This is a genomic window from Curtobacterium sp. NPDC089991 (genome assembly GCF_044748425.1).
In the GTDB taxonomy this organism is placed as follows: Bacteria; Actinomycetota; Actinomycetes; order Actinomycetales; family Microbacteriaceae; genus Curtobacterium.
This window is the reverse complement of sequence record NZ_JBIVGB010000006.1, coordinates 54,659-166,031: the sequence shown is the minus strand read 5'-3', so window position 1 is coordinate 166,031 and position 111,373 is coordinate 54,659. Positions and strand designations below refer to the sequence as shown.

Below are 111,373 nucleotides of genomic sequence, written 5' to 3'. Positions count from 1 at the left end.
AGAGTCCGACCACCGACCCGATGTCGCCGTAGCCGGCGCGGGCGTTGTCCCGGAGTTGATCCAGGATGCGGTGGTCGAGCGAATCCATTGCACCCATCGTACGCGGACTTCTTGCGAGGTCGGCGGTTCGGACGCACGAAACGTGCGTCACCCGAACGGGTGCCACGGCGCTTCGCTCCCGGTACTGCACTTGCCGGACGGTCTGTGTCAGGATCGACGTGGCGTCGACCTGGTCCGCTACGGCGAGTGAGCCTGCATCTCGCCGGAGCACCTCTCCTTCGTTCCGTTTCGGTTCCTGGCAGGCTCGGGCCCCGGTCCCTTCTCAGGAGGACTGATGTCGAACACCGCACCCTCGACCACCGATGCACCGGCCCGTACCGCCACCAAGCGGACGATCCTGATGTGCAAGCCGGACTTCTACACGGTGAGCTACCGGATCAACCCGTGGATGCACCCGGAGGAGCCGACCGACACGTCGAAGGCCGTCGCCCAGTGGCAGACGCTCGTCGACGTGTACGAGCAGCTCGGCTTCGACATCTCGTACATCGACCCCATCGACGGCCTGCCGGACATGGTCTACGCGGCCAACGGCGGGTTCGTCCTCGACGGCATCGCCTACGGCGCGAAGTTCCAGTACCCCGAGCGCCAGCCCGAGGGCCCCGCGTACATGGACTGGTTCCGTCAGGCCGGCCTGACCGTCGCCGAGCCCGAGCAGACCAACGAGGGCGAGGGCGACTTCCTGCTCATCGGCAACACGATCTTCGCCGGCACCGGCTTCCGGTCGGACAGCACCTCGCACGACGAGCTCGCGACGATCTACGGCCGTGAGGTCGTCACCCTGAAGCTCATCAACCCGAGCTTCTACCACCTCGACACCGCCATCGCCGTGCTCGACCCGGAGCCCGACGCTTCCGGCCGGTCGAACATCGCGTACCTGGAGAGCGCCTTCGACGAGCCGTCGCTGGCGATCCTGCGCGAGCGTTTCCCCGACGCGATCATCGCGACGGAGGAGGACGCCGCGATCCTCGGCCTGAACTCCTACTCCGACGGGTACAACGTCGTGATCGCCGCCCGGGCTGTTCGGTTCGCGGAACAGCTGCGCGAGAAGGGCTACAACCCGATCGGCGTTGACCTGTCCGAGCTGCTGCTCGGCGGTGGCGGCGTGAAGTGCTGCACGCTCGACCTGCACCCGGTCGGCACCGGCACCTCGGTCGCGCGTTCGCTCGGGGTCAGCTGATGTCGGCGGCAGCGTCGCTCGGGGTCAACACCGCGGCGGCGCTCGCCGTCGAGGACCGCGCCCTCGCGCACAACTACAGCCCGCTGCCCGTCGTCATCGCGTCGGGTGCCGGAGCGACCGTCACCGACGTCGACGGCAAGCAGTACCTGGACGGCCTCGCCGCGTACTCGGCGGTGAACTTCGGCCACGCCAACCCGCGGCTGCTCGACGCGGCCCGGGCGCAGCTCGACCGGGTGACGCTCACGAGTCGCGCGTTCGTGAACGACCAGCTCGGGCCGTTCGCCACGGCACTGGCGGCGTTGACGGAGACCGAGATGGTCCTGCCGATGAACACCGGTGCCGAGGCCGTCGAGTCCGCGATCAAGGTGTCCCGCGCCTGGGGCTACCGCGTCAAGGGGGTCCCAGCGGACCGCGCGACCATCATCGTCGCGTCCGGGAACTTCCACGGCCGCACCACCACGATCATCTCGTTCTCCGACGACCCCTCGGCCCGTGATGACTTCGGGCCGTTCACGCCCGGCTTCCGCACGGTGCCGTACGGCGACGCCGCTGCCCTGCGCGCAGCGATGGACGAGACCGTCGTCGCCGTGCTGCTCGAACCCATCCAGGGCGAGGGCGGCGTGGTCATCCCGCCGGCGTCGTACCTCCCTGAAGTCCGGGAGGTCTGCGACGAGTTCGGTGCGCTGTTCATCGCCGACGAGATCCAGTCCGGCCTCGGACGCACCGGCCACACGCTCGCCGTGCAGCGCGTCGGGGTCCGCCCGGACCTCATCACGCTCGGCAAGGCCCTCGGCGGCGGCATCGTGCCGGTGTCGGCAGTGGTGGGCTCGCGCAATGTCCTGGGGGTCCTGCGTCCCGGCGAGCACGGTTCGACCTTCGGCGGCAATCCGCTCGCCGCTGCCGTCGGCGCCGAGGTCGTGGCGATGCTCGGCGAGGGCACGTTCCAGCAGCGCGCCCTCGACGGCGAACCGTTGCTGCGCGGGCTGCTCGACGACCTGCTCGGCAAGGGGGTCGTGTCCCACCGCGTCGCCGGACTCTGGGCGGGCATCGACATCGACCCCGCGCTCGGCACCGGCAAGGAGATCTCGAAGGACCTCGCCGACCGCGGGCTGCTCGTGAAGGACACCCACGGTTCGACGATCCGCTTCGCCCCGCCGCTGGTCGTCACCGACGACGAGCTGCGCACGGCGATCGGCACGCTCGCGTCGGTCCTGGCCGCGCGCGCCTGAGCCGCGCGCGCGGCGCCACGCGCGCGGCGCCGCGCGCTCGGCGCCGCGCGCTCGCTTCGTGAGCAGAAATGGTCGGGTCGCCACACGGCACCCGACCATTTCTGCTCACCAAGTGCGGCTCACACCGCCCAGCGCGCCGCCAACTCGTCCATGAGCGCATCGAGCCGCTCGTCGACGACCTGCGCGTCGGGGTTGGCCTCGAACCAGGCGATGACCTCGCGCACACCCTGCCGGTAGGGCGTCCGCGGCCGGTACCACGGCACGAGCGACCGGACCTTGCTGTTGTCGAACACCGAGCTGTTCGCCTTGTCGCCGAGCAGCGCCGCACCCCACTCCGGGTCCACGGCGTTGATGGCGTCCGCCGGCACGTGCACGACCTGCAGGTCGGACACCCCCGCCGCCGCCGCGATCTCGTGCGCGATGGCGTTCCACGTCGGCGCCTCGTCGCTCGTGATCGTGAAGGCCTCACCGATCGCCGACGCGTTGTCGAGCAGCCCGGTGAACCCGACCGCGAAGTCACGGCTGTGCGTCAAGGTCCACAACGACGTGCCGTCACCGGTGATGATGATCGGCTTGCCGGCGCGCATCCGCGCCACCGCAGTCCAGCCACCGGTGAGCGGCAGCTTCGTCTCGTCGTAGGTGTGCGACGGCCGCACGATCGTCACCGGGAAGTCCTGCTCCCGGTACGCCTCCATCAGCAGTTCCTCGCACGCGATCTTGTCGCGCGAGTACTGCCAGTACGGGTTCTTCAGCGGCGTCGACTCCGTGATCGGCAGGTGCGTCGCCGGCGTCTGGTAGGCCGACGCCGAGCTGATGAAGACGTACTGCCGCGTCCGTCCCGCGAAGAAGTCGATGTCGGCCTGCACCTGGTCTGCCGTGAAGGCGACCCAGTTCACGACCACGTCGAAGTGGCGGTCGCCGAGTGCGTCCGCCAGGGTGCTGCGGTCCGACACATCGGCCTGGAGGCGCGTCACACCCTCCGGGATCGGCCTGCCCCCGGTGGTCCCCCGGTTCAGGACCGTGACGTCGTGGCCCTGTTCGGTCGCCTCCCGCACACAGGAGGCGCTGATCACGCCGCTCCCGCCGATGAACAACACGCTCGCTCCGGTCATGGATGCTCCCTAGCTCTCCGCGGCGCAGCCCTGCGCCGAACCCCTCCGATCCTGCACCTCCTTGTCGGAGCGGGCGCGGAGAACGGCGCGGAGCCGAGTGGCCTGTGTCCTACAGCGAGGTACTTGGAAGAGCAACTCGATGAGTCCATGGGCCGTAGCCCTGACTACTTCAGCTGTGACAATTTCCATCATCTTTTCGAGGTCCATACCGATCATGTGCCCGGTTCCTCGAAAACCGCGGACGTGTGGTCGGGGGAGGACCGCTGTGCTTTGGCTCCGACCTGGGGACTACCGTCGCGGTCGGGTCGCATCGACGCGCCCGACGACAGGAGTGACACGCACATGGAGTACCGCTACCTCGGCAACTCGGGCCTCAAGGTCTCCGAGATCACCTACGGCAACTGGCTCACCCACGCATCCCAGGTCGAGAACGATGCGGCCATCGCCTGCGTCAGGGCCGCCCTCGACGTGGGCATCTCGACGTTCGACACCGCCGACGTCTACGCCAACACCGGCGCGGAGACCGTCCTCGGCGAAGCCCTCAAGGGGGAGCGTCGCCAGTCGCTCGAGATCGCCACGAAGGTGTTCGGGCCGACCGGGCCGAAGGGCCACAACGACACCGGGCTGTCTCGCAAGCACATCCTCGAGTCGATCGACGGCTCGCTCGGCCGCCTGCAGACCGACTACGTCGACCTCTACCAGGCACACCGCTTCGACCACGAGACCCCGCTCGAGGAGACGATGCAGGCCTTCGCCGACATCGTGCGCCAGGGCAAGGTCCTGTACGTCGGCGTGAGCGAGTGGACCGCGGAGCAGCTCCGTGCCGGCGCCGCGCTGGCCAAGGACCTCGGGTTCCAGCTCATCTCGAACCAGCCGCAGTACTCGGCGCTGTGGCGGGTCATCGAAGAAGAGGTCGTGCCGACCTCGAAGGAGCTCGGCATCTCGCAGATCGTCTGGTCCCCGATCGCCCAGGGCGTCCTGACCGGCAAGTACAAGCCGGGTCAGCCGCTGCCCGAGGGCTCACGCGCCACCGACGACAAGGGCGGCGCGGACATGATCAAGCGGTTCATGCGCGACGAGGTGCTGTCCTCGGTGCAGGAGCTCGAGCCGATCGCGAAGGAGCTCGACCTGTCGATGGCACAGCTCGCCGTCGCCTGGGTACTGCAGAACGAGAACGTCGCGAGCGCCATCATCGGGGCGTCGCGTCCGGAGCAGGTGCGCGACAACGCCGGCGCTGCCGGTGTCACGATCCCGGCGGAGCTGCTCACCCGGATCGACGACGCCCTCGGTGCCGTGGTCGAGCGTGACCCGGCGAAGACGAACGACAGCAGCCCGAAGACCCGCGAGGCCTAGCGCCGACCCGGGCCAGACGGCTCAGACAACGGAAAAGGCCCCCTGCCGAAGCAGGGGGCCTTCACCGGTGGCTGGACACGGCATCGATCCGTGGACCTTTCGATTTTCAGTCGAACGCTCTACCAACTGAGCTATCCAGCCGTGGCGACCCTGACGGGACTTGAACCCGCGACCTCCGCCGTGACAGGGCGGCACGCTAACCAGCTGCGCTACAGGGCCATGTTGAATTGCTGTGGTGTTGCTCAGTACTACTTGCTCGCTCACTCGGAGAGTGACCCCAACGGGATTCGAACCCGTGCTGCCGCCGTGAAAGGGCGGTGTCCTAGGCCACTAAACGATAGGGCCGCAAGTGGTGCTTCGCGCTACCGATGGACAAGCATACGGATGCCCCCGGGGGTTCGCAAATCGGGCCACGTTCCCGCGGAATCCCCGGCGTGTCGCGCCCGCCCGGCACCGGGTGTCGAGGTTGCGGTGCGAGCATCGTCACCGGCTCCACGCCCCTCGTCCGAGGGGCTGTGGGGCTGCGACACCTGTTGTTACTGTTGCGTCTGTTAACAGTGTTACGTGCGTGAGCCTTGCCGCGCTGTTACGAAATCGAGATACATGTCGACCTCACCTTCGCTCTCCCTCCGCAACCGCAGCCGCCTCGTCGCCGCCGCGGTCGCCGTCGCGCTCGCCGGCAGCACCCTCGCGGTCCTCGCCCCGGCGACGTCGGCCAGTGCCGCGAGCTACCCGAGCTGGTCCGAGGTGCAGAAGGCCAAGTCCTCGACGAGTGCCCAGCAGGCGAAGGTCACCGAGATCAAGTCGCTCATCTCGACCCTGAAGTCCGAGGCCGCTGCGAAGCAGAAGGCCGCACAGGCCGCCGGCGAGGCCTACCAGGCGGCACAGAACAAGTACGACGAGGCGACCCTCGAGCAGAAGACGCTCCAGTCCCAGGCGGACGACGCCGAGCAGACCGCCGCACAGTCCGAGGAGCAGGCCGGTCAGCTCGCCGCGCAGCTCGGTCGGGCCAGCGCCAACGACGTGACGACCGACATCCTCACGCACCCCTCGGACTCCGGTGACCTGCTCTACGAGCTCGGCGCCATGTCGAAGCTCAGCGAGCAGGCCGACGGCATCTACTCGCAGGCGTCGCAGGACCGGGGCACCGCGCAGGCGCAGGCCGACAAGGCGGACAAGGCCAAGGCGGCGCTGGGCGACCTCGCCGACGCGGCCCAGTCGAAGATGCAGCAGGCGCAGGGTGCTGCCGACGCGGCGCAGACCGCCGTCGACGCCCAGAACGACAACGAGTCGCGGCTCGAGGCCCAGCTGACCGCCCTCACCACGAAGCAGCGCGGTGTCGAGGCCGACTACCGCAAGGGCGTCGCCGCCGAGAAGGCCCGACAGGCCCGCATCGCCGCTGCTGCCGCCAAGGCAGCCGCGAAGGCCGCGGCGACGAGCCAGGGCGGTACCGGCGGCGGGACGGCCAACTCTGCCGGGTGGGTCCGTCCGGCCGGCGGCTTCCAGACCAGCGGCTACGGCATCCGCGTCGACCCGTACACGCACTACACGGCACTGCACGCCGGGGTCGACCTCGCTCCCGCCTGCTACGCCCCGATCTACGCGGCCCACGACGGCACCGTGACCTTCGCGGGCAACGGCGGCGGCTACGGCAACGAGGTCATCCTCGACAACGGCGGCGGCATCTCGACGGCCTACGGCCACATCGTCGACGGCGGGATCATGGTCGCCAGCGGCCAGCACGTCACCGCCGGGCAGCAGATCGCCAAGATCGGTTCGACCGGCTGGTCGACCGGGTGCCACCTCCACTTCGAGACCCGGATCAACGGTGCTGCCGTCGACCCGGTCCCCTTCATGGCAGCGCGGGGGATCTCGGTATGAGCATCAGCGCAGCCGGGATGCGTTGACCCCGCCATGACCCTGTCCGCTCGCTCGTTCTCCTGCGGGATCGCCACCGTCGCCGTGCTCGGCATCGGACTGTCGGTCGTCATCGCCGGACCCGCCCAGGCCGCGCCGTCGGCACCGTCCTGGGACGACGTCAAGGCCGCGAAGTCGGATGCCGCCGACGCGCAGCAGACGGTGGACGAGCTGAGCGACCGGCTGACCTCACTGCAGGCCGCCGCGGACCGCGCCGGCATCGTCGAGCAGCAGGCCGGGCAGGCGTACGCCCTCGCCGCCTCGCAGCAGCAGGAGGCGAAGGACACCCTCGCCGACCTGTCCGCGCAGTCGAAGCGGGCCAAGGGCAAGGCGGACGACTCCGCGGGCCAGGTGGCCGCGCTCGTCGTCGAGCTGTCCCGCACGGGCGGCGGCGACCTGTCGACGACGATGCTCACGGACGCCTCGGACTCCGGCGACCTGCTCTACCGGGTCGGCACGATGTCGCACCTGTCCGAGCGGTCGGCGACGATCCTGGCCCAGGCCCGCTCCGACCAGAAGACCGTGGACTCGCTCGCCGACCAGCAGTCCGTCGCCACGACGGCACTGAGCAAGGCGACCGAGGCGACGAAGACCGCCTTCGCCACCGCCAACGACGTCTCCGCCGACGCCCAGGCCCGGGTGCAGAAGCAGCAGGACCAGCAGGACGAGGTCCTCCGCCAGCTCGCGTACCTCAAGGGCACGAGCGTCGCGACGGAGAGCGCGTACTGGAGTGCGCAGCAGGCCAAGGCGGCCGAGACCGCCCTGGCGGCCCAGACGAGCAGCGGCACCGGCACGGCCAGCGGCAGCGGCGCGAGCGGCACCAGCACCGACAACGGCACCAGCGGCGGCACCAGCAACGGCAACACCTCGACCACCAACCCGAGCACCGGCGGCGGTAGCGGCACGACCACCCCGTCGCGCCCGAGCACCCCGTCGAAGCCGAGCACGCCGGCGGCGCCCGCTCCGGCGCCCGCCCCGGCTCCCGCCAAGCCGAGCACGCCGACGCCGTCGAAGCCGAGCACCCCGGCGCCCAGCACTCCGGCACCCGCCCCGAGCAGCCCCTCGAAGGCCGCCGGTGCGATCTCGTACGCCCGCGGGCAGCTCGGCAAGCCCTACGTCCTCGGTGGTGCAGGCCCGAGCACCTGGGACTGCTCCGGCCTCGTCATGATGGCCTACAGCTCGCAGGGCATCGCGACCGGTGGGCACAACGTCGTCTGGCAGTACAACTACTTCGGCTCGATCGGTCGCCTCGTGCCGCTCTCGCAGCGCCAGCCCGGCGACATCCTCTTCTACTCGTCGAACGGAACCGCTTCCGGCGGTTACCACGACTCGATCTACACCGGCAACGGGATGATGGTCGAAGCGGCCCGACCGGGCGTCGGCGTGGTCGAGCGGGCGGTCTGGACGCCGAGCCAGCTCCTGCCGTACGTCGCCCGCCCGAGCGGTTCCCTGTAGCCCGCAGCCCGATCGTTCCCAGAACGGCTGCGGTAGCAAGCGGAATCGGGCATACCTGCCCGGATCAGAGCACCAGGTACGCCCGTTCCCACCAAGTGCGCCCCCGCACCGCACGGCAAAGCACCCCACGAACACAGAGCGGCGCCCGCCCTCCGGATGGAGAGCAGGCGCCGTTCGGCGTCAAGAAGCGTCAGTGACCAGCGGGCACGTACGCGGCCTGGCCGGCCTGCACGATCGCCTCGGCCTCGGCGGCGTCGCCCCAGCCCTCGGCCTTGACCCACTTGTTCGGCTCGAGGTCCTTGTAGCGCTCGAAGAAGTGCGCGATCTCGGCCTTCGTCTGCTCGTCGACGTCCGAGATGTCCTGGATGTGCGTCCAGCGCGGGTCCTTCGCGGGGACCACGAGGACCTTCTCGTCCTTGCCGGCCTCGTCGCTCATCTTGAAGACGCCGACCGGACGGACCTTGACGCCCACGCCGGGGAACGTCGGGAACTCGAGGAGCAGCAGCGCGTCCACGGGGTCGCCGTCGTCGGCCAGGGTCTTCTCGAAGAAGCCGTAGTCGGTCGGGTAGACGAACGACGTGAACAGCACGCGGTCGAGGTAGACACGACCGGTCTCGTGGTCCACCTCGTACTTGTTGCGGCTGCCCTTGGGGATCTCGACGACGACGTCGTACGCGGCCATGTCTGTACTCCTGGTGTGTCGGTGGGGCTGTCGGTGGTCCCGAGAGCGCGGCTAACGTTACCGGGTGAACTCTCCGCGTCCCCGGCTGGACCCTGCCGTCGCCGAGACCCGCCTTGCGGTCCGCGACCTGCTCGCCACCGCGCTCGACGACGGCGTCGTCACCGCGGGTGACCTCGTGCTGGTCGCGCTGAGCGGCGGACCGGACTCGCTCGCGCTCGCAGCGGCCACCGCGTTCGAGGCGGGCAAGCAGGGGCTCCGAGCCGGGGCAGTGGTCGTCGACCACGCGCTCCAGGCGGGCTCCGAGGCGGTCGCGAGCCGCGCCTCCCGGCAGGCATCCGAGCTGGGTCTGGACCCGGTCGAGGTCCGCAGGGTCGCGGTCGGCTCCGACGGTGGTCCGGAGGGCGCCGCCCGGGAGGCCCGTCACGCGTCGATCGCCGAGGTCGCGTCCGCCACCGGGGCGCCTCTCGTGCTGTTGGGACACACCCTGGACGACCAGGCCGAGACGGTGCTGCTGGGCCTGCTGCGCGGCAGCGGGCCGGACAGCCTGTCGGGCATGCTGCCCCTGGCACGGCGCGACCAGGGGCCGGCCTACGGCCGCCCGCTGCTCACCGTGCGGCGGCACGCGACGCGGCAGGCGTGCGCCGCCGCCGGGCTGGCGCCGTGGCACGACCCGCAGAACGAGGACGCGGCGTACGCCCGTGTCCGCGTGCGGAACACCCTCATGCCGGTGCTCGAGCGCGAGCTCGGCGCGGGGGTGCCCGAGGCGCTGGCGCGGACGGCCGACCAGCTGCGCGAGGACTCTGCAGCACTCGACCACTTCGCCGAGGAGATGGCGGAGGACATCGCCGAGCACTCCGAGGCCGGCATCTCGCTGTCCGTCCGGGCGCTCGGGGCGAACCCGCCGGCGCTCCGGCAGCGACTCGTGCGCCTGGCGGTGGAGAGCGAGTTCGGGGTGACGCTGTCGCGCGTGCAGACGCTCGAGGTCTGCCGGCTCGTCACGGACTGGAGCGGACAGGGGCCGATCGACCTGCCGGGCGTCCGGGCGTCGCGATCCGGTGACCGCCTGTCGTTCAGTGCCGGTTAGGCTGGACCGGTGGAACTCTCCGACGTCCAGGCAGACCTGTCCGAAGTCCTCTTCACCCCCGAGCAGATCGACGACAAGCTCGCCGAACTCGCGGCGGTCGTCGACGCCGACTACGCGGGCCGCGACCCCTTGCTCGTCGGTGTCCTGAAGGGTGCCGTCATGGTGATGGCCGACTTCTCGCGGCACCTCAAGATGCAGGCGCGGATGGACTGGATGGCGGTGTCGTCGTACGGCTCCGGCACAAAGTCGTCCGGTGTGGTGCGGATCCTCAAGGACCTCGACACCGACCTGCACGGCCGCGACGTCCTCATCGTCGAGGACATCATCGACTCCGGTCTGACGCTGTCCTGGCTCAAGCAGAACCTGCAGTCCCGCGGTGCCGCGAGCGTCGAGATCGTCGCCCTGCTGCGCAAGCCCGAGGCCGCCAAGGTCGAGGTCGACGTCAAGTACGTGGGCTTCGACATCCCCGACGAGTTCGTGGTCGGCTACGGCCTCGACTACGACGAGCGCTACCGGAACCTGCGCGGTGTCGGCGTCCTGGCGCCGCACGTGTACTCGTAACCCGTCCAGGGGGTACTTGCCTCGGGTTGAGTTCGCCCGCAGAGGACACCCATTCTCGCCACAGAATCGCGGCCGTATGCTGACCTGCACGCAACTTCGGCAGAGAAAGGTGTCGGGCACTCGCGCCCGGATCACATGAACTTCAAGCGCATCTTCCGCGGCCCGTACCTCTACGTGCTGATCGCGCTGGCGGGCATCTTCATCGGCTGGAGCGTCATCAGCCAGGGCAGCACGACCGAGGTCAGCACCCAGAAGGGCCTCGAGCAGCTCGCCGACGGCAAGATCTCGTCCGTCATCGTCAACTCCACCGAGCAGCGGGTCGACATGATCACCCGCGACGGCGACAAGCAGGAGCAGTTCTACTACTCCACGCCCCGTGGCGAAGAGGTCATCCAGGCCGTCAACGACGCCAACCTGCCCAAGGGCTACGACGACCACGTGAACACGGGCAACTGGTTCCTGTCGCTCCTCGGCGTCCTGCTCCCCTTCCTGATCATCGGTGCCCTGTTCTGGTTCCTGCTCTCGAGCGCCCAGGGCGGCGGCTCGAAGGTCATGCAGTTCGGCAAGTCGAAGGCCAAGATCAACAACAAGGAGAACCCGCAGGTGTCGTTCGCCGACGTCGCGGGCTCCGACGAGGCGATCGAGGAACTCCACGAGATCAAGGAGTTCCTGAAGGAGCCGGCGAAGTTCCAGGCCGTCGGCGCCAAGATCCCGAAGGGCGTGCTGCTGTACGGCCCTCCCGGAACCGGCAAGACCCTGCTCGCCCGCGCCGTCGCCGGCGAAGCGGGGGTGCCGTTCTACTCGATCTCCGGTTCGGACTTCGTCGAGATGTTCGTCGGTGTCGGTGCGAGCCGTGTCCGTGACCTCTTCGAGCAGGCCAAGGCGAACTCGCCGGCCATCGTCTTCATCGACGAGATCGACGCCGTCGGTCGTCACCGCGGTGCCGGCATCGGCGGCGGCAACGACGAGCGCGAGCAGACGCTCAACCAGCTGCTCGTCGAGATGGACGGCTTCGACGGCAAGACGAACGTCATCCTCATCGCCGCGACGAACCGTCCCGACGTGCTCGACCCCGCGCTCCTGCGTCCGGGCCGCTTCGACCGTCAGATCGGTGTCGACGCCCCGGGCATGGCCGGCCGCAAGCAGATCCTCGAGGTGCACGCGAAGGGCAAGCCGCTCGCCGCGAGCGTCGACCTGGAGCTGCTCGCCCGCAAGACGCCGGGCTTCACCGGCGCCGACCTGGCGAACGTCCTGAACGAGGCCGCGCTGCTCACCGCCCGGTCGAACGCGCAGCTCATCGACAACCGTGCGCTGGACGAGGCCGTCGACCGCGTGATGGCGGGCCCGCAGCGTCGGACCCGGATCATGTCCGACCAGGAACGCCTGATCACCGCGTACCACGAGGGCGGCCACGCCCTGGCGGCAGCGGCGATGCGGCACACCGACCCGGTCACCAAGATCACGATCCTGCCGCGCGGCCGTGCCCTCGGGTACACGATGGTGCTCCCGCTCGAGGACAAGTACTCGGTCACCCGCAACGAGCTGCTCGACCAGCTCACCTACGCCATGGGTGGACGCGTCGCCGAGGAGATCGTGTTCCACGACCCCACCACCGGCGCCTCGAACGACATCGAGAAGGCCACCGGCACCGCCCGCAAGATGGTCACCGAGTACGGCATGAGCCAGGCCGTCGGGTCCGTCAAGCTCGGTTCCGGGTCGAGCGAGCCGTTCGTCGGCCGTGACATGAGCGGTGGGACCGGGCGCGACTACTCGGAGAACATCGCCCAGACCGTCGACGCCGAGACCCGTGCGCTGCTCGAGGCCGCGCACAACGAGGCCTACCAGGTGCTCAACGACAACCGCGACATCCTCGACCGCCTGGCCGGTGAGCTCCTCGAGAAGGAGACGCTCGACGCCCCGGAGCTCGTGGAGATCTTCAAGGACGTCCGCAAGCTGCCGGAGCGCCCGCAGTGGCTCTCCAGCGACAAGCGTCCGGTGAGCAACCTGCCCGCGATCGACGTGCCCGGGCAGGCCGCCGCCACCGCAGCGGACCAGTCGGACAGCGAGTCGACCTCGAAGCCCCGTCGTCGCCCCTTCGGCAACCCGGGTATCGCCCCGGCGTAGGGGGCCGGCATGACCGACCTGCCGACGAGACGTGCTCGTCGGCTCGACACCCGCGGCGGTCCGACACCGGACCGCACGCGGGTGTTGGGCATCCTCAACGTGACGCCGGACTCGTTCAGCGACGGCGGGCTGCACCAGGCCTACGACGCCGCCGTGCAGCACGCGCGTGACCTCGTCGCCGCGGGCGCCGACATCATCGACGTCGGTGGGGAGTCGACCCGGCCGGGCTCGGAGCGCGTGCCGGTGCCGGTCGAGCAGGAACGCGTCCTGCCGGTCGTCCGGCAGCTCGTCGCCGAGGGCATCCCGGTGAGCGTCGACACGATGAACGCCTCGACCGCCGAACGGGCCGTCGAACTCGGCGCCGCGATCGTCAACGACGTGTCCGGCGGCCTGGCGGACCCGGACATGGCCCGCGTGGTCGCGTCGACCGGGGCCGGGTTCGTGGTCATGCACTGGCGTGGCCACAGCGACCGGATGTACCGCAACGCCGAGTACGTGCACGCCGTCGACGAGGTCCGTCGCGAGGTCGAGATGCGGGTCGCCGAGCTCATCGTCCTCGGGGTGCGCCAGGAGCAGGTCGTGATCGACCCGGGCCTCGGCTTCGCCAAGCAGGGCGTGCAGAACTGGGAGATCCTGGCCGGCTACGAGCGGTTCGCCTCGATCGGCCTGCCGGTGCTCGTCGCCGCATCACGCAAGCGGTTCCTGGACGGAGTGGGCAGCCCCGAGGGTGCCCCGCCGAAGGACCGCGACCTCGCCACCGCCGCCATCAGCCTGCTCGCCGCCGAACGCGGCGCGTGGGGGGTGCGCGTGCACGACCCGGCACCGACCCGTGCCGTGCTCGACGTCTGGGACGCCTGGAGGGCAGCTCGCTCGTGAACGACACCATCCGCCTCGTCGGGGTCCGCGCCCGCGGCCACCACGGGGTCTTCGACCACGAACGTGCCGACGGTCAGGACTTCGTCGTCGACGTCGCCGTGGAGCTCGACGCCCGCGCGGCGTCGGGCAGCGACGACCTCGACGCCACCGTGCACTACGGCGTGCTCGCCGAGCAGGTCGTCGCCGAGATCGAACGCGACCCGGTGGACCTGATCGAGACCCTCGCGGAGCGCATCGCGGCCGCGGTGCTCACCCACCGTGCGGCCCTGGCGACCGAGGTCACCGTGCACAAGCCGCAGGCACCCATCACCGTGCCGTTCACGGACGTCTCGATCACCATCCGCCGTGCCCGCGGGGCGACCGTGCCGGACGAGGAAGAAGAGTGAGCCGCGTCGTCGTCGCGCTCGGCGCCAACCTCGGCGACCGGGGGAGCACCCTCCGCGCCGCCGCCCGAGCGGTCGCCGCGCTGCCCGGGGTCCACCCGGTGGCGTCGAGCCACGAGGTCGAGTCGGTCGCCGTCACCCTGGACGGCCGCGACGACACCAAGCCGCGGTACCGCAACGCCGTCGTGGTCGTCGACACCGACCTCGAGCCGCAGGCGTTCCTCGACGCACTGCACGGCATCGAGGACGAGCACGGCCGCACCCGCGACGTCCGCTGGGGCGACCGGACCCTCGACCTCGACGTCGTCGCCGTCGACGACCTGCGCATCGACACCGCCACGCTCACCGTGCCGCACCCCCGTGCCGCCGAGCGCGCGTTCGTGCTCGCACCGTGGCTCGACGCCGACCCCGCGGCCGTCCTGCCCGGCGCCGGGCCGGTGGCCGACCTGCTCGCCGCCGTGGGGGACGACACCGAGCGGGTCGACGAGCCGCGCCTGTTCGCGGACGTGCCCCGCGCCTCCCGGGCCACCACCGAAGGGAACGTGACCCAGCCGTGAAGCCGACCCGTCCCTCCACCCTGTTCAGCATCGCCGTCGTGACCGCGGTGGCGGGCTTCGCGTTCGACGCGGTGCTCGCGTCGCGACAGTCGCCGACGCTGCTGCTCGCCGTGCCGCTCGGCTTCACGCTCGCGTTCATCGGCGTCGCCGTCGTGCTCATGGCGCGTCCCGTCCGCCGGCACGCCCGCGAGGGCGCGGGCCGGCAGCGCCCGGTCGACCCGCTCTACGCCACGCGCGTGGTGGTGCTGGCGAAGGCCTCGAGCATCTGCGGCGTCCTGTTCGGCGGTTTCGCGATCGGCCTCGTCGTGTACCTCCTGACCCGCTCGGTGACGCCTTCGCTAGGCTCGACCCTGCCGAACGTGGTCGCCGTCGGGGGCGGGATCGTGCTGACGGTCTGCGCACTCGTGGCAGAGCGCATGTGCATCGCTCCTCCGAGCGACGACGACGAGCCGGGCGACCCCCGGAACGGCACGACGGCGAACTGACCCGAGCGCACCCCGCACGACGGCGAACTGACCCGAGCACACCACCAGGAGGCCCGCGATGGCGCGTGAACGACTCGACGAGCCGGGCCTCGGCCTGACCGGCATCGACTGGACCAGGGTGTCCGCGAAGCTCGTGTGGACCGAACTCATCACGACCCTGGTGATCGGCCTCGTGGTGACCGCCGGCCTGGTCCTGATCGGGATCGTGAACGACGGCTTCGGCTCGGGCGCCGGCACGGTCTGGCTGCTCATCGGCATCGTGGTGCTCGTCATCACGCTCGTCACCGCGGCGCTGACGCCCCGCCGGGTCCGTGCGATCGGCTACGCCCTGCGCGACGACGACCTGGTGGTCCGCCGCGGCCTGATGTGGCAGCGCTTCACGGCGGTGCCGTACGGACGCATGCAGCTCGTCGACGTGGCGCGCGGTCCGCTCGACCGGGCGCTCGGCATGAGCGAGCTGAAGTTCGTGACCGCTGCGGCCGCCACGAACGTCCGCATCCCCGGCATCCCCGCGACCGACGCCGACGAACTGCGCGACCGGCTCGTCGAGCTCGCCGAGTCCCGCCGCGCCGGGCTGTAGGGGGTCGCGGTGACCTTCCGACCCGGCCCGCCGCCGCCCGCCCCGCCCACGCGCGGGAACGCCGCTGCCGCAGCGCCCCTGACCGACGGCGAGTGGCACCGCCTGCACCCGCTGACCCCGCTGCTCAAGGGCGGGATCTTCCTGATCGTCATCCTCGGCTACGTGCTGAACAGCCTGCGCGACCAGCTCGTCGAGTTCTTCATCCCCGGCGGCGAGCAGCAGGACGGCGACCCCGTCCGCTACGTCTACGAGCACGGCGTCGTCGGCTGGGTGCTGCTCGGCGTCGCGGTGTTCCTGCTCGTGCTGATCGGGCTCTTCTACCTGTCCTGGCGGATGCACGAGTTCCGGGTCACCGGCGAGATCGTCGAGGTCCGCTCGGGCGTGCTGTTCCGGAACCACCGCAAGGCCCGGCTCGACCGGATCCAGGGCATCAACATCTCGCGTCCGCTCATCCCGCGGGTGTTCGGCACGGCGAAGCTCGAGATCGCCCAGGCCGGCAACGACGCCAACGTGCAGCTCGCGTACCTCGGGGTGAAGGCCGCCGACGACCTGCGGCTGCGCATCCTCGTGCTCGCCTCTGGTGCGAAGGACGACGACCGTGGCAGTGGTCCGGCGCGCGCGTCGAACGGTGTGCTGCAGGACCGCGTCGACGAGATGTTCTCGCCCGAACTCGACGCTGCCGCGGTGCAGGCCACCCGGATCGTCAAGGTGAAGCCCGGTCGGCTGATCGCGTCGATGCTGCTCTCCGGCACCACCGTCTTCATCCTGCTGGCCGTGGCGGCGATGATCGTCAGCGTCGCGCTCACCGGCGAGTACGGGATCCTGTTCGGCCTGTTCCCCGCCGTGATCGGTGCGGGCAGCTACTACGTCCGCAAGTTCTCGCGGTCGCTGCAGTACACGATCGCCGAGACCCGCGACGGCATCCGGATCGGGTTCGGCCTCGTGTCGACCTCGAACGAGACACTGCCCCCGGGCCGCATCCACGCCGTGAGCGTCGCGCAGCCGCTGCTCTGGCGCCCGTTCGGTTGGTGGGACGTCCGGATCAACCGGGCGACGAACGCGGGCAACGGGGCGTCGAGCAACCAGCAGGCCTCCGCCATCGTGCTGCCCGTCGGCACCGCGGCCGACGTCCGCGAGGTCCTCGACATCATCCTGCCCGGCCTGGTCGGCACTGCCGTCGCCGGCCCCGAGGCCTCGCAGGAGGCCCTGCGGGAAGGCTCCGCCGAGGCCGTCAGCGTCGTCGACGACAGCCTCACCACGAGCGGCGACGAGGGTGGCTTCGTGCACTCCCCGCGCCGCGGTGCGTGGCTCCGGCCGTTCGCGTTCCGCCGCAACGGGTACCGGTTCGTGCAGGGCGCGGTGCTGCTCCGGCTCGGCGCCGTCTGGCGGTCACTCGTCATCGTGCCGCTGCCCCGGGTGCAGAGCGTCAAGGTCGAGCAGGGTCCGCTCGAGCGTGCCCTGCGGCTCGCCGCCGTCCACGTGCACACCGTCGCCGGGCCCGTCTCGGCGCGCGTCGGTGCGCTCGACGCGCGGGACGCGCAGCGGCTGTGGTCCGAGACCACCCAGCGCGCCGTCGAGGCCGCTGCGGTCGACACGTCCCACCGGTGGCGCGAACGGGAGGCCCGTCCCGAGTCCGCCAGGCACGCTGCGGACGTGCCGTGGCCCGGGACCGGAGCCCCTGCCGGACCCGACGGCGACCACCGGCCCGGCACCGTGCCTCCCGGACCGGGGTGGAGCGACGTGCCGCCCACCGGGGCCGTCCGATGAGGGCCGGGCGCCTCGGCGTCGGCGTCGTCGGTGCCGGACGGGTCGGACCCGTGCTCGGCGCCGCACTCGCGAACGCGGAGCACGCGGTCGTCGGGGTGACCGCCGTGTCCGCCGAGAGCCGTGACCGTGCCGAGGCGATGCTGCCCGGCGCTCCCGTGCTCGCGACGCCGGACCTGGTCGAGCGGAGCGAACTCGTCCTGCTCGCGGTGCCGGACGACCAGCTGGCCTCGCTCGTGCAGGGCCTGGCGGACGCCGGCATCTGGCAGCCCGGACAGCTCGTCGTGCACACCAGCCCGGACCACGGCGTCGGCATCCTCGCTCCCGCGATGGCGGCCGGCGCCATCCCGCTCGCCATCCACCCCGCGATGGCGTTCACCGGCACCAGCGTCGACCTGTCGCGGCTCCGTGACGCCTACTGCGCGGTCACCGCCCCGTCGCCCGTGCTGCCCATCGCGCAGGCCCTGGTGGTCGAGATGGGCGCCGAGCCGTTCGTCATCGCCGAGGGGGACCGGCCGGCCTACGCCGACGCCGTCCGCGCCGCCGTGAGCTTCTCGACCGCGATCGTGGACCAGTCGGCGGGCACGCTCTCCGGCATCGGTGTGGACCACCCCGGCCGGGTGCTCGGTGCGCTCGTCCGCTCCGCCGTCGACAACGCACTGACGGCGGCCGACGGGCAGTCCACGCTGTAGGGGCGTGGCGGTCGGTCACGACTCCCCGCTCAGTTCCGCCGAGTGGTCACGAGCCGTCGGCCCGCGGCGCTCCGGCCGACGGAACGTGACCGGTCGGCGCCGCGCCGGCGGGGAGTCGCGACCAGTCGAGGGGACCCGTCCGGGCACGGTTCGGGGGCGGGCGCGCGGCGCGGGTAGCATTTCCCCCGACCCCCACGACCATCGGAGCCGCACCCGCATGACCGACGAGACCGCCACCACCGACACCGCGATCGCCGACGCCGCCGCACTGGCCGAGCAGGAGACCAGCGAGCAGCGACAGGTCCGGCTCGACAAGCGGGCGAAGCTCCTCGAATCGGGCATCGAGGCGTACCCCGCCGAGCTCCCGATCACGACGACGATCCCGGCGGTCCGCGACCAGTACGCGCACCTCGAGACCGGCGAGGAGACGCAGGACGTCGTCGGTGTCGCCGGCCGCATCGTGTTCTCGCGCAACACCGGCAAGCTCTGCTTCGCGTCGCTGCAGTCCGGCGACGGCTCCCGCATCCAGGCGATGGTGTCCCTGGCCGAGGTCGGAGACGAGTCCCTCGCGCGCTGGAAGGAGTTCGTCGACCTCGGCGACCACGTGTTCGTGCACGGCCGTGTGATCTCCTCGCGCCGCGGTGAGCTGTCGATCATGGTCGACGAGTGGGCGATCGCGGCGAAGGCGATCCTGCCGCTGCCGAACCTGCACAACGAACTGAACGAGGAGACGCGGGTCCGCCAGCGCTACCTCGACCTCATCGTCCGCGACGAAGCACGCGCCACCGTCCGCGCCCGCGCCGCCGTGATGTCCTCGCTCCGCCAGACCTTCACCGAGCACGAGTACCTCGAGGTCGAGACGCCGATGCTGCAGACCCAGCACGGTGGCGCCTCGGCTCGTCCGTTCGTGACCCACTCGAACGCCTTCGACACCGAGCTCTTCCTGCGCATCGCACCCGAGCTCTTCCTGAAGCGCGCGGTCGTCGGCGGCATCGACCGGGTGTTCGAGATCAACCGGAACTTCCGCAACGAGGGTGCCGACTCGTCGCACTCGCCCGAGTTCGCGATGGTCGAGGCCTACCAGGCGTACGGCAACTACGAGCAGATGGCCGACCTGACGCAGGAGCTCGTGCAGCGCGCTGCGCGGGCCGTGACCGGCGGCTCGCTCGAGGTCACCCTGCCCGACGGCAGCACGTACGACCTCGGCGGTGAGTGGCCGCGCATCGACATGTACGGCTCGCTGTCCGAGGCAGCCGGTCGCGAGATCACCCCGGAGACCCCGCTGTCCGAGCTGCAGGAGCTCGCCGCTGCCGAGGGCGTCGAGGTCGCGCACGCCACGCACGGCAAGTACGTCGAAGAGCTCTGGGAGCACTTCGTCATCGACTCGCTCGACCGCCCGACGTTCGTGATGAACTTCCCGGTCGACACCTCGCCGCTCACCCGCGAGCACCGCACCCGACCGGGCATCGTCGAGAAGTGGGACCTGTACGTCCGCGGCTTCGAGCTCGCGACGGCGTACTCCGAGCTCGTCGACCCGGTCGTGCAGCGGGAGCGCTTCGTCGAGCAGGCGAAGCTCGCAGCCGGCGGCGACCCCGAGGCGATGCGCGTCGACGAGGAGTTCCTGCGGGCCCTCGAGCACGCGATGCCGCCGTCGGGTGGCATGGGCATGGGCGTCGACCGCCTGCTCATGGCGATCACCGGCCTCGGCATCCGCGAGACGATCCTCTTCCCCCTGGTGAAGTAAGTCCCGGTTCCCCGGGGTACGATGCTCCGGTGCCGCATGGAGTCGTGACCGGGATCATCTTCGCCCTGACGCCGACCATCGTCGTCGGCCTCATCTTCTGGTTCGTGATGCGCGCCATCATGCGGGCCGACCGCACCGAGCGTGCCGCGTACGCCAAGGTCGAGGCCGAGGAGCGTGCCCGGTTCGAGCGCGAGCACGGCGTCCCCGCGCCGGCACCGGCCTCGGCCGAGTAGCGCCGCCCGACCCAGTCCTGTCCGAAGGCCGTCGCCCCATCGTGGTCGGCGGCCTTCGACGTCGGTGCCCCCTGGACGGCTGTGCGCCCTCGACCGGTCACGCGCCGTTCACCTCGCCGTCGCGCGCCGGGGTGAGCATCGTCCGCATGGCAACCACACACCCCTTCACGGGTCGCAGCCTCGTCGGTGACATCGAGAGCGAGTACGACGAGTTCGACCGAGACGCCGACCTCGAGGCGTCCAAGCGCCGGGACGGGTGGCTCGAACCCTCCTGGTGACCCCCACCCACTCGGTTTTCGGGGTACGACCACCGGATCGCATCGATCCGGCCGGACGTACCCCTTTTGCATGTCCGGAAGGCGCGGCGGTGCGGGGTACAGGTTCGGAAACGCGTGAGAAACACTCCTGCAACGCCGGAAACATCACGTCATACCCTTGATCCGCGGCAGTTCGGGGGACCACACTGGCAGCATCGCTGTACCCCACGGGGGACGGTTTCGATGACGAAGCACGGAGATGCCTGAGAATCATTCCGATCGGTTTGTGGGGTACACCTCCGGACCGCTTTACTCGTGAACACCCCAAGCAGCACCCAGAAGCAACACCCCCAGCACCACCGCACGAAGCCATCACCGCCGAACGCAGGGAGCAACACCATGACGATCGCACCGGCTGCACCGAGCACCACCCGCCGCGCCACCACGAAGAAGGCAGCGGCATCGAAGACCCAGGGCGCCGAGTCCGCGACGACCTCCCTCGACACCGAGGTCGAGGCCGACGAGCAGCTCGCCGGCGTCCGCGGTGCCTCCGTCGACCAGGTCGGCGACTACCTGCGCCACATCGGTCGCCTCTCGCTCCTCACCGCCGAGGAAGAAGCGCAGATCGCCCGTCGCATCGAGGTCGGCCTGTTCGCGGAAGAGAAGCTCGCGACCGAGAAGGGCCTCGCGAAGACCCTGCAGCGTGAACTCCGCTGGCTCGTCCGCGACGGTGAGCGCGCCAAGGAGCGCATGATCACCTCGAACCTCCGCCTGGTCGTCAGCATCGCGAAGCGCTACTCGCAGCGCGGCCTGCCGTTCATGGACGTCATCCAGGAGGGCAACCTCGGCCTGGTCCGTGCGGTCGAGAAGTTCGACTTCACGCAGGGCTACAAGTTCTCGACCTACGCCACCTGGTGGATCCGCCAGGCGATCTCGCGTGGTCTCGCCGACAAGGCCCGCACGATCCGCATCCCGGTCCACACCGTCGAGCTGATCAACAAGATCTCCCGCACCGAGCGCGACCTGACCGTCGACCTCGGCCGTGCGCCGATGCCCGACGAGGTCGCCGCCGAGCTGAGCATGACGGTGGAAGAGCTCGTCGACCTCAAGGGCCGCTCGCACGAGCCGGTCTCGATCCACACCGTGGTCGGCGACTCGGACGACAGCGAGCTCGGTGACTTCATCGAGGACGAGGACGCTGCGTCCCCGAACGAGCTCACCGAGACCACGCTCCTGCACCGCGACATCCGTTCGATCGTCGCCGAGCTGCCGAGCGAGGAAGCCAACGTGATCCGCATGCGCTACGGCCTCGACGACGACAAGCCGATGACGCTCGACGAGATCTCGAAGATCGTGCACACGACCCGCCAGGCCGTCAGCCGGGTGGAGTCGCGCGCCAAGCTGCGTCTGTTCGCCAAGGCGGTCTCGCAGGACATGCAGCTGTACCTGACCGACTGAGGTCAGCAGGCTTCGGCCGGCGCTCGCGTCGGCAGGGGAACCCGGGTCGGTCTGTGGGAAGACGATCCGGTGGGGTGATGGGAAGGCCCGCTCGAGCACTGCTCGAGCGGGCCATTCACGTTCGCGGGAGAGGACGCCTGCCCGGACCGCTACTGGTCGAGTTCGCGCCCGAGCTTCTGCCGCAGGTCGCTCGGGATCAGCTCGATGAGCTGGTCGGGTCGTACCGGCAGGTCGAGCAGGCTCAGCTTCACCCGACCGGTGCGTCCGTGCCGCTCGGCGTCGAGTCGCACGACGCTGCCGGCGTCCTTGCGGAGGCGGACGTCGATCTGCGCTCCGGTGGCGACCTCGCCGACGACGAGTCCGTCGACCTCGAGTGCGGCGCTCCTGGTGCCCTCCGCGATGTCGAACCGGTAGCGCTCGCGGGCGGCGAGCACAACGGCGCGGTCGATGCCCGCCATCGGGGCGACCGGGGTGACGACGGACCCGGAGAGTGCGGGGGAGAGCACCGGGCCACCCGCGGCGTAGTTGTACGCGGTGGAGCCGGCCGGGGTCGCGGCGACGATGGCGTCGGCGCGGTAGTAGCCGTAGCCGAGCCCGCCGACACTGAGGTCCGCCGACACCTGGCCGGAACCGGGGCGCCGCACGATCGTCAGGTCGTTGAACGCCAGGTAGTCCGTGCGTGCGCCGCTCCAGGACAGCCGGGCCTCGAGCGCGTGGTGCGGCTCGAGCTGGTACTCGCCGGCCGACAGCCGGTCGAGCGCTGCCTCGAGTTCGGGCGGTTCGATCTCCACCAGGAACCCGACGTTGCCGTAGTTCACGCCGAGCACCGGGACCGGGCGCTTCGCCACGAGTCGCATCGCGCCGAGCATGGTGCCGTCGCCGCCGAGGGCCACGACGAGGTCGACGCGTGCGGTGAAGTCGTCGTCCTCCACCGCGGTGATGCCCCCGCCGATCCGCTGTGCATCGGCTCGGCGGGCGACGAGCTCGCCCCGGCCGGACGCGTTCCATCGCTGCAGGGTCGTGACGGACTCCTGCACGTTCTTGGTCGGGTGGACGACGAGGCCGACGACGGGCTGATCCATGACCGGATGGTACCGAGCCGCGCTGAACCGAGGGCTGTTCAATTGCCATCGCATGCGATATTCTGAATACATGCAGATCGCTCAGCTGTCCGTCGCCCTCCCCATCGTCCGGCAGGGTCGCGAGATCGTGCTGCTCGCCGACCTCGAGTCCCACGAGACCGGCTTCGGCTTCGTCGACGCGGAGCACCTCCTGCTCGCCGCCGTCACCCTCTGCAACGGGATGCCCCGGTTCCGCCCGGTCCTCGAGGCGCACGGGGTCAGCCCCGAAGCCGTCCGCTCCGAGATCAGCGTCTTCGTCGGTGCGCGGGCCGCGTGCCCGGACGAGCACGACCGGGTCGCCTGCACCCCGGCGGCCGCCAGGGTCCTCGCACGAGCAGCCGTCCTCGCCGGTCCGGCCGAGCGCGTGCGCCCGGTGCACGTCGTGCTGGCCGTCCTCGACGGCGTCGACGACCCCTTCATGGGCTCGGCGCACGACGTCCTCGACGCCCTGGGCGTCGAGCCGCGCCGCTTCCGGCGCGCCCTGCGCCGGGCAGCGCGCCGCGCCTGAGACGCGACGGAACACCAGACGGGAGGCCCGTGGCGGACGCCGCCACGGGCCTCCCGTCGTCTGTTCCGTTCGCTCACTGCGCACATCGCGCAGTGAGGTCACGCCCACGGCGAACAGGGGCAGCCCGCACGGGGAGCGCTGGTTACTCTCGGAGTACGTGACCGGACTCAGACGAGACCGGACCAGCTGTCGGCTCCGTCAGAAAGGGCCAAGGGAGAGCACATGTTCGAGAGATTCACCGACCGAGCCCGTCGTGTTGTCGTCCTCGCTCAAGAAGAAGCGAAGATGCTCAACCACAACTACATCGGCACCGAGCACATCCTCCTCGGCCTGATCCACGAGGGCGAGGGCGTTGCTGCCAAGGCGCTGGAGTCGCTCGGCATCTCGCTCGACGCCGTCCGCGAGCAGGTCCAGGACATCATCGGCCAGGGTCAGCAGCAGCCGACCGGGCACATCCCGTTCACGCCGCGTGCCAAGAAGGTGCTCGAGCTGTCCCTGCGCGAAGCGCTGCAGCTCGGCCACAACTACATCGGTACCGAGCACATCCTGCTCGGCCTGATCCGCGAGGGCGAGGGCGTCGCAGCCCAGGTGCTCGTGAAGCTCGGCGCCGACCTCAACCGGGTCCGCCAGCAGGTCATCCAGCTCCTGTCCGGCTACCAGGGCAAGGAAGCGGTCGCCGTCGGCGGCGAGCAGCAGCAGAACGCGCAGCAGGGTTCGCAGGTCCTCGACCAGTTCGGTCGCAACCTCACCCAGGCCGCGCGCGACGGCAAGCTCGACCCCGTCATCGGGCGCGAGAAGGAGATGGAGCGGGTCATGCAGATCCTCTCCCGCCGCTCCAAGAACAACCCCGTCCTGATCGGTGAGCCCGGCGTCGGCAAGACCGCCGTCGTCGAGGGCCTCGCCCAGGCGATCGTCAAGGGCGACGTGCCCGAGACGTTGAAGGACAAGCAGCTCTACTCGCTCGACCTCGGATCGCTCATCGCCGGTTCCCGCTACCGCGGTGACTTCGAGGAGCGCCTGAAGAAGGTCACGAAGGAGATCCGCACCCGCGGCGACATCATCGTCTTCATCGACGAGATCCACACGCTCGTCGGTGCCGGTGCTGCCGAAGGTGCGATCGACGCCGCCTCGATCCTCAAGCCCCTCCTCGCCCGCGGTGAGCTCCAGACCATCGGTGCCACCACGCTCGACGAGTACCGCAAGCACTTCGAGAAGGACGCCGCACTCGAGCGTCGCTTCCAGTCGGTGCAGGTCAACGAGCCGTCGCTGCCGCACACGATCAACATCCTCAAGGGCCTGCGCGACAAGTACGAGGCGTTCCACAAGGTGTCCATCACCGACGGTGCGATCGTCTCGGCCGCCAACCTGGCGGACCGCTACGTGCAGGACCGCTTCCTGCCGGACAAGGCCATCGACCTGATCGACGAGGCCGGCGCACGCCTGCGCCTCTCGATCCTGTCGGCGCCCCCAGAGCTCCGCGAGTTCGACGAGAAGATCTCGACGGTCCGTGGGTCGAAGGAAGCCGCCATCGAGGAGCAGGACTTCGAGAAGGCAGCCAGCCTGCGTGACGAGGAGAAGAAGCTCCTGGGCGAGCGACTCCGCCTCGAGAAGCAGTGGCGTGCCGGTGACGTCGCCGCGTCCGGCACCGTCGACGAGGGCATCATCGCCGAGGTCCTGGCGCAGGCCACGGGCATCCCGGTGTTCAAGCTCACCGAAGAGGAGACCTCGCGTCTCGTCTTCATGGAGAAGGCACTGCACCAGCGCGTGATCGGTCAGGAAGAGGCCATCTCGGCCCTGTCCAAGACCATCCGCCGGACCCGTGCCGGTCTGAAGGACCCGAACCGCCCCTCGGGCTCGTTCATCTTCGCCGGGCCCACGGGTGTCGGCAAGACCGAGCTCGCCAAGGCGCTCGCCGAGTTCCTGTTCGACGACGAGGGCGCACTGATCTCCCTCGACATGTCGGAGTTCGGCGAGAAGCACACCGTCTCGCGTCTGTTCGGTGCCCCTCCCGGGTTCGTCGGGTTCGAGGAGGGCGGCCAGCTCACCGAGAAGGTGCGCCGCAAGCCGTTCTCCGTGGTCCTGTTCGACGAGATCGAGAAGGCCCACCCGGACATCTTCAACTCGCTGCTGCAGGTGCTCGAGGAAGGCCGTCTCACCGACGGTCAGGGCCGCGTGGTCGACTTCAAGAACACCGTCATCATCATGACCACGAACCTCGGTTCGCAGGGCATCGCCGGTGGCCCGGTGGGCTTCCAGGTCGAGGGTGACTCGGCCGTCGGCTACGACCGCATGCGCGGCAAGGTCAACGAGGAGCTCAAGAAGCACTTCAAGCCGGAGTTCCTGAACCGCGTCGACGACACGATCGTGTTCCCGCAGCTGTCGCAGCCCGAGCTGCTGCAGATCGTGGACCTGTTCGTGAAGCGTCTGGCGGACCGTCTGCTCGACCGCGACATGACGGTGGAGCTCACCCTCCCCGCCAAGGAGCAGCTCATCAAGGTCGGGTTCGACCCGTCCCTCGGTGCACGCCCGCTGCGTCGCGCGATGCAGCACGAGGTCGAGGACCAGCTGTCCGAGCACATCCTGCAGGGTGAGCTCACCGCCGGTGACCACGTCAAGGTCGACTTCGTCGACGGTGCGTTCCACTTCGAGACCGGGCGTCAGCCGGGCCGCGAAGAGGTCCTCGCCGGCGCAGCCGCGGTCGAGACCGCGACCGACGCGCCCCAGGGTGAGATCGAGTCCTAGGACCCGACACCAGACAGACGGGAGGCCCGGTGCCAGCTGGCACCGGGCCTCCCGTCTGTCCGTGTGCGGACGTGTCAGGCCGTGATCACGCCTGCACGTCGCCGCGCCAGCCCGTATCGGTCGGAGCCGACTCGACGCGCTCCTTGTAGTTCTGCAGGTCCTTCTTGATGGCGTGGCCACCGACGCCGACCGCAGCGCCGAGCTTCTCGAGGAAGCCAGACGGCTCCCAGTCGATCTGCGCGGTCACGCGCGTCTCGTCGTCGGAGAGCTTGTGGAAGGTGACGACGCCGGCGTGGTCGGTCTCGCCGTCCTTGACGGTCCAGGCGACACGCTCGTCGGGGTGCTGCTCGGTGATGACGGCGCGGAACTCGCGCTCCTGGCCGGCGACCTTCACGGTCCAGTCGGTGGTCTTGTCGTCGACCTGGACGATCTTCTCGACCTCGTCGAGGAAGTGCGGGAACTCCTCGAAGCGGGTCCACTGACCGTACGCTGCGGAGACGGGGACGTTGACGTCGACGGTTTCGATGATCTGAGGCATGGTGTGGACGGTAGGCGGCCGCGCCTGGGCGCAGTACAGCGGGATGTCCCCCGGAGCGGTCGGCTGCCGCTCGTCCACGCGCGGCTATGGTTGTCGGGATGACAGAGCACGGGAAGCACGCGTTCCACGAACGTGACGAGCACGGGATCCTGGTGCGTCCGGCACTCGCCTCGGACGTCCCGCACATCCAGCGGCTCATCGCCCCCTACGTCGATCGGCGCATCCTGCTCGGCAAGGAGAACGTCGCGCTGTACGGCTCGATCCAGCAGTTCCGGATCGCCGAGGGTCCCGACGGCGTCCCGATCGGCTGTGGTGCCCTCGCCGTCTTCTGGGACGACATCGCCGAGGTGCGCACGCTCGCCCTCGACGCCGACTGGATCCACAAGCGCGTCGGACACCGGATGCTCGAGGCGCTCGAACACGACGGCCGTGAACTCGGCGTCGCGCGGATCTTCTGCCTGACGTTCGAGGTCGACTTCTTCGCGAAGCACGGCTACCTGGAGATCGGCGAGCAGGTCGTCGAACCGGCGGTCTACGCCGAGCTGGTCCGGTCGTCGGACGAAGGGGTCGCGGAGTTCCTCGACCTCGCCCGGGTCAAGCCGAACACCCTCGGCAACACCCGCATGCTGAAGATCCTCTGACGCTTTCGCGCGGCACCCGGCGGGGGTCCCGCACCGGGCATCCGCGGTTGTCTACCCTGTGCGCATGTCGTCGTTGCGTCACCCCGTCGGGCCCGAGAAGCCGGTCGTGTACTGGCGCCGTCGTGCAGCCGTGCTCGGCGCACTCGTGATCATCGTCGTGGTGGTCGTGCTCATCGTCGTCGGACGAGGGAGCGCGTCGACGCCGACGGCAGCGCCCACGTCCTCGCCGTCCGCTTCGGCCCCGGCTTCGGCTTCGGCCGGTGGTGCGTCGTCCGCTGCCCCGTCCCGTTCGGCGTCGGCATCTGCGTCGGCGTCTGGGTCCGGCGCTGCCGACGGGTCGACGTGCAGCAAGGACCAGGTCGTCCTGACGCCCGTGCTCGACAAGGAGGCGTACGGCCCCACCGAAGACCCGAAGATCGCCATGTCGATCAAGAACACCGGCACGAACTCGTGCCACCTCGACCTCGGGTCAGCGCAGCAGGTCCTGACGATCAGCTCCGGCGAGGAGCAGTACTGGTCGTCGAAGGACTGCCAGACCGGTGGCACGAACCAGGACGTCACGATCAAGTCCGGGCAGACTCTGACCACGCCCGCGATCGCCTGGGACCGCACCCGGTCGTCCACCACGACGTGCGATGCGTCCCGCCCGGCGGTCTCGGCCGACGGGGCGAGCTACCACCTGCAGGTCGCGGTGGGGAACCTCGAGTCGAAGGCCTCGGTGCAGTTCATCCTGCAGTAGCCCGGGCGTCGCGTCGCGTGGCGTGGCGGTTCGCGGTCCGGCCGGCGGAACCAGGTTCCGGACACGGCACCACGTGGATTCGCGGTGCTGTGTCCGGAACCTGGTTCCCGGAGCAGGAACGACCCCGGGAACAGCAAACGGCCCCGCCGTCCAGAGGACGACGGGGCCGTTCGAAGCTGATGTGATCAGCCGAGGACGGTGATGTTCTCCGCCTGCGGGCCCTTGCGGCCCTCGGTGATGTCGAACTCCACCTTCTGGTTCTCCTCCAGCGACTTGTAGCCGTTGCCGGCGATCGCGGAGAAGTGCGCGAAGACGTCAGCGCTTCCGTCGTCCGGGGCGATGAAGCCGAAGCCCTTTTCGTTGTTGAACCACTTGACGGTACCGGTAGATGCCATGATGGCGTTTCCTTAGCTTTCTTGCGTTCCGCCATGGTGCGATCGCACCTGCGGAGCCCCGACGTACGTCGACGGGGGTGATGCGCCACGCGGGCAGGTGCCGGCGGGACGGGTTCGGGGTCAGGCCTGATGGCCAGTGACCCTGGTAGTCCGAGTTGAGGGGCAAACCACCTCGCTCGAACGTTGAGCGCCGCCGAAGCGGTTCCATCAGGCTAGCGTGCTCAGGGCCGACTGGCTACCCGTGAGTCACTGAACGACGAAAATCTGGTGGAATTGCTCAGATGGCAGACAAGGAACAGCGCTTCCGGAGTGAACAACTCGAGGAAGCCCTCGCGAAGCAGGACGTCGCTGCGGTGGCGTTCGCGCTGCGCAACGACATCGTGATCGTCCCCCGGCTCGTGACCGGCAAGAAGGAGATGCAGGTGCGGGTCTTCGGGCGCGAAGGCTCTGAACAGCGCATCCTGCTGCTGTTCTCGTCGGCGGACGCCTACACGGCGATGGTGCCGGACGAGAAGATCCGGCAGGTCATGGTCTACGACGGACCGCGGCTCGAGGAGTTCCTCGCCGCCCACCTGGACATGCTCGAGGGCGTGTTCTTCGACATCGCCGGGCCGAACACCATGCAGGCGACCCCGGGGGACCTGCTGGCCGCATTGCGCGCTTAGACCAGCGCTTCGGTGATCAGAACGCGCGGTCGAGCTCGCGCTCACGGGCCGACTGCGTCATCGAGAACGCCACACGCAGTGCTTCGCGCAGATGCCCGGAGTCCGAGCCGAGCACCGTCGTGAACCCGAGGCGGGTGGCCTCGTTCACGCGCTGCTTCGTGCCCGTGGCCGGACGGATCTCGCCAGCGAGGCTGATCTCGCCCACGGCCGCGAGCGTGTGCGGGTACGGGCGGTCTCGTGCCGCACTCGCCAGGGCCAGTGCGATCGCCAGGTCGGCGCCGGGTTCGGTGAGCTTCATGCCGCCCACCGTCGAGACGTAGACGTCGGCATCGGAGAGCTTGAGACCGGCTCGGCGTTCGAGCACCGCGAGCAGCATCGCCACGCGTGAGGCATCGACACCGTTCACGACCCGACGGGGCTGCGGCGCGGAGCTCGGCACGATGAGTGCCTGGACCTCGACCGGGAGCGCCCGACGCCCCTCGAGCGCCACGGTCACGCAGGTGCCGGAGACCGGGGTCGCGTTCTTGGACATGAAGAGGCCGCTGGGGTCGGGGACCTCGTGGATGCCGTCGCCACCCATGTCGAAGCACCCGACCTCGTCCGTGGGGCCGAACCGGTTCTTCAGTGCCCGGACGAAGCGGAGCGCGGTCTGCCGGTCGCCCTCGAAGTGGCAGACGACGTCGACCAGGTGCTCGAGCAGGCGTGGCCCGGCGATCGTGCCGTCCTTGGTGACGTGGCCGACGATCAGGACGGGGAGGGCGCGGTCCTTCGCGATGCGGATCAGGGTCGAGGCGACCTCGCGCACCTGGGAGGTCCCGCCCGCGATGCCGTCGATCGAGCTGGACGAGATGGTCTGGACGGAGTCGGCGATGAGCAGGTCCGGCTTGACCTGGTCGATCTGGCCGATGATGACGCCGAGGTCGACCTCGCTCGCCAGGTAGAGGTCGTCGTGCATCGCCCCGGTGCGCTCGGCGCGGAGCCGGACCTGGTCGACGGACTCTTCCGCGCTGACGTAGAGGACGCGCTTGCCGGACGCCGCCGCGCGCGAAGCGACCTCGAGCAGGAGGGTGGACTTGCCGACACCGGGTTCGCCGGACAGCAGCACCGCAGCGCCGGGGACGACCCCGCCGCCGAGCACGCGGTCGAACTCGCCGATGCCGGTCTGCCACCGCTGCACCGTCGTGCCGCGGGCTTCGGTGATGGGCCGTGCCGCTCGGGCACCCGTGACGGCGACGGCCGCGGTGCCACGTGTGCTGGCCGAGACCGCCGAGGAGTCCTCGACCGTGCCCCAGGTCTGGCATTCGCCGCACCGGCCGACCCACTTGACACTGGTCCAGCCGCACTCGGTGCATCGGTAGAGGGACTGCGGGCGCGCCATGTCGTCGAGGCTAGGCCGTGCCGCCGACATCGCCGGAGCGGTGCGCCGGCTCGTCGGGCAGGACGATCGACCCCGTCATCCGGTTGCGGATCCGTTCGACGGGACTCGGCCGGTTGGCGTGGTCGAGTGCCTCGGCGCCGTCGGTGTCCTGCTCGGCACGAGCGTTCGCGACGGCCCCGGCCTCACGCCCGAGGTTCTCCGCCTCACGCGCCGAGAGGTAGTGCCGGATCGCCGCGACCGTGTCGACCCGGGCATCGACCGCCGGCTCGAACGCGCTCGCCCAGACCTCGTACCCCCGGTCGTTCGGGTGGAACAGGTCGCCGTAGCTGTTGAAGAACGTGCGGCGCACCCCGACCCGCTTCGTGATCGTGTGCAGCGGCGCCACGGTCAGCCCGAACTCGGCGGCCACACGGTGCACGATCTCGTTCGCCACCGCCACCTTGCGCTCACGATCCGGCACGAACATGCACGGCAGCTCGGCCACCACGGCGTGCGACGGCACCGCGCCGTAGATCGCCCGGATGTTCCGCTCGAACTTGTCCGGGTCGAAGTCCGCGATGTCGTTCGCCCCGATCGACACCGTGCAGATGTCGGGTGTGTACTGCCGGAGCTTCGGCAACTGGTCGCGCTTGGCACCCCAGGTCGTCGAGCCCGAGACGCTCAGGTTCACGACCCGCACCGACTCGTGGGAACGGTGCCGGATCCGTCGCGCCAACAGGCCCACGTACCCGCGCGACGGCACCGTCGCACCGACGCCCTGCGCCGCCGAGTCGCCGATCGCCACGTACAGGAGCTGCCCCTCGTGCTGCTGTCGCTCGTGCCACCAGTCGGCGTGGATCGGCAGCATGTCGACCACCCGTTGCGCAGCCGCCCGTTGGCCCTTGACACCGGCCCGGGCCCCGACGGCGGCTGCCCCGAGGACACCGGCCCCACCGAGGACGGACGTCAGGAGTGCGATGAGCGTGCGGGTCTTCATGCCGTGGACGGTACGCCCGCAGGCCGAGTCGACGACGTGGGCGGCCTGTGGGTGTGGGAAGAGCCCTGAGGGTGACCGCCTGTGGAGGGCGAGCCGACGTCGGGTGGCGTGACGGGCCTCCCGGATCGTGTAAACTCTTTCCCGGTACCGTGTCCGAGCGGCCGAAGGATCATGTCTCGAAAACATGTGTGGGGGCAACTCCACCGTGGGTTCAAATCCCACCGGTACCGCCACCTCTCAGAAAACCCCCGTTCACGCGGGGGTTTTCTGCATTTCCAGATGCAGCACCGATCGTTCTCGAGGACGTGAGTGACCGGGGCGCTCTGCAGCCGGGCTCAGCGCCGCTTGCGGAGCGCGTTCGTCGCCCAGAGCGCGACGGCGATCAGCACGGGCTGGAACAGGAGCCGGACGAACCGCTTCGTGTCCGTGTCCAGGCCGAAGCCGTCACGGTGGTGCATCCACTGGGCGATGTTGCCCGGGAAGATCGCGGTGAAGAACACCGCTGCGACCCACCCGACGGTGGCCTGCCGACGCACCAGCAGCACGAGGGCGGCGCCGAGGGAGATCTCCGCGATGCCCGAGGCCAGGACCGTGACGTCCGGGTCCAGGGGGACGAACTCCGGCACCTGGGCCCGGAACTCCTGACGTGCGACCGTGAGGTGGCTGATGCCGGCCCAGGTCATGGCGGCACCCAGCAGGATGCGGACGACGGTCCGGGGCTTCGTCGAGCGGGGAGTGCGGCGGCGGGAGGTCATCGGGTGGGGGCCTTTCGAGGGGTGCCGGACACGGATGCCCGGTTGTGCGCAAGTGAATTGTGCACAACCTAACACGACGCCGTTCGCGCACGAGGACGCTCCTCCGGCAGCGCGGCCCAGACATCGGCCCACACGAGCTCGAAGTCGACGGGCGCGAGCCGGCGCGCCCGCACCGCCCGCTCCAGGATCGAGAGCGCGTCGAGCGAGCCGGCGAGGAGCCGCTCGTCGCCGTACACCTCCGGCCGACCGTTGCCCAGGAACGTGGTCACGGTGATCGAGCGCACCCGTGGCCGCAGTCGTCTGGTGGCCCGCGCGAGCACCGCGAACCCCGCGGCGTACAGGGCGAGTCCGACGGGCATGCCCGCCGCCGGTACCGAGACCGCGACGACCACGACCACGAGCGCGGTGAACGCCCCGACGGCGGGCCAGACGTGCCACGCCCGGAGCAGCAGGCGTTCACTCCTGCTGGTCCCGGGCGGGAAGACGACGAGCGTCCGCGAGGCCCACAGCGTGCGCCCCACCGGCCGGATCGTGTACCGGCCCCACAGGTGCGGCCCGTCGACCAGGCGGTCGCGGACGGCCGTCGCCGTGGTCACCGCTCCACCGGCAGGAGCTCGGCGCGGACGGGGACGACGTCCCGGTGCCGGACGGTCGTCAGGCAGGGGAAGCAGACCAGGTCGCCATCGCGGACGTCGGCCGGCAGCGGAGCCGGGAGGCGGTGGAACGGACCGTCGGCCTGACCGTCACATCGGGACACGACGTACATCGTGGCGAGGGGAGCGGTGCTCCGGCGTCCGATCAGGCGCACCTGGTCGAGCACGGCGCAGGTCGGCAGGACCGCGTCCAGTTCCAGGAGCACCACCCCGGTGCGCGGCCGTCGGACCCGGGTGACCGACGCGACCGCGACGCTGACGTCACGAGGGGTCCAGCCGCGGGGGCGGTAGCGCGGCGGCGACTGCTCCGCGGTGTGCACGCTCGGGGTGCCGGTCAGGTCGGTGAGCCGGACCATCGAGATCGCGGCGACCACCAGGTCGTCGGTGGTCGGCACGGTGTGGGCCGGCCACAGGACCGGGTCCATGGGATCCGGCAGGGACGCACGGAGCGTCGGCATGATCGCTGTGAGTGTCACACCGGACACGTTCCCGCGCGGACGGGCAAGGGGGAAGGCGCCCTGACGGAACCCCTACGCCCGAGTGCCGACTCCTGACGGTCCGCTCACTCGATGTCGACGTCCCGCTTGCCGCGCCGCACGATGAGCGGGTCCGGCTTGCCGATCACGTCGACCGCCTTGTCCGGGTAGTCGAACTGCGTCAGGAAGTACCGCATCGCGTTGAGTCGGGCGCGCTTCTTGTCGTTCGACCGCACGATGGTCCACGGCGCGTACCGCTTGTCGGTGCGCGTGAACATCGCCATCTTCGCCTCGGTGTAGTCCTCCCAGCGGTCGAGGGACAGCAGGTCGATGTCGGACAGCTTCCACCGGCGCACGGGGTCGAGCTGCCGCATCGCGAACCGGGTGCGCTGCTCGCGGCGGGTGACCGAGAACCAGAACTTCGTCAGGTGGATGCCGGAGTCGACGAGCATCCGCTCGAACTGCGGCACCTGGGTCATGAACGACTCGTACTGGTCGTCGTCGCAGAACCCCATGACCCGCTCGACGCCGGCGCGGTTGTACCAGGAGCGGTCGAACAGGACCATCTCGCCGGCCGACGGCAAGTGCTGCACGTAGCGCTGGAAGTACCACTCACCACGTTCCCGCTCGCTCGGCTTGCTGAGCGCCACCACGCGCGAGGTGCGGGGGTTGAGGTGCTCCGTGAACCGCTTGATGGTGCCGCCCTTGCCCGCGGCGTCACGCCCCTCGAACAGCACGACGACCTTCTGGCCGGTGTCCTCGAGCCAGTACTGGCACTTCAGGAGCTCGATCTGCAGCTGGTACTTCGCGTACTCGTACTCCTCGCGCGGCAGCCGCTCGTCGTACGGGTAGTCGTCGCGCCACGTCAGGACGGGGTTGCCGTGCGGGTCGATGAGGTCCGGGTCAGCGGTGTGCCCGTCGGCGACGCTGTAGCCCTCGGTCCGGAGCTGCTCGATGTACTCCCGGAGTGGTTGCGAGTACGGCGCTGTGTCCACGGTGTCTCCTCTACCCGCCGATCGGTCGGCTGGTCCCATCCTGTCCTGTGTGACCCGACAACTGCCCAACCGGACGTGTCCCTCAGGTGACCAAGCGGCTGCGTGACCCGAAGCGGTAGCGTTCTCGATGGCCTGTCCCCGACCCCGGATCGAGCAACGATGCCTGACGTCCACCTGCCTGCCGCCGACCGCTACGAGCAGCTCCCGTACCAGCGCGTGGGGAGGAGCGGCCTCATGCTGCCGCGCATCTCCCTCGGCCTGTGGAACAACTTCGGCGCCGACCGTGCACTCGCCACGCAGCGCGACATCGTGCTGCACGCCTTCGACCGCGGGATCACCCACTTCGACCTGGCGAACAACTACGGTCCGCCTCCCGGGTCGGCCGAGGAGCAGTTCGGCCGCATCCTCGAGTCGGACCTGCGTCCGTACCGTGACGAGATCGTGGTGTCGACGAAGGCCGGCTACGACATGTGGCCAGGCCCGTACGGTGACCGGGGATCGCGCAAGTACATGCTCGCGTCGCTCGACCAGTCGCTCGGGCGCCTCGGGCTCGACTACGTCGACGTGTTCTACTCGCACCGTCCGGACCCCGAGACCCCGATCGAGGAGACGGTCAGCGCGCTCGTGACCGCGGTCCGTTCGGGCAAGGCGCTCTACGCGGGCATCTCGAACTACGACCCGGCGCAGACCGCTGCGGCAGCCGAGGCGCTCGCCGCCGAGAACATGCACCTGCTCATCCACCAGCCGCGCTACAACATGTTCGACCGGGTCCCCGAGGACGGGCTCTTCGACGAGCTCACGCGACTCGGCACCGGTGCGATCGTGTTCTCGCCGCTGGCCGGTGGGCTGCTGACGGACCGGTACCTGGACGGATCGGTTCCGGTGGGGTCACGTGCAGCCGAGGGCCGCTGGTTCGGCGCGGACCGCATCGACGACGAGTACCTGACCACGGCGCGGGCGCTCAACGACATCGCTGCGGCCCGCGGGCAGACGCTCGCGCAGCTCGCGATCACGTGGGTGCTCCGGCAGCCGGCCGTCACGTCGGCGCTGGTCGGGGCATCGAGCGTCCGTCAGCTGGACGGCACGCTCGACTCGCTCGCGGGTACCCCGCTCACCGACGAGGAGCTCGCGGCGATCGACGCACTGGTGCCACGCGGCTGACGTGCGCCGGATGCAGTGGGCGTGACCCAAGAGCAGACGGGAGGCGCGGTGCCAGCTGGCACCGTCCCTCCCGTCACGGCCGTCGCCCCGCTGGCGCGGTGCGCCGGTACCGGCGGGTGGGGCCCACCTCCCGTCGCTTGGTGGGTTGCCCCTAGACCGCCGCGGTCGCCTCGTCGCGGTGCGGGAGCTTCCAACCCGGACGCACGAAGTGGCACGTGTACCCGGCGGGGTACTTCTCGAGGTAGTCCTGGTGCTCCTCTTCGGCCTGCCAGAAGTCACCAGCGGGCTCGACCTCGGTGACGACCTTGCCGGGCCAGATGCCCGACGCGTCGACATCCGCGATGGTGTTGCGCGCGACCTGCTCCTGCTCCGGCGAGGTGAAGAAGATCGCCGAACGGTAGGCGCGGCCGACGTCGTTGCCCTGGCGGTCCTTCGTCGACGGGTCGTGGATCTGGAAGAAGAACTCGAGCAGGTCGCGGTACGAGATCACCGACGGGTCGAAGACGATCTCGACCGCCTCGGCGTGATCACCGTGGTTGCGGTACGTCGCGTTCGGTGTGTCGCCACCCGAGTAGCCGACGCGGGTGCTGATGATGCCGGGACGGCGGCGGAGGAGCTGCTGCGCTCCCCAGAAGCAGCCGCCGGCGAGGATGGCGGTTTCGGTGGTGGTCATGGTGGCCTCCTGAGGTCGTCGTGCCGCTGGCTGCGGCACCGTGTGGTGCAACCGGCAACGGGGCTGCGGTGTTCCCGCGTCGCCCGATGTCCGATCGCGTCAGTTCGTGGTGTCCTCGAGTGCGTCGAGCGCGGCCACGTCGTCGGCGGAGAGCACGAAGTCGACGTCGGCGTTCGCGGCGATGCGCGACGGGGTCGTGGACTTCGGCAGCGGCAGGACGTCCTTCTCGAGCAGGTAGCGGATCGCGACCTGGGCGACGGACTTGTCGTACTTCGCCGCGATCTCGGCGATCTGCGTGTTCTCGAGCAGGCCACCGGTGGCGAGCGGCGAGTAGCCCTCGGTGAGGATGTCGTGCTCGCGGTCGAACGCGGTGGTCTCGTCCTGGGTGTTGCCGATGAACCAGCGGATCTGGTTGGCGTGCGGGACGACGTCGGTGCGGCCGAGCAGGTCCTCGAGGTCGGCGACGGCGAAGTTCGAGACACCGATCGAGCGGGTCCGGCCGGCGTCGTAGACCTCTTCCAGCACCTTCCACACCTCGACGTTGCCGTCGCGGTGGTCGGAGCCGATGGCGTCCCAGGGCCACGGTGCGTGCACGAGGTACAGGTCGATGACGCCGACGTCGAGGTTGCGGCTCGAGGTCTCGAAGGCCTCGCGGGCACCGTCGGCGGTCTTGATCTCGGCGGGCAGCTTCGTCGTGACGAAGACCTCGTCGCGGGGGACGGCGCTGTCACGGATGGCCTGGCCGACGCTCGCCTCGTTGCCGTACGCCAGGGCGGTGTCGATGTGGCGGTAGCCGGCTTCCAGGGCGGTCTTCGTGGCGTCGTAGGCGTCGTCGCCGGACGGGATCTGCCAGGTGCCGAAGCCGATCTTCGGGATGTGCAGGCCGTTGGACAGGGTGAACGTGTCGGTGAGAGCGGGCATGTTGCGGACAGTACGCCGCTCGGTTCCGGGGGCGGTCACGGGACGCAACGCTGGGCCGCCGCGCAACGCGCCCCGGAACGGGCATCGCGCCCCGACTCACATGGGCGCGATGCCCGCCAGGGGGCGCGAACGCGTCAGACGACGGACGACCGTCAGCGCGTGCGCGCGCCGATGCGCGGCAGCACGAAGCCGAGGACGATCATCGCGACGGCCAGGAACGCGTGCAGGACGTTGTCCGCGCTGTTCAGGGGGACGAAGTTCGCGGGGTCCGCCATGCCGGCCGTGAACAGACCGTAGACGAACAGGACCGCGTAGACGATGCCGCCGACGATCAGGTACAGGCGAGCGCCCGACGCCGAACGGGCTGCGATGAGGCCGACGATGCCGAAGAGCAGGTGCACGATGTTGTGCAGGACCGACACCTGGAACAGGCCCAAGAGCAGGGCCATGGAACCGTGACCGGCCATCGACATCGAGCCCATGTCCATCGTGAGTCCGGGGATGAAGCCGGCGATGCCGACGATCAGGAAGACGACACCGAAGAGGAGCGCACCCTTCTGGGTCCACGTCGAGCCGGTGCGGTTGCGAGCGGTTGCTGCGTTGCTGGTCATGGTGAGACCTCTCTTGTCGATCGCGCCACGGATGTCGCGCACAGGGCATTCGAGGCCGATGCGCAGTCGGATTGCAGGTGCCATCCGATTTCCGAACGCGCGAGGGACCGCTGAGTCGGTGCGCATCGCGTGCTGCCTACGCTCCGCCGTACGGCAACACCGACGGAAGGCAGCACCATGGCAAGCGGAGTCGCAGCGGTATGGGTCCCGGTCACCGACATGCAGCGGGCGGTCGCGTTCTACCGCGACACCCTCGGACTGACGGTCACGGACGAGTCCGACGACTGGAGCGAGATCGACGCGAACGGTCTGATGATCGGGCTGAACGGCCGTGAGTCGGCGAGTCCGTCGAGCGGCGGGGGAGCGGTCATCACGTTCCAGCCGGACGGGTCGATCGAGGACGAGTTGGCCAGCATCCGCGAGCGTGGTGCGGACGTGCAGGGCGAGATCAGTGAGCACCCGTGGGGCAAGATCGTCCCGTTCAAGGACAGCGAGGGCAACGACCTGCAGTTCTACGCGCCGCCGCAGGGCTGACGCGGTCCCAGGACGGACGGGAGGCCCGTGGCGGTGTCGCCACGGGCCTCCCGTCCGTCATACGGTCCCGTCGAGAGCGTTACGCGACCGCGATCTCGTTGGGTACGCCCGGCAGTGCGTCGCTGGAGGCGACGACCTTCCCGGTGGTCAGGTCGACGGCGTGCACCTTCCGCTCGGCGGGGTCGGTGACGTAGGCGATGTCGCCGGCGACCTTCACGGCGGGGTGGGCGTCCTGCCACTCGGCCGGGCCCTCCCACGCGTCGATCACGGGGAACGAGTCGAGCTGCTCCCCGTTGGTCTCGTCGAAGGTGTGCAGGGCGCCGTCGTCACCGAGGACCACCGCTTCGTCGCCGGGGCCGCGCGCCAGGTCGCGGAACGTGAAGCCGACGCCGTCGGGCATGTCCGCGACGGTGTACTTCCCCGAGGCCGCGTCGATCAGGGCGATCTGGTCGAGCAGGTAGCCCTCGCTGTCCGGGTCGTCGTTGTAGTCACCGACCGCGACCGACGACGTGTCCGTGGTGAACAGGTTGCCGGTGCGGCCGTACTCGGTCGGGGCGTCGAGCTTCTCGAACGCGCCGTCGGCGTAGACGAGCGCGCCGTCGGTGCAGCCGAAGACCGCGACCTCGTCCTGGACCGCACCTTCGCCGTGCACGTCCGGGCAGGCCTCGGAACGGGTGAGCTCCTCGCCGTCGACGTCGAGGGCGCGCACGCCGGAGCGGCGCTCCTCGGTGCCGATGGTGGTCAGGAGCGTGCCGTCCTCGAGCTCGATCGCGACGCCGTGGTGCGCCGCCTCGGACTCGGTGGTCCGGGCGTCGGGCAGGGCGTCGCCGTCGAGGTCGGTGTTGTCGAAGGTCGTCACGTCGCCGGTGCCGTCGGCGAACAGGGCGGTGCGGTCGCCGTGCACGACGGCGTGCCCACCGGTGTCGGCCGGGAAGACCGCGTCGGTGAGGGCCGGGTCCGCTGCGGTGTCGAGCACCCGGAAGCCCTCGGGCACCGTGACGAGCACGTGGCGGCCGTCGCCGGCGGGGTTCACGCGGGTGAAGCCGTCGACGGCGTCGTCGGCCACGACCTGCAGGTCCTGGTCGAGCACGAGCAGGCCGCCGTCGTAGGTCAGCGTGATGCGGGTGCTGTCGGTCTTCGGGGCCGAGGTGCTCTCGGCGTCGGCGGCGTTCGTGGCGCACCCGGTCAGGGCCAGGGCAACGGTGCCGAGCAGCGCGGCCGGCAGTGCTGCGGCGCGGAGGGTCTTGGTTCTGGTCATGGACAACACTGTACTGATTCTCATTCTCATCTAGAAATCGGAGCCGTCAGGCCGTCGACGATCGAGTCGGTGTTCGAGCGCATCATCCCGAGGTAGGTCGACGCGGCGCCGTCCTCGGTCAGGGACTCGGTCGCCAGCGAGCGGATCGACACCTGCACGTCGACCTCGTCCGCCAGGACCTCGGCCAGGCGTGCGGGTTGGGAGGCGTCGGCGAAGATCGTCGGGACGCCCGCGTGCTCGATCGCGTCCGCCAGGTCACGCAGGTCGGCGGCACTCGGGGACGCCAGGGTCGTGCCGCTCGGGATCACGGCACCCACCACCCGGAACCCGTAGCGGTCGGCGAGGTAGCCGAACACGTGGTGGTTCGTCACCAGGGCCCTGCGATCGGCGGGGATGGTGTCGAACGCGGCGGCCATGTCGTCGTCGAGGGCCTCGAGCCGGTCGGTGTAGGCCGCGGTGTCGGGAGCGTCGATGCCGACGGCGTCCAGCTCGTCGTCGAGGGCCTCGACCACGTCGACCATGCGCGCGGGGTCCGTCCAGAAGTGCGGGTCCGGGCCGCTGTCGTCGTCGGTGGTCCACTCCAGGGCGTCGATCGCGTCGCCGGCGGTGAAGACGGGTACGCCGTCGTCGGCCGCGGCGCGGACGTGGTGGGCCACGCCTTCCTCGAGCCCGAGGCCGTTCTCGAGCACCAGGTCCGCGCTCCGGAGTCGCGCCGCCTGCTGCGCGGAGACCTCGAACGAGTGCGGGTCGCCGCCAGGGGGCATGAGCACCATGACGTCGACGTCGTCGCCGACGACCTCGGTCACGACGTCGCCCAGGATGTTCGTCGTCACGGCGACCAGTGGGCGGGCCGACCCGGCGGCGGTGCAGCCGGACGTCGTGACGGCGACGGCTGTGACGACGAGGGCCACTGCCACCGCCCGCGCGGTGCGCCCGACCGGCGTGGTTCCGCTCACAGTCCCACCTCGGCGAACGCGACGGGCGCCAACGGGAGCTCGATGGTCCGGGCCACGCGGGCGCCGTCCGCGAAGTCGATCTCGTGCACGACGGCGGCCGTGGGGTCGGCCACGTAGGCGCGCTGCGCGTCGAGCTGCAGCAGCGGTGCGGTGTCGGTGTCGGTGTCGCTGTCGCTGTCGACCAGGGGATCAGTCGTCGCGACCTCCCCGGTCGAGGCGGTCACCACGACCACCCGACCGGCGTCGTCGACCCCGACCACGTGCTCGTCCTGGTCGTCGACGGCGACCACTGCACGCAGCGGCCGTTCGGTCGGCACGTGCTGCCAGGAGCCCTGTCGGACGTCGAGCAACCAGAAGCCGGTGTCGCCCGCGAGTCCGGCGACCGTGGGGCGGCCGGCCCGCGCGGCGAAGGCGGTCGGACGCTCGGCGTCGTCCGGCAGTGCGACGAACGAGGTCGCACCGGCATCGTCGACGACGACTGCTCCGTCGGCGCAGCCCACCACGGCGCCGGCGCGGGTGACGAGGCCACCAGCGGGGTCGGTGCAGGCCTGTCCGGCGCTGGTCGACCCGGTCGGCTCGGTCGACTCGGTCTGCTCTCCGTCGGTGTCGAGGACGCGGACGGTGTCGCCCTCGGCAGCCACCAGGTGCTCGCCGAGCGGCAGCAGCACGGTCGCGTCGAGTCGTGCGGTCTCGTCGAGCTCGCCCTGCCCGAGTGCTGCGCGGTCGAGCACCACTGCTTCGCCGCGTGCCGGCCAGGCGATCGTGGTCATCGTCTCCGACGAGTGCACCTGGACCGGACCGCCGCCCTCGAGCGTCCCGACGACGCGCGGCTCGGCGGCGTAGTAGTGCGTGTGGTCTCCGTGGTCGACGGTCCAGGAGCCCCCGTCGACGACCGTGGTGCGGTCGCCGTCGCTCGTCACCAGGAACCGACCGTCGGTCGCGGAGTGCTCGGCTGCGCCGACGCGGTCCAGGTCGGTCGTCTCGCCGGTGAGCAGGTCGTGCAGCGCCGTCTCGCCGGTCGCGGAGACGGCCAGGAGGCCCAGCTGCGGTTCCTGGGACTCGGTCGCGCCCGCCACCCAGCCGTGCGGGGCTGCGGTCGCGCTGGCGCCGTCGGCCGGCGGTGTCGAGGCGGCGGAGCACGCAGTGGCCGTCAGCGCGAGGCCGGTCGTCAGGCCCAGGGCGCCCAGGAGTCGCGGGAGTCGTGTCGGTGGGCGGTCGGTGGTCGGGTCGTGGTTCATGGTGCCTCTCGTGCTGGTGCTCGGACGGGGGGTTCGACGGGCCTGGTGGTCGCGCGCGCGGTGCTGCGTGCGACGGCTGCCAGCCCTCGGGACAGGGCGACCCCGGTGACGGCGACGGCCGCGATGCTCGCGCCGGCGGCGGTGCCGGCGTGCCACGAGACGAGCAGGCCGACCAGGACGGCGACGACGCCGAGCACCGCGCCGAGGAGCATCGTCGAGGCCACGTGCTTCGTCCAGGCGCGGGCCGCGGCGGCCGGTGCGAGCAGGAGCCCGACGACCAGCAGGGTGCCGACGGCCCGGTACGAGGCGACGACGGCGAGTGTGACCAGTCCGATGAGGACCACCTCGGCGAGGCGGGGGTGCAGGCCGAGCGTCGCGGCCTTGCGGACGTCGAAGGCCAGTGCCGTGAACGGTCGGTGGAACACGGCGGCGACGAGCAGGGCGACGGCGACGGCGATCGCCAGGCCGACGAGGTCGGCGCGGGTGACGGCCAGCACGTCGCCGAACAGGATCGCGGTGACGTCGGTGGCGAAGGACCGTGACGCCGAGACGATGATGACCCCGAGCGCGAGCATCCCGACGAAGAGCAACCCGATCGAGGTGTCGTAGGGCAGGCCACCGCGCCGTCGCAGCGCCCCGACGCCGAACACCATCACCCCGGCACTCACGGCGGCGCCGAGCACCGCGGGCACTCCGGTGAGCGCTGCGATCGCGACGCCGGGCAGCATGCCGTGCGACAGTGCCTCGCCCAGGAACGCCATCCCGCGCACGAGCACCCACGTCCCGACGACGGCGCACAGCAGCGCGGCCAGGGCGCCACCGGTCAGGGCACGCACCATGAAGTCGACGGTGAAGGGGTCGGTCAGCCAGGTCACGATCCGAGACGCTACATGAAAACGACTATCGATACTGATAGCGTGTTCAGGTGCCAGCAGCCGACACGCGACCAGCCGTCCGCCTCGAGCAGGTGACCGCCCTGCGCGGGGAGCGGACCGTCCTCGACGGCCTCGACGCGGCCTTCCCGGCCGGCCGGGTCACCGCGCTGACCGGACCCAACGGATCCGGCAAGTCGACGCTGCTCGACGTGGTGGCTGGCGTGCTGCGGCCGACCGCCGGGCGCATCACGGGCCTCCCGTCCGAAGGCGTCGCCCACGTGAGCCAGTCCGTCCCGCCGACCACGCTCCCGCTCACGGTCCGCGCGGCTGTCGCGATGGGGCGGTGGCGTCACCGGGCCTGGTGGCGTCCGCTCGGACGCGACGACCGCGTCGTCGTCGACGCGCAGCTCGAGCGGATGGCGATCGCGGACCTGGCCGACCGGCCCCTCGACGCGTTGTCCGGCGGGCAGCGGCAGCGCACACTCGTGGCACTCGGACTGGCGCAGCGGGCTCGGGTGCTGCTCGTCGACGAACCGACGGCCGGCGTCGACGCAGCATCCGCGGCGCTCGTGGTGGCGGCGCTCGCCGCCGAGGCTGCCGACGGCGTGGTGGTCGTGCACGCCGCACACGATCCGGTGGCGATCGCCGCAGCCGACGCCGTGGTCACCCTCCCCGCGCTCTGACGGCGCGGGTGGCGGTCAGGGGCAGGCGACGGCGACGGAACCCGTCGAGGTCGTCACCGGCACGGGTGCCGGAGCCTCGTCGGCGACCGGCGCCGCGCTCGAGCGGCGCAGCCCGAGGGAGACCAGCACGATCGCGCCCACGACGGCGACCCCTCCGGACAACCAGAAGTCCGCAGCGAGGCCGAACGACGACACCGCTGCGCCGCCGAGCACCGACCCGGCGGCGATCGCGAGCTGGATGGTCGTGACGAACAGCGCGAGCCCGGTCTCGGACCCGGCGGGCGAGGCCGTGGACATCCACGTCTGCATACCGAGCGGCAACGCGCCCCAGACCAGCCCCCACACCACGAGCAGCACGAACACCCCGACGACGGAGTGCACGAGCAGGGGGAGCAGGACCACGGCGACCGCGAGGGCGACCTTCGACACGCTGATCGTCCCGAGCACGCTCCGTCCCAGGGCGAAGCCGGCGGCGAAGTTCCCGACGATCCCCGCGACGCCGAACACCAGCAGCGCGAGCGTGACGGTGTCCGGGCCGACCCCGACCAGGTCCTGCAGGTACGGCGCGATGTACGTGTACGCGGCGAACTGTGCGGCGAACAGGAACGCGGCGGCGATCAGACCGACACGGGCACGGGGGACGCGGAGCAGCGAGCCGAGCGTCGCGAACCGGACCTGCTGCTGCGCGGGGATGCGCGGCAGCATCGCGAGCTGCAGGACGAGCGCGACCAGACCGAGCACACCGCCGATGACGAACGCGAGCCGCCAGGTGGCGAGCGACGACACGAGGGCGCCGAGCGGCAGGCTCACGACCGTCGCGACCGAGACGCCCGCGGTGATGAGCGAGGTCGCCCGGATCGTGGCGGCCGGCCGGACCAGTCGACCAGCGATGCCGGCGCCGATCGCCCAGAACCCGCCGATGCCGACGCCCAGGAGCATGCGCGCCACGAGCAGCACACCGAACGAGGGCGCGATCGCCGCGAGCCCGTCGGCCACCACGAGCAGCACGGTCAGCGAGACGAGCACGACACGGCGGTCCACGCGCGAGGTCAGGACCGTGACGACCGGCGCCGCGACGGCACCGACCAGCCCGGTGGCGACGACCATGAGCCCGGCCGTGCCGATCCCGACGTCGAGGTCGGCGGCGATGGCGGGCAGGAGTCCGATCGGCAGGAACTCGGAGAGCACGAGGACGAAGGATCCGAGTGCGACGGACGTGACACCGAGCCACCCGCGGCGCTCTGCTGACGAGGTCATGGGTTCGTCAAGCAGTGCCGGTCGCGGGCCATTCCCGCGTGTCGTGTCGTTACTCGGCGGGTACCGGCACGGTGCGGCCCGAGGCCACCGACTCCTGCGCGGCGAGCACGATCGACAGGGTCCGCAGACCGACGTGCACGTCCGGCTGCGGCTGCACGCCCGACCGGACGGCGTCGACGAACCTCCGGAGCATCACGGCGTCGGGGTCGGCACCGTAACGGGACTCGATCGGCAGCCCGGTCTCCGCGACGATCCCGCGAGCAGCCGCCCCGAAGAAGTCGAGCGACACCGTGCCGCCCGTCCCGGCGACGTCGAGCGTCAGCCCACCCCACACCGCCGAGGTGTCCGGCTTGCTCCACGAGCAGTCGATCGCCGCGACGACGCCGTTCGCGTACGTGATCGTGACGAGTCCGGCGGTCTCCGCTTGCGCCCGGGCCGCGTGCAGCGTGCGGTTCGCCACCGCGGTCACGGTGACGGGTGCCGACCCCATCAGGCCCTCGAGCAGGTCCGCGATGTGCACGACGTGGTCGACGATCGCGCCGCCGCCGGACAGCTCCGGCTCGGTGAACCACGACCGGGTCAGGGGGAGCATGCCGTTGTTCGCGCCGCGGATCGAGAACAGCTGCCCGAGTGCTCCGGAGTCGTGCGCCGCGCGGAGCTTGTCGAACGCCGAGGTGAACCGCACCGGGAACGCCACCATGAGCATGACGCCCGCCGCCTCGACGGCGTCGCGGATCGCGAGGCCGTCCTCCCATGTGGTCGCGAGCGGCTTCTCGCACAGGACGTGCGCACCGGCGGCGGTCGCGGCCTCGACGAGTTCGCGGTGCCGGGCGTTCTCGCTCGTGACGACGACGGCGTCCGGGCCCCAGGCGAGCAGCTCGTCGTACGTCTCCGCGTAGTCGACCCCGAGCTCGTCGGCCAGGTCGCGGCCGCGCAGCTCGACGACCGTCTCCCCCGTGCTGACGCCGCCCGGGTCGGCACCGCGGACCTCGACCCCGGGCATCGCGGCGAGGGCGGTGAGGTAGCCGATCGCGTGGGTGTGGGCGAACGACATCACGGCGATCTTCAGAGCGGTCACGCGAGAGCCCCCGTCGTCAGGGACACCGGCTGCCCGGTGTCCATCGACTCGAGTGCCGCGTTCGCGATCCGGACCGCCTCGGCGCCGTCCGCCGCCGTCACCCGCGGAGCGGCACCGCCGGCGAACGCCCCGAGGAACTCGGCCAGCTCGAGCCCGTACGGGTCGTCGGCGGGGTCGACCTCGGGCAGGAAGCCGTCCGCGGCGTCGGGTACCGCGAGGTCGGCGACGTAGTCCTGTTCGTCGAGCGACCGGTGCGCCAGGCTGCCGCGCGTGCCCGTCACCGAGTACTCGGTCGAGAACGCGAGGTGCTGCGGTCCCCAGATCCCGGCGACGTGGCTGATCGCCCCGGACTCGTGCGTGAGCAGGACGTGTGCTGCCTCCACCGGCTCGGCCTCGGTGCCGGCACGGACTCCGACCGCCGACACCGTGCTGACCGGCCCGGCGACCCACCGCGCGATGTCGAGGTCGTGGATCATCTGGTCCATCACGATGCCGCCGGACAGTGCCCGGTCGGCGAACCACGCGGTGCGGATCGGGAACGCCCCGGAGCGCACGAACCGCAGGACGGCCAGGTCGCCCAGGAGGCCCGTGGTGACGGCGTCGTGCAGGCGCACGTACGCGGGGAAGAATCGCACCACGTGGGCCGGGAAGAGCTGTCGGCCGGCGTCCCGCGCACGGGCCACCAGGTCCGCAGCGTCGGCGTCGGTCCGGGCGAGGGGCTTCTCCGACACGACGTCCTTGCCGGCGGCGAGTGCGGCCCGCACGACCTCGGCGTGGGCGAAGGTCGGCGTCACCACGTCCACGACGTCGACGGCCGCGAACAGGTCGTCGAGCGAGTCGACGACGGTGATCGACGACCCCGCGGCGGCGGCTGCCGCGGCGAACGCGGCGGCCAGATCTTGCGCACCGTCCTGCGCGTACACGACGACCGGGCCGAGCCGGAGCAGGCCGGGCATGTGCGCGTGGGCGATGCCGCCGGCGCCGACGAGGCCGATCCGGGGAGGGGTCGGGGGCATCGGGGCTCCTTCGCGGGCTGGACCGGTCGACGGTGACGGGGACCGGGCCATGCTACCGAGCCGACGGTCGGAGGGTGGTGCTCAGGCGGAGCCGCGCCAGACCACCTCGGTCGGCAGGATGAGCCCGTGCGGGCCCTCGTCGGCACCGGCGATCTGCGCGAGTACCTGCTGCGCCGCGCTCTCGCCGAGGGTGTGCGCGGGTTGCCGGACCGTCGACAGCGGCGGATCGCAACGCAGTGCCCAGGCGCTGTCGTCGAAGCCGACCACGCCGACGTCACCGGGGACCGACCGGCCGCTGCGCTGCAGGACGTCCATCGCGCCGGCAGCCACGGCGTCCGAGGCGGCGAACACCCCGTCGAGGTCGGGGGCCCGGTCGAGGAGCTCACGCATGCCGTCGGCGCCGGCGGTGTAGCTGAACAGCGGGTTGCGGGCCACCAGCTCGGGGTCGAAGCGGTCGCCGAGGGCCGCGGTGAAGCCGGCCAGTCGGTCCTGCCCCGAGTCGCGGTCGAGTCCGGACGCGAGCATGCCGATCCGCTTCCGGCCGGTGGCGACCAGGCGCCGGGTGATCTGCTCGGCGGCCGCGCGGTTGTCGATGCCGATGTACGAGATGTTCGCGGCGTCGGACGGGTGGCCGACGAAGCACGCCGGCATGCCGATCTCCTCGATCGCCCGGGTGATCGGGTCGCCGTCGCGGGCGGACAGCACGATGGCACCGTCGACGAACCCGCCGCGCAGGTACTCGACGACGCGCTCGTTGTCGCGGGCCGAGTCGACCATGATCGTGACGAGCTGCTGGTCGGCCTGCGACAGCACCGTGTTGGTGCCGATCAGGATGTTGCCGATGTTCGGGTCGTCGAGCACCTGGATCGACGGCTCGTGCACGATCAGGGCGATCGCTCCGGAGCGTCGGGTGACCAGGCTCCGGGCCGCCGCGCTGCGCACGTAGCCGACGCGCCGGACGGCTGCCTGCACGGCTTCGCGGGCTTCGGGCGACACGTACGGTTCGTCGTTCAGGACCCGTGAGACGGTGCCCCGGGAGAGTCCTGATTCGTCGGCGACGTCCTGGATCGTGGCGCGCTGGCGTGCGGTTCGGACCTCGGACATGCGGCAACCATATCCGTCCCACGACGGGCTCCAGCACGCGTCTTGTTGACAGCGGTCCGCTTCTGGTGTTCACTCTGGGAGCGCTCCCAGAACGATCCGAACCCGTTCGATCCGGCTGGACTGGGAGCGCTCCCAGAACCTGGGTGACCTTCGCCGTCGAAGGGGTCGTCAACGACCGGAGCGGCAGCGGTCGCCCCGATCAGCGAGGACCCTGACGTGACCACGACCACCCTGCCGACGCCCGCCACCGGCGCGCTCGGGCTCGGCTCGACCGGGCTCGCCTTCGGGTGCGACTACAACCCCGAGCAGTGGGACCCTGCGGTCTGGGTCGAGGACGTCCAGCTGATGCGCGAGGCCGGGGTGAACCTGGTCGCGATCAACGTCTTCGGCTGGTCGCACGTCGAGCCGCGTCAGGGCGAGTACGACTTCACCGCGCTCGACACCGTCATCGAGCTGCTGCACGGCGCAGGCATCGGCGTCGACCTCGGCACCGGCACCGCCTCGACCCCGCCGTGGCTCACCACGCTGCACCCCGAGGTCCTGCCCGTCGCGGCGGACGGCACCACGCGCTGGCCCGGCGGGCGGCAGGCGTTCTGCCCGAGCTCCCCGGTGTACCGCGAGTTCGCCCTCGCCCTGGTCCGCGCCACGGCGGAGCGCTACGGCGACCACCCCGCGGTGAAGCTCTGGCACGTGTCGAACGAGCTCGGCTGCCACAACGCGCACTGCTTCTGCGACGTCTCGGCCGAGGCGTTCCGTGGCTGGCTCCGTGCCCGCTACGGCACCGTCGACGAACTGAACGCCGCGTGGGGCACCTCGTTCTGGAGCCAGCGGTACTCGGCGTGGGAGCAGGTGCTGCCGCCCCGCGCGACGCTGTCGTCCACGAACCCTGCGCAGACCATCGACTTCGACCGGTTCTCGTCCGACGAACTCCTCGGCCACCACCGTGCCGAGGCCGCCGTGCTGCGCGAACTGAGCGACAAGCCCGTCACCACGAACTTCATGGTCGCCGCGCACATCACCGCGCTCGACTACTGGTCGTGGACGGCCGACATGGACGTCATCGCGAACGACCACTACCTCGACCACCGCCTGCCCCGCCCGCACGCCGAGCTCGCCTTCGCCGCGGACACCACCCGCGGACTCGCCGGCGGAGCCCCGTGGCTGCTGATGGAGCACTCGACCGGCGCCGTGAACTGGCAGCCGCACAACGTCGCGAAGGCACCGGGCCAGATGCTGCAGGACACCGTCGCGCACATCGCCCGGGGCGCGGACGGCGTCTGCTTCTTCCAGTGGCGCGCGTCGGTGCAGGGCTCCGAGAAGTTCCACTCTGCACTGCTGCCGCACGCCGGCACCGATTCGCGCACCTGGCGCGAGGTCGTCGCCCTCGGGTCGCTCGTCGAGCGGCTCGGCGAACTGCGCGGATCCCGGGTCGTCGCCGAGGTCGCGCTCGTCTTCAGCTGGGAGAACCAGTGGGCCGCCGACCTGGAGGCCCACCCCACCACTGCGCTCCGGTACCTGCAGCAGGTGCACGCGTTCCACGCCGCGCTCCGGGACCTCGGGGTCACGGTCGACGTCGTCGCGCCGGGCGCCCCGCTCGACGGCTACGCCGCGGTCGTCGTCCCCGAGCTCTACCTGGTGCGCGACGAGCACGCCGCCGTGATCGCCGACCACGTCGCCGCCGGTGGCCACGCGGTCGTCACCTTCTTCAGCGGGATCGTCGACGAACGCGACCGGGTCCGCACCGGCGGCTACCCCGGCGCCTTCCGCGACCTGCTCGGCATCCGGGTCGACGAGTTCCTGCCGCTCGCCGCGGACCAGGCGATCGCGCTGTCCGACGGCACCACCGGCACCGTGTGGTCGGAGCCCGTCGCGCTGCGCGGCGCCACGAGCGTCGTCGAGTACGCCGAGGGCCCGCTCGCCGGCTCGGCCGCGGTCACCCGCAACGACCACGGCGCCGGATCCGCCTGGTACACGTCCACCGTGCTCGAGGCCGACGCGCTGCGCGACCTGCTCCGCCGCGTGCTCGCCGAGGCCGGCGTCTCCCCGGATCCCGCGACCGCACCGGGTGTCGAGGTCGTCCGGCGCCGCGACGACCAGCACGAGTGGGTGTTCCTGCTCAACCACTCCGACCAGCCCGCCTCGCACACCGTCACGGGCCACGAGCTCGTCACCGACCGACCCGTCGACGGCGTCACCGTCCTCGACGCCGGCAGCACCCAGATCATCCGCACCGACAGGAACCGTTCATGACCACCACCACCCAGCGGCCCCGCGCCGTCCGTCGTCGGGGCGGGGGCTCCCGCTACCGCCTGGCGATCGCGATCTTCGTGGTCCCGTTCGCCCTGCTGTTCACCGCGTTCTACCTCGTCCCGATCCTGTACGCCGTGTGGCAGTCGCTGCAGAAGATCGAGCGCCAGGGCACGTTCGGCGCCCCGACACAGGTGTTCGGCGGGCTGAGCCAGTACGCGCTCGTGTTCCAGAACAGCGCGTTCTGGGACTCGGTGCTCCGCGTGCTGCTGTTCGGTGTCGTGCAGGTCCCCGTGATGCTCGGGCTCGCGCTCCTGTTCGCGCTGCTGCTCGACTCCCCGCTGCTGCGTGGCAAGCGGTTCTTCCGCCTGGCCTTCTTCGCGCCGTACGCGGTCCCCGGTGTCATCGCCGCGATCATGTGGGGCTACCTCTACGCCCCGGACCTGTCGCCGTTCTCCGCCGTGACCTCGAAGGTCGACTTCCTGGGGTCCGGCACCGTGCTCTGGGCCGTCGCGAACGTCGTGACCTGGGTCTTCGTCGGCTACAACATGCTCATCATCTACTCGTCGTTGTTGGCGATCCCGGCCGAGATCTACGAGGCCGCCAAGCTCGACGGGGCCTCGCAGCTCCGGATCGCGCTGTCGATCAAGATCCCCCTGGTCGTGCCGGCGATCGTGCTGACCGCGGTGTTCTCGGTGATCGGGACGCTGCAGCTGCTGACCGAGCCGACCGTCTTCCGGCAGTTCACCTCGACGATCTCGTCAACGTTCACGCCCAACATGCTCGTCTACTCGACCTCGTCGGTGCCGAACTTCAACCTGGCGGCCGCGTTCTCGGTCGTCCTCGCCCTCGCCACGTTCATCCTGTCGATCGGGTTCCTCCGACTGACCCAGCGGAAGGCCGCCCAGTGACCGTCCACGCACCCACCCCGGGCGACACCGTGCGCGACGCGGGCCGACCGCTCGAGCCGAACCGGGCCTCCCGTCCGCACCAGCACGGTGCACGCGGGCCGCGGGAGAGCGTCATCTCGCGCAGCGCCGCGATGATCGTGATGGGTGTCTTCACCCTGTACTTCCTGCTGCCGATCTTCTGGCTGCTGGTCTCGTCGACCAAGACGGCCGCGAACTTCAACACCACGTTCTCGCTGTGGTTCAGCGCGACCTCGGTGCAGGACTTCTTCGCGAACCTCGCCGAGCTGTTCACCCGGCAGGACGGCATCTACCTGCGCTGGCTGCTCAACAGCATCGCCTACGCCGGTGTCGCCGGGCTGCTCGGCACCGTGCTGTCGGCGATGTGCGGGTACGCCCTGGCCAAGTACCGGTTCCGTGGGCGTGAGGCGCTGTTCAACACGTTCCTCGGCGGCGTCCTCGTGCCGGCCACGGCGCTCGCCCTGCCGCTGTTCCTCATCTTCAGCCAGGTCGACCTGACCGACACGTTCTGGTCGGTGTTCCTGCCGAGCATCGTCAGCCCGTTCGGCGTCTACCTGTCGCGGTTGTTCGCGGCGTCGAGCGTGCCCGACGAGATCATCGAGGCCGCGCGCATCGACGGCTCCGGCGAGGTCCGCACGTTCTTCACCGTCGCCGTCCGGCTCATGTCGCCGGCGCTCGTGACGATCTTCCTGTTCCAGTTCGTCGCCGTCTGGAACAACTTCTTCCTGCCGCTCGTGATGCTCCGCGACTCGTCGCTGTTCCCCGTCACGCTCGGCCTCTACACGTGGAACTCGAGCGTGAACCAGTACCCCGACCTGCGCACTCTCGTGCTCATCGGGTCGTTCGTCTCGATCATCCCGCTGCTCATCGCGTTCCTGAGCCTGCAGCGCTTCTGGCGCTCCGGCCTCGGGTCCGGCGGTCTGAAGTAGCCACCCGACCAGCACTCCCTCCGCACACCAGCCCTCGCCACACCACATCCCGAACGGAAACAGCATGAAGACAACGAAGTTCCTCAGCGTCGCCGCCCTGGCGGTCGCCGCGACCGTCGCCCTCGCCGGCTGCAGCGCCGGCGGCAGCGGCAGCGGCGGCGGTTCCTCCGACACCGCAGCCGCGAGCTGCAAGCCCTCGAGCGGCAAGGTCACGCTCGACTTCACGACCTGGGTGCCGAACATGGACAAGGTCGTCGCCATCTGGAACAAGGCGAACCCGGACATCCAGGTGAAGACCTCGATCGTCGCGAACGGCAACAGCGGGACGTACCAGAACTTCTTCAACCAGCTCAAGGCGAAGCAGGCGCCGGACATCGGCCAGGTCGAGTACGACACCCTGCCGGCCTTCCGGGTGCAGGGCGGCCTCGAGGACATCGGTGCGTGCTCCGGCATCTCGGCGGCGAAGAAGGACTTCTCCGACGGCCTCTGGAACCAGGTCACCTTCGGCGAGTCGAAGTCCGTCTACGCCGTGCCGCAGGACTCCGGTCCGATGGCGCTGTACTACCGCAAGGACCTGTTCGAGAAGGCCGGGCTCGACGCCCCGAAGACGTGGGAGGAGTACGCCGAGGACGCCGTCAAGATCAAGGCGCTCGGCGGCAACATCACGAACTTCGCCAAGGGTGACGTCAACCAGTTCGCCGGGCTCGTGTCACAGGCCGGCGGCCAGTGGTTCGCGAACTCGGGTGACTCGTGGAAGGTCGACCTGACCGACGCGAAGTCGAAGAAGGTCGCCGACTACTGGCAGGACCTGATCGACAAGAAGCTCGTCAACACCCTGCCGAGCTTCACCGACCAGTGGAACGCCGCGTACGACAGCGGCCAGGACTGGACCTGGGTCTCCGCCGTCTGGGGTGCGAACACCATCTCGAGCGGTGCGCCGTCGACCTCCGGCAAGTGGGCCGTCGCGCCGATGCCGCAGTGGAGCGAGGGCGAGTCGAAGTCGGCCGCCTGGGGCGGTTCGTCGAACGTCGTCTTCGCCGGCAGCGAGCACCCCGCCGAGGCGTCGAAGTTCCTGGTCTGGCTGAACACCTCGACCGAGGCGCTGTCCGCACTCAACAAGGAGGCCAACCTCTACCCGGCGTCCTCCACCGGTGCCGAGCTCCCCGCGCTGACCGAGGGACTCCCGTTCTACGGCAACCAGAAGATCTACGAGGAGTTTGCGACCGCGGCGAAGGACATCCAGCCCTTCACCTGGGGTCCGACGATGACGCAGACCTACTCGGACGTCTCCGACGGTTTCGGCTCGGCGGCGTCCGGTGACGGCACGCTGCTCGAGGCACTCGAGTCCGGGCAGTCCAAGACGGTGGCGGCGCTCAAGGCCCAGTCGATCCCGGTCAAGGGCTGACGCGCTGACGCGCTGACGGCGGACGGGAGGCGCGGTGCCAGCGGGCACCGTGCCTCCCGTCCGTTGCTCGGTCACGCTGGCAAGCGCGGCATGTGATGTGTTGCCGTTTGCGATAATCGCAAGTACGCTAGCGACATGGCCGGATCCCTGGAACAACGTGTCGAAGCCGTCATCACATCGGTCGACCTCGGGCGAGCGGACTTCGCAGCCTCCATCGGCATCGACGCGAGCAAACTCTCGAAGTCGCTCTCGGGTCGGCGACGGTTCTCCTCCCTTGAACTGGCCAGGATCGCCGACGTGGGCCGTCGCAGCGTCGATTGGCTGATCACTGGACGTGAGCCGTTCCGACCGGTGTTCGCCCAGCGCGCCCGGCTCGCTGGTGTCGATGACGAAGCGGGGGCGAGGACGGTCGAACTCCTCGCCACTGGCGTTCGTGGCCTCGCAGCGGTCGACCGCCCGTTGGTCCTGCCTGAGCTCCCGCAGCTCGCCCAACGGTCGAGCTGGTACACGGTCGAGGCGGCTGAGCTCGCGCGTCGCTTCGTCGCGGCGATCGGTCGACCGCTCGGCGGCCTGTCGACGCACGATCTCATCTCGGCCATCGAACGCGTCTTCGGCGCGATGGTCGTCGTCACCGACCTGCCGGAGGGGATCGACGGTCTCTCGTACGAGGACGCGCACTGCCGGGTGATCCTCCTCGCGACCACCGACCGGCCCCTGCGTCAGCGGTTCACGCTCGCGCACGAACTCGCGCACATCGCCTTCGGTGATGCTCGTCAGGGCATGCTCCAGGAACGAATGGGGACGGCTCGCTCGAACGTCGAGCGGCGCGCGAACAGCTTCGCCGCGGCCTTCCTCGCCCCCGCGGACGAACTCAGCGCGGCGATCGGCGGGCGCTCGACGGCAGCGGCGTTCCCGGAGCTGGTCGGGCACTTCCAGCTCTCGCCCGAGTCGATGGCATGGCGGCTCTTCAACGAGAAGCACATCGGCGAGACCGACCGAGCAGGTCTGATCGGCCTGCGCGCTCGCTCGATCTACATGCGGCTCGGGAAAGCGGCCGAGTACGTCGACCTGTCGCACGCTGCGGGGGAGCCACGTCCGAGTTGGCTGCTCGTCAACGCTGCCCTCGATGCCTACCGCGACGGCGACACGACGGTGAAGCCCGTCGCGACGCTCCTTGGGTGGGCACCGCAGGATGCCGAGGAGTTCTTCGCGCTGGACGATGGATCGACACCGGTCCCAGAAGCCGGCATGACCGAGAACTGATCGTGGCGCTCCACTGGTTTCCGGACAACTCGCTGATCTGCAACTTCGCTGCCGTCGACGAACTCGACCTCTTGCGTGCCAGCCTCCACGGTGCAGGGAGGGTTGTGGAAGCCGTTGCGTTCGAGATCGAGCGTTCCACAGCCCATGTTCCGAACCTCGCCCGGCTGGACCTCCACGACTGGTTCGGTCCGGCGATCGAGTTCCGCGATGTAGTCGATCAGCTGCAGATCGAAGCGGTGCGCACGGCTCGCTTCGGCGGTGGCGACGAGAAGCCCCTCGAACACCTCGGTGAGAGTCAGACGCTCCACCTGCTCCGGACCCGCGCGGAGTTCGCGGGAAGCGTCTGGATGAGTGAGGACGGCGGGTCGCTCAGAGTGGCCGGGCGCATGGGCATCGTCACTCGAGACACGCGTGCTGTCCTCGAGGAACTCGTCGCGTTCGGTGAGGTGACGGCGCAGCGGGCTTACACGATCGCCGTCGCGATCGAGCAGGCCGATCGGCCGATCCTCAGGATGCCGACGTCCTCCCGCGACCTGTCGTGATCGGACCGGAGGCGCGCTGCGAGCTGGCGCAGTTGTTCTGAGACCAGTGTCAGGCGTCGATGGCGCGTCGCGCGGCCGCCACGACCTCGGCGTCGGTCACGAAGTGCGCGGAACCGTCGTCGGCGCCGCCCATCGGGACCCCGGCGTGGGCGCTGTCCGGCGCGGCACGCTTGGCCGACAGGTGCACGGCGGCGGCACCGGTCGCGACGAGCGCCGGGATGTCGGCCGGGGTGACACCGGCACCGGCCATGACCTGCACCGGCCCGGCGGCGTCGACCATTCGCGCGATCGTGGCAGCGCCGGCTCCGGCGGTGGGAGCGCCGCCGGAGGTCAGCACGCGGGTGAACCCGAGGGCGGCGAGCGTGGCTGCTGCGGCGACGGGGTCCACCGCGTGGTCGATCGCCCGGTGCAGGGTGATCTCGGCGGTCGTGCTGACCGAGCGGGCGGCGTCGACGAAGCGGCGCAGGGCGTCCTCGTCGAGGGTCCGGTCCGGGCGCAGCGCACCGACGACGACACCGGCGGCACCGGAGCGCAGGACCGTCCGGACCTCGCGCACCATGAGCTCGACCTCGTCGGGGGTGTGCACGAACCCGCCGGGGCGGCACCGGACCAGCGCGTGCGCCGGGATCCCGGTCTCGTGGGTCGTCTCGACCAGGGCCTGCGACGGGGTCAGCCCGCCGAGCTCGAGCCCGACGCAGAGCTCGACCCGGTCGGCCCCGCCGTCCCGTGCGACGACCGCACCCTGCGGCGAGGTGACCGCGATCTCGAGTGCAACGGGCGAAGGGGTCATGCAGAGGCTCCGAGTGGCTGGTCCGAGGCCGGGATGATCCTGGCGGTCAGGTCCGGGGCCTCGGGGAACACTCGATCGTAGGGGAACATCGGCCGCTCGATCCTGTGGTGCCCGAGGCGGAGCAGGTCCTGGTCGACACCACCCGGGGTGAGCGCGAGCATCCAGTCGGCGGCCATGTCGAACAGCTCCGGCTCGAGGTACCCGATCTTCACCACGACGACGTCGGCCTGCCGTGGTGCGAGGTCGAGGTCGGTGAAGTCGTGCTCGTGGTGGTACGGCTTGCGCAGCGTCGTCAGGATCGCGAAGACGCTGCCGACCTGCAGCACGACCTCGGTCTCGGCGTCGCGGTCGCCGTGCTTGACCGCGTGGACCCGCCCGGTCATGGTGATCGGTCCGGCGTGCACGGCATCGACCGACGCACCGGCGGTCACCGTGACGGTCGCACCCACACCGGCCTCGACCGCGGTCGCCACGGCGGCGGCGCCGGGGACGCTCGCGTAGATCAGGGTGGGGCCGTCGGCGCTCGCGAAGGCCGGGTTCGCGAGCACCTGTGTCAGACCCCAGGTCATGTCGCCGGAGCCGCCCGCGGTGGGGTTGTCGCCGGAGTCGGACACGAAGTAGGGGTGTGCGGCGCCGGGCGCGAGCGCGGCGGCCAGGCACTCGTCGAACGTGCCGGTGGGTGCGACGAAGACGAAGTCCTCGCGGACGTCCCAGAAGGCACGGGCGAGGCGCTCGGCCCCGGCGGCGACGGCGGCCTCGTCCCACCCGGTGACGACGGTGACGGCCTGGTCGCGGGGCTGGTCCGCCCAGGCGTAGCCGACCCAGATCGCGGCGTCGAGCACGCCGTCGGTCTGCTCGACGAGCGGCACCTGGGCGTACAGCGAGGCGGCGGGTTCGAGGCGGGTCGAGGTCTGCTCGCCGGGCAGCAGGACGGGGATCGGGATCCAGGCCTTCACGGGGCGCTGCGCTCCGGCAGGACGCGCGGTGAGCACGTCGACCAGGTTCCGGACGGCACGTTCCTTGGTCTCCATGGCGTCCTCGTGCGGGGCCATCCGGTAGCAGGTGACGAGGTCGACCTGGTGGGCGAGCTCGCGCGTGACGTTGCCGTGCAGGTCCATCGACGCCGACACGATGACGTCCGGGCCGATCACCGCACGGATCCGGCCGAGCAGGTCCGCCTCGGCGTCGTCGAGGCCCTCGACGACCATCGCGCCGTGGATGTCGTACCAGAGGCCGTCCACGTGCTCGGCGTCGACGATCGCGCGCAGTCGCGTGACGATCTCGGCCGCGAGCTCCTCGTACGACGCCCGGTCCACGATGCCGCCGGGCAGCGCGTGCCCGATGAGCGCCCCGCGGAAGTCCGCCGCGTCCGACATCGCGGACAGGAACGGGTACCGCGCCACGACCTCGTCGCCACGGTCTGGGTGGAACGCCGGTGCGTGGGTGCGGGTGGGGGTGAAGGTCGACGTCTCGATGGCCAGTCCGGCGATGGCGACGACCGGACGACGGGCACCGGCGGGGACGGCGGGGACGGCGGGGGTGGCGGGCACGGTCTCAGACACGGACGCTCCTGTTCCTGGTGGTGGACTGCGGGATGGGGGTGGACAGCTCCTCGAGCGACGCGGCGAGGCCCCGCTGCAGTGCGAACTGCCCGGCACCGACGAGCCCGGCATCGGCACCGAGCGACACCGGCTCGATCGCCAGGTGCTGCGTCATGAGCGGGTGGCAGCTCTCGTAGAGCTGACTGCGCACGGCCGCGATGAACGGGTCGAGGGTGGAGAGGATGCCGCCCAGGTAGACGGCATCCGGGTTGAAGAAGTTCACGTTGGCCGCGAGCACCTCGCCGAGGTACCGACCGGCCAGGCGCACGGCACGGGTGGCCTCGGGATGGGCGTCCGAGGCGAGTCGGACGACGTCGGCGGTCGAGGAGACGTCGACCCCGGCGCCCGACAGGATCCGCACCAGGGCAGCTCCGGACGCGACGGTCTCGAGGCACCCGGTGTTCCCGCACGAGCACGGGGTGTCGCCGGCGGCGTCGATCCGCACGTGGGTGATGTCCCCGGCCGAGCCCGTGGACCCGCGGTACAGGCGGCCGTCGATGACGATGCCCGCGCCGATCGCCGATCCGGCCTTGATCGTGATGGTCTGCCGGCGTCCTGGGGGCTGCACGCTCTGCTCGCCGGCGGCCATGCAGTTCGCGTCGTTGTCGACGATCGCCGGCAGGCCGAAGCGGTCGGACAGCCAGGCGGCCACCGGGAACCCGTTCCAGCCCGGCATCCGGCTCGGCAGGTCGACGACACCGGCCTCGACGTCGACGGGACCGGGCAGGCTGAGCCCGACCCCGCGTAGACCGGCGCGGCCACGGTCGTCGGCGAGCCGCTCGAGCAGGCCGGCCAGTCGCTGCAGGCCGGCGGTCGGACCGTCGGAGAGTGCGAACGGGACGTTCGCGACCGACTCGAGCGCGCCTCCCGGCAGCACGATCCCGACCCGCGCGTGCCCGCCGCCGACGTCCGCGGCGACCGCGTACTCGTCGACGCCGCCGATGCGGAGGACCTTGCGGGGACGCCCGCCGGTCGAGACGTCGGTGCCCTCTTCTGCGAGCAGCCCGTGCGACAGCAGCTGGGTGACGACGTGCGACACCGTCGACGGAGCGGCACCGAGCAGTGTGGCGATCTCGGTGCGACTCGCGGCCTGACCCGACGCGACGAGTTCGAGGACGCGAGCAGAGAGGTCCGTCACGACTTTCTCCAATCCGGGGGAAACGACGGTCGAACCGACCGAACACCCGGAGCCTAACCGGCGGAACGGCCCGTTCACCCTTTCGTCCAAACGGCAGAAACGCAGTTTTTACACGAAGATGTTTGTTTTTCCAACGGCTTTGGCCATTGACTGTGTCCGTGCCGCTCGGCACGCGTGCTCCACCTCCCCAGAACTCCCACGCACCAGGAGACACACATGACCAAGCCCCGCCGCTGGGCGCTCCTCACCGGAGCAGCGATCGCCGTGAGCGCCCTGCTCGCCGGATGTTCCGGGGGCGGTTCCGCCACCTCGAACGCGAATCCGGACGAGATCAACTACGCCCTTCCTGCGAACTTCACGCCCAACTGGATCCTGCCGATCGGCACCGCCGCGCACCTCAACACGAACAACGGCTCCATCGCGCAGTCGCTGTACGAGCCGCTCGTCGCGTACGACGGCTCCACCGGCAAGATCGCGTGGAACAAGGACGGGTCCGTCGCCACGGACGCGGAGTTCGCCGACGACGGCAAGAGCGTCGAGATCACCCTCGGTGACCGGCACTGGTCCGACGGCGAGGCGATCACGAGCCGCGACGTCGAGTTCTGGTTCAACCTGATCAAGGCGAACAAGGACCAGTGGGGCTCGTACTCGAAGGGCAAGGCGCCGGACAACTGGACCTCGTTCAAGACCGTCGACGACACCCACTTCACGATCACGTTCGACAAGGCGTACAACTCGGACTGGATGCTCGCCAACCAGCTGAGCCACATCATCCCGCTGCCGCAGCACGCCTGGGACAAGACGAGCGCGAGCGCCAAGGTCACCGACGCCGACGAGACCACCGCCGGCGCGAAGCAGGTCTGGAAGTACCTGAACACCGCGGCCGGCAAGATCTCCGACTACGCCACCGACGACCTGTGGAAGACCATCTCCGGTCCCTACGGCGTGAAGGCGTTCACCACCGCCGGCAAGGTCACCCTCACCGCGAACACGAAGTACGACGGTGGCGAGAAGCCCTCGATCACGACCGTCAACCTACTGCCGTTCACGACGGCCGACGCCGAGGTGAACGCGGTCCGCTCCGGCGAGGTCGACTACGGCTACATCAACGCCACGGACATGGACCAGGAGTCCTCGTTCACGGCGAAGGGCTACGAGGTCGAGCCGTGGACCGGCTGGGCCATCACCTACATGCCGTACAACTTCAACAACCCGGACATGGGCGCCGTCTTCAAGCAGCTGTACGCCCGCCAGGCCGTGCAGATGTCGATCGACCAGAAGTCCCTGTCGAAGGTCGTCTTCAACGGCACCGCCACCTCGACCTACGGCCCGATCCCGCAGGCGCAGGAGTCCGACTACGTCTCCGACGTGCAGAAGGACAACCCGTACCCGTTCAGCACGTCGAAGGCCAAGGACCTGCTGACCAGCCACGGCTGGGAGGAGCAGGGCGGCACGATGGTCTGCACCGACCCCGGCACGTCCGACAGCCAGTGCGGTGAGGGCGTGAAGAACGGCACGAAGTTCACCATGGGTGTCCTGTCGCAGTCCGGCTCGACCGTGACCGACAACATGATGAGCGCGATCCAGTCGTCGCTCGCGAAGACCGGCATCGGCTTCACCATCAAGACCGCGCCGGTGTCGAGCGTGCTCTCGCAGACCCCGACCTGCACGAGCGACGAGGCCAGCTGCGACTGGGACCTGTCGTTCTTCGGCACCGCGGGCAGCTGGTACTTCCCGGCCTACCCGACCGGTGAGTCGCTCTTCTCGACCGGTGGTTCGGCGAACTTCGGCAGCTACTCGAACAAGCAGGTCGACGACCTCATCGATGCGACCACCACCTCGACCGACGCCACCGCCGTGCAGGACTACAGCGCCGCGGTCGCGAAGGACCTGCCGGTGATCTGGCTGCCGAGCCCCGACTACCAGATCTCGGTCGTCAAGAAGGGCCTGTCCGGGTTCGACCAGGACTCGCTCGCCAACTTCCACCCGGCCCAGTGGAAGTGGAACAAGTAGGACCGTGACCACGGACGGAAGGCGCGGTGTGCGCCCGACGCACACCGCGCCTCCCGTCCGCTCCGACGCAACAACCCAGACGACGGAAGCCGCATGACCACAGCTCTCTACCTCACCAGGCGCGTCCTGCAGGCGCTCGCGGTGATCCTCATCGTCACGATCGTGGTGTTCTGCCTGCTGCACGCGCTGCCCGGCGGACCCGCCCGCGGCGTCCTCGGCGTCTCCGCGACGCCCGCGCAGATCACCGCGTTCAACCAGGCGCAGGGACTCGACCAGGCCCTGCCGGTGCAGTACCTGCGGTTCCTCGGCCGCCTGCTCACCGGTGACCTCGGCACCTCGTACACGCTCAACGAACCGGTGTCGCAGCTCATCGCCGAACGCCTGCCGAAGACCCTCGTCCTCACCGGCATCTCCGCCGTCCTCGGCCTCGTCGTCGCGATCCCGGTCGGCATGCTCCAGGCCGCCCGCCGCAACGGCGCGGTCGACTACGCCGCCACCGCGCTGGCCTTCGTCTTCTACTCGACGCCGGCCTTCTTCCTCGGCCTCATCCTGATCATCGTGTTCAGCCAGCAACTGCCGTGGCTGCCGTCGCAGGCGCCGAGCGGCACCACGCTCGCCGAGGTGTTCCAGGACCCCGCCGGGCTCGTCCTGCCCGTCGTCACCGGAGCGCTCGCGATGATCGCCGTGTTCAGCCGGTACATGCGGGCCTCGACCCTCGAGAACCTGCAGGAGGACTACGTCCGCACCGCCCGCGCCGGTGGTGCGTCGACGATGACGATCCTGCGCCGGCACGTGTTCCGGAACTCGCTGACGCCCGTCGTCGCGATGCTCGGCTACTACCTGCCCGTGCTGTTCGGCGGTGCCCTCGTCACCGAGCAGCTGTTCAACTACCCCGGCATGGGGCTCCTGTTCTGGAACGCGGCGCAGTCGTCGGACTACCCGACGCTGCTCGGCTGCGTCCTCGTCATCTCCATCGCGACCGTCATCGGCACCCTGCTCGCCGACGTCGCGCAGTCCCTCATCGACCCGCGAGTGAAGGCGAGCCGCGCATGAGCGCCGTGACAGTCATCGACACTGCGTCCACCCATGACGTGAAGGCGAGCCGAGCATGAGCGCCGTACAACTGGCACCCGAAGCACCGGGCGCTCCCGTCACCGTCGCGGCCACCGGGTTCCGGCTCGCCGCCCGCCGGTTCCGCGGCAACACGCTCGCCGTGATCGGCCTGGCCGTGATCGTCGTCATCGTCCTGTTCTGCTTCGTCGGGCCCTTCCTGTACCCGACCGACCAGACCCACACCCTGCTCGAGCAGGCGAACCAGGGTCCGAGCGCGGCGCACTGGCTCGGCACCGACGCCGTCGGCCACGACGTGCTCGGCCGGCTGATGTACGGCGGCAAGGTCTCGCTCATGGTCGGCATCGCCGCCGGCGTCCTGGCCACCGTCGTCGGCACCCTGTGGGGTTCGGTCGCCGGCTACGTCGGCGGCTGGGTCGACGCGCTGATGATGCGCGTCGTCGACGCGGGCATCGCGATCCCGGCGCTGTTCATCCTGCTCGTCATCTCGGCCATCACGACCCCCGGTGTCGCCGGGCTCATCCTGATCCTCGGGCTGGTGTCGTGGCTGGTGCCGTCCCGCCTGATCCGCGCCGAGACCCTGACGCTGAAGAACCGCGACTACGTGCTCACCCTGCGCGCGATCGGCGGCTCGCACGCCCGCGCGATCGGCAAGCACCTGCTGCCGAACTCGGTGTCCACGATCGTCGTCGCCGCGACCTTCCAGGTCGCCGACGCGATCCTGCTCGTCGCCTACGTCTCGTACCTCGGGCTCGGCGTGCAGCCGCCCGCGACGGACTGGGGCGGCATGCTCTCGGCGGGACTCACCGCCGCGTACTCCGGACGCTGGTGGCTCATCGTGCCCCCGGGTCTGGCCGTGATCCTGATCGTCTGCGCGTTCAACGCCGTGGGCGACGGACTCCGGGACGCCTTCGACGTGAGGGGCCGCTGATGACCACCGAACCGATCCTGCGGACGACCGACCTCGGCGTCTCGTTCAGCACCGAGTCCGGCACCGTGTCGGCCGTGCGGGGCGTGTCCCTGACGGTCGCGCCCGGCGAGACGCTCGCCCTGGTCGGCGAGTCCGGCTCCGGCAAGTCCACGGTGGCGCTCGCCGCGATGGGGCTGCTCTCCGGCAACGCGACGGCGACGGGCAGCGCGCTCGTCGCCGGTCACGAGGTCGTCGGCGCTCCCGAACCGTCGCTCCGTGCCCTGCGGGGCTCGACGGTGTCGATGGTCTTCCAGGAGCCCGCGACGGCCCTCGACCCGCTCACCCGGGTCGGCGCGCAGATCGCCGAGGTGATCCGGAACCACCGAACGGTCACCGCCGCGCAGGCCGCGGCCGAGGCCGTCGACCTGCTCCGCCGCGTCGGCATCCCCGACCCCGAGTCGCGCACGCGGTCGTTCCCGTTCCAGCTGTCGGGTGGGCAACGCCAGCGCGTGGTGATCGCGATGGCGATCGCGAACTCGCCGAAGCTGCTCATCGCGGACGAGCCGACGACCGCACTCGACGTGACCGTGCAGGCCGAGATCCTCGAACTGCTCCGGAAGCTCGCCGTCGACACCGGCACGGGCGTGCTGCTCGTGACGCACAACATGGGCGTCGTCGCGGACTTCGCAGACCGCGTCGCGGTCATGCTGCAGGGCGAGATCGTCGAGACCGGCAGCGTCGAAGACGTCCTGCTCCGTCCGGAGCACGAGTACACGAAGCGGCTGCTCGCCGCGGTGCCGCGGCTCGACGTGGCGGGCGACCGTCCTGCCGCCTCGGTCGACGCGGGGTCCGCTGACGCGGCGGCCGGGAGGCCCGGTGCGGCCCCGGTGGTCGACCTGCGGGACGTCACGGTGACGTTCGGGCGCGGGGCGCGCGCCGTCCACGCGTTGCAGGGGATCGACATCGCCGTGCACGCGGGCGAGACGGTCGGCCTGGTCGGCGAGTCCGGCTCCGGCAAGTCCACCGCAGCCCGGGTGGCGCTCGGGCTCATCACGCCGACGTCCGGCACGGTGTCGCTGTTCGGGCAGGACCTGCGCAGCGCCCGTGGTCGTGATCGCCGTGCGCTCCGGTCCGGCATCGGCGTCGTGCTGCAGGACCCGGTGGCCTCGCTCGACGCCCGGATGTCCGTGGCGGAGTGCATCGCCGAACCGCTCGCCGTGCACCGCCGTGGGATGTCGTCGGCGGACCGTCGTCGGCGGATCGACGAGGTGCTCGACGCCGTCCGGTTGCCGCGGTCCCTCGCCTCGCGTGCACCCCGCGAGCTCTCCGGCGGGCAGCGCCAGCGGGTCTCGCTCGCCCGTGCCCTGGTGCTCGAGCCGCGGTTGCTCGTCGCCGACGAACCGACCTCGGCGCTCGACGTCAGCGTGCAGGAGACCGTGCTCGAGGTCCTCGGTGAACTGCAGGACGACCTGGGGTTCGCGTGCCTGTTCGTCTCGCACGACCTGGCCGTCGTGCAGCACTTCGCCGAGCGCGTCGTGGTGATGCGCCAGGGCGTCGTCGAGGAGCAGGGCACCACCGGGACGACGCTGCTGCACCCCACGACCGACTACACCAGGCGCCTGCTCGCCGCCGTACCCGTGCCCGACCCCGTCCTGCAACGGCAGCGTCGGACGGCGCGTCTCGCCTCGCTCGCGGCGGTGACCGCGTGACCCGGGTGATCGCCGGCGTCGACGTCGGCGGCACGAACACCAAGGTCGTCCTGACGACCCCCGACCTCGAGGTCGTCGACCGCGTCGACCTGCCGACGCCCGCCCACGCGGGCGGGGCGGCGATCGTGACGGCCGCCGTCGGGGCGGTGACGGGCCTGCTCGTCCGGCACCGGGCCTCCTTGACGGGTGTCGGGGTGGGCGCGGCCGGCGTGGTCGACGCGGCCACGGGCACCGTCCTGGTGACGGGCAACTCGTTCACCGGCTGGGCCGGTTACGGCGTGACCCGCGCGGTCAACGACGCCCTCGGTGTGCCGGCGACGCTCGACAACGACGTGAACGCGTTCCTGCTCGGCGAGATCGCCACGGGTGCCGTCGCGGGGGAGTCCGACGTGCTCGGGATGACCCTCGGCACCGGGGTCGGCGGTGCGTTCGTGCTCGGCGGACGGCTGTTCGCGGGGCCGCGCGGCGCCGCCGGTGAGATCGGCCACGTGCCGGGCTTCGGTGACGCGCTGTGCACCTGCGGACAGATCGGACACCTCGAGACCATCGCGGGCGCGCGTGGCATCGCCGACCGGTACGCCGAACGATCCGGCCGGCGGCTGTCGGCGCGTGACGTCGCCGTCGCCGCACGTGCCGGTGACACGGACGCCGCTGCCGTCTTCCAGGCCGCGGGGTGGGGCCTGGCGCGCGCCGCCCTGCTCACCGCGGGGATCCTCGACGTCACGACGATCGTGATCGGCGGCGGCATCGCGCGGTCGTGGGACCTGCTCGAACCGGCCATCACCGCCGCGATCGCGGCCGAGCCCCCGGTGAGCGGTGCGACGATCCGGCTGGCGCAGTCGACCCTCGGGTCGGACGCCGTGGCGCTCGGTGCCGCGTCGCAGGTGCGCGCGCTCGTGCTCGAGGCCGAGCCGGCGTAGCGACGGACCCGGGGCGGGTCGGGTCAGCGCACCCAGACGACGATGCCGCGCAGGTCGTGCAGCACGGCCGCCAGACCCGCACGCACTGCGCGGTCGGCGCGCTCCTCGGTGAAGGTGGACGGGTCGTAGTGGCTCGACGGTCCGAGCCCCTCGCCGCGGAAGCCGCCGCCGGTCCAGTCCGCGGCCGTAACGTTCGACGTCGGCTCGGCGATCTCGGCACCCACGACCAGGAACTGCTGGTGCAGTGCCGTCGGCGACACCGCGGCGAGCGGGTCGACCATGTGGTTGCCGACGCTGATCACCAGGTCGGACCGCTCGTCGATCGCCCGGGTGACCGCCGCGATCCGGTCGTCGGCGTCCGTCGCCGACACCCTCGTGACGGTGACGTCCTCGTCCGCCGCCCACGACGCGACGGCGTCGAGCAGGGTCCGGGTCGGGGCGTCGTCGGCGTCACCGGCGTCCGACAGCAGCACGACGTCGTAGTCGTCGGGGGCGTGGACCCCGGACCACGAACCCGGCTCCGGGTGGATGGTGGCCTCGGGTGCCGGCGGCTGCGTCGGGTCGGAGAAGCCCGCGCCGAGGGCACCGGCCGTGGCGTGCGCCGTCGCCGACGTGCCGGTGCCGGTGCCGGTGCCGGCGTCGGTTCCGGCTCCTGCGTCGGTCCCGCCGGGTGTCGCCGAGCACCCGGCCAGCAGGGCGACGCCGGTGCCGACGAGGGCGACGGTGGTCAGCAGGACGGTCGTCCGGGCAGCGAGGCGGGTCACTGCATCATCGAAACACGTCGGTGTGCCGCACCGGGCCGGCTCCGCCGGCTGTCCGGCACCTGTCCCACTGCTGGTCACCACCTGTTCACCTGCCGGTCGTCCGAGGGCCGGATCGTCTGCGCGTGCCTTCCGGAACCCCCGTCGCGCTGCTGCGTGCCCGCCCTGCCCGTCCGTCCCGCCCGTCCGCGCTGACCGCACGGGTCGTCGCCGTGCTCCTGCTGCTCGGGGTGGTCGTCGTCGTCGGCGTGCTGGCCGGGGCGTCGCCGGCATCGGCGCACGGCTTCAGCTCGGTCGTCTACGCGAAGGTGACGTCGACGGAACCGACCGTCGTGCACGCGGAGCTCGGGCTCGAGTACGACCTGATGCTCGTGTCGGTCGCCACGAGCGAGCACGACGACGTGTTCCACACGCAGGGGCAGAAGGCCTGGGACGACGGCGACTTCCCGGGGATGGTGTCGGCGGCCGAGGCGCACACCGACGCGCTCGGGAAGTACGTGTTCGACCGGTTCTCGGTGTCCGGCGCGGGTGGGCAGGCCTGCACGGGCGTGCTCGGCGACAGCGTCACGGTCGACCTGCAGGACGAGGTGCCGTACGCCCACGTGACGGCGGACTTCACCTGCCCGGAGCCGTCGGAGACGCAGACCGGACACGTCGTGACGTCGACGTTGTTCCCGGACAGCGAGACCTTCGTGCGCGACACCAAGACGATCGTCACCTACGACGTCGACGCGAAGCAGGGATCGGCGACGCTCGACGCCTCGCAGCCGTCGTTCTCGACCGAGCAGTCGGCCGGGCAGCGCTTCTGGGAGTTCTTCCGCCTCGGTGCCGAGCACCTGCTGACCGGCATCGACCACATCCTGTTCCTCGTCGCGCTCATCGCCGGGTCACGACGCCTGCGCGAGGTGGTCTACACCGCGTCGGCGTTCACCATCGCGCACTCGATCACGTTCATCCTCGCCGCGCTCGGGGTGGTGAGCCCGCCCGCGATCGTCGTCGAGCCGCTCATCGCCCTGTCCATCGCAGCCGTGGCCGGCTGGTACCTGTGGCAGCTCTGGCGGCGCCGGTCGCGGGCCGACGAACTCGTGGTCGGTGAACACGGGCACTTCTCGCTCGACCGGGCGGGCTGGACACGTCTGGCCGTCGTGTTCGCGTTCGGGCTCATCCACGGGCTCGGGTTCGCCGGGGCGCTGGGCATCCACGAGGCGTTCTCGTGGCAGCTGCTCGTGTCGCTCCTCGTCTTCAACGTCGGCATCGAGGCGGTGCAGCTCGCGATCATCGTCATCGTCTTCCCACCGCTGTCCCTCCTGCGTCGGAAGGCCCACCGGGTCTCGCTCTGGGTCACCGGACTCGTGACCGCCGGGGTGTTCGTGATGGGGATGATCTGGTTCGTCGAGCGACTCGCGGCGGGATGACGGTGGTCCGCTCCTGAACAGCGACGACTTGTCACTCAGCGTTTACCAAGACGTTTCGCAGTGCATGCAGAGTCTTCCGTGCTGCACCATCCCACGTCTGAGAAACGGACCACCATGAGTCTCCTGTCCGGCGCCACCACACGGCGCAGAACCACCACCCTCCGCGTGTGCGGAGCCGTCCTCGGGGCCGCGCTCATCGCCGGCGCCTCGATGGTCGGCACGAACGTCGCCTCCGCCGCGACGAACACCCCCACCACCAACATCTCCACCGGCGGCCCGCTCCACATCCTGCTGGGCGTCGGTGCCACCGAGAGCCAGCGCATCGCCTCGTGGTACTTCCCGACGAACGTCGCGCAGTCGCTCGAGATCCAGAAGACCGCGTCGATGACCGACGGGGTCTTCACCGACGCCAAGTCGACGATCGCCGCGTCGAAGGCCGCGAACACCGCAGTCGACACGAGCACGACGGACTCGAACACGAAGAGCATCGACGGCATCGCCGCCGAGTCGGGCTACATCAACGCCCACGCCACGATCTCGGACCTCGAGCCGAACACCTCGTACACGTACCACGTCGGTGCGGCGGACGGGTCGGCCTGGTCGGCGTCGTACACGTTCACCACGAAGAGCTTCTCCGGCGACTTCGACTTCCTGTTCTTCGGTGACCCGCAGATCGGTTCGTCGGGCTACGTCGACGACGACGGCGCCGGCTGGGCGGACACGCTGCGGTACGCCACGACGACCGAGCCGGACGCCGAGCTCCTGGTCTCCGGTGGCGACCAGATCGAGCACGCCAACAACGAGTACGAGTGGGGCGCGTTCGCCGACAGCAGCGACGTCCTCAAGCGCTACCCGTGGGCCTCGACCATCGGCAACCACGACGTCGGCGGCAAGGCGTACGAGCAGCACAACCAGGTGCCGAACTCGCTCAAGGTGCCGGACTTCTACCCGGGCGGCAACACCACCGCGAACTCGGGTGGCGACTACTGGTACATGTACAAGGGCGTCCTGTTCATCGACATCAACTCGAACGCCTACGCGGCCGGATCGGACGCTGCCCACGTGAACTACGTGCGCGACGTCATCAACCGCTACGGCGACGACGCGAAGTGGACCACGCTGGTCTACCACCACTCGATCTACTCGCCGGCCGACCACGCGAACGACAAGGACAACCAGCAGCGCCGGTTCGACTTCACGCGTGCGTTCTCCGACATGGGTGTCGACCTCGTCCTGCAGGGCCACGACCACTCCTACTCGCGCAGCTACGCGATCAAGAACGGCAAGAAGGCCAACGTCAACGAGCAGCCCGCTGCTCCCGAGGTCTTCTCCGGCCCCGGCGGCGTCATCTACATGACGGCGAACTCGGCCTCCGGCTCGAAGTACTACGACCTGACCGCTCCGGACGCCACCCAGAGCGGCTACGGCGCAGACCCGCTCGACCCGACCGGCAAGCGCCACTGGGCCAACTCGGTCGAGAACCAGGAGCACGTCCGCTCCTTCGTCAAGGTCTCGGTCACCGACGAGAAGCTCTCCGTGCAGGACATCCGCGCCGGCGACTGCACCACGCTCAACTCGGCGGTCCAGCACGGCAACGTCGACAGCTGCGGCGTGACGCTCCAGCCGACCGCCACCGCCGACCCGGCCGCGATCGGATCGACCGTCGACCAGTTCGACCTGCACGCCACGCTGCCCGCGACCACCACGACGCTCGCCGTCTCCGCCGCGTCGCAGACCGTCAACGCGGCGAAGCCGGCCACGGTCACCGCGACCATCGCCGGTGGCATCGGCAAGCAGCAGGGCACGCTGACGGTCTCGGACGGCAAGAAGGTCCTCGGCACCGTCCCCGTCAAGAACAGCACCGCGACCATGACGCTCCCGAGCGCCCTGGCCATCGGCACGCACTCGCTCACCGCCAAGTTCGTCAACGCGGACTCGACCTTCTCGGGCACGGACTCGGCGACCGCGAAGGCCGCCACCGTCACCGTCACGAAGGCCCCGTCCCGCACGGCGCTCGGGTACAGCGGCGGCAAGGCGACCGTGCTGGTCAAGGCCACGGGCTTCACCGTGAACGGCACCGCGCGGATCTACCAGGGCACGAAGCGCCTGGCGACCGTCACCGTCAAGAACGGCAAGGTCACCTCGGCGCTCGCGCTGAAGAAGGGCACGCACAAGCTGCACGCCGTCTTCGCCGGCACCGACACCCTGACGACGAGCACCAGCCCGGTGCAGTCGATCGTCATCAAGTAACACCAGCGCACCAGCGAGGGCCCCGCGACTCCGGTCGCGGGGCCCTCGTGCGTCGTTCAGGACTGCGCGATCGTGAAGCGAGGACGACGATCGCCACGGGCGTGCCGACCACGGCGACCACCACGACCGCAAGGCTCCGTGGGATCGATCGGTTCCGAACACGTTGTGTAAGCGATCGATTGCTGGTGATACTTGTAAGCGATCGGTGACAGGGCTACGCTGTAACCGGACGATTACAGCGGAGGCGCACATGCGAGTCGACACTGCCCTTGCACTGGGCGATCTCGTGCACGAGCGCCGCACGCGTCTCGGTTGGTCCCAGGCTGAACTCGCCGAGCGGATGGGTGTCAGCCGCAGATGGGTCAACGAGTTCGAGGGCGGAAAGGGCACCGCGCAGCTCCGTCTGGCCTTCGATGCGCTGACCGTCCTCGGCCTGGTCCTCGAGGCGAACGAGCGTGACCGATGAGCGAGCTGCGCGCGTTCCTCGACGGCGTGCCGGTCGGCGCCTTCGAGATGAACGCCGGTGGGAACACCACCTTCACCTACGACGAGGCGTACCGGAACCTGCCCGACGCGACCCCGGTGTCGTTGTCGATGCGAACCGGCCGCGCCAGATGGAAGGCAAAGGCGGCCGGACCGTTCCTCGCGGGACTGCTTCCCGACAGCCCGGAGCGGCTGCGCGAACTCGCTTCGGAGCACCACGTCACCGAGAACCCGTTCCGGCTGCTTGAGCGCCTCGGCCGTGATGCCGCCGGTGCCGTGCAGCTGCTCCCTCCGGCGACGGACTCCTCGGACGCGGCGGTCCGGCGTGGTGCCGTGCACCGCCTGACGGACGACGACTTCGACGGCTTGGTCGACGCGCTCGCGCGCAACCCGGGATCGTGGGGCGGCACGAGGAACGCCGGACGGTGGTCGCTCGCCGGCGCGCAGAGCAAGGCCGCCCTGTTCCGCTTCGATGACGGGACCTGGGGTGTGCCGCAGGACTCGACCCCGACGACCCACATCATCAAGCCGGTCATCGCAACGATGCCTGACCACGACGTGAACGAGTACGTGTCGATGGAGGCCGCTCGGCTCCTCGGACTGCACGTCGCGGACCATGAGTTGCTTCGGACGTCGACCGGCGCCCGGGTGTTCGTCAGCGAGCGGTACGACCGGGTCCGTGACGAGGACGGGTCGTGGCGCCGACTCCACCAGGAGGACCTCTGCCAGGCGCTGTCGGTCTACCCATCCAGGAAGTACCAGGAAGAGGGTGGGCCATCGGCGAAGCAGATCGCGGTACTCCTCCGCGGAGCCATCGCGCAGCCCGACGAACGCCGTGACGCGCAACGGCGGTTCTTCGAGGCGCTGGTGCTGAACGTCGCGATGCTCGGCACGGATGCGCACGCGAAGAACTACTCGCTCCTCCTCGAAGGCTCCTCCGTCCGACTGGCGCCGCTGTACGACCTCGGCTCCCATGCTGCGTACCCGTCAGCTGACGGTTCGGCGCTGCGCGGCGCGATGTCCGTCGGCGACGAGTACCGCTTCGACGGGATAGGCGAAGAGCAGTTCCGTGACATCGGCAAGTCCCTGGAGATCGCCCCGGACGAGGCGACCGATCGCTACCGCAACCTCACCTCGAACGTCGCAGCGGCGTTCGCGCAGGCGGCGGCAGCGGTGGAGGAGCCGTTCGGTCGAACGCTCGCCGATGCGGTAGCACGGAACGCGATGCGCCGCGGTTGGTGAACTGAGGGGACATCGGCCAAGCGCTCGGTTCCGTTCGCGGCTACGCTCCACTCCACCGGGGCCAGGGGCGGCCCCACCAGGGGATCAGGGGCACACGATGACGGCACGACGACGCGCAACGGTCGGGATCACGATCGCACTCACAGTGATCGGCGTGCTCATCGCGCCCGTCACCGCGGCGGTGGCGGCTCCGGACGACGGCGCGCTCACCGTCATGCTCACCGACCCGGAGAAGCGGCCGCTCGCGATGGAGGGCGTGGTCGTCGACCTCCGCACCCCGGACGGCGGCACCGCTGACTCGGCGACGAGCGACCGCCGCGGCCGGATGACGTTCGACGCCGTCCCGGCAGGCACGTGGACGCTGCACGGTGAGCGCGAGGGCTCGTACGGCTTCGATGACGTGGTCCCGGCGGAGCGGACCGGCGTCGTGGTCAGCGCCGGTGGGCACGAGACCGTCGTGCTCGTGATGCGGCGGGGTGCCTCGATCGGCGGCACCGCCCACAACCCGTACGGCGCGGACCTGTCCGGCGCAGCGGTCGTCGTCCGTGGCTGGAACACCGGCACCGTGCGGCGGACCGTCACCTCGCCCGACGGTCACTACTGGGTGCACGGCCTGCCGAGCGACGACTACAGCGTGCAGGTCAACGCGCACGACGAGACGCTCGACTCGTGGCCGGCATTGCGCAACGAGTCGTGGGGCTTCCACCGTGATCCCGACTCCACCGCTGAGCGCTCGTACGTCCGGGTCGCGCACCAGGCCGGGGGTCGCACCGAGACGGTCGTGGACGGCATCGATGCGAGCTCGACCCGGGGCGTCACCCTGACCGGGATCCTCAACCCGCAGCTCGACACCGACTTCACCGGCGCCACCGTCCACGTCTACGGGGAGTCGATCGGCAGCACCTTCGACACGCACCTGAGCTACTGGTCGCCCGGTCGGGGCGGGACCTTCGGTGCGGTGCTGAGCCCCGGACGCTACAAGGTCGAGGTCGTCGGCTGGTCGCCGAGCCAACGGCGGTACGTGTCGTACTGGTACGGCGGTGAGGGCAACCGGCCCGTCGCGGACCGTGCGGCGTCGCACACGATCGTCATCCGCGACGAGAGCCGGTCGATCTCGTTCTGGAGCACCCGCTGACGGCCTCGTCGTCTGCTCAGAACTCGCGGGCGGCGACGTCGGGTCGGTGCGACGCCGCGAGGAGTCTGCGGAGCTGGTCCGCGCTGACGGGTGCGCCGGGGTCGGCGAGGTGGTCGCGTGCGAACCCTTCCGGATCGGCCGCGTAGATCGGCGTGTAGGCACCGGACTGTGGCTCGGAGCGCCACGACTCCGCCAGACTCCCGGAGTCGACGGTGTCGAACCCCAGGGCGTCCACGATCGACGAGACGGACGCCTTCGCCCCGGCGTCGTCCCCCGCGACCGCCAGTGCCGTGCGCGGCTCGGAGCCGGACAGCGTCGGGATGTGGTGGGCCACGATGTTGTTGAACGCCTTGACCAGCGCGACACCCGGTAGCAGCGACTGCTCGTACTCGGCGGTCGTGCTCGTCAGCGTGTCCAGCTCCTCGATCCGGCCGTCTCGGTAGGGGTAGTAGTTGCCCGTGGACAGCACCGTCCTGCCGGCCAGCGCGTCGAGCGGCAGGGCCCGGTAGGAAGCGAGTGGGACCGTCAGCACCGTGACGTCCCCGAACCGGGCGGCAGCTCGAGCGTCGCCAGCCTGCGCGCGGGGCCCGAGTTCGTGGACGAGGTCGGCGAGCGACTCCGGCCCGCGTGAGTTCGCGACGAGGACCTCGAGCCCGGCCGTGACGGCCCGTCTGGCGATCGCGCTCCCGATCGCTCCGCTGCCGATGATGCCGATGCGTGTCATGGTCGTGCTCCTTGCGTCGCTGGTTCGTGGTCGTCGGTGGGTGGGGCCGTCCAGCCGCTCCTGAGCAGCGCCGTGAGGGCGCCGGTGGTCGTGGCGTCCGCCATGGCAGCTCCTCGCACCCAGCTGATGGCCAATGCCGCGAGGAACAGATCGCGTGCGCGCACGTCGCGTCGGGCGCTGCCGTCCTCCTGCGCAGCGCGCAGGAACGAAGCGGTCGTCGTGACGAACCCCTCGCAGGTCATCGACAGCGGGGAAGAGTCGGTCATCGTCGCGGTGCGCAACGGGTCCGGCAGCCCGTCGAAGGCGCTGGCCCACTCGACGACTGCGTCGAGCCAGCCTGCCAGCGCGTCGGCGGTGGCCACCGACCCGGCGAGGAGCCGATCGCGTCGCGCGACGAGGGCGTCATCGCGGGCGGCGAGCAGGGTTGCCAGCAAGGACTCCCGGTTCGGGAAGTGCCGGTACAGGGTGCCGGCACCGACGCCGGCCTGCTTCGCGATCGCATCGAGCGAGCCGGAGACGCCGTGCGCCGAGAAGTGCTGCTCGGCGACGTCCAGGATGTGGTCCCGATTGCGCTGCGCGTCAGCTCGGGGAGCGCGGCCTGCTCGGGTGGTGGTCGCCATACGGGTTCAGTCCTCTCACCGGAGACTGTCTCCGGAACTCGCAAGAGGAGACTATCTCCATTTCGGCCGTCCGCCGAAGTGCGGACTGGCGCGGCCCCCGAACGAGGGTCAGGATGCTGACCAGTTGCACAACGCAACGGGTCAGGTGCTTCCCCCGACAGAGGAGTCGTCATGAAGAAGTCCATCGCAGCCGCGTTCGCCGCCGCGGCCGTCATCACCGCGGGTGTGTTCGCCGCGTCACCCGCCTCGGCACTGCCGGCCAGCACGAAGGTCGTCGGCGGCGAGAAGGCCCCCACCACCTCGTGGGCGGTCCAGCTCGAAGCGTCGGGCGGCTCCATCCCGTCGGGCTACGTCAGCAACTGCACCGGCGAGCAGATCAACGCCTCGTGGATCCTCACCGCCCGCCACTGCATCGACGGCATCGGCGCGATGAACGTCTACCACTCGAACTCCACGACCAACCGGGGCACGGCCGTCGCCGTCGACCGCGTCAGTGCCTCGCCTGCGGGCGACATCGCGCTCGTCCACCTGCGGACCGCCTACTCGCTGTCCACCTACGCGCCCCTCGACCTCACCGCGACCGCCAAGTCGAGCGGGACCGGCACCATCCAGGGCTACGGCCTGCGCGCGAACGCGACCCAGTCCGACGGGCTCTACCAGGCCACCGTCTCGCTCACCGGCGCGAGCACCGATGCCTACAGCGGTCGTGCGCAGCACCTCACGGGCGTGACCGGCGCCTCGAACCACGGTGACTCCGGCGGCCCGTTGCTCGTGAACGGCAAGGTCGTCGCCGTCTGCTCGACCGGTGACAGCGCCGACCCCGGCGCCGACACCAAGGCCGGCTCGAACTACGCCCTGCTGTCGCAGGCCTCGTCCTGGATCCGGACCACGGCCGGCGTCTGAACCACGTGACGGACGGGAGGCCCGTGGCGACGCCGCCACGGGCCTCCCGTCCGTCATCAGCCGTGTCCCAGGACCGCAGCGGCTGAACGCGCGTCCACGCGCGACGACGACAGTGGAACGCATGAGCCAGTACGACAAGCGCGACCCGAACACCCTCTACCCGGCACCGCCGTACCCGAAGCAGGAGCAGTCGCTGCCGGGTGCCGCGTGGAAGATGGACCCGAAGCCCGACCACGGCGAGGAGAGCTACGTCGGCCGGGAACGCCTCACCGGCTACCGCGGCATCATCACCGGCGCCGACTCCGGCATCGGTCGCGCCGCCGCCATCGCCCTGTCGCGTGAGGGTGCCGACCTGGTGCTGTCCTACCTGCCGGACGAGCAGGAGGACGCCGAACAGGTCCGCGACCTGCTCGAGTCCGAGGGGCGTCGCGCCGTGCTCTTCCCCGGGGACATCTCCGACGAGCAGTACTGCACGGACCTGGTGCAGAAGGGCGTCGACGAGTTCGGCGGGCTCGACACCCTCGTCATGGTCGCCGGCCGCATGGACAGCAACGAGGACATCCTGACCCTCGACACGTCGATGTTCGACTCGACGTTCAAGACCAACATCTACTCGCTGTTCTGGCTGACCAAGGCAGCGGTGCCGCACCTCGAGCCGGGCTCCACCATCGTGACGACCGGTTCGATCCAGGCGTCGACGCCCTCGGCCGACAAGATCGACTACGCCGTGTCGAAGGGTGCGATCAAGCTCTTCACCGAGGCCGTCGCCCAGCAGCTCGCACCGAAGGGCATCCGTGTGAACTCCGTCGCCCCCGGACCGGTCTGGACGCCGCTGCAGCCGGGATCCGACGACGCCGAGACCGTGTCGCACTTCGGAGAGACCTCGCCGTTCGGCCGCCCCGGACAGCCGGCCGAGCTCGGTGCCGCGTACGTGCACCTGGTGAGCCCGGAGTCGAGCTACCAGTCAGGGTCGACGATCACGATCGCCGGCGGAACGCCCGCGTTCTGATCGGCGTCGTGACAGACGAAGGAGACCACGTGTCAGGAGTGACGCACACCGTGCTGGTCGAGTGGGACGGAGCGGGCCGGTCGTCCGAGGCCGACGCCCTGTCGCGCGAGCACCTGCCGCTGATCGACGGTGTCGAGTCCGTGCAGTCGGGGACGAGCGTGAGTACCGAGGGGCTGGAGGGCGGGTTCCAGTGGATGCTCGTGGTCCGGTTCCGCGATCGGGCGGCGCTCGCCGGGTACCTGCCGCACCCGGAGCACCAGCCGGTGGCGGAGTTCATCGGCGGGGCGAGTGCCCGGGTCGTGGTGTTCGACGTCGAGGACGCGGCGTAGCCGGCAGCGCCTTCGTCCGGACTGGATCGGGGGTGCCGACGCCTTGCGCTGACCGGTACGATGGAAGCACGACGGGCCGGCTACCGGAACGTCGCCAGCCGAAGGCCCCGCTCGCGGGGCCTTCGTTCTTCCACCAGCTCTGCGTCAGGGACGCCACGTGTGATCGTGCGTGAGCACCGCTTCGACCTGGCGCCACTGTCGAGCGAGAGTCGCGGGCCATCTCGCCCGCAGTGCCTGACGAGGGATCAGCGCCGATCGACCGCGCTGACGACCATGCCGGTGCACACGAACAGGACGCCGCCGATGAACGCCGATGCCCCGGCGACGGCACCTTGGACACCGCCGAGGCTCAGCGCCGCGATCGCACCCATTGCGGCCAGGGGCACGCCGACCAGGTAGGCGACGAGCGCGGTTTCGGGGATGAGCTTCTTCGTCGCCACGTCAGTGCTGCTTCCGACGGCGGGAGGCCTGCAGTGCGATGACCGCTGCACCGGTGACGGCGAGGCCGCCGGCCCAGGGGAGCAGGTGCATCGCGTCCGACCCCGTGTAGGCGAGCTCGCCCGTGGTCACGGTCGGAGTGGCGACCGTGCCCGTGGGGGAGACGGCCAGAGCCGCGGTGGGCTGGACGTCGACCGTGAAGGCGGTCGCGAACCCGCTCGAGGCGACCTCGAGGGAGTGCGTCGACGCCTCGGGGAACGTGACGTCGGTCGCGACCCACGGATCGCGGCTCGGCGTGATGACGTCGGAAGCGTGATCCGAGGTCACCGTGAACGACACCGGGTAGCCGTCGGCGTCGTCGACCTCGTTGCCGAAGCGGTCGACCAGGTGGCCGCTGACGAGCAGGGTCCCGCCCTGGTCGATGGTGGGCTGGCCGCCCTCGAACCCGACCCCGAACCCGATGTACCCACCGTCGGGCTGACGGGTGGTCTCGTTCTCGAACGTCCAGACGGTGCCGTCGCGTTCGATGACCCAGCTGGTGGAGTGCGCGGTGAGGAAGGTGTCCTTGTCCTCGGCGGTGACCTCCACGCCGAGCGGTGCGGCGGCGTCGATCGTGATGTTGACGTACTGCGAGGCGGTCGTGGTGCCGCTCGTCGCCACGATGCGGAACGCGTAGGTGCCGGAGTAGCGGGGCTTCCCGGAGAGCGCGCCGGTGGCGTGGTCCAGGGACAGGCCGTACGGCAGGTACCCGGACTCGTCACCGTCGTCCTCGCTCGCGTACGGATCGTCGAGCGAGTAGTAGGCGGCCGAGTACGTCGGTGCGGGGAAGCCCTCTGCGGCGAACGTGTGGGTGAAACGCTCACCGGCGACCGCGGAGAACGTGATCGGGTCGTCTTCGGTCGAGGCCTCCGGGAAGGCCGCCTCCTGCGTGACGACGGCCGTCGTGGTCGTCGCGGACTCGTCGGTGTCGCTGGTGATCGTGACGCTGATGGTCTTGCCGGCGTCCGCGGCAGCGACGACGTACGAGTCGGCGGTGACCGGCAAGGACGTGTCACCGCTGGTCCACGCGTAGGCCAGGTCGCCGGTGAAGTCGTGCCCGGTCGCCGTCAGGGTGCTGCCGACGGTCGCGTCCCCGGTGATCGTCACGGTCGGCGACGCTGCCGGTTCGGCTGCGACGGGCGCGGTGGGATCGGGAGTCGCAGTCGCGGCCGGCGTGCTGACCGGCAGGGACGGTTCCGCGGTGGGATCAGCTGTCGCCTCGGCCGTCGGCGCGGACGTCGACCCGGGAACCGGCGGAGCCGACTCGTCAGCGCCGTCAGCCGTGCTGTCAGTGCCCTGCGCCGGGGACGCGGTCGCGGTGCTCGTCGGCGCGACGGGCTGCTCGTCGGCGAAGGCGGTCGTGGCCGTCAACGCGCCGAAGCCGGTGCTCAGGCCGATGACGGCGATGGTCGCGCCGATCGTGCAGGCGCGTCGAAGTGTTGCAGTGCTGTGCTGCACGGGTGGTCCCCTCGGGTGTGCAGTCCGGCAGGAGACCGGACGTCTGAGATCGCCGGAAGCCGGCGCTCTCGGATCGTAGCCAACCTCGGAACGGGCTGAGGGCCACGTCGCGAGCATCCCCCACGAATTGGGGGCGAGTGCTCACTCCACCAACGACTGCGTCCCCAGCACGATCGCCAGCGCCAACCGCTCGGCGTCCACCGACCCCGGCACCGCCGTGTACGCCAGGATCCGCAGGTCCTCCGGCCCGACGACCAGGGTGTCGCAGTCGAGCGTGATGAGCCCGACGTCGGGGTGGTCGATCACCTTGCGGCGGGCCGTCTCGCCCAGGGTCGTCGCACCCGAGTCCCACAGTTCGACGAACCGCGGGCTCGCCGCCCGCAGGTCCCGCACGAGCTGCTGCAACTGCCGGTCGAGCGGGTAGCGAGCCGCGGTCATCCGGAGTCCGGCGACCAGGTTCTCCTCGAACGCCGCCTGTTCCGCGGGCGTGTGCACGGCGCGGCTGCCGGCACCGACCAGGTGCCGCCAGGCGGTGTTCCGTTCGTTCCCGCGCATCCCGCCGATCGGCCCCATCAAGGCTTCGTGCGGAGCGTTGGTCACGAGCAGGTTCCCGGCGGCGTCGAGCACCGCGACCGGGGTGTCCGCCAGCCGGTCGAGCAGCCGCTGCACGCTCGGCGGGATCCGCGACGGCACGACCTCCGCACCGGGGGTCGCGTGCCCGGCGAGCCCGTACAGCAGCTCTCGTTCGGCGTCCGAGACCCGGAGGGCACGCGTCAGCGCCTCGACCACCTGGGCGGACGGCGACGTCGCGCGACCCTGCTCCAGGCGGGTCAGGTAGTCGGCGGAGATCCCCGCGAGGCCCGCGAGTTCCTCGCGCCGCAGCCCGGCCGCCCGACGTCGTGGCCCGACGGTCATGCCGGCGGCCGCGGGTGTGACGTGGTCGCGGAGCCGTCGCAGGGTGTGCCCGAAGTCCGTGTCCGCCATGCCCCCAGTCTGCGCGCACGTCGCGGCCGCGTCCTGGCCCCACCAGTCCTACGACAACCGGGCGACTCCCTGCCGACCGCGTCGAGCGTGACGCTGGACCCATGACAACGACACTCATCACCGGCGCCACCCGTGGCCTCGGCAAGGAAACCGCCCGCCAGCTCGTCGCAGCCGGCCACACCGTCTGGATCGGCGCTCGCGACGCCGACCAGGGAGCGGCCGTCGCCGCCGAGATCGGCGCCCGCTCCGTGCAGCTCGACGTCCGCGACGACGACTCGGTCGCCGCAGCCTTCGCGCACATCGACGCGAACGGCGGCCTGGACGTCCTGGTCAACAACGCCGGCATCGCGATGTGGGGGCTGAACGGTCCGGACGCGCTCGCCGTGTTCGACACGAACGCCGTCGGCATCGTCCGCACGACCGAGGCCGCGTTGCCGATCCTGCGCCGATCGGCCAGCCCCCTCGTCGTCAACGTCGGGAGCGCGCTCGGCTCGTTCACGGCGGTCCACGACCCGGACAGTGCGGCGTCGACCGTGCAGGCCGCGGTCTACGGCGCGAGCAAGTCGGCCGTCTCGATGCTCACGGTGCAGTACGCCCGCATCGCACCCGAGGTGCGCTTCGTGGTGCTCGAGCCCGGCTACACGGCGACCGAGCTCGGTGGGGTGCCGAACCCGCACGGTCGCCCCGTCGCGGTGAGCGCGGCGACCGTCGCGGCCGCCGCGAGCGTGGGCCCGGAGGGCCCGACCGGCGTGTTCCTGGAGGACGGCCAGCCGCTCGGGTGGTGACGACAGAGCGGACGAGCGCGCCCCGCTCAGCGGCGACGCGAAGCGTTGTGCGGGGCGCGCCGACCGAGCCTGCGAGGGAGGGGCTGCGCAGCCACGGGCCTCCCGTCCGCCGTGCGGTCGCGTCTACAGCAGCTGACGCGCGTTGGTCGACGCGAGGTCCAGCAGCTCGTCGCCGCGACCGGACAGCACCGTGCGGATGGCGTAGAGCGTGAAGCCCTTCGCCTGCTCGAGCGTGACCGCCGGGGGCATCGACAGCTCCTGCCGGTTCGCGCGCACCGAGACGAGCGCGGGGCCGTCGTGCGCGAGCGCGGCGGCCATCGCGTCCTCGAAGTCGTCGGACACGTCGACCTTGAAGCCCTTGATGCCGATCGCCTCGGCGACCGCGGCGAAGTCCGGGTTCTGCAGCTCGGTGCCGTAGTTCACGAACCCGGCGGCCTTCATCTCGAGCTCGACGAAGTTCAGCGACGAGTTGTCGAACACGACGATCTTCACGGGCAACTTGTTCTGCACGATCGTGATGAGCTCGCCGAGCAGCATCGTCAGCCCGCCGTCACCCGCGAGGGCGATCACCTGGCGGTCCGGGAACGCCGTCTGCGCACCGATCGCCTGCGGGACCGCGTTCGCCATCGTGCCGTGCACGAACGAGCCGATCAGGCGACGCTTGCCGTTCATCGTCAGGTAGCGCGACGCCCACACCACGGGGGAGCCGACGTCCGGGATGAACACGGCGTCCTGCGCGGCGATCCGGTCGAGCACCCGCGCGACGTACTGCGGGTGCAGCGGCTTCTTCCGGCCAGCGGGGACGGCCAGGTCGTCGAGCTTCTCGCGGGTCTTCCGGTAGCGCTTCAGCGATTCCTCGAGGTGCTTCGTCGGGTGCGAACCGGTGAGCAGCGGGATGAGGGCGAGCGCGGTGTCCTTGACGGTGCCGACCAGGCCGATGTCGACGGGGTGCCGCCGGCCGAGCTGCGACCCGCGGATGTCGACCTGCACGTGCTTCGCCTTGGCGGGGAAGAACTGCTGGTACGGGAAGTCGGTGCCGAGCATGAGCACGACGTCGGCGTCCTCCATCGCCCGGTACCCGGACGCGAAGCCGAGCAGGCCCGTCATGCCGACGTCGTAGGGGTTGTCCCACTCGATGTGCTCCTTGCCGCGCAGGGCATGCACGATCGGGGCCTGCAGCCGTTCGGCCAGCGCGATGACCTCGTCGTGCGCCCCGGCGACACCGGCACCGGCCAGGATCGTGACCTTGTCGGCACCGTTCAGCAGCTCGGCGGTGCGGAGCAGCTCGGCCTCGCTCGGCACGATGCGCGGCGTCGTGCGCTCGATGCGGGTGGTGCGGTCGTCCTTCGCCTCGGCGAGCAGGACGTCGCCGGGGATCACGAGCACCGCGACCCCGCGCTTCTCGACGGCCTCGCGCATCGCGATCTCGAGCAGGCGGGGCATCTGCGTCGGGTCGGCGACGTACTCGACGTAGACCGAGCACTCGCGGAACAGCTCCTGCGGGTGGGTCTCCTGGAAGTAGCCGGAGCCGATCTCGGCGGTGGGGATGTGCGCGGCGATCGCGAGGACCGGGACGCGCGACCGGTTGGCGTCGAACAGGCCGTTGATCAGGTGCAGGTTGCCCGGGCCGCAGCTGCCGGCGCAGACCGCGAGCTCGCCGGTCAGTTCGGCCTCGGCGCTCGCGGCGAACGCAGCGGCCTCCTCGTGGCGGACGTGCTCCCACCGGATCGTGCCGTCCTTTCGCAGGGCGTCGGTGAAGCCGTTGAGGGAGTCCCCCGGCAGGCCGTAGACGCGGGCGACGTCGTTCTTGCGGAGGGTGGCGACGATGTTCTCGGCAACGGTTGGCATGCCTCCTGTCTACTCGCGGGCGGCTGCGCTGAGTGCTTTCAGAGGCTCGCCGGACCCGTGGTCGGAGTCCGGGCTGGGACGATGGTCGGATGACCGACGCGCCGCTGCTCCGCCCCCGCCGACCGGAGTCCGACGGCACCGGGATCCTCGAGCCGTCGCCCTACCCGCTCGTCTCCGTCGCGATCGCGGTCATCGCCGTGGTCGTCATCACGCTCGTCGGGTTCGCCCTCGGCACGGTCGACCTCGGACTGTCGAAGGCCCTGAACGCCCTGCACACCGGCGCGATCGGGGCGTTCACCACGGCGGTCTACCACGTCATCAGTCCTGGGCCGGCGATCGGGATCACCGTCGTCGTCGTGGCCGTGATCTGGTGGCGCACCCGGAGTCTCCGTCCGGCCCTGGCCTTCGGCGGCACGATCGCCATCACGTGGGTGCCGTCCGCGGTCGTGAAGGAGATCGTCCACCGCGCCAGGCCCGACGTCGCCGTGCTGCCGCACCCGTTCCCGGTGCAGCCCGACCCCGGGTACCCGAGCGGGCACACCGTCTACATCACGGCGTTCGTGATCGCGTTGATCTGGGTGCTGCGCGAGACCCGGTGGCACCGACTCGCACTGACGCTCGGGGTCGTCGCGATCGTGGTGGTGTTCATCTCGGTGTCGATCGACGCGGTGCACTACCCGACCGACGCGGTGGCCTCGATCCTGTGGGCGCTCGCCGTGGCCCCGGGGGTGCGGGTGGTGTGGGTCGACTGGCTCATGCCGCGGATCCCGTTCCTGCGGGGTCGGTAGTCGACGGGGCTGCCGACCCGGAACGACGTCCTGGTTGTCGTGCGACGTCGATGATGTCGTTCCGAGTCGGCCCCGACCGAGTCGGCGCCGACCGGGTCAGGCCAGGCGGGTGCGGCCCCGGGCGACGAGCAGCGCCACGACGGCCACCACGGCGGACGCGAGCATCACGATCGCCAGCGGTGCCGCCGTCACCGAGCCGCCGATGCTGACGAGCGGGGACACCAGCGCCGCGAGCCCGAACTGCAGCGCACCGAGCACTGCCGACGCGCTGCCGGCAGCGGCGGGGACCGCACCGAGCGCCAGCGCCGTGGCGTTGCCGAGCACCAGGCCGAGCGAGCCGACCGCGGTGAACAGCGGGACCGCGAGCCAGAACACGGGTGCCGCGAAGACGACGAGCAGCGCGAACGCGACCGTCGACGCGAACACCAGGGCGATGCCGAGCGACAGCACGCCGGTGACCGAGCGCGTCTCGGTGAGCTTGGCGGACACGATGCTCACACCCATCAGGGCCAGCGCGTTCAGCCCGAACGCCAGGCCGTAGCCGACGGTGCCGAGCCCGATCATGTCCTGGTACAGGAACGGCGAGGCGGAGATGTAGGCCATCATCACGGCGAACGCGAAGCCGAACACGGCGATGTAGCCGAGGAAGGTGCGGGAGCGCAGCGCGCGGAGCGGCGAACCGGTGCCCTTCCGCTCCTCGCGCAGCACATCGCGGTGCGCCTTCAGGTGGGTCTCACGGATGACGGCGAGCACCGCGACGAGCATGACCACGGACAGACCGAGGACGATCGACAGCAGGCCGCGCCAGCCGATCGGACCGGTGAGCAGGCCACCGAGCAGCGGAGCGACGACGGGGGCGACCCCGCCGACGATCATCATGAGCGAGAACGCGCGGGCTGCGGGCTTGCCGGTCGCCAGGTCGGAGATGACCGCACGGCTGATCACCATGCCGGCCGCACCGCCCAGGCCCTGCAGGAGTCGGGCCGCGATGAGCACGCCGATGTTCGGTGCGAACACGGCGGCGACGCTCGCGAGGACGCACAGTGCCGCGCCGGCGATGAGCGGCGGCACGCGGCCGAACCGGTCGGACAGCGGGCCGAAGACGAGCTGGCCGGCCGTGACACCGACCAGGAACGCGGTCAGCGTGAGCTGCACGGTGGTGGCGCTCGCACCGAGTTCGGTGGTCATCTGCGGGAACGCCGGCAGGTACAGATCGGTGGCGAAGGGGGCGACGGCGCTGAGCAGGCCGAGCACCAGCAGCAGCGGTGTCGTGATGCCCTGCTGCCTGGTCGTGGGTGTCGCGACGTGCGCGCGGATGGTTCCGGTGTCCGTGGTCATTGTTATGAAAGCATAACTCATTGCCGATCCTCGGTACAGTACGGACATGCACTCCGCCGTGTCCGACCACGTCCTCGCCGACCTCGCCGACGTCGTGCTGCGGATCTCGCGGGAGATCGACCCGCACGGTGCCGGGGCGCTCGAGATCGTGCCGCTCACCGGGACCGAGGCGCTCGTGATGCGCTGGGTCGACCGCAACCCTGGCACCTCGCCGAGCGCGACGGCCGAGGCGACGGCACTCAAGCGCAGCAACCTCAGCGTCGCGCTGCGGTCCCTGGTGGAGAAGGGGATGGTCGAACGTCGGCAGGACCCGGACGATGCGCGGACCGTGCAGCTGCACTCGACCGACGTGGCGCGGGAGAGCATCGGACGCCTCCGCGCGCACTGGGCCGGCAAGCTCCGCGCCGCGCTCGGCGACGACGACGCCGGGTTGCCCGAGGCCCTGGCGTTGCTCGACCGGATCGACGAGGGGCTGCGCGGGGTCTAGCCCTGCGGGGCGTCGTCCTCGATCGGCAGCAGCCGCCGAGCGCCGTGGCCTTCGTCGCCGAGCGTGTCGCCCGGGTTCACGACCGAGCACGCCCCGAGCGAGACGCAGCCGCACCCGATGCACTGCGTCATCTCCTGCTGCAGCCGCTCGAGTTCGAGCTGGCGTGCCCGCAGCCGTGCGCGCCACCGTTCGTTCAGTCGGTTCCAGTCGCGCAGGGACGGCATCCGGTCGGCCGGCAGCGTGCCGAACTGCTCGGCGACCTCGCTGAGCGGGATGCCGAGGCGCTTCGCCACCTGGATGATCGCGATCCGCCGTTCGACGTGTCGCGGGTACATCCGGGTGCCGCCGTCGGTGCGCTCGGGCCGGATCAGGCCCTTGCGCTCGTAGAAGTGCAGGGCCGACGCGGCGACGCCGGTGCGTCGGACGATCTCGCCGATCGGGAGGAGGTCGGTCGGGCGGGGCGGCTGGATCTCGACCATGGTCGAGATCCTACGGTGGATCTCGACGCGACGAACGGGCGGACGGGAGGCCCGTGGCGGGCCCGCCACGGGCCTCCCGCCCGCCCGTCGGTCGCGTCTACCGCTGCTGGAACGACTCCCAGAGCAGGAACGCGGTGAACAGGACGAACGGCGTGCACGCCAGCACGTTGAGCCAGCGGTGCTCGACGACCACCGCGACGAACTCGCGCAGGAACGCACTCGGCACGTAGTACGGCGCCGTCGGCGAGCCGACCACCTGCGCCGGCAGGTCGAGCCGGCGGGCCAGGGTGGCGGCGCGGAGCACGTGGTAGTCGTTCGTGACCACGACGACCTGACCGTCGCGCCCGGCCTCGGCCTGCACGGCGCGCGAGAGCCGCAGGTTCTCGCGGGTGTTGCGGGACTCGGTCTCGGGCCGGACGTCGTCGGGGTCCGCCCCGTTCGCCAGGAGGTACTCCGCCATCGCGGTGCCCTCGGCGCGCGGTTCGTCGTCGCCCTGCCCGCCGGAGGGGATCAGCAGCGGCCGACGCCCGGCGGCTCGTTCGGCGCGGTACACGACGAGTGCGCGGTCGAGGCGGCTGCGGAGCAGGGGCGGCACCTCACCGCGGATCAGCCCGGAACCGAGGACGACGATCGTGTCCGGCACGGTGCCGTGACGCATCCGGCCGTAGACGACGGAGTACACGGCGAACGCGACGAGGGACGCGGCGAAGTACCCGCAGACGAACACCATCAGCACGGCGACCGCGATCCGGGCGCCGTCCCAGAGCGTGAACCCCTCGCCGCTCGCGGACACGAACAGCGCGATCGCCACCGCCGGCAGCACGAACACCAGCACCCCCGCGACCAACGACAGGGTGTTGCCGAGACTGCGCCCCTCGGAGCGGAGCATCCGGAACCCGTTCGCGATCAGGGCCACACCGAGGACGACCACCGCGAGCGGGACGAGCAGCAGCACGGTGCCGACGACCAGGCTGAACCCGGGGACCACGAGCGTCAGCGCGGTCACGGCCGTCGCGAGCGCGAAGAACGCGGCCGCCGTCAGGAACACCCCGTTCCGGAGCATCCGCGGGTCACGCCGCCTGCTCGCGACGTACAGCAGCAGGAAGACCAGCGCGAAGCAGGCCGGCACCCCCACGGAGGTCATCGGTCGGCCGAACGGAGCGCGGTCATGCGCTCCACGCTACCGGTCGTGGATCAGGCGACCGCCCGGCGGATCAGGTCGGCGACGGTCGCCTCGTCCGCCTCGGAGAACTCCGGCGTGATCGCCCACGACGTCGGCCAGAACGTCCCGTCGTCGAGCGCGGCAGAGTCCTGGAACCCGAGCGTCGCGTAGCGGGCCTTGAACTTCGCGGCGTCCTGGAAGAAGAACGCCGCCTTGCCGTCCTGGTAGTAGGCGGGCATTCCGTACCAGAGCTTCGGCGCGAGGTCGGGCGCGACCTCGAGCGCGATCCGGTGGATGCGTTCCGCGAGCCCGCGGTCCGGCTGGGGCATCTCGGCGATCTTCGCCTCGACCGCGGCGGCGTCCGCTGCCGCCTTCTCCGCCTTGGTGCCCTTCGTGCCGCGGGTGCGTTTGACCTCAGCGGCGTGCTCCTGCATCGCCGCGCGTTCCTCGTCGGTGAAGGTGCCCTCGGTCTTCGTCGTCCGTGCCATGGTGGTGCCCTTCCGTGTCGGTGCGTCGATCATGCACCCGATCGCGCTCGTCGCGCTCGTCGCGCTCGTCCGATCGCGCTCGTTGCGCTCGTTGCGCTCGTCCGATGGCGCTGGTGGCAGGCTCGGACCATGACCTACATCGCCAGCGACGACCGCTACGACTCGATGACGTACCGCCGCACCGGCCGCTCGGGCCTCGACCTGCCGCTGCTCTCCCTGGGGTACTGGCACAACTTCGGAGACGACGTGCCGTTCGAGACGCAGCGCGCGATCAGCCGTCGGGCCTTCGACCTCGGCATCACCCACCACGACCTCGCGAACAACTACGGCCCGCCGTACGGAGCCGCCGAGGTGAACTTCGGGCGCCTGATGCGTGAGGACTTCCGGCCGTACCGCGACGAGATGGTCGTGTCGACCAAGGCCGGGTGGGACATGTGGCCGGGTCCGTACGGCCAGGGCGGCGGTTCGCGGAAGTACGTGCTCGCCTCGCTCGACCAGTCCCTGCAGCGGACGGGTCTCGACTACGTCGACGTCTTCTACTCGCACCGACTCGACGCCTCGACCCCGCTCGAGGAGACGATGGGCGCGCTGCACACCGCGGTCCAGCAGGGCAAGGCGCTCTACGTTGGCATCTCGTCGTACGACGCGGAACGCAGCCGACAGGCCGCCGCGATCCTGCGCGACCTCGGTACCCCGCTCCTCATCCACCAGCCGTCGTACTCGATGCTCAACCGCTGGATCGAGACCGAGGGGCTGCTCGACGCCGCCGGCGAGCTCGGCTTCGGCGTGATCGGGTTCACTGCGCTCGCGCAGGGCCTGCTCACCGGCAAGTACCTGGACGGGGTGCCGTCTGATTCCCGAGCCGCCGCCGGCAAGTCGCTCGACGCGTCGAGCATCACCTCGGAGGTCGTCGGGCACCTCCGGGCGCTGAACGACGTCGCCGCGGCTCGTGGACAGTCCCTGGCGCAGCTCGCCCTGGCCTGGGCGCTCCGTGACGAGCGGGTGACCTCGCTCGTGATCGGGGCGTCGAAGGTGTCGCAGCTCGAGGACAACGTCGCGGCGCTGGCGAACACGTCGTTCACCGACGAGGAGCTCCGCACCATCGACGAGCACTCCGTCGGCATCACCGACGTCGACCTGTGGGCGGGAGCGCGTGCCGGCGAGGTCTCCTGACCGCGGACCTACGAGCGGTTCGGTCCGGCGCCCACCGGGGTGCGACCGCGGAGTCGCTCGCGGCTGAGCGCCGGCAGCGCGAACCCGGTGTCCCGCTCGAGCACGTGGGTGCCCGGCGCGACGATCGCGTCGATCGCGTCGAGCAGCCCGTCGTCGAGGACGATCTCGGAGGCCTGCACGTAGGCGTCGACGTGCGACACGGTGCGCGGCCCGATCACCACCGAGGACACGTCCGGGTGGGTCAGGGCGAAGGCGACCGCGAGCTCCGACACCGTGAAGCCGGAGTCGTCGGCCAGGCGTCCGAGCCGGTCGGCCACCTCGAGCTTCCGACGGTTCCGCGGGGCGCCGATGTCGTACGCGTCCGGGTGCTCGTCGACGTGCGGTGAGCGTGGTTGGACGGTGCCGTTGCGGTAGGTGCCCGCGAGCCAGCCGCCGGCGAGGGGTGCTCCGGCCAAGACCCCGAGACCGAAGCGGCGGGCGACCGGGAACACCGTGCGCTCCGCCGTGCGGGTGAGGATCGAGTAGGGCACGTGCGTCGCGGTGGCGCTCTTCGACCCGGACCGGAGCCACTGCGCCTCGACGAGCTCCTCGGCCGGGAACCCGGGGAGGCCGAACGCGCGGATCTTGCCCTGTGCGACCAGGTCGGCGAGGGCGTCGAGCGTCTCGTCGAGCGACGTCGCCGGGTCCGGCAGTGCCGGCTGGTACAGGTCGATGACGTCGGTGCCGAGTCGCTGCAGGCTCCGCTCCACGGCACGGAACATCCACCGCCGCCCGTTGCCCCGGTGCGCCGGGTCCTGGTCGACCGGGGCTCCGAACCGCACCGACAGGAACACGTCCTCGCGCCGTCCGGCGATCGCCGCGCCCACAGCGGTCTCGGCCAGGCCCGCGCCGTCGGCGTCCGAGACGTCGACCGACGTCACGCCGCGGGTGAGTGCCTCGAGCACGAGGGTCACACCGGCCGACGGGTCGTGGGCCGCGACGCCGGCGACGGCACGCGTCCCCAGCGTCAGCGAGCTGACGGGCGCCCCCGTGCGCCCCATGCGTCGCTGTTCCATGCGCGCCACGATATGGGCCGTGCGGGCCGCAGGACGGTCCGGTGACGAAGCATTACCCCTGGCCCCGACCGGAACGGTTGGTACGATGGGCGCAGTTCTGAAACACGCAGTGTGTATCTACCGGCCGCCGGCTCCCCGGCGGACAACGGCGGCACCCGATGGGTCCGCCCCCACCGAACCGGGCCGGGCCGAGAAGGCACACCCCCATGCTCCACACCAGTCCCACCCCGTCTGCGCCCGCCCCGGAGCGCACGGACACCGCGACCGCCGGAGACGCCTCGCTCGTCTCCCTCGCCGGACGCTGGTACTTCCCGGTGGCGTTCATCGCCCGCCTGCCGTTCGCCATGATGGTCGTCGGGGTCCTCACCCTCGTCGTGGCCGCGCGTGACTCCGTCGCCCTCGGTGGCGTCAACTCCGCCTCGGTCGGCATCGGTGCGGCGGTGTTCGGACCGATGGTCGGCGCCGCCGCGGACCGGTTCGGCCAGCGTGCCGTGCTCGTCCCCGTCGGCCTCGCCAACGCGGCGCTGCTCGGCGCGTTCCCCTTCGTCGTCAGCGGCAGCGCGCCGGACCTCGCCGTGCTCGCGATGGCGTTCTGCATCGGGGCGTCCGCGCCCCAGGTCGCGCCGATGTCCCGGACCCGGCTCGTCGCCATCATCGCGCAGCGCATGCGACCGGCCCGCCGCGAGAAGACCCTCAGCGGCACGATGGCGTACGAGTCCGCCGCCGACGAGACCGTCTTCATCATCGGCCCGTTCCTGGTCGGCATCCTCGCCAGCGCGATCGCACCGTGGGTCGCCGTGGCGGGCGCCTCGGCCCTGACCTTCGTGTTCGTGACCGCCTTCGCGCTGCACCCCACGGGCAAGCTCGTGCTCGGGCAGCACGAGGAACTGACCCAGGCCCCGGCGCGCCAGCTCCTGCGTCCGCGGCTCGTCGTCGTGGTCGTCGGGATCCTCGGCATCGGCCTGTTCTTCGGCTCGTCGCTGACGTCGCTGACGGCGTTCATGGAGACCCACGGCGAGGCGTCCCAGGCCGGCCTGCTCTACGGCCTGATGGGCATCGGTTCGGCCGGACTCGCGCTCGGGTCCGCAGCGTTCCCGCGGTCGTTCGGCCTCGGCTGGCGCTGGCTCGTGTTCGGTGTCGTCCTGCTCGGCGGCGCGATCGCGTTCTCGCAGGCCGACTCCGTCGTGGCGGTCGGCATCGTCCTGGCGATCATGGGCGTCGGCATCGGCCCGACCCTCGTCGCCCAGTACAGCCTCGGTTCGGACCGTTCACCGGTCGGCCGGTCCGCGACCACGATGACGATCCTCGGATCCGCCGTGATCGTCGGGCAGTCGATCGCCTCCGCCATCACCGGCGACCTGGCCGAGCAGCACGGAACGTCCGTCGCGATGGTGCTCCCCGCGGCCTCGGCAGCGGTCGTCGTGCTCGCGGCCGTCGTCAACCTGCTGCTGCGGCGCCGTACCGCCGCCTGACGATCAGGACTCGGTGTCGTCGACCAACAGGTCCTCGTGCCGGTAGTCGTCGGCACGCAGCCCGGCGCGGGCGATCATGTGCGTCGAGACGGGCACCAGGAACAGCTGGAACACCATGATGGGCAGGACGACCCAGAACGCCGTCCAGGTCCCCACCGCGACGACGATCGCGGCCAGGGCGAACGCGAGTCCGAGCACCTGCGGCTTCGCCATGGCGTGCAGGCGGACGAGCGGGTCCGGGAAGCGCACGATGCCGACCCCGGCGCCGAGGGACAGCAGCGAGCCGATGAGCAGCAGGGCGAGCGCGATCCACGCCCGCACGCCGGCGCCGTCGAGGAACGCCTGGATCATCTCGGTCACGACTGCTCCTCTGCTTCGGCGGCGTGCTCGGGGGTGGTGACGCTCAGGCCTTCGTCCGACGGGTCCGACGACGGCGTGACCGCTCGGGCCACGGCGACGGTGGCGAACACGCTCGTCGCCGCGATCACCACGAGCACGGGGATCCCGGTCAGGTCGCGCCGGACCACCATCGACGCCGCGATCACCACGAGCACGGTCGTCAGGACCATGTCCGATCCGATCATCCGGTCGAGGATCGTCGGGCCGCGCACGATCCGGAACACCGCGAGCGCGAGGGTGGCGCCGAGCAGGGCCAGGACCAGGGCGATGCCGATCCCCATGACGACGACGGCGGCGCTCATCGGGTGACCTCCGGCAGCGGTTCGGACAGTTCGGAGACGTCCTGCTTCGAACCGAGGGCACGGATGACCATGGCCTCGATGCCGAGGGCCTCGCGACGGGCGGCCTCGACCTGCTCGACCCGCTCGGTGTCGAGCACGTGCAGCAGCAGGCGCCGGCGGCGGAGGTCGACGTCGGCGACGTACGAGCCGGGCACCAGCGAGATCGCGAGGGTCGCCAGCGTGAAGGTCATCTCGGCGGTGGAGTGCAGCTGCACGAGCGTGATGGAGCTGCGGCGGACGCCCCGCGGGCGGAACGCGACCCAGGCGACCCGGAACGACGCCGTGATGACGAGTCCGGACCACACCACGAGGAACCGGACGGCGTGCACGATCGAGAACCGGGCCGACAGCGGGACCGGCGGGAGCGGCAGCGCCTGGGTGACCAGGAGCGCCACCACGATGCCGCAGAGCAGGGTCAGTGGCGTCCACGAGCCCCAGAGCAGGGCCCACAGGACGGTCAGTCCGGCGACGAGCGGGACGTCGTACCGCCACGCCACCGCGATGCGGCGGGCGTTCGCGACGTGTCGGGTGTCGGTGTTCACCGGTCACCTCCGAGGACGGCCTGCACGTACCGGTCCGGCGACTCGAGCGACTCCGCTGCGCGGCTCGCGTACCCGTAGAGCGGGCCGGCGACCACGGTGAGGGCGACGGATCCGAGGACCGCGACCGTCGTCACGCCGACGAGCATGCGCGGCAGCCGGACCTTGGTCGGCGCTTCGCCGACCGTCTCGGTCGACCCGGTGGTCGGACGGGAGGCACTGCTCGCGTGGGGTGCGTCGGTGACCGTCACCGAGCCTCCTGGGTGGAAGGCCTCACCCGTCTCCTCGGAGACGGTCAAGGGGGCGGGTTCCGGCGACCGCAGGGCTGCGTGCGGTTCGGCGGTCGTCGCGTGCGGCGCCGCGGCCTCGGCCGCGGGCTTCGGCCGCCAGAAGGCGGCGTCCCACACGCGCATCAGCGCGTACAGCGTGAGGAGCGACGTGACCACGCCGGCGGCGATCGTGACGTACGCCAACGGGGAGCCGTCCTCGGCTGCGGCGCGGAAGAGCCCGAGCTTGCCGATGAAGCCGGAGAACGGCGGGATGCCGCCCAGGTTGAACGCCGGGATCAGGTACAGCGCGGCCAGCAGCGGCGCGGCCTTCAACAACCCGCCGAGCGACCGGGTCGACGTGGTCCCCCCGACGCGCTCCATCAGGCCGGACACCAGGAACAACGTGGTCTGCACGACGATGTGGTGCACCGTGTAGAACACCGCGGCCGCCGTCCCCGCGACCGTCCCGAGCCCGACACCCATCACCATGAAGCCGATGTGGCTGATGAGCGTGAAGGACAGCAGGCGCTTGACGTCGGTCTGGGACACCGCACCGAGCACCCCGACGACCATCGTCAACACCGCCACCACGAGCAGCACGTTGTTCAACTGCGGCCCGGGGAAGATCACCGTCTCGAGGCGGATGATCGCGTAGATGCCGACCTTCGTCAGCAGACCGGCGAAGACGGCCGTGACCGGGGCCGGGGCGGTCGGGTACGAGTCCGGCAGCCAGAACGCCAGCGGGAAGACCGCCGCCTTGATGCCGAAGCCGATGAGCAGCATCGTGTGCAGGAGCAGCTGCACGTGCTCGGGCAGATCGGCGACGCGCTCGCTGATCTGGGCGATGTTGACCGTGCCGGTCGCGCCGTACACCAGGCCGATCGCGGCGAGGAAGATCGCCGACGCGATCAGGCTCGTGACGATGTACGTGGTGCCGGCCCGGACCCGCTGCTCGCTGCCGCCCAGGGTGATGAGCACGTAACTCGCCACGAGCAGCATCTCGAACGCCACGTACAGGTTGAACAGGTCGCCGGCGATGAACGAGTCGAGCACGCCCGCGGCCAGCACGAGGTAGGTCGGGTAGAAGATCGTGACCGGGGCCTCGCCGTCGTCGGCTGCGAGCCCCTGGCCGATCGAGAACAGCAGGACGATGAGCAGCACGCTGGCGCTCACCGTGAGGAGCAGGGCGCTCAGGCGGTCGACCACCAGCGAGATGCCGTACGGGGCGTCCCACCCGCCGACCTGCACGACGATGGTGCCGTGGTGGTCGACGAGCACCATGAGGGTCGCGGCGACGGCGAGTGCGACGACGAGCACCACGACGGTGATCGCTCGCTGCAGCTTCTGGTGCCGCAGGAGGCCGAGTGCGACGGCTGCGCCGAGCAGCGGGACGAGGACGAGGAGCGGGACGAGCCAGGTCATCGGTTCACTCCGTCCTGGTGCGGTTGGTGTTCGTGCGGATCGTCGGCGTCCTCGGGGGACTTCGGGTCGAAGTCGGCTTCCGGGTCGTCGTCGGGGTCGTCGCGCGTGCGGCCGATGGCGACGTCCGCTTCGTCGACCTCGACCTCGTCGGCACGGGACAGCTGCCACGAGCGGTGGATGAGGGCGAGCAGGAACGCGCTGACGGCGAAGGTGATGACGATCGCGGTCAGGGCGAAGGCCTGGGGGAGCGGGTCGGTGATGCCCTCGGCGGACTTGCCGATCGGCGGGTTGCCGGCGGCACCGGACATCACCAGCAGGAGCAGGTTCAGGGCGTTGCCGAGCAGCAGGAAGCCGAGCAGCATCCGGGTCAGGGACCGTTCGAGCAGCAGGTAGACGCCGCAGGAGAACAGCACGGCCATCGCGATCACGAGGACGAGGGTGACGGTCATGTGGCGCTCCCTTCCGGGGTGGGGGCCTCGAGGGTGTCGCGGACGGACCCCTCGGTGGTGTCGCGGGTGGGCGCCCCGGCATCCTCGAGGCGCTGCCGGTCCACCTCGGCGCCGAGGCTGCGGAGCACGTCGAGGACCAGGCCGACGACGACCAGGTACACGCCGATGTCGAAGAACGTCGCGGTGACGAACTCGACGTGGCCGAGGATCGGGACGGTCGCCTCGAAGAACTCGGAGTACAGCGCTTCGCGGCCGAAGAACAGCGGCACGATCGCGGTGATCGCTGCCGTCGCGACACCGAGTCCGAGCAGTCGACCGGCACGGACCGGGGCGGCGGCGCCGAGTTCGGCCGGGCCGCCCGCCAGGTAGCGGGCCGCCAGCGCGATGCCGGCGACGAGGCCACCGGCGAAGCCGCCGCCGGCCGCGTTGTGCCCGGCGAACAGCAGGTAGACCGACAGGACGATGAGCCCGTGGAACAGCAGTCGGACCACGACGTCGAGGAGTGCCGAGCGGCCGGTCGGGATGGCGGCGCTCGTCGGCAGCCAGGCGCGCGGCTCGCCGTCGGTGCGCTGACCGTCGGCCGTCAGCTTCTCCGGCAGGTCACGGAGCCGGGGCAGCGTGTCCTCGCGGGAGTTCACGAAGATGAGGCTCGCGACGCCCGTTGCCGCGGCGACGACGACGGTGAGCTCACCGAGGGTGTCCCAGCCGCGCAGGTCGACGAGGGCGACGTTGACGACGTTGAGGCCGTGCCCGAACGAGCTCGTGAGCGCCGGCAGGTCCGGCCAGATCGGGTCGGCGGTGCGCGCCGAGGCGGCGACGATGACGACGATCGCCAGCGTGAGGCCGGCGAGCCCCGCGAAGAGCGCGCGCACGATGCGGAACCGGCTCGGGTTCGTCGTCGCGATGCGCGGGGGAAGGCGCCTGAGCACCAGGACGAACGCGATGAGGGTGACGGTCTCGACCACGAGCTGCGTGAGGGCGAGGTCGACCGCACCGTGCAGGACGAACAGGACGGACATGCCGTAGCCGGTCACGCCCACCAGGACGGCGGCGGCGAACCGGGTCTTCGCGGTGAGGACGGCGATGGCGCCGACGGACATCACGATGACGACCGGGATCTGCCCCCACGAGTCGGAGAACCGGACGTGGAACTCCCACGGCCCGCCGAGCACGAGGTTCGCGAGCGCACCCGCCACGAACACCGACAGGATCACCGTCAGGTAGTAGGGGAGCGAACCCCGCTGCACACCGGCGGTCAGGCCCGTCGCGAACCGGTCGAGGCCGCGCATGAGGTGCCGGTAGGTGCCCGAGGCGCTCGGGAACCCGGCGAGCTGGTGCTGCAGTGCCTCGACCGGACGTCGGAGGGCGAACAGTGCGAGACCGCCGACCAGGGTGACGGCCGAGATGCCGAGCGCCGGTTCGAGGCCGTGCCAGAGCGCGAGGTGGGGGACTTCCTCGCCAGGGAGCGAGGCCACCGTCGCGGCGGGCTCGATGCCGTGCGCGACGACCGGGGTCAGCAGGCCGAGGGCGAGACCGGTCAGCGCCAGGATCGACGGCACCACACCCAGACCGTGCAGGGCGTGCGGTTCCGTCTGGGCGACGTCGGGCTTGCGGGCGAACGCTCCCCAGAAGAAGCGGAGCGAGTACGCCACGGTGAGCACCGAGCCGAGCGTCACGCCGACGAGGGCGAACCAGGCCCAGCCGGCGTCGGGTCCGTGCAGCGATTCGGTGAAGCCGGTCAGCACGGCTTCCTTCGCGACGAAGCCGATCGTCGGCGGGATGCCGGCCATCGACACGAGCGCGAGGGCGGCCACGACGGCCAGCCACGGTGCCTTCCGGCCGAGGCCGCTCAGGCGCCCGAGGTCGCGGGTGCCGGTGGTGTGGTCGATCGCCCCGACGACGAGGAAGAGTGTGGACTTGAACGCGGCGTGCGCCACGAGCAGGGCGACCCCGCCGAGCGCCACCGCGGGCGCGCCCCACCCGGCGGCGAGCACGAGGAACCCGAGCTGCGCGACGGTGCCGTAGGCGAGCAGGAGCTTGAGGTCGGTCTGGCGGAGCGCTCGGTAGCCACCGATGAGCATTCCGAGGACACCGAGCACGGTGATCGTCTCGCGCCAGCCGTCGAGCAGTGCGAACGCCGGAGCGAGCCGGGCGACGAGGTAGATGCCGGCCTTCACCATCGCTGCGGCGTGCAGGTACGCGCTGACCGGGGTCGGAGCTGCCATGGCCGCGGGCAACCAGAAGTGGAACGGCACGATCGCCGACTTCGTCAGCGCGCCGAGCAGGACGAGGACCACCGAGACGGTGACGATCGGTCCGGTCGGCGGGGCGGCGATGATGCCGGAGAGCGAGGTCGTGCCCGCCGTGACCGACAGCATGACCAGACCGGCGAGCATCGCCAGACCGCCGGCGGTGGTGACGACGAGGGCCTGCATCGCGGCCGCACGGCTCGCACGCTTGTCGGCGTCGTGTCCGATGAGCAGGTAGGAGAAGACCGTGGTGGCTTCCCACAGGACGAAGAGCACGATGACGTCGTCGGCGAGGACGAGCCCGAACATCGACCCGGCGAACGCGGTCAGCACGCCCGCGAACCGACCGATCCCCGGTTCGTCGCGCCCGAAGTACGAGGCGCAGTAGACGAGCACGAGGGCCCCGACGATCGACACCACGAGCGCGAGCACCCACGACAGGGCGTCCATCCGCAGCGTGATCTCGAGGTCGAGCTGCGGGACCCACCGGTGCCGTTCGACGACGCTGCCGTGCAGGGCCGCGTCCGTCTGCAGCACCGTCAGCACGGCGGCGGCTGCGGGCGCGAGGGCGGCCACGTAGAACACGCGGCGGCCGAGGACGGGGGTCAGGGCGGGGACGATCAGGGCGACGATCGCGAACGCGACGAGGACGAGGACCATCGGGCACCTCCTCGGGGTCGGGCTGCAGTCCGGCTCACTGGGCCCTCACAGCCTACGAAGAGTGGGATGTGGAGAACCTGTGCGACCGGACAGCCTGCTCGCGCTCGGTTCACACTGTGAACACCACTCTGCCCGTGCTCCCGGCGGGCTGTCCGGCCCACGTCGCCTCGACGTCCGCCAACCGCACGGCCGTCGCGTCCACCCGGACGGTGCCGTCCGCGATCGCACTGACGATGCCCGGGAGCTCGGCGACGAAACCGGCACGCCCGACCGACCCCTGCCCGCTGCCGACGATCGTCAGGCCCGAGGCGCGCAGTGCCGCGGACGGGATCGTCGCCTCGTGGCCCGCGGTGGAACCGATCGCGATCCAGTCGAGTCGGCGACCCGGTTCGGTGCGGGCGGTGACGACGGCGCGCATCACGTCGGCCGCGGGCTGGCCCCAGACGTAGTCGATGACCACGTCGACGTCGGCTGCCGCTGCGCCGAGGGCGTCGACGTCGGCCAACGGCAGCACGACGTCGGCGCCGAGGGCGGTGAGCGCCGCCAACCGCTCCGGGTTGCGCCCGCTCGCGACGACGTGTGCGGCACCGAGGTGCTTCGCCACCTGCACCGCCGCGGTGCCCGAGGCCCCGGTAGCGCCGAGCACGAGGACGCGGCTGCCCGGGGCGAAGTCGATCCGCCGGCGCAGGGCCACCCACGACGACAGCACCGGGTTCACGCCGGCGGCCACGGTGACCGGGTCGGCACCGTCGGGGAGGACGACGCTCGCCCGCGGGTCGACCGCGACGCGCTCGGCCATGGTGCCGCGGGTGTCGCTCGCGACGGCGACGTAGCGGAGCGTGCCGTCGGGGAACCGGGCGACGCCGTCGACGCCGGGGACCAGGGGGAGCGCGCCCTCGCTGGTGTAGTGCGAACCGTCGGCCTGCGAGCGGACCCGCGGGTGGAGCCCGGCCGCGACGACGTCGACGACGACCTCGCCGGGTCCGGGAGTCGGTTCGTCGAACTCCTGCCAGGTCGGGGCGTGGCCGAACTCGGTGACGACTGCTGCGTGCATGGTGTCCTCCATTGCTTCGTGTTACGAACAAAGTAGTTCGCATCACGAAGTTCGTCAACTAGGCTGGAGTGGTGCAGGAGATGACCGAGGACGAGCAGCTCGTCGATGCCCTGGGCGAGGCCGCGTTCCGGACGATGGGGCCGCTGACCGGGCTCGCGGCCGATGCCGGGCTGTCGCTGACGCAGCTGCGGGTCCTCGCGATCCTGCGTGACCGTCGTCTGCGGATCGGTGACCTGGCGCAGTACCTGGGGCTCGAGAAGTCGACGATGACCGGGTTGGTGGCGCGCGCGGAGAAGAAGGGGTTGCTCGCGCGGCAGCCGAACGCGGACGACGCCCGCGCGGTGGACGTCGTGATCACCGACGCCGGTCTCGAGGTGGCGCGCTCGCTCGAGGGCGCGATCCGCGATGCACTGCTGCCGCTCACCGCCCGGTTGCCGGAGCGGGACCGGCGGCAGCTGCGCGCACTCCTGGAGCGGATGCTGCGCTGAACCCTCAGCGGCCGTGCGCGCGTGCCGGGATCTGTGTCGCGAGCTTGCCGCCGGAGACGTCGAGCAGGGTGCCGGTGACGTAGCCCGAGGCGTCGCTCGCCACGAAGACGAGCAGGTCGGCGACGTCGTCCGCGGTCTCCCACCGGCGCAGCGACAGGGTGTCGAGCAGGCGGTCCTGGGCCTCGGCCGGCATGGTCGCGAACCCGTTCATCGCCGTCGGGACCATGCCCGGCGCGTACGCGTTGACGGTGATGCCCCACGGGCCGAGCTCCGACGCCAGCACCCGGGTGAACGAGACGACCGCGGCCTTGGACGCCGCGTAGGCAGCGCTGCCGACACTCGGGACGATCGCGGCGAACGAGGCGGCGTTGATGATCCGCCCCCGCCCCGCGGCCTGCATCACCGGCGCGACGGCCTGGCTCATCAGGAAGGTGCCGCCGAGGTTGACGTCCATGCACCGGCGCCAGGCGTCCCACTGCAGTTCGGCGACGGTGCCCTCGACGTTGATGCCGGCGTTGTTCACGAGCACGTCGATCGTGCCGTGCCGGGTGACGACCTCGTCGACGGCGGCCCGGACCGAATCCGGGTCGGCGACGTTGCACACGACGTGGTCGAGCGGGAAGTCGGGTTCGAAGGCCAGGTCGAGGGCGACCACGCGGCACCTCTCGGCGACGAAGCGATCGGCGAGCGTGCGTCCGATCCCGCGTGCTGCGCCGGTCACGACCACCACACGGTCGGTCAGGTCGAGGTGCATCGTTGCTCCTGTCGTCGGTTGCTGCAATAGGCATACTATTGCAGCATGGCGAAGCAACGGGTGCTCTGGGTCACCGGCGGCGGCAGCGGCATGGGTGCCGCGAGTGCCGAGGCCGCTGCGCGCGACGGGTGGACGGTGGTCCTGAGCGGGCGGCGCGTGGACCGGCTCGAGCAGGTCGCGGCGACGATCACGGCCTCCGGCGGCACGGCGGCGGTCCTGCCCCTCGACGCTGCCGATCCCGCTGCCGTCGCGTCTGCGCGGGACACCGTGCTCGAGCGGTTCGGACGACTCGACGCCGTCGTGCTCGCCGCCGGGCTGAACGCGCCGCGGCGCCGGTGGGACGACCAGTCGTTGCCGGACTTCCGCGCGATCGTCGACACGAACCTGACCGCGGTGGTCACGGTCGTCGACGCCGCGCTGCCTGCGCTGCGCGAGTCCGGCGGCGTGGTCGTCGTGGTGTCGTCCTACGCCGGGTGGTCCTTCCAGCCCGGCGCCGGCGTCGCGTACTCCGCCTCGAAGACCGCGCTCGGTTCGGTCGTCCGGAGCCTCAACCAGCAAGAGGCGCACCACGGGGTCCGGGCGACGCACCTGTGCCCCGGTGACGTCGCGACCGACTTCCTCGACCAGCGGCCATCGGTGCCCGACGCCGCCGCACGATCGGTGATGCTGCAGCCGGAGGACATCGCCCGCGCGGTGTCGTTCGTGCTCGAGGCGCCGTCGTACATGCGCGTCGACGAGCTCGTGGTCAGCCCGGTGTCCCAGCGGTGACCAGCACGTTCGACCGCGTCCTCGACCAGATCGGTGCCGCCGTCGTCTCCGGCGTCATCGCCGTGGGCAGTCGCCGGAGCATCGACGACCTGGTGGCGTCGACCGGGGCCAGTCGCAGCATCGTCCGCGAGGCCGTCCGCGTCCTCGTCGCCCTCGGCCTGCTCACCGCGCGGCGCCGGGTCGGCGTGACCGTCCTCGGCGTGCTGGAGTGGGACGTCCTGGATCCGCGCGTCGTGCGGTGGCGCCTCCGGGGCCCGGACGGTGACCGCGTGGCGGTCGAGCTCCGCGAACTCCGCGCGGCGGTCGAACCCGCCGCAGCCGCCGCAGCAGCCCGGCGGGCTCCCCTCGACGAGTGCGCGGACCGACGGGAGGCGCTCCGCACCACCGCGGACGAGCTCGCGGCCGCAGCGGCCCGCGACGACCGCCTCGACTTCGTGGCCGCGGACGTGCGGCTCCACGCGCTCGTGCTCGACCTGTCCGACAACACGCTGTACCGACGCCTGCACCGCGTCGTGGGCCAGGTACTGCGCGAACGCGGGAGCATCCGCCCGGACCGGCACGACGTCGGCCTCCACCTCGCGCTCGCCGGTGCCGTCGTCGACGGCCACCCGGACGACGCGGCCGCGGCGATGCGGGCGATCGTCGAGCGCACGTGAGCGGTGCCCCGCCGACCTGGGAAGATGGAGTCCGGTGCGCTCCTCCGGCGCCCGTGGAGGGTGAGCGTGGACGCAGCACAGGACCTGGTCGTCCAGCTCATCGGCACCCCGTGGACGTTCGTCGTGGTCGGCCTCGTGCTCGCCGTCGGCAGTGTCGCGGTCTTCCTCCCCAGCCAGGCGCTCGTCGTCGCGGTCGGCACGCTCCTGGTGGGCGGTGACGGCGGCCTCCTGCCGGTCCTCGTCCTCGTCGTCGCGGCCTCGATCGGCATGGTCCTCGGCGACCTCGGGCTGTACCACCTGGCGCGCTCGGTCGACCTGGGCTCGAGGTCGTGGTTCGCGCGTCCGAAGGTCCGCAAGGCCCGGGACGCCATCGACGGCCGCTACCGTGCCGCTCCCGGGCGCATCGCGGTCCTCGGGCGCTTCATCCCGATGGGCCGGCTGACGACGAACCTGGTCGGCGCGGACAGCGGGCTCGACGTTCGGCGGTTCCTGGTCAGCTGCGTGCTCGCCGACGTCGTGTGGGCCGCGTACTGCGTCGGCATCGCGGCGGCCACCGGGCGCTGGAGCCGGGAGCAGCCCTTCCTCGTCACGACCCTCGCGGTCGTGGCGTCGATCCTGCTCGGCCTCGCGATCACGGCGGTCGAGAAGGCCGTGCGACGACGCAGCGAGGCGGCGGCTGCGGCCTGACGAACGTAGGGTGGGGACACCGTTCGAAGGAGAACCCGTGCTGCTCGACGACCTCGTACCGGACCCTGACGCGCTCGAGCGCATCGCCACCGGCAGCACGTGGGCCGAAGGACCCTGCTGGATCCCGGCGTCCCGTACCCTGCGCTGGTCGGACATCCCCGGCGACCGGGTCCTGCAGTGGCACGCCGACTCCGGCGAGACCTCCACGTACGCCGAGGGCGTCGAGTTCACCAACGGCCGGACGCTCGACCGCGACGGCAGGGTCGTCCAGTGCTCGCACGGACTCCGGCGGGTGGAGCGCGACCGCGACGGCGTCGTCACGCCGATCGTCGACGCCTGGGCCGGCGTGCGGTTCAACTCGCCGAACGACGTCGTCGTCGCGCGGGACGGCAGCGTGTGGTTCACCGACCCGGCCTACGGCATCACCCAGCCGCGCGAAGGCCACCCCGGCGTGCGCGAGTACGGCGACCACTGGACGTTCCGCTGCGGACCGTCCGGTGAGGACCTGCGCCCCGTCGCGACCGACGTCGACGAGCCGAACGGACTCGCCTTCGACCCGTCCGAGCAGGCCCTCTACATCGCGAGCTCGTCGGGGGACGAACCGGTCATCCGCGCCTACGACCGCGTCGGTGACGGCGGCGACCTGCTCAAGAACGGCCGGGTGTTCGCGCGACTCGAGCCGGGCGAGGGCGCACCGGACGGCATCCGGGTCGACGTGCACGGCAACGTGTGGTCGTCGTCGCACCGCGGCGTCGTCGTGTTCGACCCCTCCGGCGAGCGGATCGGCGAGGTGGCCGTCCCCGAGGTGACATCGAACCTGTGCTTCGGCGGCGACGACGGCACGACGCTGTTCCTGACGGCGACGACGTCGGTCTACCGGATCGCCACGACGACGCGGGACGCTGCCGTATCCTGACTCGGCCATGCAGTGCGACTACTTCGACCGTGGGGTGTGCCGGTCCTGCACGCTCATGGGGCAGCCCTACGCTGACCAAGTCCTCGACAAGGAGCTCCGCACCCGCGAACTCCTGCACGACGCCGTCGAGGCGGCTGGCGGCCCCGGAGCCGTCACGTGGTCACCGGCGATCACGAGCCCCGAGTCCGGGTACCGGAACAAGGCGAAGATGGTGGTCGGCGGCTCGACGGAGCACCCGACCGTCGGCATCCTCGACCACCGGCAGCGCGGCGTCGACCTGCGGCACTGCGGGATCTGCACGCCCGGCATCCGACACGCGCTGCCCCTGCTCGCCGACTTCGTCCAGACCGCGGGGTTGATCCCGTACGACGTCGCTGCCCGACGCGGCGAGCTGAAGTACGTCCTGGTCACCGAGTCGCCCGACGGCGAACTGATGGTGCGGTTCGTCCTGCGGTCCGAGGGGCAGGTGGCTCGGATCCGGCATTACCTCGATGTGCTGCGCGACGCCCTGCCGAACGTGGTGGTCGTCACGGTGAACCTGCTTCCCGAGCACAAGGCCGTGACCGAGGGTGACCGGGAGATCGTCCTCACCGAGCAGGAGACGCTGCCGATGCGCCTGGGCGGGATCACGATGCACCTGCGGCCGCAGAGCTTCTTCCAGACCAACACCGCCGTCGCCACCGAGCTGTACGCGCAGGCCTCGGCGTGGATCGACGAGCTCGACCCGGCGTCGATGTGGGACCTGTACTGCGGCGTGGGCGGGTTCGCCCTGCACGCTGCGCGACCGGGCCGAGCGGTGACGGGCATCGAGACCAGTGCCGAGGCGATCCGTTCCGCGAAGCAGTCCGCGCGCGAGGCCGGGCTCGAGGGGCTCCGGTTCGCCGCCGACGACGCCACCGAGCACGCACTCCGCGCCCGACCCGACACGGTGCCCGAGCTCGTCCTGGTGAACCCGCCACGACGCGGGATCGGCGAGGCGCTGTCGACCTGGCTCGAGGAGTCCGACGTGCAGCACGTCGTCTACTCGAGCTGCAACCCGGTGACCCTGGCGAAGGACCTCGCGCGCATGCCCTCGTTCCGGCTGCGCCGCGCTCGTGTGCTCGACATGTTCCCCCAGACCGGCCATCTCGAGGCCGTCACGCTGCTGTCGCGGGCGTGATCCGGGCCTCCTGGCCGGCATTGCCAGGGAATTGCCAAGGTGACGTACCCGGGTACGGGTCGATGACCATGGCCATGGGCATCGAGGCGTACAGGTTCGAGTGCGGGGTACATAGCACCAACGGGTAGAACCGTTTGTCTCGGTTTGATAACGGTGAAGAGTTTCCTATGGTTGCCGACCGAGGTGCCGCCGGCCCGATGACCACTGCCCCCGGTGGCGCACCCCACAACTGACCGCGATCGGTCGGGGTGGGCAGTGGATTCCGCGTTCGAAGCGGCTCGTGACCCCGGTGGAGCAATCACATGAAGAAGCTTTCCCGTACCCGCACCATCGTCGGCGGCCTCGCGTTCGCCGGCATCGCCGCGACCGGTGTCGGCCTCGCGGCAACCCCCGCGAACGCTGCGTCCGGCTCGACCTGGGACGCCCTCGCGCAGTGCGAGTCCGGCGGCAACTGGGCCATCAACACCGGCAACGGCTACTACGGCGGCCTGCAGTTCAACCTCGGCACCTGGCAGGCGAACGGTGGTGTCGGCAGCCCTGCCGGCGCGAGCCGCGAGGCCCAGATCGCCGTCGCCGAGCGTGTCCTCGCCACGCAGGGCTGGGGCGCCTGGCCCGCCTGCTCGGCCCAGCTCGGGCTGAGCGGCACGAGCGGTGCCGCACCGGCCGCCGCTGCTCCGGCTCCGGCAGCCCCCGCTGCTCCGGCCCCGACGCAGCAGGCCGCACCGGCCCCCGCTGCCCCGGAGCAGGCCGCACCGAGCACCCCGGCTCCTGCGCCGGCGCCGGCGCAGGAGGCCGCCCCGGCAGCCACCACGCCGAGCAAGCCCGCCGCCGTGAAGACGAGCGGCAAGACGTACACGATCGCCTCGGGCGACACGCTCGACACCATCGCCACCAAGCTCAAGATCGACGGTGGCTGGAACAAGCTGTGGGCCGCGAACACGTCGACCATTGACGACGCGAACCTCATCTACTCGGGCCAGGAGCTGCAGCTCCCCGCCTGATCGTTCCACCGGACGAACACGTCGACGCCCCGCGACCTCGGTCGCGGGGCGTCGTCGTGCGTGACCGGTGGTGGGAGCCTGCGGGCGCTACTGCCGGTTGTCGGCCAGCCAACCGGCGACGTCGTCGGACCGCAGCGCCTGTGACAGCGAGCCGACCGCCAGGTCGTTGAGCGTGACGTAGGACTGCCCGTCCGGCGAGGTTCCGGACCCCGCAGTCGGCACCGTGAACGTCTTGAGGTCGTCGGTCCGGACGTCGCGCAGCGACCATCCGAGGCCGACGAGGGTCGGGAAGGTCAGTCCGGCATCGACCGCCAGGTGCTCGCTCGTCGCGGTCACGAAGTCCTGGATACGCCCGGGGTTCGTGATCGTGCCGCGGGAGAGCAGCCCGCCGACGACCCCGCGCATGAACGCCTGCTGGTTCAGCACGCGGGTGTGGTCCGCGTCGGCGAACGAGTACCGCTCGCGCACGAACGCGAGTGCGGCGTCGCCGTCGAGCCGGTTCGCGCCGGCGACGAACTCGTGCTTGCCTGCGGCGAACGCCTGCCCGGAGTCGACCGTGACACCGCCGAGGGCGTCGGTCATGTCCTTGAACCCGGTGAAGTCGACCTCGGCGACGTGGTCGATGCGGACGTCGAGCAGCTGCTCGACGGTCTGCACGGTGAGCGGGATGCCGCCCCACGCGTACGCGGCGTTGATCTTGGCGTTGCCGTGACCCGGTACGTCCACCCACGAGTCACGCATGATCGACATCAGGTACACGGCCTGCCGGTCGGCCGGGACGTGCGCGAGCATCAGGGTGTCCGAACGGCCACCGGCCTCGGATGGCTTGCCGTCCGGTCCGCGTGCAGCTCGTGAGTCGGACCCGATGAGCAGGATGTTCTCGCCGCCGGAAGCAGCCGGTCGGGTCCCGCTCGGGAACGGGTTCGCGATCGTGTCGTGGCGGGCGTCGAAGCTGCGCGCCAGGCCGCCGACGAAGATGCTCGCGACGACGGCGATCACGGTGGCGATGCCGACCAGCGAGCCGACCGTCGCGAGCAGTGCGACGAGGAACGGGCGTCGGCGCCGCGGGTGGCGTCCGCTTCGGGTGGCGGTGTCGGCGGCCAGGCGGGCCGCCCGTCGTTCGGACATGCGGGACTCCAACGGGTTCGCGTCGGCGTGCCACCGACCGACCCATCGTACCGCATCTGGTATTTCAGGTACAGCGTGTCAGTTGTTCGGTTGCCGTGACTTCCCGAGCAGTTCCGTGAGTGCCGTCCGCAGTGCCGGGTCGTCCGGCAGGACCTCGCGCTCGATGTGTCGAGCGGTCTCCCACGCTCGGCGTCCGTGATCGGTCACGGTCACGAGGCGCCGGCGTCGGTCGGCGGGGTGCGGGGTGCGCTCGACCAGGCCGTCCCGCTCCATGCGCTCGAGGGTCCGCGACATCGTCTGCGGCTGCACCCGTGCCGTGCGAGCGATCGTGTCGGCGCCGGTGGGGCCCGTGCGGATCAGGATGTCGACCGCGATGAGGGCTGCGTGCGGCAGCCCGATGGCGCGGAGGCGTTCATCCCAGTCCCGCTCGACCGAGCGTGCCGCGGCCGACAACAGCCGGCCGAGGGGCCACTGCTCGGTCGTGTCGTCCATGGGCGCAGTCTACGGTCGCCAGCTGTCGCGGTCGGCGTCGCGGTCGGCGTCACGACGGCGTCGCAGCCGTCTAGTAATCAGCATGCTGACGACCGGTGTACGCTCGCCGTCGTGTCCCGCTTCCTCCGCATCGTCCTCCCCGCGCTCGTCATCGTGGTCTGGCTCGCGATCGCCTCCGTCGGCGGTCCGTACTTCGGCAAGATCTCCGAGGTGTCGACGAACGACCAGACCTCGTTCCTGCCGGCGTCGGCCGACGCCACGAAGGTGCAGGAGCGGTCGTCCGAGTTCCGCCAGGAGTCGGGCGCACCCGCGATCATCGTGCTCGAGCGCGACGGCGGCATGTCGTCCTCCGACCTGACCGCGGCGAAGAACCTCGCGACCCAGCTCGGTGACCGCGACGACGTCGAAGCCGTCAGCCCGGTGATCCCGAGCGAGGACGGCGACGCGGTCGAGATCGTCGCGACCCTCACCACGGCAGCCGACACCGGTGACGCGGTCGAGGCGATCCGCGCCGACGTCGACGACGCCCTGCCCAGCGGCGTCAGCGGGTACGTCACCGGGCCCGCCGGGTTCACCGCCGACCTGACCGAGGCGTTCGCCGGCATCGACGGCCTGCTGCTCGGGGTGGCGCTCGCCGCGGTCTTCGTGATCCTGATCATCGTCTACCGGTCACCGCTGCTGCCGATCCTCGTGCTCGGCACCGCGACGTTCGCCCTGTGCGCCTCGATCCTCGTGGTGTGGTGGCTCGCCAAGGCCGACATCGTCACCGTCAACGGCCAGGTGCAGGGGATCCTGTCGATCCTGGTGATCGGCGCCGCCACGGACTACGCCCTGCTCTACACGGCGCGCTTCCGCGAGGCGCTGCGCGACCACCGCACCGGCTGGGGTGCGACGAAGGCGGCCCTGCGGGGGAGTCTCGAGCCGATCCTGGCCTCGGGCGGCACCGTCATCGTGGGCGTGCTCTGCCTGCTGCTCTCCGACCTCAACTCGAACAAGGCGCTCGGTCCCGTCGCCGCGATCGGCATCGCGTTCAGCCTGCTCGCCGCCCTGTCGCTGCTGCCCGCCCTGCTGCTCGCGTTCCGCCGCGCCGCGTTCTGGCCGCTCCGTCCCGCGTACGGCAGCGCCCACCCGGTGCTCACCGGTCCGGACGCCCGCGGCATCTGGGCCCGCGTCGGTCGGCTCGTCGCCAAGCGTTCCCGGGTGGTGTGGATCGTCTGCACGGTCGGGCTGCTCGCGATGGGCACGGGACTGGTCGGGCTCAAGGCCGACGGGGTCCCGCAGAGCGACCTGGTCATCGGGGCCTCGCAGGCACGCGACGGGCAGGACGTCCTGGCCGACCACTTCCCGGGTGGCTCCGGCAGCCCGGCGCAGGTCATCGGGTCGGAACGCGACCTCGACGCACTCGTCGACGCCGTCACGGGGGTCGACGGCGTCGACGGGGTCGTCGCCGCCGCGAAGGACGCCCCGTCCGGCACGGTGCCCGTGACGAGCGACTCGACCTCGAACGGCGACGCCGCCGCCGCTCCGACGGTGTCGCGCGGGGACGTGCTGCTCGAGGCCACGCTGTCCGACCCGGCCGACTCGGACGCCGCCGAGCAGACGGTCCGCGACCTCCGCACGGCCGTCGAACGGGTCGATCCCGACGCGGTCGTCGGCGGGGTCACCGCGACGGCCGTCGACACGAACGACACCGGGATCCGCGACCGCACGCTGATCATCCCCGTGGTGCTGGTCGTGATCCTGCTCATCCTGATGCTCCTGCTCCGCAGCGTCGTCGCCCCGCTCGTGCTCATCGGCAGCGTGATCGTGTCGTTCGCCGCAGCACTCGGCGTCGGAGCGCTCGTGTTCGACCACGTGTTCCACTTCCCCGGTGCGGACCCGAGCGTGCCGCTGTACTCGTTCGTGTTCCTCGTCGCGCTCGGGGTGGACTACAACATCTTCCTCATGACACGGGTGCGGGAAGAGGCGCTGCGGCACGGTCCGCACGAGGGGGTCCTGCGCGGACTGGGGGTCACCGGCGGGGTGATCACCTCGGCGGGCGTGGTGCTCGCGGCGACGTTCGCGGCCCTCGGCGTCATCCCGATCCTGTTCCTCGTGCAGATCGCGTTCGTCGTGGCGTTCGGCGTCCTGCTCGACACGATCGTCGTCCGCTCGCTGCTCGTGCCGGCGATCGCGTACGACCTCGGTCGGCGGGCCTGGTGGCCGTCGCGCCTCTCGCGCGCGAACCATCACATGTGACACGCTGGGTGCATGCCAGTTCCTTCGACGCAGCCCGCCGCCGAGCGCAAACTCCTCCGTGACACCGTGCAGGACAAGATCCGCGACGCGATCATGGACGGCACGCTGGAGCCCGGCGAGCGGCTCAACGACGACGACCTGATCGCGTGGCTCGGGGTCTCCCGCACCCCGATCCGCGAGGCGCTCGCGGAACTCGCCCGCGCCGGCCTGATCGAGATGGCACCGAACCGCTACACCCGCGTGGCGGCCCCGACGAAGGACGAGCTCCTCGACGCCTACCGCACGCTCGGCGTCATCTACGGGGGCGTCGTGCGCCTCGCGGTGCCCAACTTCACCGAGCCGCAGCGCAAGAAGATCGTGAAGATGCTCGACGACGTCATCGCGCGGGTCGGCGCCGACGAGCAGGACCAGGTCGCCCGCAACGGCGCCGACATCTACTCGCAGTGGGCGGACGCCTGCGGCAACCCGTCGCTCGTGCAGCTCTGCCGGTCGACCACCGACGGGCTGTCCTTCAAGCTCCGGGTCCCCGAACTCGCCGAGCTCATCCCGGCCGCGGTGATCCTGCCCGAACTCGAGAACCTCAAGGCTGCCGTCCTGGCGAAGGACCCGATCGCGGCAGAGCTCGCGATGGAGGCCATCCACCTGCTGCCGTCGCGCGCGTAGCGCCCCGTCGCCCAGCGCGACCAGGAGGCGGACGGGAGGCCCGTGGCGACGCCGCCACGGGCCTCCCGTCCGCCGTCACGCGCGTCTCGAGCCGCGACGCCCGCGTCAGTGCGCGACGGCGCTGATCATCCCGAGGCCGACGCTGATGCGGTCGGCGACCTCGATGAGGTCCTCGGCGAGGGAGTCCAGGTCGCGGTCACGCAGCTGCGTCAGGCGCCCCGAGATCGACAGCGCCGCCGCGATCCGCCCCGAGGCGTTGCGGATCGGTGCCGCGATGCAGAACCGGCCGAGCGCGAGCTCCTGGTTCTCCTCGCACCAACCGCGCTTCGCCGAGGCGGCGAGATCGGCCGTCAGGGCGTCGTGCGTCGTGATCGTGTGGTCGGTGTACCGGGCCAGGTCGTCCCCGAGCAGCGAGCGTCGCTCGTCCGGCGACAGGTCGAGCATCAGCGCCTTGCCGAGTGCGGACGCGTGCATCGGCTGCCGCATCCCGATCATCGTGTGCGACTTCGGCGCGAGGGAGCCCTCGAAGTGGCAGAGGTAGATGCACGACGCGGCGTCCTGCACGCCGACGTTGGCGGTCAGGCCGACGCGGTGCGCGAGTTCCTGCGCCGCCGAGCGGCTCTCGCGGTGCACCGGGTTGTGGTTGAGCCCCTGGCTGGCGAGCTCGAGCACGGCCCGACCGACCGAGTACGCCTGGGTCTCCGGATCGCGTCGGACGTACTCGAGCGACTCGAGCGTCGCCAGGAGCCGCCCGGTGGTCGAGGTCCCCAGCCCGATCGCCCGCGCGATGTCGGAGGCGCGCACCGCGCCGTCGGACGCGCCGAGCGCACCGAGGACCGCTGCGGCTCGCTCGATGCTCTGGTTCGGAGGGGTGGTCGCCATCCCCTCATTCTGGCCCGTCCCGGCGCGCGTCAGGAGACCTTCACGGCGCTCGCGGTGACGAACGGGGACCCGTTCGTCGCGGTCACGACGACCCGCAGGGCGGCCGTGCGCACCGGATCGACGTCGTGGACGCGATGGCGGTGTCGGTTCGCGTCGACCGCGGCGAGCGTCCGCCAGGTCCCGTCGACGCACGCCTCGATCCGGTAGTCGCGGGCGAGTGTGGGCACGGCGTCCCAGGGGGTGCGGTGGTGGTGCAGGTTGATGAGGTCGGCGTCGACGTCGTCGTTCCAGACGATGCGCATCTGGCGGACGTCGACGGGCTCCGCCCAGTCGAGCGAGAGCACGGCTGCGCCGGCACCCGCGTCGGACGACCACATGTGCGGTCCGCCGAACGGGCGCTGGTGGCCGTCGCTGACCCGGGAGGCCCGCCACGCGTCCGTCTCGCCGGCTGCGGTGAACGCGAACGCGTGTCCGCGCAGGGCGCGCGCCTCCCAGTCCGTCACGGGCTGTCCGGACTCCTCGGGGATGTGGTCGTCGAACTGCTCGTCGTCGGCAGCGCGGGCGCGCAGGGCCATCACGCCGTAGGGGTGGCCGTCGGTCAGGACCAGTCGGACGCCGGGCTGCCGACGGACCACGACGACCGCGTTGCAGGGTGCGTCCGGGTGGAAGTCCAGGTCGACCACTGCTTCGCCCGGTCCGGCGGCGACGTGTGCGGAGTGCGTGCTGACGTGGTCGATCGGGGCGTAGTTCTGGGGCTTGCCGGTGGTCCAGAGCTCGATGGTGAGCTCGGTGTCGTCGTCCGCCTCGGTGCGGAGCCGGAACTCGCCGAGCGCGGGGTCGGCGGGCAGGAGAATCGCGACGTCGCGGTCCAGGTCGAAGCGGTCGGCGGTCGCGAACGGCGTCGTGTCGATCGTGGTCAGCTCGCTGCTCGCGGTGATGCGGGCGGTGCGGGCCAGGTCGGCGGGGTCGTCGGCGCGGACCCCGATGACCGGTGCGTCCTCGCGCAGCAGGGTCTGCTGCAGCAGGGCGATCTGCTCGGTGCCGAGGGACCGTGGCGTCGTGCCGTGCCGGGCGACCAGGTGCGCGGCGGTGCCGGCTGCCTGCCCCTGGGCCGCGCAGGTGGCCATCACCCGGGTGGACCCGAACGCGACGTGCGACGCGGAGATGTCGCGGCCGGCGAACAGCAGGTTCGACACGTTCGCCGAGTACAGCGACCGGAACGGGATGTCGTAGGTGCCGTCGGTGTACCGCTGCTGGGCGCCGGCGGTCTCGGCGTAGACGCCCTCGACGGGGTGCAGGTCGATCGACCAGCCGCCGAACGCCACCGTGTCGGGGAACGAGCGCTGCTCGAGCAGGTCCTGCTGCGTCAGGGTGTGGTCGCCGACGAACCGGCGGTACTCGCGCTTGCCGGGGATCGCGCCCACCCAGTCGAGCGTCAGGGTGTCCGCGTCGAACGCCCCCGAGTTCTTGATGTGGTCCCAGATGCCGTAGACGACACCCCAGAGCTCGTCGCGGATGCGTTCGTTCTCGGCGACGGTGTCGAGTTCGCCGCCCCACTCGATCCACCAGTAGTTGCAGCCGTTGTCGCCGGTCCGGATCGCCCGGTTCGCCAGGATCGGTGTCGTGCCGAGGTCCTTCGCGATCGACGGCGGCACGAACTTCTCGGGGCGGCCGGTGTCGTGCGTGGAGAAGAAGATCGAACTGCCGAGCAGTTCGTCGTCGGCCGTTTCCGGCGCCCACTCCTCTCCGTGCTCGTCGCGGCCCTCGCGCCCGATGCGGTACTCGGCGCCGGCGAGGGCCCCGACGAGGCCGTCGCCCGTGCAGTCGAGGAACACCGGTGCGGTGAACGTCGTCTCGATCTCGGACCCCATGGTCCACCCCGTGACGGCGGTGATGCGTGGTGCGCCGCTGTCGTCGTCCGCCGTCTGCACGGTCCGGACGTCGGTGTTGAGGTGGAGGTGCACGTTCGGCTCGGCCCGGACCAGGTCGAGCACGACCTGGTCCCAGTAGACCGCGTTGCCCTGCGGGTTCCGGTACTGGTTCTCGAGGAAGAGCTCGCCCATGATCCCGGTCTCGCGGGCGAACCGCTGCGTGCCG

Annotated in this window: 110 protein-coding genes and 4 tRNA genes (2 of these 114 cut by a window edge); 61 read left to right on the top strand and 53 right to left on the bottom strand. The window is 70.8% G+C overall.

Features of this window, described 5'->3' with window-relative positions:
* Positions 1-88, bottom strand: partial view of an Lrp/AsnC family transcriptional regulator gene (locus tag ACIPV1_RS16755; RefSeq protein WP_111083794.1) — the 5' end (the start) only. Its footprint begins 350 nt before the window's first position; 88 of the gene's 438 nt are visible here — the first part of the coding sequence; it begins with the start codon at positions 86-88; its stop codon lies beyond the left edge, outside the window.
* A 246-nt stretch (positions 89-334) separates the two neighbouring features.
* Here ACIPV1_RS16755 and ddaH point away from each other — a divergent pair, with 246 nt between their 5' ends.
* A complete protein-coding gene (gene ddaH / locus ACIPV1_RS16750; protein ID WP_123339207.1) occupies positions 335-1,237 on the top strand; it encodes a dimethylargininase in 903 nt (300 codons plus the stop codon).
* Positions 1,237-2,466, top strand: coding sequence for an ornithine--oxo-acid transaminase (gene rocD / locus ACIPV1_RS16745; RefSeq protein WP_402726858.1), 1,230 nt, complete (start codon positions 1,237-1,239; stop codon positions 2,464-2,466). Before ddaH ends, rocD begins: the two co-directional genes overlap by 1 nt.
* A gap of 119 nt (positions 2,467-2,585) precedes the next feature.
* On the opposite strand, the gene ACIPV1_RS16740 is transcribed toward rocD, so the two are convergent.
* Complete coding sequence (locus tag ACIPV1_RS16740; RefSeq protein WP_131880907.1) at positions 2,586-3,578, bottom strand: NAD-dependent epimerase/dehydratase family protein; 993 nt, start codon at positions 3,576-3,578, stop codon at positions 2,586-2,588.
* A gap of 342 nt (positions 3,579-3,920) precedes the next feature.
* On the opposite strand from ACIPV1_RS16740, the gene ACIPV1_RS16735 reads away from it, so the two are divergent.
* Positions 3,921-4,931: an aldo/keto reductase family protein gene (locus tag ACIPV1_RS16735; protein WP_402726857.1), complete on the top strand. Its 1,011-nt coding sequence runs from the start codon at positions 3,921-3,923 to the stop codon at positions 4,929-4,931.
* Positions 4,932-4,999: 68 nt separating this feature from the next.
* Here ACIPV1_RS16735 and ACIPV1_RS16730 read toward each other — a convergent pair.
* The 3 genes from ACIPV1_RS16730 to ACIPV1_RS16720 form a co-directional block, all read right to left on the bottom strand.
* Positions 5,000-5,072: transfer RNA gene (locus tag ACIPV1_RS16730), tRNA-Phe, on the bottom strand.
* Position 5,073: 1 nt separating this feature from the next.
* Positions 5,074-5,150: transfer RNA gene (locus ACIPV1_RS16725), tRNA-Asp, on the bottom strand.
* A 53-nt stretch (positions 5,151-5,203) separates the two neighbouring features.
* Positions 5,204-5,276 (bottom strand) — tRNA-Glu (locus ACIPV1_RS16720).
* Between the two features lie 258 nt (positions 5,277-5,534).
* On the opposite strand from ACIPV1_RS16720, the gene ACIPV1_RS16715 reads away from it, so the two are divergent.
* Together ACIPV1_RS16715 and ACIPV1_RS16710 are read left to right on the top strand one after the other, a co-directional pair.
* Positions 5,535-6,812: a M23 family metallopeptidase gene (locus ACIPV1_RS16715; RefSeq protein WP_131922004.1), complete on the top strand. Its 1,278-nt coding sequence runs from the start codon at positions 5,535-5,537 to the stop codon at positions 6,810-6,812.
* A gap of 33 nt (positions 6,813-6,845) precedes the next feature.
* On the top strand, positions 6,846-8,303 hold the full coding sequence (locus tag ACIPV1_RS16710; protein WP_402726856.1) for an NlpC/P60 family protein: 1,458 nt from the start codon (positions 6,846-6,848) through the stop codon (positions 8,301-8,303).
* A 190-nt stretch (positions 8,304-8,493) separates the two neighbouring features.
* On the opposite strand, the gene ACIPV1_RS16705 is transcribed toward ACIPV1_RS16710, so the two are convergent.
* Positions 8,494-8,985: an inorganic diphosphatase gene (locus ACIPV1_RS16705; protein WP_111086931.1), complete on the bottom strand. Its 492-nt coding sequence runs from the start codon at positions 8,983-8,985 to the stop codon at positions 8,494-8,496.
* A gap of 64 nt (positions 8,986-9,049) precedes the next feature.
* Here ACIPV1_RS16705 and tilS point away from each other — a divergent pair, with 64 nt between their 5' ends.
* From tilS to ACIPV1_RS16635, 14 genes are all read left to right on the top strand, one after another.
* Positions 9,050-10,069, top strand: a complete 1,020-nt coding sequence (tilS, locus tag ACIPV1_RS16700; RefSeq protein ID WP_402726855.1) for a tRNA lysidine(34) synthetase TilS — start codon at positions 9,050-9,052, stop codon at positions 10,067-10,069.
* A 9-nt stretch (positions 10,070-10,078) separates the two neighbouring features.
* The gene (hpt, locus tag ACIPV1_RS16695; protein WP_111086933.1) at positions 10,079-10,630 is read left to right on the top strand and encodes a hypoxanthine phosphoribosyltransferase; all 552 of its coding nucleotides are present in this window, start codon (positions 10,079-10,081) and stop codon (positions 10,628-10,630) included.
* A 135-nt stretch (positions 10,631-10,765) separates the two neighbouring features.
* The gene (gene ftsH, locus ACIPV1_RS16690) at positions 10,766-12,754 is read left to right on the top strand and encodes an ATP-dependent zinc metalloprotease FtsH (protein ID WP_123294542.1); all 1,989 of its coding nucleotides are present in this window, start codon (positions 10,766-10,768) and stop codon (positions 12,752-12,754) included.
* Between the two features lie 9 nt (positions 12,755-12,763).
* Entirely contained in the window at positions 12,764-13,630 is an 867-nt protein-coding gene (folP, locus tag ACIPV1_RS16685; RefSeq protein WP_185021087.1) for a dihydropteroate synthase, read from the top strand.
* Entirely contained in the window at positions 13,627-14,016 is a 390-nt protein-coding gene (folB, locus tag ACIPV1_RS16680) for a dihydroneopterin aldolase (protein WP_123294543.1), read from the top strand. Before folP ends, folB begins: the two co-directional genes overlap by 4 nt.
* Positions 14,013-14,570 (top strand): 2-amino-4-hydroxy-6-hydroxymethyldihydropteridine diphosphokinase, encoded by a 558-nt coding sequence (folK, locus tag ACIPV1_RS16675; protein WP_123339201.1) that lies wholly within the window; start codon positions 14,013-14,015, stop codon positions 14,568-14,570. The genes folB and folK overlap by 4 nt, the downstream gene beginning before the upstream one ends.
* Positions 14,567-15,055 carry a DUF3180 domain-containing protein gene (locus ACIPV1_RS16670; protein WP_134195531.1) on the top strand — a complete coding sequence of 163 codons (489 nt, stop codon included), beginning with the start codon at positions 14,567-14,569 and terminating at the stop codon, positions 15,053-15,055. The genes folK and ACIPV1_RS16670 overlap by 4 nt, the downstream gene beginning before the upstream one ends.
* Positions 15,056-15,113: 58 nt before the next feature.
* On the top strand, positions 15,114-15,635 hold the full coding sequence (locus tag ACIPV1_RS16665; RefSeq protein WP_111086938.1) for a PH domain-containing protein: 522 nt from the start codon (positions 15,114-15,116) through the stop codon (positions 15,633-15,635).
* Positions 15,636-15,644: 9 nt separating this feature from the next.
* A complete protein-coding gene (locus ACIPV1_RS16660; RefSeq protein WP_402726854.1) occupies positions 15,645-17,402 on the top strand; it encodes a PH domain-containing protein in 1,758 nt (585 codons plus the stop codon).
* A complete protein-coding gene (locus tag ACIPV1_RS16655) occupies positions 17,399-18,091 on the top strand; it encodes a Rossmann-like and DUF2520 domain-containing protein (RefSeq protein ID WP_165901135.1) in 693 nt (230 codons plus the stop codon). The genes ACIPV1_RS16660 and ACIPV1_RS16655 overlap by 4 nt, the downstream gene beginning before the upstream one ends.
* Before the next feature lie 217 nt (positions 18,092-18,308).
* Positions 18,309-19,835 carry a lysine--tRNA ligase gene (gene lysS / locus ACIPV1_RS16650; RefSeq protein ID WP_131922009.1) on the top strand — a complete coding sequence of 509 codons (1,527 nt, stop codon included), beginning with the start codon at positions 18,309-18,311 and terminating at the stop codon, positions 19,833-19,835.
* A 29-nt stretch (positions 19,836-19,864) separates the two neighbouring features.
* Positions 19,865-20,068, top strand: a complete 204-nt coding sequence (locus ACIPV1_RS16645) for a hypothetical protein (protein WP_111086942.1) — start codon at positions 19,865-19,867, stop codon at positions 20,066-20,068.
* A 146-nt stretch (positions 20,069-20,214) separates the two neighbouring features.
* The gene (locus tag ACIPV1_RS16640) at positions 20,215-20,346 is read left to right on the top strand and encodes a hypothetical protein (RefSeq protein WP_258373406.1); all 132 of its coding nucleotides are present in this window, start codon (positions 20,215-20,217) and stop codon (positions 20,344-20,346) included.
* Between the two features lie 378 nt (positions 20,347-20,724).
* Entirely contained in the window at positions 20,725-21,783 is a 1,059-nt protein-coding gene (locus ACIPV1_RS16635; RefSeq protein WP_123294550.1) for a sigma-70 family RNA polymerase sigma factor, read from the top strand.
* Positions 21,784-21,932: 149 nt separating this feature from the next.
* Here ACIPV1_RS16635 and ACIPV1_RS16630 read toward each other — a convergent pair whose 3' ends face one another.
* Positions 21,933-22,865, bottom strand: a complete 933-nt coding sequence (locus tag ACIPV1_RS16630; protein WP_111086944.1) for an NAD(+)/NADH kinase — start codon at positions 22,863-22,865, stop codon at positions 21,933-21,935.
* 70 nt (positions 22,866-22,935) lie between these two features.
* Here ACIPV1_RS16630 and ACIPV1_RS16625 point away from each other — a divergent pair, with 70 nt between their 5' ends.
* A complete protein-coding gene (locus ACIPV1_RS16625) occupies positions 22,936-23,412 on the top strand; it encodes a Clp protease N-terminal domain-containing protein (RefSeq protein ID WP_402726853.1) in 477 nt (158 codons plus the stop codon).
* A gap of 222 nt (positions 23,413-23,634) precedes the next feature.
* Positions 23,635-26,154, top strand: a complete 2,520-nt coding sequence (locus tag ACIPV1_RS16620; protein ID WP_123294552.1) for an ATP-dependent Clp protease ATP-binding subunit — start codon at positions 23,635-23,637, stop codon at positions 26,152-26,154.
* 85 nt (positions 26,155-26,239) lie between these two features.
* Here the strand turns inward: ACIPV1_RS16620 and ACIPV1_RS16615 are convergent, their stop codons facing one another.
* Positions 26,240-26,692 carry an SRPBCC family protein gene (locus tag ACIPV1_RS16615; protein ID WP_123294553.1) on the bottom strand — a complete coding sequence of 151 codons (453 nt, stop codon included), beginning with the start codon at positions 26,690-26,692 and terminating at the stop codon, positions 26,240-26,242.
* Between the two features lie 98 nt (positions 26,693-26,790).
* Here ACIPV1_RS16615 and ACIPV1_RS16610 point away from each other — a divergent pair, with 98 nt between their 5' ends.
* Together ACIPV1_RS16610 and ACIPV1_RS16605 are read left to right on the top strand one after the other, a co-directional pair.
* Positions 26,791-27,333 (top strand): amino-acid N-acetyltransferase, encoded by a 543-nt coding sequence (locus tag ACIPV1_RS16610; protein ID WP_173170102.1) that lies wholly within the window; start codon positions 26,791-26,793, stop codon positions 27,331-27,333.
* Between the two features lie 64 nt (positions 27,334-27,397).
* Positions 27,398-28,072: a hypothetical protein gene (locus ACIPV1_RS16605; protein WP_402726852.1), complete on the top strand. Its 675-nt coding sequence runs from the start codon at positions 27,398-27,400 to the stop codon at positions 28,070-28,072.
* A gap of 185 nt (positions 28,073-28,257) precedes the next feature.
* Here ACIPV1_RS16605 and ACIPV1_RS16600 read toward each other — a convergent pair whose 3' ends face one another.
* Entirely contained in the window at positions 28,258-28,467 is a 210-nt protein-coding gene (locus ACIPV1_RS16600; protein WP_017887662.1) for a cold-shock protein, read from the bottom strand.
* Between the two features lie 281 nt (positions 28,468-28,748).
* On the opposite strand from ACIPV1_RS16600, the gene ACIPV1_RS16595 reads away from it, so the two are divergent.
* A complete protein-coding gene (locus tag ACIPV1_RS16595) occupies positions 28,749-29,132 on the top strand; it encodes an SseB family protein (protein WP_132099309.1) in 384 nt (127 codons plus the stop codon).
* Positions 29,133-29,148: 16 nt separating this feature from the next.
* Here the strand turns inward: ACIPV1_RS16595 and radA are convergent, their stop codons facing one another.
* Together radA and ACIPV1_RS16585 are read right to left on the bottom strand one after the other, a co-directional pair.
* Positions 29,149-30,510: a DNA repair protein RadA gene (radA, locus tag ACIPV1_RS16590; RefSeq protein WP_123294558.1), complete on the bottom strand. Its 1,362-nt coding sequence runs from the start codon at positions 30,508-30,510 to the stop codon at positions 29,149-29,151.
* A 10-nt stretch (positions 30,511-30,520) separates the two neighbouring features.
* Positions 30,521-31,486, bottom strand: coding sequence for an SGNH/GDSL hydrolase family protein (locus ACIPV1_RS16585; RefSeq protein WP_402726851.1), 966 nt, complete (start codon positions 31,484-31,486; stop codon positions 30,521-30,523).
* 143 nt (positions 31,487-31,629) lie between these two features.
* On the opposite strand from ACIPV1_RS16585, the gene ACIPV1_RS16580 reads away from it, so the two are divergent.
* A tRNA-Ser gene (locus ACIPV1_RS16580) sits at positions 31,630-31,719 on the top strand.
* 102 nt (positions 31,720-31,821) lie between these two features.
* Here the strand turns inward: ACIPV1_RS16580 and ACIPV1_RS16575 are convergent.
* The 4 genes from ACIPV1_RS16575 to ppk2 form a co-directional block, all read right to left on the bottom strand.
* Positions 31,822-32,241: a hypothetical protein gene (locus tag ACIPV1_RS16575; RefSeq protein ID WP_123294560.1), complete on the bottom strand. Its 420-nt coding sequence runs from the start codon at positions 32,239-32,241 to the stop codon at positions 31,822-31,824.
* Between the two features lie 68 nt (positions 32,242-32,309).
* Positions 32,310-32,837, bottom strand: coding sequence for a DUF6611 family protein (locus ACIPV1_RS16570; protein ID WP_402726850.1), 528 nt, complete (start codon positions 32,835-32,837; stop codon positions 32,310-32,312).
* Positions 32,834-33,370, bottom strand: a complete 537-nt coding sequence (locus ACIPV1_RS16565) for a hypothetical protein (protein WP_402726849.1) — start codon at positions 33,368-33,370, stop codon at positions 32,834-32,836. Before ACIPV1_RS16565 ends, ACIPV1_RS16570 begins: the two co-directional genes overlap by 4 nt.
* Positions 33,371-33,456: 86 nt before the next feature.
* Complete coding sequence (gene ppk2, locus ACIPV1_RS16560; protein WP_111086461.1) at positions 33,457-34,404, bottom strand: polyphosphate kinase 2; 948 nt, start codon at positions 34,402-34,404, stop codon at positions 33,457-33,459.
* 120 nt (positions 34,405-34,524) lie between these two features.
* On the opposite strand from ppk2, the gene ACIPV1_RS16555 reads away from it, so the two are divergent.
* Entirely contained in the window at positions 34,525-35,526 is a 1,002-nt protein-coding gene (locus tag ACIPV1_RS16555) for an aldo/keto reductase (RefSeq protein WP_131922041.1), read from the top strand.
* A 151-nt stretch (positions 35,527-35,677) separates the two neighbouring features.
* Here ACIPV1_RS16555 and msrA read toward each other — a convergent pair whose 3' ends face one another.
* The 3 genes from msrA to ACIPV1_RS16540 all read right to left on the bottom strand — a co-directional run bounded on the left by msrA (position 35,678) and on the right by ACIPV1_RS16540 (position 37,731).
* Complete coding sequence (gene msrA, locus ACIPV1_RS16550) at positions 35,678-36,199, bottom strand: peptide-methionine (S)-S-oxide reductase MsrA (RefSeq protein ID WP_131922042.1); 522 nt, start codon at positions 36,197-36,199, stop codon at positions 35,678-35,680.
* A gap of 99 nt (positions 36,200-36,298) precedes the next feature.
* Positions 36,299-37,120, bottom strand: a complete 822-nt coding sequence (locus ACIPV1_RS16545; RefSeq protein WP_131922043.1) for an aldo/keto reductase — start codon at positions 37,118-37,120, stop codon at positions 36,299-36,301.
* Positions 37,121-37,272: 152 nt separating this feature from the next.
* Positions 37,273-37,731 (bottom strand): DUF4383 domain-containing protein, encoded by a 459-nt coding sequence (locus tag ACIPV1_RS16540; RefSeq protein ID WP_111086495.1) that lies wholly within the window; start codon positions 37,729-37,731, stop codon positions 37,273-37,275.
* 177 nt (positions 37,732-37,908) lie between these two features.
* On the opposite strand from ACIPV1_RS16540, the gene ACIPV1_RS16535 reads away from it, so the two are divergent.
* Positions 37,909-38,265, top strand: coding sequence for a VOC family protein (locus ACIPV1_RS16535; protein WP_123294566.1), 357 nt, complete (start codon positions 37,909-37,911; stop codon positions 38,263-38,265).
* 79 nt (positions 38,266-38,344) lie between these two features.
* Here ACIPV1_RS16535 and ACIPV1_RS16530 read toward each other — a convergent pair whose 3' ends face one another.
* Genes ACIPV1_RS16530 through aztB form a run of 4 tightly spaced genes read right to left on the bottom strand, consistent with a single transcriptional unit; the run spans position 38,345 to position 42,592 of the window.
* A complete protein-coding gene (locus tag ACIPV1_RS16530; RefSeq protein ID WP_402726848.1) occupies positions 38,345-39,523 on the bottom strand; it encodes a hypothetical protein in 1,179 nt (392 codons plus the stop codon).
* 26 nt (positions 39,524-39,549) lie between these two features.
* Complete coding sequence (locus tag ACIPV1_RS16525; RefSeq protein ID WP_402726847.1) at positions 39,550-40,479, bottom strand: metal ABC transporter solute-binding protein, Zn/Mn family; 930 nt, start codon at positions 40,477-40,479, stop codon at positions 39,550-39,552.
* A complete protein-coding gene (locus ACIPV1_RS16520; protein WP_402726846.1) occupies positions 40,476-41,717 on the bottom strand; it encodes an ABC transporter in 1,242 nt (413 codons plus the stop codon). Before ACIPV1_RS16520 ends, ACIPV1_RS16525 begins: the two co-directional genes overlap by 4 nt.
* Positions 41,714-42,592, bottom strand: a complete 879-nt coding sequence (aztB, locus tag ACIPV1_RS16515; RefSeq protein WP_402726845.1) for a zinc ABC transporter permease AztB — start codon at positions 42,590-42,592, stop codon at positions 41,714-41,716. Before aztB ends, ACIPV1_RS16520 begins: the two co-directional genes overlap by 4 nt.
* 50 nt (positions 42,593-42,642) lie before the next feature.
* Here aztB and aztA point away from each other — a divergent pair, with 50 nt between their 5' ends.
* Positions 42,643-43,275: a zinc ABC transporter ATP-binding protein AztA gene (aztA, locus tag ACIPV1_RS16510; protein ID WP_402726844.1), complete on the top strand. Its 633-nt coding sequence runs from the start codon at positions 42,643-42,645 to the stop codon at positions 43,273-43,275.
* A 15-nt stretch (positions 43,276-43,290) separates the two neighbouring features.
* Here aztA and ACIPV1_RS16505 read toward each other — a convergent pair whose 3' ends face one another.
* The 4 genes from ACIPV1_RS16505 to ACIPV1_RS16490 all read right to left on the bottom strand — a co-directional run bounded on the left by ACIPV1_RS16505 (position 43,291) and on the right by ACIPV1_RS16490 (position 47,730).
* The gene (locus tag ACIPV1_RS16505; protein WP_402726843.1) at positions 43,291-44,532 is read right to left on the bottom strand and encodes an MFS transporter; all 1,242 of its coding nucleotides are present in this window, start codon (positions 44,530-44,532) and stop codon (positions 43,291-43,293) included.
* Positions 44,533-44,581: 49 nt separating this feature from the next.
* Positions 44,582-45,610 (bottom strand): Gfo/Idh/MocA family protein, encoded by a 1,029-nt coding sequence (locus ACIPV1_RS16500; protein ID WP_402726842.1) that lies wholly within the window; start codon positions 45,608-45,610, stop codon positions 44,582-44,584.
* Complete coding sequence (locus ACIPV1_RS16495; protein WP_402726841.1) at positions 45,607-46,626, bottom strand: Gfo/Idh/MocA family protein; 1,020 nt, start codon at positions 46,624-46,626, stop codon at positions 45,607-45,609. The genes ACIPV1_RS16500 and ACIPV1_RS16495 overlap by 4 nt, the downstream gene beginning before the upstream one ends.
* An 81-nt stretch (positions 46,627-46,707) precedes the next feature.
* On the bottom strand, positions 46,708-47,730 hold the full coding sequence (locus tag ACIPV1_RS16490; protein WP_402726840.1) for a LacI family DNA-binding transcriptional regulator: 1,023 nt from the start codon (positions 47,728-47,730) through the stop codon (positions 46,708-46,710).
* A 216-nt stretch (positions 47,731-47,946) separates the two neighbouring features.
* Between ACIPV1_RS16490 and ACIPV1_RS16485 the strand changes: the two genes are divergently transcribed.
* The 6 genes from ACIPV1_RS16485 (at position 47,947) to ACIPV1_RS16460 (ending at position 55,045) form a co-directional block, all read left to right on the top strand.
* Positions 47,947-49,980: a beta-galactosidase gene (locus ACIPV1_RS16485; RefSeq protein WP_402726839.1), complete on the top strand. Its 2,034-nt coding sequence runs from the start codon at positions 47,947-47,949 to the stop codon at positions 49,978-49,980.
* On the top strand, positions 49,977-50,888 hold the full coding sequence (locus tag ACIPV1_RS16480; RefSeq protein WP_123294575.1) for a carbohydrate ABC transporter permease: 912 nt from the start codon (positions 49,977-49,979) through the stop codon (positions 50,886-50,888). The genes ACIPV1_RS16485 and ACIPV1_RS16480 overlap by 4 nt, the downstream gene beginning before the upstream one ends.
* Positions 50,885-51,835, top strand: a complete 951-nt coding sequence (locus ACIPV1_RS16475; RefSeq protein ID WP_243648935.1) for a carbohydrate ABC transporter permease — start codon at positions 50,885-50,887, stop codon at positions 51,833-51,835. Before ACIPV1_RS16480 ends, ACIPV1_RS16475 begins: the two co-directional genes overlap by 4 nt.
* Positions 51,836-51,899: 64 nt before the next feature.
* Positions 51,900-53,240: an ABC transporter substrate-binding protein gene (locus ACIPV1_RS16470; RefSeq protein ID WP_131844876.1), complete on the top strand. Its 1,341-nt coding sequence runs from the start codon at positions 51,900-51,902 to the stop codon at positions 53,238-53,240.
* Positions 53,241-53,375: 135 nt separating this feature from the next.
* The gene (locus ACIPV1_RS16465) at positions 53,376-54,503 is read left to right on the top strand and encodes an ImmA/IrrE family metallo-endopeptidase (protein WP_402726838.1); all 1,128 of its coding nucleotides are present in this window, start codon (positions 53,376-53,378) and stop codon (positions 54,501-54,503) included.
* Between the two features lie 2 nt (positions 54,504-54,505).
* Positions 54,506-55,045 carry a hypothetical protein gene (locus ACIPV1_RS16460; protein WP_123937252.1) on the top strand — a complete coding sequence of 180 codons (540 nt, stop codon included), beginning with the start codon at positions 54,506-54,508 and terminating at the stop codon, positions 55,043-55,045.
* A 49-nt stretch (positions 55,046-55,094) separates the two neighbouring features.
* Here the strand turns inward: ACIPV1_RS16460 and ACIPV1_RS16455 are convergent, their stop codons facing one another.
* Genes ACIPV1_RS16455 through ACIPV1_RS16445 form a run of 3 tightly spaced genes read right to left on the bottom strand, consistent with a single transcriptional unit; the run spans position 55,095 to position 58,574 of the window.
* Positions 55,095-55,835, bottom strand: a complete 741-nt coding sequence (locus ACIPV1_RS16455; protein WP_402726837.1) for a copper homeostasis protein CutC — start codon at positions 55,833-55,835, stop codon at positions 55,095-55,097.
* Positions 55,832-57,397, bottom strand: a complete 1,566-nt coding sequence (locus ACIPV1_RS16450) for a M81 family metallopeptidase (protein WP_402726836.1) — start codon at positions 57,395-57,397, stop codon at positions 55,832-55,834. The genes ACIPV1_RS16455 and ACIPV1_RS16450 overlap by 4 nt, the downstream gene beginning before the upstream one ends.
* A complete protein-coding gene (locus tag ACIPV1_RS16445) occupies positions 57,390-58,574 on the bottom strand; it encodes an ROK family protein (RefSeq protein WP_111085915.1) in 1,185 nt (394 codons plus the stop codon). The genes ACIPV1_RS16450 and ACIPV1_RS16445 overlap by 8 nt, the downstream gene beginning before the upstream one ends.
* Positions 58,575-58,790: 216 nt before the next feature.
* On the opposite strand from ACIPV1_RS16445, the gene ACIPV1_RS16440 reads away from it, so the two are divergent.
* The 5 genes from ACIPV1_RS16440 to ACIPV1_RS16420 all read left to right on the top strand — a co-directional run bounded on the left by ACIPV1_RS16440 (position 58,791) and on the right by ACIPV1_RS16420 (position 65,197).
* Entirely contained in the window at positions 58,791-60,587 is a 1,797-nt protein-coding gene (locus ACIPV1_RS16440) for a peptide ABC transporter substrate-binding protein (RefSeq protein WP_131881022.1), read from the top strand.
* 93 nt (positions 60,588-60,680) lie between these two features.
* Positions 60,681-61,640, top strand: coding sequence for an ABC transporter permease (locus ACIPV1_RS16435; protein WP_131844871.1), 960 nt, complete (start codon positions 60,681-60,683; stop codon positions 61,638-61,640).
* Between the two features lie 55 nt (positions 61,641-61,695).
* A complete protein-coding gene (locus ACIPV1_RS16430) occupies positions 61,696-62,589 on the top strand; it encodes an ABC transporter permease (protein ID WP_111085912.1) in 894 nt (297 codons plus the stop codon).
* The gene (locus ACIPV1_RS16425; protein ID WP_132099350.1) at positions 62,589-64,277 is read left to right on the top strand and encodes an ABC transporter ATP-binding protein; all 1,689 of its coding nucleotides are present in this window, start codon (positions 62,589-62,591) and stop codon (positions 64,275-64,277) included. Before ACIPV1_RS16430 ends, ACIPV1_RS16425 begins: the two co-directional genes overlap by 1 nt.
* Positions 64,274-65,197: an ROK family protein gene (locus ACIPV1_RS16420; RefSeq protein ID WP_208321002.1), complete on the top strand. Its 924-nt coding sequence runs from the start codon at positions 64,274-64,276 to the stop codon at positions 65,195-65,197. Before ACIPV1_RS16425 ends, ACIPV1_RS16420 begins: the two co-directional genes overlap by 4 nt.
* Before the next feature lie 23 nt (positions 65,198-65,220).
* On the opposite strand, the gene ACIPV1_RS16415 is transcribed toward ACIPV1_RS16420, so the two are convergent.
* Positions 65,221-65,961 carry a hypothetical protein gene (locus ACIPV1_RS16415; protein WP_173170172.1) on the bottom strand — a complete coding sequence of 247 codons (741 nt, stop codon included), beginning with the start codon at positions 65,959-65,961 and terminating at the stop codon, positions 65,221-65,223.
* Between the two features lie 122 nt (positions 65,962-66,083).
* On the opposite strand from ACIPV1_RS16415, the gene ACIPV1_RS16410 reads away from it, so the two are divergent.
* The 5 genes from ACIPV1_RS16410 (at position 66,084) to ACIPV1_RS16390 (ending at position 72,483) form a co-directional block, all read left to right on the top strand.
* Positions 66,084-67,373, top strand: coding sequence for a HupE/UreJ family protein (locus tag ACIPV1_RS16410; RefSeq protein WP_402726835.1), 1,290 nt, complete (start codon positions 66,084-66,086; stop codon positions 67,371-67,373).
* Positions 67,374-67,487: 114 nt separating this feature from the next.
* Complete coding sequence (locus tag ACIPV1_RS16405; protein WP_402726834.1) at positions 67,488-69,623, top strand: Ig-like domain repeat protein; 2,136 nt, start codon at positions 67,488-67,490, stop codon at positions 69,621-69,623.
* A 250-nt stretch (positions 69,624-69,873) separates the two neighbouring features.
* Complete coding sequence (locus ACIPV1_RS16400) at positions 69,874-70,089, top strand: helix-turn-helix domain-containing protein (protein WP_123937260.1); 216 nt, start codon at positions 69,874-69,876, stop codon at positions 70,087-70,089.
* Positions 70,086-71,348 carry a type II toxin-antitoxin system HipA family toxin gene (locus tag ACIPV1_RS16395; protein WP_402726833.1) on the top strand — a complete coding sequence of 421 codons (1,263 nt, stop codon included), beginning with the start codon at positions 70,086-70,088 and terminating at the stop codon, positions 71,346-71,348. The genes ACIPV1_RS16400 and ACIPV1_RS16395 overlap by 4 nt, the downstream gene beginning before the upstream one ends.
* A gap of 97 nt (positions 71,349-71,445) precedes the next feature.
* Complete coding sequence (locus tag ACIPV1_RS16390; RefSeq protein WP_402726832.1) at positions 71,446-72,483, top strand: carboxypeptidase regulatory-like domain-containing protein; 1,038 nt, start codon at positions 71,446-71,448, stop codon at positions 72,481-72,483.
* A gap of 16 nt (positions 72,484-72,499) precedes the next feature.
* Here ACIPV1_RS16390 and ACIPV1_RS16385 read toward each other — a convergent pair whose 3' ends face one another.
* Both ACIPV1_RS16385 and ACIPV1_RS16380 read right to left on the bottom strand, forming a co-directional pair.
* Positions 72,500-73,207: an NADPH-dependent F420 reductase gene (locus ACIPV1_RS16385; RefSeq protein WP_402726831.1), complete on the bottom strand. Its 708-nt coding sequence runs from the start codon at positions 73,205-73,207 to the stop codon at positions 72,500-72,502.
* The gene (locus ACIPV1_RS16380; protein WP_173170186.1) at positions 73,204-73,827 is read right to left on the bottom strand and encodes a TetR/AcrR family transcriptional regulator; all 624 of its coding nucleotides are present in this window, start codon (positions 73,825-73,827) and stop codon (positions 73,204-73,206) included. The genes ACIPV1_RS16385 and ACIPV1_RS16380 overlap by 4 nt, the downstream gene beginning before the upstream one ends.
* A gap of 171 nt (positions 73,828-73,998) precedes the next feature.
* Here ACIPV1_RS16380 and ACIPV1_RS16375 point away from each other — a divergent pair, with 171 nt between their 5' ends.
* The 3 genes from ACIPV1_RS16375 (at position 73,999) to ACIPV1_RS16365 (ending at position 76,068) form a co-directional block, all read left to right on the top strand.
* Positions 73,999-74,730 (top strand): trypsin-like serine protease, encoded by a 732-nt coding sequence (locus tag ACIPV1_RS16375; RefSeq protein WP_123671152.1) that lies wholly within the window; start codon positions 73,999-74,001, stop codon positions 74,728-74,730.
* Between the two features lie 121 nt (positions 74,731-74,851).
* Entirely contained in the window at positions 74,852-75,739 is an 888-nt protein-coding gene (locus ACIPV1_RS16370; protein ID WP_402726830.1) for an SDR family oxidoreductase, read from the top strand.
* Between the two features lie 29 nt (positions 75,740-75,768).
* Complete coding sequence (locus ACIPV1_RS16365; RefSeq protein WP_402726829.1) at positions 75,769-76,068, top strand: Dabb family protein; 300 nt, start codon at positions 75,769-75,771, stop codon at positions 76,066-76,068.
* 245 nt (positions 76,069-76,313) lie between these two features.
* Here the strand turns inward: ACIPV1_RS16365 and ACIPV1_RS16360 are convergent, their stop codons facing one another.
* From ACIPV1_RS16360 to ACIPV1_RS16350, 3 genes are all read right to left on the bottom strand, one after another.
* On the bottom strand, positions 76,314-76,508 hold the full coding sequence (locus ACIPV1_RS16360; protein WP_159570610.1) for a hypothetical protein: 195 nt from the start codon (positions 76,506-76,508) through the stop codon (positions 76,314-76,316).
* A 1-nt stretch (position 76,509) separates the two neighbouring features.
* Positions 76,510-78,003, bottom strand: a complete 1,494-nt coding sequence (locus tag ACIPV1_RS16355) for a putative Ig domain-containing protein (protein WP_402726828.1) — start codon at positions 78,001-78,003, stop codon at positions 76,510-76,512.
* Positions 78,004-78,144: 141 nt separating this feature from the next.
* Complete coding sequence (locus tag ACIPV1_RS16350) at positions 78,145-78,987, bottom strand: helix-turn-helix transcriptional regulator (RefSeq protein WP_159570616.1); 843 nt, start codon at positions 78,985-78,987, stop codon at positions 78,145-78,147.
* 101 nt (positions 78,988-79,088) lie between these two features.
* Between ACIPV1_RS16350 and ACIPV1_RS16345 the strand changes: the two genes are divergently transcribed.
* The gene (locus ACIPV1_RS16345; protein ID WP_402726827.1) at positions 79,089-79,772 is read left to right on the top strand and encodes an SDR family NAD(P)-dependent oxidoreductase; all 684 of its coding nucleotides are present in this window, start codon (positions 79,089-79,091) and stop codon (positions 79,770-79,772) included.
* A 123-nt stretch (positions 79,773-79,895) separates the two neighbouring features.
* Here the strand turns inward: ACIPV1_RS16345 and poxB are convergent, their stop codons facing one another.
* Positions 79,896-81,620: a ubiquinone-dependent pyruvate dehydrogenase gene (poxB, locus tag ACIPV1_RS16340; RefSeq protein ID WP_194672834.1), complete on the bottom strand. Its 1,725-nt coding sequence runs from the start codon at positions 81,618-81,620 to the stop codon at positions 79,896-79,898.
* 89 nt (positions 81,621-81,709) lie between these two features.
* Between poxB and ACIPV1_RS16335 the strand changes: the two genes are divergently transcribed.
* Positions 81,710-82,408: a phosphatase PAP2 family protein gene (locus tag ACIPV1_RS16335; protein WP_402726826.1), complete on the top strand. Its 699-nt coding sequence runs from the start codon at positions 81,710-81,712 to the stop codon at positions 82,406-82,408.
* Positions 82,409-82,504: 96 nt separating this feature from the next.
* Here ACIPV1_RS16335 and ACIPV1_RS16330 read toward each other — a convergent pair whose 3' ends face one another.
* On the bottom strand, positions 82,505-83,746 hold the full coding sequence (locus tag ACIPV1_RS16330) for a multidrug effflux MFS transporter (protein ID WP_402726825.1): 1,242 nt from the start codon (positions 83,744-83,746) through the stop codon (positions 82,505-82,507).
* 46 nt (positions 83,747-83,792) lie between these two features.
* Here ACIPV1_RS16330 and ACIPV1_RS16325 point away from each other — a divergent pair, with 46 nt between their 5' ends.
* Positions 83,793-84,233 carry a MarR family winged helix-turn-helix transcriptional regulator gene (locus ACIPV1_RS16325; protein ID WP_402726824.1) on the top strand — a complete coding sequence of 147 codons (441 nt, stop codon included), beginning with the start codon at positions 83,793-83,795 and terminating at the stop codon, positions 84,231-84,233.
* Here ACIPV1_RS16325 and soxR read toward each other — a convergent pair.
* The 3 genes from soxR to ACIPV1_RS16310 all read right to left on the bottom strand — a co-directional run bounded on the left by soxR (position 84,230) and on the right by ACIPV1_RS16310 (position 86,362).
* A complete protein-coding gene (gene soxR / locus ACIPV1_RS16320) occupies positions 84,230-84,712 on the bottom strand; it encodes a redox-sensitive transcriptional activator SoxR (RefSeq protein WP_134195608.1) in 483 nt (160 codons plus the stop codon). The two genes, ACIPV1_RS16325 and soxR, sit on opposite strands and share 4 nt — an antisense overlap.
* Positions 84,713-84,809: 97 nt before the next feature.
* Positions 84,810-85,856 carry a YdcF family protein gene (locus ACIPV1_RS16315; RefSeq protein WP_402726823.1) on the bottom strand — a complete coding sequence of 349 codons (1,047 nt, stop codon included), beginning with the start codon at positions 85,854-85,856 and terminating at the stop codon, positions 84,810-84,812.
* Between the two features lie 50 nt (positions 85,857-85,906).
* On the bottom strand, positions 85,907-86,362 hold the full coding sequence (locus ACIPV1_RS16310; protein ID WP_133938943.1) for an iron chaperone: 456 nt from the start codon (positions 86,360-86,362) through the stop codon (positions 85,907-85,909).
* Positions 86,363-86,491: 129 nt separating this feature from the next.
* On the opposite strand from ACIPV1_RS16310, the gene mgrA reads away from it, so the two are divergent.
* Positions 86,492-87,535 (top strand): L-glyceraldehyde 3-phosphate reductase, encoded by a 1,044-nt coding sequence (gene mgrA, locus ACIPV1_RS16305; protein WP_173170206.1) that lies wholly within the window; start codon positions 86,492-86,494, stop codon positions 87,533-87,535.
* Between the two features lie 8 nt (positions 87,536-87,543).
* Here mgrA and ACIPV1_RS16300 read toward each other — a convergent pair whose 3' ends face one another.
* Positions 87,544-88,590 carry an aldo/keto reductase gene (locus ACIPV1_RS16300; protein ID WP_123294602.1) on the bottom strand — a complete coding sequence of 349 codons (1,047 nt, stop codon included), beginning with the start codon at positions 88,588-88,590 and terminating at the stop codon, positions 87,544-87,546.
* 206 nt (positions 88,591-88,796) lie between these two features.
* Here ACIPV1_RS16300 and ACIPV1_RS16295 point away from each other — a divergent pair, with 206 nt between their 5' ends.
* Entirely contained in the window at positions 88,797-90,062 is a 1,266-nt protein-coding gene (locus ACIPV1_RS16295; RefSeq protein ID WP_402726822.1) for an MFS transporter, read from the top strand.
* A 3-nt stretch (positions 90,063-90,065) separates the two neighbouring features.
* Here the strand turns inward: ACIPV1_RS16295 and ACIPV1_RS16290 are convergent, their stop codons facing one another.
* The 7 genes from ACIPV1_RS16290 to ACIPV1_RS16260 form a co-directional block, all read right to left on the bottom strand.
* Positions 90,066-90,413: a monovalent cation/H(+) antiporter subunit G gene (locus ACIPV1_RS16290; protein ID WP_228505532.1), complete on the bottom strand. Its 348-nt coding sequence runs from the start codon at positions 90,411-90,413 to the stop codon at positions 90,066-90,068.
* 5 nt (positions 90,414-90,418) lie between these two features.
* Positions 90,419-90,763, bottom strand: coding sequence for a sodium:proton antiporter (locus ACIPV1_RS16285; RefSeq protein WP_123294605.1), 345 nt, complete (start codon positions 90,761-90,763; stop codon positions 90,419-90,421).
* A complete protein-coding gene (locus ACIPV1_RS16280) occupies positions 90,760-91,344 on the bottom strand; it encodes a Na+/H+ antiporter subunit E (protein ID WP_123294606.1) in 585 nt (194 codons plus the stop codon). The genes ACIPV1_RS16285 and ACIPV1_RS16280 overlap by 4 nt, the downstream gene beginning before the upstream one ends.
* Complete coding sequence (locus ACIPV1_RS16275) at positions 91,341-93,032, bottom strand: Na+/H+ antiporter subunit D (RefSeq protein WP_123339137.1); 1,692 nt, start codon at positions 93,030-93,032, stop codon at positions 91,341-91,343. Before ACIPV1_RS16275 ends, ACIPV1_RS16280 begins: the two co-directional genes overlap by 4 nt.
* Entirely contained in the window at positions 93,029-93,481 is a 453-nt protein-coding gene (locus ACIPV1_RS16270; RefSeq protein WP_243648937.1) for a Na(+)/H(+) antiporter subunit C, read from the bottom strand. The genes ACIPV1_RS16275 and ACIPV1_RS16270 overlap by 4 nt, the downstream gene beginning before the upstream one ends.
* Positions 93,478-96,390 carry a Na+/H+ antiporter subunit A gene (locus ACIPV1_RS16265; protein ID WP_402726821.1) on the bottom strand — a complete coding sequence of 971 codons (2,913 nt, stop codon included), beginning with the start codon at positions 96,388-96,390 and terminating at the stop codon, positions 93,478-93,480. The genes ACIPV1_RS16270 and ACIPV1_RS16265 overlap by 4 nt, the downstream gene beginning before the upstream one ends.
* Before the next feature lie 109 nt (positions 96,391-96,499).
* Positions 96,500-97,444, bottom strand: a complete 945-nt coding sequence (locus tag ACIPV1_RS16260; RefSeq protein WP_402726820.1) for a zinc-binding alcohol dehydrogenase family protein — start codon at positions 97,442-97,444, stop codon at positions 96,500-96,502.
* A gap of 80 nt (positions 97,445-97,524) precedes the next feature.
* Here ACIPV1_RS16260 and ACIPV1_RS16255 point away from each other — a divergent pair, with 80 nt between their 5' ends.
* Complete coding sequence (locus ACIPV1_RS16255) at positions 97,525-97,932, top strand: MarR family winged helix-turn-helix transcriptional regulator (RefSeq protein WP_111085883.1); 408 nt, start codon at positions 97,525-97,527, stop codon at positions 97,930-97,932.
* A 4-nt stretch (positions 97,933-97,936) separates the two neighbouring features.
* Here ACIPV1_RS16255 and ACIPV1_RS16250 read toward each other — a convergent pair whose 3' ends face one another.
* Entirely contained in the window at positions 97,937-98,686 is a 750-nt protein-coding gene (locus ACIPV1_RS16250; RefSeq protein ID WP_248704359.1) for an SDR family NAD(P)-dependent oxidoreductase, read from the bottom strand.
* Positions 98,687-98,731: 45 nt separating this feature from the next.
* Here ACIPV1_RS16250 and ACIPV1_RS16245 point away from each other — a divergent pair, with 45 nt between their 5' ends.
* From ACIPV1_RS16245 to ACIPV1_RS16220, 6 genes are all read left to right on the top strand, one after another.
* Positions 98,732-99,454: an SDR family oxidoreductase gene (locus tag ACIPV1_RS16245; protein ID WP_402726819.1), complete on the top strand. Its 723-nt coding sequence runs from the start codon at positions 98,732-98,734 to the stop codon at positions 99,452-99,454.
* On the top strand, positions 99,451-100,110 hold the full coding sequence (locus tag ACIPV1_RS16240; RefSeq protein ID WP_402726818.1) for a FadR/GntR family transcriptional regulator: 660 nt from the start codon (positions 99,451-99,453) through the stop codon (positions 100,108-100,110). The genes ACIPV1_RS16245 and ACIPV1_RS16240 overlap by 4 nt, the downstream gene beginning before the upstream one ends.
* 66 nt (positions 100,111-100,176) lie before the next feature.
* On the top strand, positions 100,177-100,797 hold the full coding sequence (locus tag ACIPV1_RS16235; RefSeq protein WP_165932418.1) for a DedA family protein: 621 nt from the start codon (positions 100,177-100,179) through the stop codon (positions 100,795-100,797).
* 37 nt (positions 100,798-100,834) lie between these two features.
* Entirely contained in the window at positions 100,835-101,713 is an 879-nt protein-coding gene (locus ACIPV1_RS16230; RefSeq protein ID WP_402726817.1) for an SMP-30/gluconolactonase/LRE family protein, read from the top strand.
* 7 nt (positions 101,714-101,720) lie between these two features.
* The gene (rlmC, locus tag ACIPV1_RS16225; RefSeq protein WP_131881076.1) at positions 101,721-102,872 is read left to right on the top strand and encodes a 23S rRNA (uracil(747)-C(5))-methyltransferase RlmC; all 1,152 of its coding nucleotides are present in this window, start codon (positions 101,721-101,723) and stop codon (positions 102,870-102,872) included.
* Positions 102,873-103,174: 302 nt separating this feature from the next.
* The gene (locus ACIPV1_RS16220) at positions 103,175-103,873 is read left to right on the top strand and encodes a transglycosylase family protein (RefSeq protein WP_123294616.1); all 699 of its coding nucleotides are present in this window, start codon (positions 103,175-103,177) and stop codon (positions 103,871-103,873) included.
* Between the two features lie 87 nt (positions 103,874-103,960).
* Here the strand turns inward: ACIPV1_RS16220 and ACIPV1_RS16215 are convergent, their stop codons facing one another.
* Positions 103,961-105,001, bottom strand: a complete 1,041-nt coding sequence (locus ACIPV1_RS16215) for an LCP family protein (RefSeq protein ID WP_402726816.1) — start codon at positions 104,999-105,001, stop codon at positions 103,961-103,963.
* A gap of 78 nt (positions 105,002-105,079) precedes the next feature.
* Positions 105,080-105,493 carry a MarR family winged helix-turn-helix transcriptional regulator gene (locus ACIPV1_RS16210; RefSeq protein WP_402726815.1) on the bottom strand — a complete coding sequence of 138 codons (414 nt, stop codon included), beginning with the start codon at positions 105,491-105,493 and terminating at the stop codon, positions 105,080-105,082.
* 111 nt (positions 105,494-105,604) lie between these two features.
* Here ACIPV1_RS16210 and ACIPV1_RS16205 point away from each other — a divergent pair, with 111 nt between their 5' ends.
* Both ACIPV1_RS16205 and ACIPV1_RS16200 read left to right on the top strand, forming a co-directional pair.
* Positions 105,605-107,731 (top strand): MMPL family transporter, encoded by a 2,127-nt coding sequence (locus ACIPV1_RS16205; protein WP_402726814.1) that lies wholly within the window; start codon positions 105,605-105,607, stop codon positions 107,729-107,731.
* Between the two features lie 12 nt (positions 107,732-107,743).
* Complete coding sequence (locus ACIPV1_RS16200) at positions 107,744-108,394, top strand: GntR family transcriptional regulator (RefSeq protein WP_111085873.1); 651 nt, start codon at positions 107,744-107,746, stop codon at positions 108,392-108,394.
* A gap of 105 nt (positions 108,395-108,499) precedes the next feature.
* On the opposite strand, the gene ACIPV1_RS16195 is transcribed toward ACIPV1_RS16200, so the two are convergent.
* Together ACIPV1_RS16195 and ACIPV1_RS16190 are read right to left on the bottom strand one after the other, a co-directional pair.
* Positions 108,500-109,276, bottom strand: a complete 777-nt coding sequence (locus ACIPV1_RS16195; RefSeq protein WP_123294849.1) for an IclR family transcriptional regulator — start codon at positions 109,274-109,276, stop codon at positions 108,500-108,502.
* A gap of 29 nt (positions 109,277-109,305) precedes the next feature.
* Positions 109,306-111,373 carry the 3' portion of an FAD-dependent oxidoreductase gene (locus ACIPV1_RS16190; protein WP_402726813.1) on the bottom strand. 179 nt of this gene lie beyond the right edge of the window, so 2,068 of the gene's 2,247 nt are visible here — the last part of the coding sequence; the start codon falls outside the window, past its right edge; its stop codon occupies positions 109,306-109,308.

Coding starts and splice junctions, on each gene's coding strand:
- ddaH (WP_123339207.1), top strand. CDS start 335: ATGTCGAACACCGCACCCTCGACCACCGATGCACCGGCCCGTACCGCC.
- rocD (WP_402726858.1), top strand. CDS start 1,237: ATGTCGGCGGCAGCGTCGCTCGGGGTCAACACCGCGGCGGCGCTCGCC.
- ACIPV1_RS16740 (WP_131880907.1), bottom strand. CDS start 3,578: ATGACCGGAGCGAGCGTGTTGTTCATCGGCGGGAGCGGCGTGATCAGC.
- ACIPV1_RS16735 (WP_402726857.1), top strand. CDS start 3,921: ATGGAGTACCGCTACCTCGGCAACTCGGGCCTCAAGGTCTCCGAGATC.
- ACIPV1_RS16715 (WP_131922004.1), top strand. CDS start 5,535: ATGTCGACCTCACCTTCGCTCTCCCTCCGCAACCGCAGCCGCCTCGTC.
- ACIPV1_RS16710 (WP_402726856.1), top strand. CDS start 6,846: ATGACCCTGTCCGCTCGCTCGTTCTCCTGCGGGATCGCCACCGTCGCC.
- ACIPV1_RS16705 (WP_111086931.1), bottom strand. CDS start 8,985: ATGGCCGCGTACGACGTCGTCGTCGAGATCCCCAAGGGCAGCCGCAAC.
- ftsH (WP_123294542.1), top strand. CDS start 10,766: ATGAACTTCAAGCGCATCTTCCGCGGCCCGTACCTCTACGTGCTGATC.
- folP (WP_185021087.1), top strand. CDS start 12,764: ATGACCGACCTGCCGACGAGACGTGCTCGTCGGCTCGACACCCGCGGC.
- ACIPV1_RS16665 (WP_111086938.1), top strand. CDS start 15,114: ATGGCGCGTGAACGACTCGACGAGCCGGGCCTCGGCCTGACCGGCATC.
- ACIPV1_RS16655 (WP_165901135.1), top strand. CDS start 17,399: ATGAGGGCCGGGCGCCTCGGCGTCGGCGTCGTCGGTGCCGGACGGGTC.
- lysS (WP_131922009.1), top strand. CDS start 18,309: ATGACCGACGAGACCGCCACCACCGACACCGCGATCGCCGACGCCGCC.
- ACIPV1_RS16640 (WP_258373406.1), top strand. CDS start 20,215: ATGGCAACCACACACCCCTTCACGGGTCGCAGCCTCGTCGGTGACATC.
- ACIPV1_RS16635 (WP_123294550.1), top strand. CDS start 20,725: ATGACGATCGCACCGGCTGCACCGAGCACCACCCGCCGCGCCACCACG.
- ACIPV1_RS16630 (WP_111086944.1), bottom strand. CDS start 22,865: ATGGATCAGCCCGTCGTCGGCCTCGTCGTCCACCCGACCAAGAACGTG.
- ACIPV1_RS16625 (WP_402726853.1), top strand. CDS start 22,936: ATGCAGATCGCTCAGCTGTCCGTCGCCCTCCCCATCGTCCGGCAGGGT.
- ACIPV1_RS16620 (WP_123294552.1), top strand. CDS start 23,635: ATGTTCGAGAGATTCACCGACCGAGCCCGTCGTGTTGTCGTCCTCGCT.
- ACIPV1_RS16615 (WP_123294553.1), bottom strand. CDS start 26,692: ATGCCTCAGATCATCGAAACCGTCGACGTCAACGTCCCCGTCTCCGCA.
- ACIPV1_RS16610 (WP_173170102.1), top strand. CDS start 26,791: ATGACAGAGCACGGGAAGCACGCGTTCCACGAACGTGACGAGCACGGG.
- ACIPV1_RS16605 (WP_402726852.1), top strand. CDS start 27,398: ATGTCGTCGTTGCGTCACCCCGTCGGGCCCGAGAAGCCGGTCGTGTAC.
- ACIPV1_RS16600 (WP_017887662.1), bottom strand. CDS start 28,467: ATGGCATCTACCGGTACCGTCAAGTGGTTCAACAACGAAAAGGGCTTC.
- ACIPV1_RS16595 (WP_132099309.1), top strand. CDS start 28,749: ATGGCAGACAAGGAACAGCGCTTCCGGAGTGAACAACTCGAGGAAGCC.
- radA (WP_123294558.1), bottom strand. CDS start 30,510: ATGGCGCGCCCGCAGTCCCTCTACCGATGCACCGAGTGCGGCTGGACC.
- ACIPV1_RS16585 (WP_402726851.1), bottom strand. CDS start 31,486: ATGAAGACCCGCACGCTCATCGCACTCCTGACGTCCGTCCTCGGTGGG.
- ACIPV1_RS16575 (WP_123294560.1), bottom strand. CDS start 32,241: ATGACCTCCCGCCGCCGCACTCCCCGCTCGACGAAGCCCCGGACCGTC.
- ppk2 (WP_111086461.1), bottom strand. CDS start 34,404: ATGGGACCAGCCGACCGATCGGCGGGTAGAGGAGACACCGTGGACACA.
- ACIPV1_RS16555 (WP_131922041.1), top strand. CDS start 34,525: ATGCCTGACGTCCACCTGCCTGCCGCCGACCGCTACGAGCAGCTCCCG.
- msrA (WP_131922042.1), bottom strand. CDS start 36,199: ATGACCACCACCGAAACCGCCATCCTCGCCGGCGGCTGCTTCTGGGGA.
- ACIPV1_RS16545 (WP_131922043.1), bottom strand. CDS start 37,120: ATGCCCGCTCTCACCGACACGTTCACCCTGTCCAACGGCCTGCACATC.
- ACIPV1_RS16540 (WP_111086495.1), bottom strand. CDS start 37,731: ATGACCAGCAACGCAGCAACCGCTCGCAACCGCACCGGCTCGACGTGG.
- ACIPV1_RS16535 (WP_123294566.1), top strand. CDS start 37,909: ATGGCAAGCGGAGTCGCAGCGGTATGGGTCCCGGTCACCGACATGCAG.
- ACIPV1_RS16530 (WP_402726848.1), bottom strand. CDS start 39,523: ATGACCAGAACCAAGACCCTCCGCGCCGCAGCACTGCCGGCCGCGCTG.
- ACIPV1_RS16520 (WP_402726846.1), bottom strand. CDS start 41,717: ATGAACCACGACCCGACCACCGACCGCCCACCGACACGACTCCCGCGA.
- ACIPV1_RS16505 (WP_402726843.1), bottom strand. CDS start 44,532: ATGACCTCGTCAGCAGAGCGCCGCGGGTGGCTCGGTGTCACGTCCGTC.
- ACIPV1_RS16495 (WP_402726841.1), bottom strand. CDS start 46,626: ATGCCCCCGACCCCTCCCCGGATCGGCCTCGTCGGCGCCGGCGGCATC.
- ACIPV1_RS16490 (WP_402726840.1), bottom strand. CDS start 47,730: ATGTCCGAGGTCCGAACCGCACGCCAGCGCGCCACGATCCAGGACGTC.
- ACIPV1_RS16480 (WP_123294575.1), top strand. CDS start 49,977: ATGACCACCACCACCCAGCGGCCCCGCGCCGTCCGTCGTCGGGGCGGG.
- ACIPV1_RS16470 (WP_131844876.1), top strand. CDS start 51,900: ATGAAGACAACGAAGTTCCTCAGCGTCGCCGCCCTGGCGGTCGCCGCG.
- ACIPV1_RS16465 (WP_402726838.1), top strand. CDS start 53,376: ATGGCCGGATCCCTGGAACAACGTGTCGAAGCCGTCATCACATCGGTC.
- ACIPV1_RS16455 (WP_402726837.1), bottom strand. CDS start 55,835: ATGACCCCTTCGCCCGTTGCACTCGAGATCGCGGTCACCTCGCCGCAG.
- ACIPV1_RS16440 (WP_131881022.1), top strand. CDS start 58,791: ATGACCAAGCCCCGCCGCTGGGCGCTCCTCACCGGAGCAGCGATCGCC.
- ACIPV1_RS16435 (WP_131844871.1), top strand. CDS start 60,681: ATGACCACAGCTCTCTACCTCACCAGGCGCGTCCTGCAGGCGCTCGCG.
- ACIPV1_RS16430 (WP_111085912.1), top strand. CDS start 61,696: ATGAGCGCCGTACAACTGGCACCCGAAGCACCGGGCGCTCCCGTCACC.
- ACIPV1_RS16425 (WP_132099350.1), top strand. CDS start 62,589: ATGACCACCGAACCGATCCTGCGGACGACCGACCTCGGCGTCTCGTTC.
- ACIPV1_RS16405 (WP_402726834.1), top strand. CDS start 67,488: ATGAGTCTCCTGTCCGGCGCCACCACACGGCGCAGAACCACCACCCTC.
- ACIPV1_RS16400 (WP_123937260.1), top strand. CDS start 69,874: ATGCGAGTCGACACTGCCCTTGCACTGGGCGATCTCGTGCACGAGCGC.
- ACIPV1_RS16395 (WP_402726833.1), top strand. CDS start 70,086: ATGAGCGAGCTGCGCGCGTTCCTCGACGGCGTGCCGGTCGGCGCCTTC.
- ACIPV1_RS16390 (WP_402726832.1), top strand. CDS start 71,446: ATGACGGCACGACGACGCGCAACGGTCGGGATCACGATCGCACTCACA.
- ACIPV1_RS16385 (WP_402726831.1), bottom strand. CDS start 73,207: ATGACACGCATCGGCATCATCGGCAGCGGAGCGATCGGGAGCGCGATC.
- ACIPV1_RS16380 (WP_173170186.1), bottom strand. CDS start 73,827: ATGGCGACCACCACCCGAGCAGGCCGCGCTCCCCGAGCTGACGCGCAG.
- ACIPV1_RS16375 (WP_123671152.1), top strand. CDS start 73,999: ATGAAGAAGTCCATCGCAGCCGCGTTCGCCGCCGCGGCCGTCATCACC.
- ACIPV1_RS16370 (WP_402726830.1), top strand. CDS start 74,852: ATGAGCCAGTACGACAAGCGCGACCCGAACACCCTCTACCCGGCACCG.
- ACIPV1_RS16350 (WP_159570616.1), bottom strand. CDS start 78,987: ATGGCGGACACGGACTTCGGGCACACCCTGCGACGGCTCCGCGACCAC.
- ACIPV1_RS16345 (WP_402726827.1), top strand. CDS start 79,089: ATGACAACGACACTCATCACCGGCGCCACCCGTGGCCTCGGCAAGGAA.
- poxB (WP_194672834.1), bottom strand. CDS start 81,620: ATGCCAACCGTTGCCGAGAACATCGTCGCCACCCTCCGCAAGAACGAC.
- ACIPV1_RS16335 (WP_402726826.1), top strand. CDS start 81,710: ATGACCGACGCGCCGCTGCTCCGCCCCCGCCGACCGGAGTCCGACGGC.
- ACIPV1_RS16330 (WP_402726825.1), bottom strand. CDS start 83,746: ATGACCACGGACACCGGAACCATCCGCGCGCACGTCGCGACACCCACG.
- ACIPV1_RS16325 (WP_402726824.1), top strand. CDS start 83,793: ATGCACTCCGCCGTGTCCGACCACGTCCTCGCCGACCTCGCCGACGTC.
- soxR (WP_134195608.1), bottom strand. CDS start 84,712: ATGGTCGAGATCCAGCCGCCCCGCCCGACCGACCTCCTCCCGATCGGC.
- ACIPV1_RS16315 (WP_402726823.1), bottom strand. CDS start 85,856: ATGACCTCCGTGGGGGTGCCGGCCTGCTTCGCGCTGGTCTTCCTGCTG.
- ACIPV1_RS16310 (WP_133938943.1), bottom strand. CDS start 86,362: ATGGCACGGACGACGAAGACCGAGGGCACCTTCACCGACGAGGAACGC.
- mgrA (WP_173170206.1), top strand. CDS start 86,492: ATGACCTACATCGCCAGCGACGACCGCTACGACTCGATGACGTACCGC.
- ACIPV1_RS16300 (WP_123294602.1), bottom strand. CDS start 88,590: ATGGAACAGCGACGCATGGGGCGCACGGGGGCGCCCGTCAGCTCGCTG.
- ACIPV1_RS16295 (WP_402726822.1), top strand. CDS start 88,797: ATGCTCCACACCAGTCCCACCCCGTCTGCGCCCGCCCCGGAGCGCACG.
- ACIPV1_RS16290 (WP_228505532.1), bottom strand. CDS start 90,413: ATGATCCAGGCGTTCCTCGACGGCGCCGGCGTGCGGGCGTGGATCGCG.
- ACIPV1_RS16285 (WP_123294605.1), bottom strand. CDS start 90,763: ATGAGCGCCGCCGTCGTCGTCATGGGGATCGGCATCGCCCTGGTCCTG.
- ACIPV1_RS16275 (WP_123339137.1), bottom strand. CDS start 93,032: ATGACCTGGCTCGTCCCGCTCCTCGTCCTCGTCCCGCTGCTCGGCGCA.
- ACIPV1_RS16270 (WP_243648937.1), bottom strand. CDS start 93,481: ATGACCGTCACCCTCGTCCTCGTGATCGCGATGGCCGTGCTGTTCTCC.
- ACIPV1_RS16265 (WP_402726821.1), bottom strand. CDS start 96,390: ATGGTCCTCGTCCTCGTCGCGTTCGCGATCGTCGCCCTGATCGTCCCC.
- ACIPV1_RS16260 (WP_402726820.1), bottom strand. CDS start 97,444: ATGCACGCAGCAGTCGTCACCGAGTTCGGCCACGCCCCGACCTGGCAG.
- ACIPV1_RS16255 (WP_111085883.1), top strand. CDS start 97,525: ATGACCGAGGACGAGCAGCTCGTCGATGCCCTGGGCGAGGCCGCGTTC.
- ACIPV1_RS16250 (WP_248704359.1), bottom strand. CDS start 98,686: ATGCACCTCGACCTGACCGACCGTGTGGTGGTCGTGACCGGCGCAGCA.
- ACIPV1_RS16245 (WP_402726819.1), top strand. CDS start 98,732: ATGGCGAAGCAACGGGTGCTCTGGGTCACCGGCGGCGGCAGCGGCATG.
- rlmC (WP_131881076.1), top strand. CDS start 101,721: ATGCAGTGCGACTACTTCGACCGTGGGGTGTGCCGGTCCTGCACGCTC.
- ACIPV1_RS16220 (WP_123294616.1), top strand. CDS start 103,175: ATGAAGAAGCTTTCCCGTACCCGCACCATCGTCGGCGGCCTCGCGTTC.
- ACIPV1_RS16215 (WP_402726816.1), bottom strand. CDS start 105,001: ATGTCCGAACGACGGGCGGCCCGCCTGGCCGCCGACACCGCCACCCGA.
- ACIPV1_RS16210 (WP_402726815.1), bottom strand. CDS start 105,493: ATGGACGACACGACCGAGCAGTGGCCCCTCGGCCGGCTGTTGTCGGCC.
- ACIPV1_RS16200 (WP_111085873.1), top strand. CDS start 107,744: ATGCCAGTTCCTTCGACGCAGCCCGCCGCCGAGCGCAAACTCCTCCGT.
- ACIPV1_RS16195 (WP_123294849.1), bottom strand. CDS start 109,276: ATGGCGACCACCCCTCCGAACCAGAGCATCGAGCGAGCCGCAGCGGTC.